At 54.7% G+C, this 102,603-nt stretch carries 93 protein-coding genes and 1 other annotated feature (1 of these 94 only partly in view); of the genes, 59 read left to right on the top strand and 34 right to left on the bottom strand.

The window, feature by feature from the left end:
- Positions 1 to 56: 56 nt before the first annotated feature.
- The gene (locus BN1190_RS12275) at positions 57 to 1,421 is read right to left on the bottom strand and encodes a PepSY-associated TM helix domain-containing protein (protein WP_040287155.1); all 1,365 of its coding nucleotides are present in this window, start codon (positions 1,419 to 1,421) and stop codon (positions 57 to 59) included.
- 222 nt (positions 1,422 to 1,643) lie between these two features.
- Between BN1190_RS12275 and BN1190_RS12270 the strand changes: the two genes are divergently transcribed.
- The 3 genes from BN1190_RS12270 to BN1190_RS14870 all read left to right on the top strand — a co-directional run bounded on the left by BN1190_RS12270 (position 1,644) and on the right by BN1190_RS14870 (position 6,283).
- The gene (locus BN1190_RS12270; protein ID WP_040287154.1) at positions 1,644 to 2,198 is read left to right on the top strand and encodes a DUF488 family protein; all 555 of its coding nucleotides are present in this window, start codon (positions 1,644 to 1,646) and stop codon (positions 2,196 to 2,198) included.
- A gap of 234 nt (positions 2,199 to 2,432) precedes the next feature.
- Positions 2,433 to 6,023, top strand: a complete 3,591-nt coding sequence (locus BN1190_RS12265; protein WP_082023371.1) for a lamin tail domain-containing protein — start codon at positions 2,433 to 2,435, stop codon at positions 6,021 to 6,023.
- A 110-nt stretch (positions 6,024 to 6,133) separates the two neighbouring features.
- Positions 6,134 to 6,283, top strand: a complete 150-nt coding sequence (locus tag BN1190_RS14870; RefSeq protein WP_179860784.1) for a hypothetical protein — start codon at positions 6,134 to 6,136, stop codon at positions 6,281 to 6,283.
- Between the two features lies 1 nt (position 6,284).
- On the opposite strand, the gene BN1190_RS12260 is transcribed toward BN1190_RS14870, so the two are convergent.
- Positions 6,285 to 7,331 carry an acyl-CoA dehydrogenase family protein gene (locus BN1190_RS12260; protein WP_052461824.1) on the bottom strand — a complete coding sequence of 349 codons (1,047 nt, stop codon included), beginning with the start codon at positions 7,329 to 7,331 and terminating at the stop codon, positions 6,285 to 6,287.
- A 213-nt stretch (positions 7,332 to 7,544) separates the two neighbouring features.
- Between BN1190_RS12260 and BN1190_RS12255 the strand changes: the two genes are divergently transcribed.
- On the top strand, positions 7,545 to 9,908 hold the full coding sequence (locus BN1190_RS12255) for a bifunctional 2',3'-cyclic-nucleotide 2'-phosphodiesterase/3'-nucleotidase (RefSeq protein ID WP_040287320.1): 2,364 nt from the start codon (positions 7,545 to 7,547) through the stop codon (positions 9,906 to 9,908).
- 100 nt (positions 9,909 to 10,008) lie between these two features.
- Complete coding sequence (locus BN1190_RS12250) at positions 10,009 to 12,384, top strand: bifunctional 2',3'-cyclic-nucleotide 2'-phosphodiesterase/3'-nucleotidase (protein WP_052461822.1); 2,376 nt, start codon at positions 10,009 to 10,011, stop codon at positions 12,382 to 12,384.
- 194 nt (positions 12,385 to 12,578) lie between these two features.
- On the opposite strand, the gene sda is transcribed toward BN1190_RS12250, so the two are convergent.
- Positions 12,579 to 12,710, bottom strand: coding sequence for a sporulation histidine kinase inhibitor Sda (sda, locus tag BN1190_RS12245; protein ID WP_082023370.1), 132 nt, complete (start codon positions 12,708 to 12,710; stop codon positions 12,579 to 12,581).
- Between the two features lie 494 nt (positions 12,711 to 13,204).
- On the opposite strand from sda, the gene ilvD reads away from it, so the two are divergent.
- From ilvD to BN1190_RS12195, 10 genes are all read left to right on the top strand, one after another.
- Positions 13,205 to 14,872 (top strand): dihydroxy-acid dehydratase, encoded by a 1,668-nt coding sequence (gene ilvD, locus BN1190_RS12240; protein WP_040287152.1) that lies wholly within the window; start codon positions 13,205 to 13,207, stop codon positions 14,870 to 14,872.
- Positions 14,873 to 14,874: 2 nt separating this feature from the next.
- Positions 14,875 to 15,114: a binding site (T-box leader), on the top strand.
- Between the two features lie 139 nt (positions 15,115 to 15,253).
- Positions 15,254 to 16,942: an acetolactate synthase large subunit gene (ilvB, locus tag BN1190_RS12235; protein WP_052461848.1), complete on the top strand. Its 1,689-nt coding sequence runs from the start codon at positions 15,254 to 15,256 to the stop codon at positions 16,940 to 16,942.
- Positions 16,939 to 17,454 carry an acetolactate synthase small subunit gene (ilvN, locus tag BN1190_RS12230; RefSeq protein WP_040287150.1) on the top strand — a complete coding sequence of 172 codons (516 nt, stop codon included), beginning with the start codon at positions 16,939 to 16,941 and terminating at the stop codon, positions 17,452 to 17,454. Before ilvB ends, ilvN begins: the two co-directional genes overlap by 4 nt.
- 64 nt (positions 17,455 to 17,518) lie before the next feature.
- The gene (gene ilvC, locus BN1190_RS12225; protein WP_040287149.1) at positions 17,519 to 18,550 is read left to right on the top strand and encodes a ketol-acid reductoisomerase; all 1,032 of its coding nucleotides are present in this window, start codon (positions 17,519 to 17,521) and stop codon (positions 18,548 to 18,550) included.
- A complete protein-coding gene (locus tag BN1190_RS12220; protein WP_040287148.1) occupies positions 18,537 to 20,093 on the top strand; it encodes a 2-isopropylmalate synthase in 1,557 nt (518 codons plus the stop codon). Before ilvC ends, BN1190_RS12220 begins: the two co-directional genes overlap by 14 nt.
- A 22-nt stretch (positions 20,094 to 20,115) precedes the next feature.
- Entirely contained in the window at positions 20,116 to 21,216 is a 1,101-nt protein-coding gene (leuB, locus tag BN1190_RS12215) for a 3-isopropylmalate dehydrogenase (protein WP_040287147.1), read from the top strand.
- Between the two features lie 51 nt (positions 21,217 to 21,267).
- Complete coding sequence (gene leuC, locus BN1190_RS12210) at positions 21,268 to 22,677, top strand: 3-isopropylmalate dehydratase large subunit (protein WP_040287146.1); 1,410 nt, start codon at positions 21,268 to 21,270, stop codon at positions 22,675 to 22,677.
- 15 nt (positions 22,678 to 22,692) lie between these two features.
- Positions 22,693 to 23,283: a 3-isopropylmalate dehydratase small subunit gene (leuD, locus tag BN1190_RS12205; protein ID WP_040287145.1), complete on the top strand. Its 591-nt coding sequence runs from the start codon at positions 22,693 to 22,695 to the stop codon at positions 23,281 to 23,283.
- 149 nt (positions 23,284 to 23,432) lie between these two features.
- Positions 23,433 to 24,605 carry a pyridoxal-phosphate-dependent aminotransferase family protein gene (locus tag BN1190_RS12200; RefSeq protein WP_040287144.1) on the top strand — a complete coding sequence of 391 codons (1,173 nt, stop codon included), beginning with the start codon at positions 23,433 to 23,435 and terminating at the stop codon, positions 24,603 to 24,605.
- A 210-nt stretch (positions 24,606 to 24,815) separates the two neighbouring features.
- A complete protein-coding gene (locus tag BN1190_RS12195; protein WP_052461821.1) occupies positions 24,816 to 26,504 on the top strand; it encodes a methyl-accepting chemotaxis protein in 1,689 nt (562 codons plus the stop codon).
- 120 nt (positions 26,505 to 26,624) lie between these two features.
- Here the strand turns inward: BN1190_RS12195 and BN1190_RS12190 are convergent, their stop codons facing one another.
- Positions 26,625 to 27,524, bottom strand: coding sequence for a C40 family peptidase (locus BN1190_RS12190; RefSeq protein ID WP_040287143.1), 900 nt, complete (start codon positions 27,522 to 27,524; stop codon positions 26,625 to 26,627).
- Between the two features lie 304 nt (positions 27,525 to 27,828).
- Between BN1190_RS12190 and BN1190_RS12185 the strand changes: the two genes are divergently transcribed.
- Together BN1190_RS12185 and BN1190_RS12180 are read left to right on the top strand one after the other, a co-directional pair.
- Positions 27,829 to 28,932: a glycosyltransferase gene (locus BN1190_RS12185; RefSeq protein ID WP_040287142.1), complete on the top strand. Its 1,104-nt coding sequence runs from the start codon at positions 27,829 to 27,831 to the stop codon at positions 28,930 to 28,932.
- A gap of 111 nt (positions 28,933 to 29,043) precedes the next feature.
- The gene (locus BN1190_RS12180; protein WP_040287141.1) at positions 29,044 to 29,781 is read left to right on the top strand and encodes an SDR family NAD(P)-dependent oxidoreductase; all 738 of its coding nucleotides are present in this window, start codon (positions 29,044 to 29,046) and stop codon (positions 29,779 to 29,781) included.
- Between the two features lie 69 nt (positions 29,782 to 29,850).
- Here the strand turns inward: BN1190_RS12180 and BN1190_RS12175 are convergent, their stop codons facing one another.
- Complete coding sequence (locus BN1190_RS12175; protein WP_052461820.1) at positions 29,851 to 30,201, bottom strand: SCP2 sterol-binding domain-containing protein; 351 nt, start codon at positions 30,199 to 30,201, stop codon at positions 29,851 to 29,853.
- Positions 30,202 to 30,412: 211 nt separating this feature from the next.
- Here BN1190_RS12175 and BN1190_RS12170 point away from each other — a divergent pair, with 211 nt between their 5' ends.
- Positions 30,413 to 32,305, top strand: a complete 1,893-nt coding sequence (locus BN1190_RS12170; protein ID WP_040287140.1) for a putative bifunctional diguanylate cyclase/phosphodiesterase — start codon at positions 30,413 to 30,415, stop codon at positions 32,303 to 32,305.
- A gap of 41 nt (positions 32,306 to 32,346) precedes the next feature.
- On the opposite strand, the gene BN1190_RS12165 is transcribed toward BN1190_RS12170, so the two are convergent.
- Genes BN1190_RS12165 through BN1190_RS12155 form a run of 3 tightly spaced genes read right to left on the bottom strand, consistent with a single transcriptional unit; the run spans position 32,347 to position 34,705 of the window.
- Positions 32,347 to 34,032, bottom strand: coding sequence for a b(o/a)3-type cytochrome-c oxidase subunit 1 (locus BN1190_RS12165; protein WP_040287139.1), 1,686 nt, complete (start codon positions 34,030 to 34,032; stop codon positions 32,347 to 32,349).
- A gap of 1 nt (position 34,033) precedes the next feature.
- Positions 34,034 to 34,534, bottom strand: coding sequence for a cytochrome c oxidase subunit II (locus BN1190_RS12160; protein ID WP_040287138.1), 501 nt, complete (start codon positions 34,532 to 34,534; stop codon positions 34,034 to 34,036).
- 30 nt (positions 34,535 to 34,564) lie between these two features.
- The gene (locus tag BN1190_RS12155) at positions 34,565 to 34,705 is read right to left on the bottom strand and encodes a cytochrome c oxidase subunit 2A (RefSeq protein WP_098060136.1); all 141 of its coding nucleotides are present in this window, start codon (positions 34,703 to 34,705) and stop codon (positions 34,565 to 34,567) included.
- Positions 34,706 to 34,993: 288 nt separating this feature from the next.
- Between BN1190_RS12155 and BN1190_RS12150 the strand changes: the two genes are divergently transcribed.
- On the top strand, positions 34,994 to 35,695 hold the full coding sequence (locus tag BN1190_RS12150; RefSeq protein ID WP_040287137.1) for a glucosamine-6-phosphate deaminase: 702 nt from the start codon (positions 34,994 to 34,996) through the stop codon (positions 35,693 to 35,695).
- 510 nt (positions 35,696 to 36,205) lie between these two features.
- Here the strand turns inward: BN1190_RS12150 and BN1190_RS12140 are convergent.
- Complete coding sequence (locus tag BN1190_RS12140) at positions 36,206 to 37,099, bottom strand: accessory Sec system S-layer assembly protein (protein WP_040287135.1); 894 nt, start codon at positions 37,097 to 37,099, stop codon at positions 36,206 to 36,208.
- Complete coding sequence (gene secA2 / locus BN1190_RS12135; protein WP_040287134.1) at positions 37,099 to 39,474, bottom strand: accessory Sec system translocase SecA2; 2,376 nt, start codon at positions 39,472 to 39,474, stop codon at positions 37,099 to 37,101. Before secA2 ends, BN1190_RS12140 begins: the two co-directional genes overlap by 1 nt.
- 248 nt (positions 39,475 to 39,722) lie before the next feature.
- Here secA2 and BN1190_RS12130 point away from each other — a divergent pair, with 248 nt between their 5' ends.
- Entirely contained in the window at positions 39,723 to 40,766 is a 1,044-nt protein-coding gene (locus BN1190_RS12130; RefSeq protein ID WP_040287133.1) for a glycosyltransferase family 4 protein, read from the top strand.
- Between the two features lie 119 nt (positions 40,767 to 40,885).
- Here BN1190_RS12130 and BN1190_RS12125 read toward each other — a convergent pair whose 3' ends face one another.
- A complete protein-coding gene (locus BN1190_RS12125) occupies positions 40,886 to 41,974 on the bottom strand; it encodes an LCP family protein (RefSeq protein ID WP_040287132.1) in 1,089 nt (362 codons plus the stop codon).
- Positions 41,975 to 42,129: 155 nt separating this feature from the next.
- Positions 42,130 to 42,762, bottom strand: a complete 633-nt coding sequence (locus BN1190_RS12120; RefSeq protein WP_040287131.1) for a YigZ family protein — start codon at positions 42,760 to 42,762, stop codon at positions 42,130 to 42,132.
- 148 nt (positions 42,763 to 42,910) lie between these two features.
- Between BN1190_RS12120 and BN1190_RS12115 the strand changes: the two genes are divergently transcribed.
- The 4 genes from BN1190_RS12115 (at position 42,911) to BN1190_RS12100 (ending at position 45,917) form a co-directional block, all read left to right on the top strand.
- Entirely contained in the window at positions 42,911 to 44,062 is a 1,152-nt protein-coding gene (locus BN1190_RS12115) for a sensor histidine kinase (RefSeq protein WP_040287130.1), read from the top strand.
- 26 nt (positions 44,063 to 44,088) lie between these two features.
- Entirely contained in the window at positions 44,089 to 44,763 is a 675-nt protein-coding gene (locus tag BN1190_RS12110) for a response regulator (RefSeq protein WP_040287129.1), read from the top strand.
- A gap of 61 nt (positions 44,764 to 44,824) precedes the next feature.
- Positions 44,825 to 45,430, top strand: coding sequence for a nuclear transport factor 2 family protein (locus tag BN1190_RS12105; protein ID WP_052461819.1), 606 nt, complete (start codon positions 44,825 to 44,827; stop codon positions 45,428 to 45,430).
- Positions 45,431 to 45,557: 127 nt separating this feature from the next.
- On the top strand, positions 45,558 to 45,917 hold the full coding sequence (locus BN1190_RS12100; RefSeq protein ID WP_040287128.1) for a hypothetical protein: 360 nt from the start codon (positions 45,558 to 45,560) through the stop codon (positions 45,915 to 45,917).
- Here the strand turns inward: BN1190_RS12100 and BN1190_RS12095 are convergent.
- The 3 genes from BN1190_RS12095 to BN1190_RS12085 form a co-directional block, all read right to left on the bottom strand.
- Positions 45,886 to 46,434 carry a competence protein ComK gene (locus BN1190_RS12095; RefSeq protein ID WP_052461818.1) on the bottom strand — a complete coding sequence of 183 codons (549 nt, stop codon included), beginning with the start codon at positions 46,432 to 46,434 and terminating at the stop codon, positions 45,886 to 45,888. The genes BN1190_RS12100 and BN1190_RS12095 overlap by 32 nt on opposite strands.
- 186 nt (positions 46,435 to 46,620) lie before the next feature.
- Positions 46,621 to 47,784 (bottom strand): M20 metallopeptidase family protein, encoded by a 1,164-nt coding sequence (locus tag BN1190_RS12090; RefSeq protein ID WP_040287127.1) that lies wholly within the window; start codon positions 47,782 to 47,784, stop codon positions 46,621 to 46,623.
- Between the two features lie 120 nt (positions 47,785 to 47,904).
- Positions 47,905 to 48,429 carry an antibiotic biosynthesis monooxygenase family protein gene (locus BN1190_RS12085; protein WP_040287126.1) on the bottom strand — a complete coding sequence of 175 codons (525 nt, stop codon included), beginning with the start codon at positions 48,427 to 48,429 and terminating at the stop codon, positions 47,905 to 47,907.
- Between the two features lie 256 nt (positions 48,430 to 48,685).
- On the opposite strand from BN1190_RS12085, the gene hemE reads away from it, so the two are divergent.
- Genes hemE through hemY form a run of 3 tightly spaced genes read left to right on the top strand, consistent with a single transcriptional unit; the run spans position 48,686 to position 52,135 of the window.
- Positions 48,686 to 49,735: a uroporphyrinogen decarboxylase gene (gene hemE, locus BN1190_RS12080; protein ID WP_040287125.1), complete on the top strand. Its 1,050-nt coding sequence runs from the start codon at positions 48,686 to 48,688 to the stop codon at positions 49,733 to 49,735.
- A 16-nt stretch (positions 49,736 to 49,751) separates the two neighbouring features.
- The gene (hemH, locus tag BN1190_RS12075; protein ID WP_040287124.1) at positions 49,752 to 50,681 is read left to right on the top strand and encodes a ferrochelatase; all 930 of its coding nucleotides are present in this window, start codon (positions 49,752 to 49,754) and stop codon (positions 50,679 to 50,681) included.
- Between the two features lie 26 nt (positions 50,682 to 50,707).
- Positions 50,708 to 52,135, top strand: coding sequence for a protoporphyrinogen oxidase (gene hemY / locus BN1190_RS12070; protein WP_040287123.1), 1,428 nt, complete (start codon positions 50,708 to 50,710; stop codon positions 52,133 to 52,135).
- Positions 52,136 to 52,673: 538 nt separating this feature from the next.
- Here the strand turns inward: hemY and yhfH are convergent.
- Positions 52,674 to 52,799 carry a protein YhfH gene (yhfH, locus tag BN1190_RS12065; RefSeq protein WP_082023367.1) on the bottom strand — a complete coding sequence of 42 codons (126 nt, stop codon included), beginning with the start codon at positions 52,797 to 52,799 and terminating at the stop codon, positions 52,674 to 52,676.
- Between the two features lie 305 nt (positions 52,800 to 53,104).
- Here yhfH and BN1190_RS12060 point away from each other — a divergent pair, with 305 nt between their 5' ends.
- The 7 genes from BN1190_RS12060 (at position 53,105) to BN1190_RS12030 (ending at position 62,820) form a co-directional block, all read left to right on the top strand.
- Positions 53,105 to 54,097 (top strand): lipoate--protein ligase, encoded by a 993-nt coding sequence (locus tag BN1190_RS12060; protein ID WP_040287121.1) that lies wholly within the window; start codon positions 53,105 to 53,107, stop codon positions 54,095 to 54,097.
- Positions 54,098 to 54,222: 125 nt separating this feature from the next.
- Positions 54,223 to 54,927, top strand: coding sequence for a response regulator transcription factor (locus BN1190_RS12055; RefSeq protein ID WP_040287120.1), 705 nt, complete (start codon positions 54,223 to 54,225; stop codon positions 54,925 to 54,927).
- Entirely contained in the window at positions 54,924 to 55,934 is a 1,011-nt protein-coding gene (locus tag BN1190_RS12050; protein WP_040287119.1) for a sensor histidine kinase, read from the top strand. The genes BN1190_RS12055 and BN1190_RS12050 overlap by 4 nt, the downstream gene beginning before the upstream one ends.
- Positions 55,924 to 56,703: an ABC transporter ATP-binding protein gene (locus BN1190_RS12045; protein WP_040287118.1), complete on the top strand. Its 780-nt coding sequence runs from the start codon at positions 55,924 to 55,926 to the stop codon at positions 56,701 to 56,703. Before BN1190_RS12050 ends, BN1190_RS12045 begins: the two co-directional genes overlap by 11 nt.
- Entirely contained in the window at positions 56,675 to 58,609 is a 1,935-nt protein-coding gene (locus tag BN1190_RS12040; RefSeq protein WP_040287117.1) for an FtsX-like permease family protein, read from the top strand. The genes BN1190_RS12045 and BN1190_RS12040 overlap by 29 nt, the downstream gene beginning before the upstream one ends.
- A gap of 128 nt (positions 58,610 to 58,737) precedes the next feature.
- Positions 58,738 to 60,291 (top strand): fatty acid--CoA ligase family protein, encoded by a 1,554-nt coding sequence (locus tag BN1190_RS12035; RefSeq protein ID WP_040287116.1) that lies wholly within the window; start codon positions 58,738 to 58,740, stop codon positions 60,289 to 60,291.
- Positions 60,292 to 60,840: 549 nt separating this feature from the next.
- On the top strand, positions 60,841 to 62,820 hold the full coding sequence (locus tag BN1190_RS12030) for a S9 family peptidase (protein WP_040287115.1): 1,980 nt from the start codon (positions 60,841 to 60,843) through the stop codon (positions 62,818 to 62,820).
- 50 nt (positions 62,821 to 62,870) lie between these two features.
- On the opposite strand, the gene BN1190_RS12025 is transcribed toward BN1190_RS12030, so the two are convergent.
- Positions 62,871 to 63,215: a hypothetical protein gene (locus BN1190_RS12025; protein WP_040287114.1), complete on the bottom strand. Its 345-nt coding sequence runs from the start codon at positions 63,213 to 63,215 to the stop codon at positions 62,871 to 62,873.
- A gap of 155 nt (positions 63,216 to 63,370) precedes the next feature.
- A complete protein-coding gene (locus tag BN1190_RS12020; RefSeq protein ID WP_040287113.1) occupies positions 63,371 to 63,718 on the bottom strand; it encodes a hypothetical protein in 348 nt (115 codons plus the stop codon).
- A gap of 578 nt (positions 63,719 to 64,296) precedes the next feature.
- Between BN1190_RS12020 and BN1190_RS12015 the strand changes: the two genes are divergently transcribed.
- A complete protein-coding gene (locus tag BN1190_RS12015) occupies positions 64,297 to 64,593 on the top strand; it encodes a late competence development ComFB family protein (RefSeq protein WP_179860783.1) in 297 nt (98 codons plus the stop codon).
- Between the two features lie 379 nt (positions 64,594 to 64,972).
- Here the strand turns inward: BN1190_RS12015 and BN1190_RS12005 are convergent, their stop codons facing one another.
- Positions 64,973 to 65,782, bottom strand: coding sequence for a flagellin (locus tag BN1190_RS12005; protein ID WP_040287110.1), 810 nt, complete (start codon positions 65,780 to 65,782; stop codon positions 64,973 to 64,975).
- Positions 65,783 to 65,829: 47 nt separating this feature from the next.
- On the opposite strand from BN1190_RS12005, the gene BN1190_RS12000 reads away from it, so the two are divergent.
- Positions 65,830 to 66,276 (top strand): flagellar protein FliS, encoded by a 447-nt coding sequence (locus BN1190_RS12000; protein WP_144036096.1) that lies wholly within the window; start codon positions 65,830 to 65,832, stop codon positions 66,274 to 66,276.
- Positions 66,277 to 66,809: 533 nt separating this feature from the next.
- Here the strand turns inward: BN1190_RS12000 and BN1190_RS11995 are convergent.
- Entirely contained in the window at positions 66,810 to 67,586 is a 777-nt protein-coding gene (locus BN1190_RS11995; RefSeq protein ID WP_040287108.1) for an enoyl-CoA hydratase-related protein, read from the bottom strand.
- A 158-nt stretch (positions 67,587 to 67,744) separates the two neighbouring features.
- On the opposite strand from BN1190_RS11995, the gene BN1190_RS11990 reads away from it, so the two are divergent.
- From BN1190_RS11990 to BN1190_RS11915, 16 genes are all read left to right on the top strand, one after another.
- Positions 67,745 to 68,977, top strand: coding sequence for an EAL and HDOD domain-containing protein (locus BN1190_RS11990; RefSeq protein ID WP_040287107.1), 1,233 nt, complete (start codon positions 67,745 to 67,747; stop codon positions 68,975 to 68,977).
- 78 nt (positions 68,978 to 69,055) lie between these two features.
- Positions 69,056 to 69,910, top strand: a complete 855-nt coding sequence (locus BN1190_RS11985; protein ID WP_040287106.1) for a DegV family protein — start codon at positions 69,056 to 69,058, stop codon at positions 69,908 to 69,910.
- Between the two features lie 31 nt (positions 69,911 to 69,941).
- The gene (locus tag BN1190_RS11980; protein ID WP_040287105.1) at positions 69,942 to 71,318 is read left to right on the top strand and encodes a DEAD/DEAH box helicase; all 1,377 of its coding nucleotides are present in this window, start codon (positions 69,942 to 69,944) and stop codon (positions 71,316 to 71,318) included.
- Positions 71,315 to 71,929, top strand: a complete 615-nt coding sequence (locus BN1190_RS11975) for a ComF family protein (RefSeq protein WP_040287104.1) — start codon at positions 71,315 to 71,317, stop codon at positions 71,927 to 71,929. Before BN1190_RS11980 ends, BN1190_RS11975 begins: the two co-directional genes overlap by 4 nt.
- Before the next feature lie 41 nt (positions 71,930 to 71,970).
- Positions 71,971 to 72,387, top strand: a complete 417-nt coding sequence (locus BN1190_RS11970) for a TIGR03826 family flagellar region protein (protein WP_040287103.1) — start codon at positions 71,971 to 71,973, stop codon at positions 72,385 to 72,387.
- Between the two features lie 590 nt (positions 72,388 to 72,977).
- Positions 72,978 to 73,247 (top strand): flagellar biosynthesis anti-sigma factor FlgM, encoded by a 270-nt coding sequence (gene flgM / locus BN1190_RS11965; RefSeq protein WP_040287102.1) that lies wholly within the window; start codon positions 72,978 to 72,980, stop codon positions 73,245 to 73,247.
- Positions 73,248 to 73,283: 36 nt separating this feature from the next.
- Positions 73,284 to 73,781 carry a flagellar protein FlgN gene (locus tag BN1190_RS11960; RefSeq protein WP_040287101.1) on the top strand — a complete coding sequence of 166 codons (498 nt, stop codon included), beginning with the start codon at positions 73,284 to 73,286 and terminating at the stop codon, positions 73,779 to 73,781.
- Between the two features lie 13 nt (positions 73,782 to 73,794).
- Positions 73,795 to 75,330, top strand: coding sequence for a flagellar hook-associated protein FlgK (gene flgK / locus BN1190_RS11955; protein WP_040287100.1), 1,536 nt, complete (start codon positions 73,795 to 73,797; stop codon positions 75,328 to 75,330).
- 15 nt (positions 75,331 to 75,345) lie between these two features.
- Complete coding sequence (gene flgL, locus BN1190_RS11950; protein WP_040287099.1) at positions 75,346 to 76,239, top strand: flagellar hook-associated protein FlgL; 894 nt, start codon at positions 75,346 to 75,348, stop codon at positions 76,237 to 76,239.
- 70 nt (positions 76,240 to 76,309) lie between these two features.
- Entirely contained in the window at positions 76,310 to 76,864 is a 555-nt protein-coding gene (locus BN1190_RS11945) for a DUF6470 family protein (protein WP_040287098.1), read from the top strand.
- 25 nt (positions 76,865 to 76,889) lie between these two features.
- Positions 76,890 to 77,333, top strand: coding sequence for a flagellar assembly protein FliW (gene fliW, locus BN1190_RS11940; RefSeq protein WP_040287097.1), 444 nt, complete (start codon positions 76,890 to 76,892; stop codon positions 77,331 to 77,333).
- A gap of 1 nt (position 77,334) precedes the next feature.
- Positions 77,335 to 77,553, top strand: coding sequence for a carbon storage regulator CsrA (gene csrA / locus BN1190_RS11935; RefSeq protein ID WP_040287096.1), 219 nt, complete (start codon positions 77,335 to 77,337; stop codon positions 77,551 to 77,553).
- Positions 77,554 to 78,211: 658 nt separating this feature from the next.
- On the top strand, positions 78,212 to 79,690 hold the full coding sequence (locus BN1190_RS15245) for a flagellin (RefSeq protein ID WP_040287095.1): 1,479 nt from the start codon (positions 78,212 to 78,214) through the stop codon (positions 79,688 to 79,690).
- Positions 79,691 to 79,913: 223 nt separating this feature from the next.
- Positions 79,914 to 80,150: a flagellin gene (locus BN1190_RS15390; protein WP_425313925.1), complete on the top strand. Its 237-nt coding sequence runs from the start codon at positions 79,914 to 79,916 to the stop codon at positions 80,148 to 80,150.
- Positions 80,151 to 80,668: 518 nt separating this feature from the next.
- Complete coding sequence (locus BN1190_RS11920; protein WP_040287094.1) at positions 80,669 to 81,322, top strand: hypothetical protein; 654 nt, start codon at positions 80,669 to 80,671, stop codon at positions 81,320 to 81,322.
- Positions 81,323 to 81,624: 302 nt separating this feature from the next.
- Entirely contained in the window at positions 81,625 to 82,290 is a 666-nt protein-coding gene (locus BN1190_RS11915) for a hypothetical protein (RefSeq protein WP_144036095.1), read from the top strand.
- A 1,269-nt stretch (positions 82,291 to 83,559) separates the two neighbouring features.
- Here BN1190_RS11915 and BN1190_RS15385 read toward each other — a convergent pair.
- Positions 83,560 to 83,892 carry a hypothetical protein gene (locus BN1190_RS15385; RefSeq protein WP_082023363.1) on the bottom strand — a complete coding sequence of 111 codons (333 nt, stop codon included), beginning with the start codon at positions 83,890 to 83,892 and terminating at the stop codon, positions 83,560 to 83,562.
- A 191-nt stretch (positions 83,893 to 84,083) separates the two neighbouring features.
- Complete coding sequence (locus BN1190_RS11905) at positions 84,084 to 84,809, bottom strand: DUF4145 domain-containing protein (protein WP_179860782.1); 726 nt, start codon at positions 84,807 to 84,809, stop codon at positions 84,084 to 84,086.
- A gap of 198 nt (positions 84,810 to 85,007) precedes the next feature.
- On the opposite strand from BN1190_RS11905, the gene BN1190_RS11900 reads away from it, so the two are divergent.
- Positions 85,008 to 85,241: a hypothetical protein gene (locus tag BN1190_RS11900; protein ID WP_040287091.1), complete on the top strand. Its 234-nt coding sequence runs from the start codon at positions 85,008 to 85,010 to the stop codon at positions 85,239 to 85,241.
- 115 nt (positions 85,242 to 85,356) lie between these two features.
- On the opposite strand, the gene BN1190_RS11895 is transcribed toward BN1190_RS11900, so the two are convergent.
- The 4 genes from BN1190_RS11895 to BN1190_RS11880 all read right to left on the bottom strand — a co-directional run bounded on the left by BN1190_RS11895 (position 85,357) and on the right by BN1190_RS11880 (position 89,445).
- Positions 85,357 to 86,952 carry an ABC transporter permease gene (locus tag BN1190_RS11895; protein WP_040287090.1) on the bottom strand — a complete coding sequence of 532 codons (1,596 nt, stop codon included), beginning with the start codon at positions 86,950 to 86,952 and terminating at the stop codon, positions 85,357 to 85,359.
- The gene (locus BN1190_RS11890; protein WP_040287089.1) at positions 86,949 to 87,842 is read right to left on the bottom strand and encodes an ABC transporter ATP-binding protein; all 894 of its coding nucleotides are present in this window, start codon (positions 87,840 to 87,842) and stop codon (positions 86,949 to 86,951) included. Before BN1190_RS11890 ends, BN1190_RS11895 begins: the two co-directional genes overlap by 4 nt.
- 14 nt (positions 87,843 to 87,856) lie before the next feature.
- Complete coding sequence (locus BN1190_RS11885; RefSeq protein WP_040287088.1) at positions 87,857 to 88,480, bottom strand: TetR/AcrR family transcriptional regulator; 624 nt, start codon at positions 88,478 to 88,480, stop codon at positions 87,857 to 87,859.
- 140 nt (positions 88,481 to 88,620) lie between these two features.
- Positions 88,621 to 89,445: an SAM-dependent methyltransferase gene (locus tag BN1190_RS11880; RefSeq protein WP_052461815.1), complete on the bottom strand. Its 825-nt coding sequence runs from the start codon at positions 89,443 to 89,445 to the stop codon at positions 88,621 to 88,623.
- Positions 89,446 to 89,786: 341 nt separating this feature from the next.
- On the opposite strand from BN1190_RS11880, the gene rsgA reads away from it, so the two are divergent.
- Entirely contained in the window at positions 89,787 to 90,848 is a 1,062-nt protein-coding gene (rsgA, locus tag BN1190_RS11875) for a ribosome small subunit-dependent GTPase A (protein ID WP_040287312.1), read from the top strand.
- A gap of 88 nt (positions 90,849 to 90,936) precedes the next feature.
- Here rsgA and BN1190_RS11870 read toward each other — a convergent pair whose 3' ends face one another.
- Positions 90,937 to 91,488, bottom strand: a complete 552-nt coding sequence (locus tag BN1190_RS11870) for a hypothetical protein (RefSeq protein WP_040287087.1) — start codon at positions 91,486 to 91,488, stop codon at positions 90,937 to 90,939.
- A 116-nt stretch (positions 91,489 to 91,604) separates the two neighbouring features.
- On the opposite strand from BN1190_RS11870, the gene BN1190_RS11865 reads away from it, so the two are divergent.
- From BN1190_RS11865 to BN1190_RS11850, 4 genes are all read left to right on the top strand, one after another.
- On the top strand, positions 91,605 to 92,195 hold the full coding sequence (locus BN1190_RS11865) for a TetR/AcrR family transcriptional regulator (RefSeq protein ID WP_040287086.1): 591 nt from the start codon (positions 91,605 to 91,607) through the stop codon (positions 92,193 to 92,195).
- Between the two features lie 485 nt (positions 92,196 to 92,680).
- Positions 92,681 to 94,117, top strand: a complete 1,437-nt coding sequence (nhaC, locus tag BN1190_RS11860) for a Na+/H+ antiporter NhaC (RefSeq protein WP_040287085.1) — start codon at positions 92,681 to 92,683, stop codon at positions 94,115 to 94,117.
- On the top strand, positions 94,114 to 94,980 hold the full coding sequence (locus BN1190_RS11855) for an MBL fold metallo-hydrolase (RefSeq protein WP_244898732.1): 867 nt from the start codon (positions 94,114 to 94,116) through the stop codon (positions 94,978 to 94,980). The genes nhaC and BN1190_RS11855 overlap by 4 nt, the downstream gene beginning before the upstream one ends.
- Positions 94,981 to 95,029: 49 nt before the next feature.
- Positions 95,030 to 95,476, top strand: coding sequence for a GNAT family N-acetyltransferase (locus BN1190_RS11850; RefSeq protein ID WP_040287083.1), 447 nt, complete (start codon positions 95,030 to 95,032; stop codon positions 95,474 to 95,476).
- 51 nt (positions 95,477 to 95,527) lie between these two features.
- Here the strand turns inward: BN1190_RS11850 and BN1190_RS11845 are convergent, their stop codons facing one another.
- From BN1190_RS11845 to BN1190_RS11825, 5 genes are all read right to left on the bottom strand, one after another.
- Positions 95,528 to 96,412 carry a hypothetical protein gene (locus BN1190_RS11845; RefSeq protein WP_040287082.1) on the bottom strand — a complete coding sequence of 295 codons (885 nt, stop codon included), beginning with the start codon at positions 96,410 to 96,412 and terminating at the stop codon, positions 95,528 to 95,530.
- A gap of 193 nt (positions 96,413 to 96,605) precedes the next feature.
- The gene (locus BN1190_RS11840) at positions 96,606 to 97,463 is read right to left on the bottom strand and encodes an ABC transporter permease (RefSeq protein WP_040287081.1); all 858 of its coding nucleotides are present in this window, start codon (positions 97,461 to 97,463) and stop codon (positions 96,606 to 96,608) included.
- Positions 97,441 to 97,683 carry a hypothetical protein gene (locus BN1190_RS11835; protein WP_052461814.1) on the bottom strand — a complete coding sequence of 81 codons (243 nt, stop codon included), beginning with the start codon at positions 97,681 to 97,683 and terminating at the stop codon, positions 97,441 to 97,443. The genes BN1190_RS11840 and BN1190_RS11835 overlap by 23 nt, the downstream gene beginning before the upstream one ends.
- Positions 97,684 to 97,754: 71 nt before the next feature.
- On the bottom strand, positions 97,755 to 98,180 hold the full coding sequence (locus BN1190_RS11830; RefSeq protein ID WP_040287080.1) for a hypothetical protein: 426 nt from the start codon (positions 98,178 to 98,180) through the stop codon (positions 97,755 to 97,757).
- A gap of 10 nt (positions 98,181 to 98,190) precedes the next feature.
- Positions 98,191 to 98,472: a LytTR family DNA-binding domain-containing protein gene (locus tag BN1190_RS11825; RefSeq protein ID WP_052461813.1), complete on the bottom strand. Its 282-nt coding sequence runs from the start codon at positions 98,470 to 98,472 to the stop codon at positions 98,191 to 98,193.
- A 69-nt stretch (positions 98,473 to 98,541) separates the two neighbouring features.
- Here BN1190_RS11825 and BN1190_RS11820 point away from each other — a divergent pair, with 69 nt between their 5' ends.
- Positions 98,542 to 99,246: a gamma-glutamyl-gamma-aminobutyrate hydrolase family protein gene (locus BN1190_RS11820; protein WP_040287079.1), complete on the top strand. Its 705-nt coding sequence runs from the start codon at positions 98,542 to 98,544 to the stop codon at positions 99,244 to 99,246.
- A gap of 78 nt (positions 99,247 to 99,324) precedes the next feature.
- Here the strand turns inward: BN1190_RS11820 and BN1190_RS11815 are convergent, their stop codons facing one another.
- Both BN1190_RS11815 and BN1190_RS11810 read right to left on the bottom strand, forming a co-directional pair.
- Positions 99,325 to 101,367 (bottom strand): methyl-accepting chemotaxis protein, encoded by a 2,043-nt coding sequence (locus BN1190_RS11815; RefSeq protein WP_052461812.1) that lies wholly within the window; start codon positions 101,365 to 101,367, stop codon positions 99,325 to 99,327.
- A gap of 145 nt (positions 101,368 to 101,512) precedes the next feature.
- Positions 101,513 to 102,603, bottom strand: the 3' portion of a protein-coding gene (locus BN1190_RS11810) for a methyl-accepting chemotaxis protein (RefSeq protein ID WP_040287078.1). 892 nt of this gene lie beyond the right edge of the window; only the last 1,091 of its 1,983 coding nucleotides appear in the window; its start codon lies off the right edge, out of view — the gene reads right to left on this strand; it ends in the stop codon at positions 101,513 to 101,515.

The following is a 102,603-nucleotide window of genomic DNA, read 5'->3' as shown; positions in this document are numbered from 1 at the left end:
AAAAAAAATACCCGCCGATGGGCCATTACGGCTCACCGGCGGTTTCTTTTCGGTCGTCAGACAGAAGCCGGCCGACGTTTCCGGCGGGCAAGGTGCAGTATTCCTTCGATCAGTAAGACGATCACCAGGGAGATGCCGTACAAGGGCATCAGGACACCGAGGACGACCATCAGGATGATGAATCCTGCGGTGACCGGACGTCCGGCACGCGGCGGTGCGGACAGGCTGCCGGTTTTTTTGCGGACCAGCCACATCTGGAAGCCCTTGAATATCAGATAGAGGAACGCCAGGCAGACGAGCAGGTTGAGGATCTTGTTCGGCCAGCCGAACAGATGGCCCTCATGCAGCGGAATCCCCCATGTGAACCACTTGGCCAGGATGCCATACTCGCTGTAGCCGACGGTGGAAATCGGGTCCCCGCTGTACTGGTCGAAATAGGCGGTCATTTCATCGTACGGACTGACGTCGAGACCGGTCACCCCCGTGTTGCTGCCTTTCGAGACGATGAACACACCGTCCTCGGAAGACGGGGCAATGATGGTATATGGTTTCTCGATTCCCGCGTCCCTGGCTTTCCACAGCAGTTTTTCGATCAGGATACCGTTGCCGCCCATATCCATGCCGGGCATCTTGCCGCCTCCATGGTTCGCGTGAGGATCCGGTTCACCGGAAGACGGTGCCTCCTCTTTCCGGACGGCCCACGGGATCTCGCTCATATCCGATGCCGGCGGCTGCTGCTGGAGCAGTGGCGTGCCGATGGATGGATGATCCTGGGAAGCGGAATAGATGAAATCCCCCATGACCGCAGACCAGGGCAGGCCGGTGAAGATGATGACGAGCATCGGGATGGTGATGACGGTGCCGATCCAGGCATGCGTCCGTTTGATGGCGATCCGGCGCGCCGGTTTCTTCGGCTTCATCAGCGCCTTGCCGCGCCACGTCATATAGAGGCCGGACAGGAGCAGGAACACGGCCCAGCAGGCTGCCAGTTCCACGAGATAATTCACGACCGTGCCGCCGGCGAACAGGGAACTGTGGATATTGCGCATGATGTTGGCATACGTGTACTTGGCGTCCTGGGAGCCGACGATTTCATTATGTTCATCTAAAAATACGTATCGCTCTCCGCCGTCTTCGGACGCCAGTGTGAGCCGGGTGTTATACGGCTCCTCCATCATCATCACTTTGGTGATGTCATACCCGGGATTCTCATGCTGCACAAGGGAGATCCCTTCGTCGATCGTCAGCTGGTAAGTCTCTTCGCTGTTCCCGAAGAACAGGTCCTTGTAGGCGATGTTCTCCACATTCGTATAGAACAGGTAGCCGATGCCGCTCAAGGTGAGGGTGATCAGCAGCGGAGCCATGAACAGGGCGCCGTAGAAATGCCAGCGCCAGAAGCGGTTGTACGTTCGTTTTGCCATCCAGACACCTCCTTCTTCTTTCATATTGTGTTGCTTGCGCATTTCCAGGTTTCCCGGCTGCCGGACCGGTCCTTGGAAAACACGATAGTTTTTTATAGCATGCAGTTGTGAGCGTTCGGTGAACTCCTTGAAACGTTTTCAGCTGTAATGCCAGAATAAAAAATGTTTGCAGCGGCCGTCTGGAGGGCAGTGGATAACCAAAAGGATGAAAGAGGGAGACGGATGGAGATTTTCACTATCGGGCACTACAATCATACCGAAGCGGAGTTCATACGCCTGCTGGAGGAGGCGGAAATCGAGCAGCTCGTGGATGTCCGGTCGTTTCCGGGCAGCCGGAAGTTTCCGTGGTTCACGAAAGACCGGATGGCCGACTGGCTGCCGCAAGCTGGCATCGGGTATGTACATATGGAGGAACTCGGCGGACGGCGGCCGACGTCGCAGCTCATTTCCCCGGCGCTCAATGCCGGCTGGCACAATGAGTCTTTCCATAATTATGCGGATTACACGCTGTCCCATTGTTTTGCGGAAGGCATTGACCGCCTGGAACACACGGCGGCCCGGAAACGGACGGCCTATTGCTGTTCGGAACGGCACCCTGCCCGCTGCCACCGGCTGCTGATCAGCAACTGGCTGGCTGTCCGGGACTGGTCGGTCACACATATCGTTCCGGACCGGGACGGCACCGGTGAACTGGTACCCCATGAACTTGGGAAATGGGGTGCCATGCCGATCATCGAGGAGGATGAAACAGTTGTCTATCCTCCCCTGGAACCGTGAAATGAATCAAGTGATGAGAACAGTCCTGGGAGGGGCTGTTTTTTCTATGCCGATTTATCTATGGACAGGCGTCTTGGATATGTCTTCCTGCACAGTCAGGAAGTTCACTTTACTGCCGGAAAGACGCATAGCCGGCCGGCGGGTACAATGATACGATTAGTTTGAAAACTGGAATTCTTTCAGGGGACATTCTGCATTTGTGAGACTTCCAAAACAATGAAGGAGCGTGAGGGAATGCACGGTCGGACGGGAAAGAGATGGATGAATTCATTGCTGGCGGCAACATTGGCAGCGAGTGCAGCGGCGCCGGCACTATCAGTACAGGCAGCTGAAGCACCTGCAGCATTGGCAGCGGATCTGCTCATCTCGGAGTATGTTGAAGGATCGGGTTACAACAAGGCGATTGAACTGTATAACGGGACTGGAACATCCATCGATCTGGCGGGGTATTCCATTGAAATGTATGCAAATGGAGGGATAAAGCCGACGAGCAGTCTCGCATTATCAGGGACTCTTGAACATGGCAGGACGTATGTCATTGTCCATAATCAGGCTCCTGCCGAATTACAGGCGAAGGGTGATTTTATAACAGGGGGCGTCACCAACTTCAATGGCGATGATGCGCTTGTACTCAAGAAAGGCGATGGGGTCATCGATTCATTCGGACAAGTCGGGGCTCAGGAGAAATGGGGTGTTGACGTCACACTCGTCCGCAACGCCGATGTCCTGAAAGGGAATACAGCATTCGATGAACCATTCGACCGGTCAAAAGAATGGACGGTCTATCCGAAAGACACATTCGATCACCTCGGCACACATGACCTGGATGGTACAGGTGAAACGGATCCCGCCGAACCGGAAGTGCCGGCTGATGTACTAAGCATTGCCGATGCCCGTGCACTCCCTGCCGGACAGGAAGTAACTGTGAAAGGGGTCGTCACAGCAAAACTGAAGAACACGATTTCCATCCAGGATGGGACAGGCGGTCTGGCCGTCCGTCCGACGAGCCTCGCTGCAGAGGTGGGGGACGAAGTGACCCTCACAGGTAAGCTGACCGACTATCGCGGACTGCTGCAGCTTGACGGCGCAAAACTCGTGGAGAAATCTGCGTCCGCCGTACCGGAAGCGAAAAAAGTGACGGGTGCGGACATCGGTGAAACGACGGAATCCCAGCTTGTGACCGTGCATAACGTCACCCTGTCCGATAAGGCGGCAGGCCCTGGGTGGGCGAACTTCATTGCGACGGATGGTGCGGAATTCACCGTCCGGGATGAAACCGATTCACTCGGACTGCAGGCGGGCATGACGTATGATTCGATCACCGGCATCGTCCAGCAGTTCGATGATATCTATCAAGTCATTCCGCGTGGAGCGGGAGATATTGTGGAAGATGCCTCCGTCGTCCAGCCGGTCACTGCGGATCCGGGAAGCGGGACATTCATAGACGGGGTCAACGTGACACTGACAACAGGCACCGCCGATGCGGAGATCCTCTATACGCTCGATGGAACCGATCCGGTGGAGAACGGCGCGACGTATGCGTCACCGCTTGAAATCACGGATGATGTCCAGCTGAAGGCGGTCGCAAAAACAGCGGACGGCCGGACATCGATTGTCCAGACGTTCGACTACTTCATCACGGATGCGCTGAAGATCCATGATATCCAGGGACCGGGCCACGATTCGCCTTTCGCCGGACAGACCGTGGAAGGCATCCAGGGAATCGTGACGTACAAATATGTCATCCAGGGTTCGACGTACTACCATATCCAGACGCCGGATAATGAGCGGGACGGTGATCTGCGTACGTCCGAAGCGATCGTTCTGTACAGCGGAAAGGATACATGGAACCTGAAGGAGGGCGATCTGGTTTCCGTCGGCGGCCAGGTGAGCGAATACGCGATCGATGGCTATTCCGACCGCCAGGAGACCGATCTGAAAACGACGCAGATCAACGTCCGGGATGACCGGGGCGGTACTGTGGAGATTCTGGAACGCGGCGTCAAGCTGCCGGAACCATTCGTGATCGACGAATCGAACCTGCCGAAAGACGCTATCCTGAGCGAAGGGCTGAAGGAATTCGATCCTGCGAAATACGCAGGCGATTTCTGGGAGAGCCGGGAAGCGATGCGCGTCCAGGTCGGTGATGTGAAAGCGGTCGGTCCGCAGCAGCACGGAGATCTTGCGACTGTGTTCGGAAGCCGGAAAACGGACACGAAGAACGGCGGCGTCCTGCTTCGGAAGGACAAGCCGAACGCGGATCTTATCCAGTTCCGACTTGAGCCGAATACGACCGCCCGCAATTTCGAAGTGGCGACGGGCGACAAGTTCAAGGGACCGATCGTCGGCGTGGTCGGGTATTCATTCCAGAACTATAAGATCTTCGTCGGCTTTGAAGAGATGCAGGACAAGTTCGAAAAAGGGCCGGCAGTTCCGGAAACGACGACCATCGTGAAAGACGCGGAGAAATTGACGATTGCGTCGTATAACCTGGAGAACTTCTCGAACAACCGTAAGACGACGTCCGATGACAAAGCCCGGAAGCTGGCACGCGCATTTGCGGTCGATATGCAGAGCCCGGATATTGTCGGCGTAACGGAAGTGCAGGACAACAACGGACCGGATGCCGGCGGACCTGAAGCGAATGAAAGCTACGAGCGCCTGATCCAGGCGATCGTGGAAGCGGGCGGTGTGAAGTATGAGTATGCCAACATCGATCCGGTCAACAACGAAGACGGCGGGCAGCCGAATGCGAATATCCGCGTCGGGTTCCTGTACAATCCGGAGCGTGTTTCGTTGAAAGACGGAGCGCCGCATGGGGATGCCGTGACACCGGTCGGCTATGAGAACGGCAGTCTGACCGTGAACCCGGGACGGATCGATCCGAAGAACCCGGCGTTCGCAAGCAGCCGGAAACCGCTTGCCGCGGAATTCACATTCGACGGCGAGGATGTTATCGTGATCGCGAACCATTGGAACTCGAAAGGCGGAGACACGCCGCTGTTCGGCGCGGTCCAGCCGCCAGTGTATAACAGTGAGATCCAGCGGAAGAAAATCGCGCAGATCGTTCACGATTTCGTGGCGGATGTGAAGACGAAGAACCCGGACGCCAATATCGTGTCCGTCGGTGACTACAACGACTTCCAGTTCTCTGATGCGCTTCAGATCTTTGAAGGCGACCTGATGACGAACCTTGTGAACAAGGTGCCGGAAGCCAGCCGTTATTCGTATGTCTACCAGGGGAATTCGCAAGTTCTCGACCACGTACTTGTTTCGAACAACCTAGCAGATGACGCGGAGATCGATATGCTGCACGTGAATGCGGATTATACAGATATGGCAGGCCGCGCGAGCGACCACGATCCGGTTCTCATCCAGCTTGCGCTGAAAACGAAAGATGTGGAAAAGCCGTTCGAATGGGAGAACGTACCGATATCGAAATATTACTTCCTGCTGAATTACAAGAAACCGAGTCTGACAGTAGATGCAAAAGGGGCGTCGGTCACAATGGACTTCCGCTCCCGTGTCAAGCAGGGGATTACACTGAGCGGGCAGTATGCTGTGCTGAGCGGGCTTGGGTTCGCGAACAACAAGGTGATCTTGAAGCCTGGTGAGAACGGGCTGACTGTCGACACGAAGTGGACCGTGCAGGGGGATGTTGTCGTGGATGGCACGAACCCGGTGCGTATCTTCGGAGCGGAGAATGTGCTGAAACTCCGCTATATCAACGGAGCCTCCGCAGACAATGTGGAATTCTACGACCGCTATGGCCGTAAACTGGCGAAACCCGGCATCCAGTGGCCATGGTTCGGAAAAGTCAGCTGAATAGGGCATTTCAAGGAAAGAGCGGCGCATCGTGCACCGCTCTTTCTTTTTGGGCTGGGTGCATGGGGCGGCGGGGGCATATCGGACAAAACCCGGGAGGTATCGGACATATGGCGCGTAGTATCGGACACTTGCCGGGAGGTATCGGACAAATCACGTGGCATATCGGACACTTCGCTGAATTTATCGGCATCTGGACACAATTCAACATAAAACAGCAGCCGGCCCACGCCGGGCAGGCTGCTGTTCATAGTTCTTGATTCACTGCTGCAGAAATCCATGCTGGCCGGCTGTCCACAAATCCCGGAACGCCCGGTTGACAGGGGACGTTTCCAGCACCGCCTGCATGCCGAGACGGCGGAAGAGCTGGACGGCACAATCCGTTGCAATATCGGTGCTTTCGATACAGACGGCGGACAGCTGATCAAGTTCATGATCATCGAGCGTGCCCTCCAAGTGCATCTCCCAGCGGCGGGACACTGCTGTGTGGAACAGCTGCTCGGCCTCATTGAACCGGTGCTGCTGCTCTTTCAGCAGACGCATCGTGACCGCGATCTTTTCGGCTGTCCATCTCTCCTTCGCGGTCTCCGCAAGATGATGGGCCTCTTCCATGAAACGGCCGGCAATTCCGAGGCATACCGCTGCGAACGACACTTGGGAGAACTGGACAAATGGGAACGAGTGGACCGGCAAGCCGATCGAATTCTGTTTATCCGCCACTGAAAACGTCCGGTCATATGGGACAAATGCGTCGGTGACACGTATCGTATGGCTGCCTGTCCCTTTCAGTCCGAACGCATTCCAGTCCGGGATGATCTCCACCTGATCGGGCATGAAGATACAGGCGCGCATTTCGTCTGTTTCTTCGCCATCCCGCCAGATGATCGTATTTGCGGTGAACATGGAGGCGTACGGAGCGCCGCTGCAGTACCGCCATTCTCCGGTCACCCGGTACCCGTCGCCCTCGGCATGCGCTCTGCCTGTTGCATAGCCGCTCCCTGCGATAACAGCATCTTCCGGTTTGAACAGCTCCTCCGCCTGTGAGCCGGTCATATTTTCAAGGAACATATTGCCGCCCGAACCGATCGTGACGAGCCACCCGAACGAACCGTCCAGCCGGGCACTCTCCTCAAACACTTCTGCAGCTTCAGGCAGACTCAGCGCGCGGCCACCCAGATTTTCCGGCAGGAAAAGTTTAAACAGTTTCTCGTCATATGCGATCTGCAGGACATCCTCCGGCAGCGTCCGTCTCTCTTCGATCTCCAAAGAAGCACTGCGGATAATCTTCTGTACGTTTTCATCTAGCAATGGAATCATCCTTCCTTTTTTCTGATGTGCTGAATGCACTGCAAAAAAACAACTTGTTTAGTGCATCAATTTGCCTGTTTTCCTATGAAACTTTGAAAAGGCTTACAATATGCTTCTGTCAAGGTTTGTCGGCTATTGGAACTCCTATGAAACTATGCTATCTTTAAGATGATCGAAAACTCTAAATTGAAAGGGAGATGAAGCATGTCCTTCATGAAGAAGCTGGGATTCAGCTTACTCGTCGCGCTGGTGGCACTCGGCAGTTTGATTATACCCCAAAATGCCAATGCTGCTAAACACGATGAGGCAACTCGGGGCGAGTTCGTCCAGAAAGTTGTCACTGCACTTAACTTGGAAACAGGGGATGGGACGTCGATCACATTCAAAGACGTCGACAAACAATTGGCACCGTACGTGGAAGCCGCTGTAAAGGCCGGTTTGGTGCATGGCCGCTCAGCGACCGTGTTCGACACGAACGGCTCGCTGACGCGTGAGCAGGCATTCGTCATCGCTGCACGTGCGTCAAAAACAGATAAAAAGTACCCGATGACACTTCTTGACCGCTTCAAGGACAAGCGTGACTTCGGTGCTTCGCTGCGTCCGGAAATGGCGAAAAGTATCGGACTCGGCCTGATGAAAGGCTATGCAGATCATACGGCACGGCCGAAACAGGCTGTCATGAAAAACGAAACACGCGCAATCGTCAACCGTCTCGTGAAAGTGAGCCAGCAGAACCCCGGCACACCTGATACAGATGACGCAACAGTGGCACTGCGTGTCCTCGGCACGACCGATCTTCATATGAACCTCGTCAATTATGATTACTACCAGGACAAAGAAGTACAGGATTACGGACTCGCGAAGGTCGGCGTACTGATCGACCAGGCGCGCTCCGAAGTGGCGAACACATTGCTGTTCGATAACGGGGACCTCATCCAGGGAACGCCGCTCGGCACATACGAAGTCAGTGTCGATCCGCTGAAAAAAGGGGACGTGCATCCTTCATTCGCAGCGATGCAGGCACTCGATTATGATGTGATGTCATTAGGGAACCACGAATTCAACTATGGTCTCGACTACTTGGATCAAGTCATCGAAACTGCCGGTTTCCCAGTCATCAATGCAAACGTCTATGATGCGAAGACAGGCAAGAACCGTTACACACCTTACGTCATGCTTGATAAGCAGGTGACGGACACGAAAGGTGCGAAACACAATCTGAAAATCGGCGTGATCGGCGTTGTTGCACCAGGGATCCTCCGTTGGGACGGTGCCCTTCTCGAAGGCAAAGTTACGGTGGAAGATGCAGCAGATTCTGTTGAAAAGTTCCTTCCTGAAGTCCAGAAGCAAGGCGCAGACATTGTATTTGTCATCGCCCACTCTGGGATCGGAGATGAACACCACGAGAAAAACAAAGATGACGTGACATGGCAGATCTCTGCAATGGACGGTGTGGACGGCGTCCTGACTGGTCACAACCATGCGCTGTTCCCTGGCGACTTCGAAGACACGAAGAACGCCAACCAGGTACAGGGCACGCTGAACGGCACACCGGTCGTCATGCCGGGTAAATTCGGCAGCCACCTCGGCTTGCTGGATTATGAATTGAAATTGAAAGACGGCAAATGGACAATTGTTTCCGGCAAGGGATCGCTGCGCCAGGTCGACAAGGATTCGACTGAAGTGCATCAGGGTGTCATGGATGCCGTTAAGAAATCACATGAAGGCACACTCGACTATGTCCGCACCCCGGTTTCCAAAACGACAGCGGATATTACCAGCTACTTTGCATTGGTGAAGGATGATCCATCCATCCAAATCGTGAATAATGCACAGAAAGCGTATGTAGAAGAGCAGATCAAAGGCACTGAGTATGCAAATCTGCCTGTATTATCCGTCGGAGCGCCGTTCAAAGCGGGCGGCCGATACGGATCAGACTATTACACGGATATTCCGGCCGGCGATATCGCCATCAAGAACATGGCCGATCTCTATGTATTCGACAACACGATGACTGCGCTCGTCATGACAGGAGCCGATGTGAAGGAATGGCTCGAGATGTCCGGCGGTCAGTTCAACCAGATCGACCCGTCGAAATCGGGTGAGCAGGATGTGCTTAATCCGAACTACCGGTCGTACCTGTTCGACGTGATCGATGGCGTCACGTACGAGTATGATGTCACACAGCCGAACAAGTATGATACGGCAGGAAAAGAAGTCAACAAAGATGCGAACCGCGTCAAGAACCTCCAGTTCAACGGCAAGCCGATCGACCTCGATCAGAAATTCGTCGTTGTGACGAACAACTACCGTGCGAGCGGCGAGTTCCCGGGTGTCCGGGATGCGATCGATTCAATCGCGTATGAGTATGAGAACCGGGAAGCGATTGTCGACTATATGAAGGCGAATAACCCGCTTGACCCGTCAGCGGACAATAACTGGTCCATCCAACCGGTACCGGGTGCGAAAGTGATCTTCGAAACGTCCGAAAAGGGCAAGAAGTACATCGGTGATGACGCACGCATCAAGTACATCGCACCGACGAAAGACGGCTATGCGAAGTACGAACTGAAGTAAGTGGACAGCGGGACTGCACCGGAAATCAGCTGAATGATTCTCCGGGCAGTCCCTTTTGCTGCAGACGGAAACCACATCAATTACAGAAAGGAAGCGGAAAATGACTATAGTGAAAAAGATTGCAATCAGTCTGCTGGCACTGCTTGTCGTGGCGGGAGGACTGTTCATACCTCAACCTGCAAAAGCGGCAAACCAGCAGGAGGCGGAGCGCGGGGAATTCATCCAGAAAGCAGTGACGGCATTGAATCTGCCGATGGGCGACGGTTCTTCCATCACGTTCAAAGATGTGGACAAACAGCTGGCGCCTTATGTCGAAGCCGCTGTAACTGCAGGGCTTGTACACGGCCGCTCGGCGTCTGTGTTCGATCCGCATGGTCCGCTGACGCGCGAGCAGGCATTCGTCATCGCAGCGCGTGCTGCCAAGACGGATAACAAATACTCGCTGAAGCTTCTCGACCGTTTCAAAGACAAGCGGGACTTCGGTGCATCACTGCGTCCCGAAATGGCAAAAAGCATCGGGCTCGGAATCATGAAAGGCTATGCGGATAAAACAGCGAAGCCGAAACAGCTGGTCATGAAAAATGAGATGCGCGCCATCGTCAGCCGGCTTGTGAAAATGAGCCAGCAATATCCGGGGACTCCCGATAGCGGCGATGCGACTGTCGCATTCCGCATCATGGGAACGACGGATATCCATACGAACCTCATGAACTATGATTATTATCAGGATAAGACGATACAGGACTACGGATTGGCGAAAACCGGTGTATTGATCGATGAAGCACGGGCAGAAGTGAAAAACTCCCTGCTGTTCGACAATGGGGACCTGATCCAGGGCACGCCGCTCGGCTCCTACAAGGTGAAGGAGAGCCCGCTGCAAAAAGGGGAAGTCCACCCGACGGTCGCCGCGCTCAATGCACTCGACTATGACGTCATGTCATTGGGGAATCATGAGTTCAACTTCGGCCTGGACTATCTGGACAACGTCATAGAAGGCGCTGATTTCCCTGTATTGAATGCAAATATCTATGATGAGAAGACCGGGAAGAACCGCTTCACTCCATACGTCATCCTGGATAAGGATCTCATGGATTCAAAAGGGAAGACACATGCCATCAAGATTGGTGTGATCGGTGTCGTTGCGCCGGGCATCATGCGGTGGGATGGCGCTCACCTGTCAGGGAAAGTCCGGGCAGAGGATGCGGCGGATACAGTAGAGAAGTTCATCCCCCAAGTGAAAAAAGAAGGCGCGGACCTGGTGTTCGTGATCGCCCATTCGGGAATCGGTGATGAACATCATGAGAAGAACGAGGATGACGTCACTTGGCAGATTTCCGCATTGGATGGGGTTGACGGTATTCTGACGGGCCACAACCATGCGAAATTCCCAGGTGACTATGCAGATGTTAAGAACACTGACATGAAGCAGGGGACGATCAACGGCACGCCTGTCGTCATGCCGGACCGGTTCGGCACACACCTCGGCCTCCTCGATTACGAGCTGAAACTAGCGGACGGCAAGTGGACTGTCGTATCCGGAAAAGGTTCCTTGCGAGAAGTCCACAAAGAGTCGGATGAAGTGAACCAGAAAGTCGTCGATGCCGTCAAAGAAGCACATGAAGGGACACTTGGCTACATCCGTACACCGGTGTCAAAGACGACTGCACCGCTGACAAGTTACTTCGGTCTTGTGCGTGATGACTCGTCCATCCAGATTGTGACGGAAGCGCAGAAGCATTATGTAAAAGAACACATGAAAGGAACGGAGTATGACAAGCTGCCTCTCCTGTCCGCAGGATCTCCGCTGAAATTTGGAGGCCGCTACGGATCGGATTATTATACGGACATTCCGGCTGGAGACGTGAGCATTAAAAACATGGCCGATCTGTATGTATATGACAATACAGTGGCGGCTGTCGTCTTACAAGGCCGCGACATCAAAGAATGGCTCGAAATGAGTGCGGGCGCATTCCGTCAGGTGGATCCGGCGAAAGCGGAAGAGCAGAATATCCTGAACGAGAATCACCGCTCCTACAATTTTGACGTGATCGATGGACTGACATATGAAATCGATCTGACGGAGCCTGCCAAATACGACAGCAAGGAAGGCAAATTGCTGAACGAGAATGCGAACCGCATTAAAAATCTTCAATACGAAGACAAGCCGATCGATCCCGATCAGGAATTTGTCGTCGTGACGAATAACTACCGCGGCAGCGGCAACTTCCCGGGTGTCCGGAATGCAAAAGACGTCATCTTCTATCAGGATGAAAACCGGGAAGCCATCATCGACTACTTGGCCGATCAGGAGCAGATCGATCCGAAAGTGGACAATAACTGGTTCATCCAGCCGGTCGACGGTGCAAAAATGATTTTCGAAACCTCTGTCCGAGGCAAAGAACACATTGGGAATGACCCGCGTATCAAGTTCCTTGAGAATACGAAAGACGGCTATGCGAAGTACGAATTGAAATAACCAGAAAAGCGGAATGGGACACAGGTTTGTGTTCCTTTCCGCTTTTTCAATTCAATCATCTCCGCGGACAATCACTCATCCACGCCATATAAAAAAGACAGCCGGCGCTTTCGCACGTGTGCTGTCTTTTATATATATAGGGCCATCAGGCAGACACCGCTTTCCCGTCTTGGTGGCATATGATTCAACGATAATCAGTGTATAAAGCAAAGCAGACTGCGTTTATCCACTTCATGTCTCAGCAAGTCGATAAAATCGGCAGACAAATCGAGCTCCATGGCTTTCATATAAGATTCAATCAGCAGGTCGTCGGGGAGTATGTTCACAGCACGTCACCTTCTTTCAGCAGTGATTCTGAATTTCCCCAGTTGCAGGGAAAGCGGGTTGTGTATAACTTATCAGATAAAAGAAAAAAGAACAACCGTTCGACTATCCACACGAACCTGTGGGGGACATGTGGACAAGCTGTGTGAAACAGTAGTGAACACTATGCGGATGGGGTGGATGACGTGGAGAAAGTTATCCACATATGTGGATGTAGCGAATTTTGTCGAAAAGTATTTAGGATGCACAAGAATATAACTAGAAATTTTTTTACGAAAAAAACTGTTATGCGATATATCGCGCTATGACAACATTGTAAGCGTATACATTTTAACGACCAATTCAAAATTGAACGATAATTTAAAAAACACTGTTGACTCTTGATTTCTTTCGCTATATGATTGCAACAATCTAATTCAGCGGGCGGCGCAGAAGCAGCCGCAGCCCCGCTGGAATCCTGTCCACCCGCTGGTGCCACTGCAAGGAGTGACGTGTAATGAGAAGTGACATGATCAAGAAAGGTGTCGACCGGGCGCCGCATCGGAGCCTGTTGTATGCGACAGGTGTCCGATCAAGAGATATGGAGAAACCGTTCATCGGTGTCTGTAATTCGTATATCGATATCATCCCGGGCCATATGCACTTGAACAAGTTTGCGGAAGTCGTGAAAGACGCGATCCGCGAAGCAGGGGGCATCCCGTTTGAATTCAATACGATTGGTGTGGATGACGGCATCGCAATGGGGCACATCGGCATGCGGTATTCACTGCCGAGCCGGGAACTGATCGCAGACTCCGCGGAAACGGTCATCAACGCCCATTGGTTCGACGGCGTGTTCTACATCCCGAACTGCGACAAGATCACCCCAGGCATGCTGATGGCGGCTGTGCGGACCAATGTCCCATCCGTCTTCGTTTCAGGCGGCCCGATGGAAGGCGGGACTTCCGCCGACGGCAAACCGCTTTCCCTCGTTTCCGTATTCGAAGGTGTCGGCTCCTACAAACAGGGGTCGATGACAGCGGAAGAACTGCTCGACATCGAGCAGAGCGCCTGTCCGACATGCGGCAGCTGCTCGGGAATGTTCACTGCGAACTCCATGAACTCCCTGATGGAAATGCTCGGCCTCACAGTACCTGACAACGGAACGATCGTCGCGACTTCCGACGAACGCCACCGGCTCATCAAAGAAGCGGCACAGCACCTCGTCCGGATGGTCAAGGAAGACATCAAACCCCGGGACATCATCACGAAAGAGACGATCGATGATGCATTTGCACTCGACATGGCGATGGGCGGGTCAACCAACACGGTTCTCCACACGCTTGCAATCGCGCACGAAGCGGAAATCGAATACGACGTCCGGGATATCAACGAAGTCGCCAAACGGATTCCGTATTTGTCCAAAATCAGTCCGGCCTCCGATTATACAATGCATGACGTCCACCTGGCAGGCGGCGTCAGCGCCATCATAAAAGAACTTTGTGAGATTGAAGGGGCGGTCCATCCCGATCGGATAACGGTGACCGGTAAATCCCTCTATGAAAATGTGAAAGACCGGCCGATTAAGAACGATGAGGTGATCCGCCGGAAAGAGAATGCCTACAGTCCTGTCGGAGGGCTTTCCGTCCTCTTCGGCAACATCGCACCGGACGGCGGTGTCATCAAAGTCGGCGCGGTCGACCCTTCCATCAAGGAATTCAGGGGGGAAGCGATCGTTTTCGATTCACAGGAAGCGGCCCAGGAAGGCATCGATGACGGCACCGTCCAGGAAGGCCATGTCGTCGTCATCCGCTATGAAGGACCGAGGGGCGGTCCGGGAATGCCGGAAATGCTGGCACCGACTGCGGCGATTGCCGGAAGGGGGCTCGGCACGAAGGTGGCCCTGATCACGGACGGCAGATTCTCGGGCGCTTCCCGCGGGATCTCGATCGGCCACATTTCACCGGAAGCTGCGGACGGCGGTCCGATTGCACTTGTGGAGAACGGGGATGTCATCGCCATCGATCTGACAAACCGGACGATCGAGCTGGAAGTGGATGATGAAGAACTCGCTGCCCGGAAGGAAAATTTGAAACCGTTCGAGTTGAAGATCCAAAAGGGATATTTGGCACGCTATGCGAAACTCGTTACGTCTGCAAGTACAGGCGGTGTCATGAAAGTTTAATAGTGAACTCGATGATGAGGCAAAAGTGATTGGAATCCTGCATTTACAGAGAGCCGGCGGTGCTGGAAGCCGGTAATGCAGCCGACGCGATATCCCCTCGGAGTGGACAGCTGAACCAAGTAGGCGGTCCCGGACAGCAAATGTCCGTTAGGCAAAAGGACACGGAAATCATTCCGCGTCCATGAGGCGGCGACTTCTGCCGTGAACAAGGGTGGTACCATGAAAGCTTTTTCATCCCTTGCGCAAGCTTTTTGCGCGGGGTTGGAAAAGCTTTTTGTTTTGGAAGAGATACAGGGACAACAGGTAAAAGGAGAGATGCAAATGAGTACGGAATTGAAGGCGAATACGGCGGCGGACAGGGCGGAGGCTGATTTCCCGGCCATGCGGCCCGCAACAGGATCCGATGTCCTGATCCGTTCCTTGAAAGAACAGCAGGTGGAGATCATCTTCGGCTATCCGGGCGGGGCCGTGCTCCCGATCTACGATGCGCTCTACAAACAGCCGATCCGGCACATTCTCGCAAGGCATGAGCAGGGAGCGATCCACGCAGCGGAAGGGTATGCCCGTGTCTCAGGAAAACCGGGTGTCGTCATCGCGACTTCAGGTCCCGGAGCAACCAACCTGGTCACAGGAATCACGGATGCCATGATGGATTCCCTGCCGCTCGTCGTCTTCACAGGCCAGGTCGCCTCAGGAGTGATCGGGACCGATGCGTTCCAGGAAGCGGACATCATCGGCATCACCCAGCCGATCACGAAGCATAATTACCAGGTGAGCCGGGTGGAAGATCTTCCGAGGATTATTAAAGAAGCCTTCCATATCGCGTCGACCGGCCGTCCCGGACCCGTCGTCGTCGACATCCCGAAAGACATTGCCACCGCCTCTGCGGAACATGTGCCCGATTCACCGGCTGTTCTCTGTCTGCCGGGCTACCAGCCGACATTCTATCCGAATTATTTGCAGATCCAGAAAACCGTTTCACTGCTTGCGGAAGCGAAACAGCCGGTCATCCTGGCAGGGGCAGGTGTCCTTCATGCGAAGGCGACCGAGGAATTGCGTCAATTTGCGGAAGCTTCCCGGATCCCGGTTGTGAATACGCTGCTCGGACTCGGCAGCATCCCGGGCGGCCATGAGCTCGCCCTCGGCATGGCGGGCATGCACGGCACCTATACCGCCAACATGGCGCTCAGCGAATGTGATGTGCTGCTCAACATCGGAGCGCGGTTCGATGACCGTCTTACGGGGAACCTCAGCCGGTTTGCGCCAAATGCAACAGTTATCCATATCGATATCGATCCAGCGGAAATTGGCAAGAACGTGCCGACCGATGTACCGATCGTCGCCGATGCGAAAGAGGCGCTGAATGCGCTGCTGAAGCAGTCGAAAGAGAAACCCGATACGTCGGCATGGCTCGAAAAACTCGGCCAGCTGGCGAACGACTGCCCGCTCTGGTATGAAGAAGACGCAGAGCATATCCTGCCCCAGCAGGCACTGGAATTGATCCACACCATCACGGAAGGCAATGCGATCGTCACGACGGATGTCGGCCAGCATCAGATGTGGACGGCTCAATATTACAGCCTCAACCACGCAGACCGATGGGTGACGTCCGGTGGGCTCGGGACGATGGGCTTCGGTTTCCCGTCTGCGATCGGTGCACAGCTCGCGAAACCTGACGCCCGGGTCATATCGGTCGTCGGGGACGGCGGTTTCCAGATGACAGCGCAGGAGCTTTCATTGCTGCAAGAGCTCAGGATCCCGGTGAAAGTCGTCATCCTGAACAACGAAGCGCTCGGCATGGTGCGGCAATGGCAGGAGACATTCTACGAGGAGCGCTATTCCCAATCGCTCATTCCCGTGCAGCCGGACTTCGTGAAATTGGCGGAAGCGTACGACCTGAAAGGCTACCGCATCCGGACCATGCAGGAAGCGGAAATGGTGTTCAGGGAAGCGCTGCTGTCCGACGAACCGGCCGTCATCGACTGCCGTGTGAAGCGGCTGGAGAATGTCTATCCGATGGTCGCACCAGGCAGAGGAATCCAGGAGATGTTAGGAGTGAGCGCCCCATGAAGCGAGTCATCACCGTAACCGTCATCAACCAGAGCGGCGTGCTGAACCGTGTCACCGGCCTGCTCATGAAACGCCAGTTCAATATCGAAAGCATCACCGTCGGGCATACGGAACAGCCCGGCATGTCGAAGATGACATTCATCGTCCATGTGGAGGATGAGCGTAAGATCGAGCAGCTCGTCAAACAGCTGCAGAAACAGATCGACGTCATCAAAGTGACGGACATCACAGACAAGTCGATCGTCCTCCGGGAACTCGCACTTGTGAAAGTCAGTTCCCCTCCTCACGCGCGAGGGGAGATGAACAGTCTGGTCGAACCGTTCCGGGCATCGGTTGTCGACTCCGGAAAAAATATCGTGACGTACCAAGTCACAGGTGATCCTGAAAAGATCGATGCGTTCATCGACCTGCTGAAACCATACGGCATCAAGGAACTGACCCGGACAGGAACGGCCGCTTTCGTACGGGAAGTACAGAAAGCACCATCGCCGCTGCTGTCGATCCTGAAATGACAGCCAGACCATTTGAACAATGAAATGCCTATAAAAATCCAAACCCCTTTAGGAGGAATTCACAATGACAAACATGTATTACAACCAGGACATCAATGAGAACGTATTAGCAGGCAAGAAAATCGCAGTGATCGGGTACGGTTCACAAGGTCATGCACATGCCCGGAACTTGAAAGACTCCGGGTTCGATGTTGTGGTCGGCGTACGGCCCGGGAAATCATTCGACAAAGCGGAAGAGGACGGCCTGGATGTAAAAACCGTCGCAGAAGCTGCACAGGAAGCGGATGTCATCATGCTGCTGCTGCCCGATGAGCGCCAGAAGCAAGTGTATGAAGAAGAAATTGCACCGAATCTTTCAAAAGGCAAAGCGCTCGCATTCGCGCATGGGTTCAACATCCATTTCAAACAGATCCAGCCGCCGGAAGACGTCGATGTATTCCTCGTCGCGCCGAAAGGGCCCGGACATCTCGTGCGCCGGACATTCGAAGCAGGAGCCGGCGTGCCCGCACTGTTCGGCGTCTATCAGGATCCGTCAGGCACCGCCCGTGAAACGGCACTCGCCTATGCGAAAGCGATCGGCTCTGCACGCGGCGGCGTACTTGAGACATCATTCGAAGAGGAGACGGTGACCGATCTGTTCGGCGAACAGGCTGTGCTCTGCGGCGGACTCACGTCACTCATCAAGGCAGGTTTCGAAACACTTGTCGAAGCAGGATACCAGCCGGAACTCGCCTATTTCGAAACACTCCATGAAACGAAACTTATCGTCGATCTCATGTACGAAGGCGGTATGGCTGGAATGCGCTACTCCGTATCCGACACAGCGGAATGGGGCGACTTCGTATCCGGGCCGCGTGTCATCGATGCCGATACGAAAGGGCGGATGAAGTCGATCCTCGATGATATCCAGTCCGGCAAATTCGCGAAAGAATGGATTGCAGAAAACGGGAACGGACGTCCGAACTTCAATCGAATCGAGCAGGAAGAAGCGGCACATCAGATTGAGGAAGTAGGTGAGAAGCTCCGGGCAATGATGCCGTTCGTGGAAAAAGGATTGAAAAAAGAGGAAGAGGTGACGGCAGGTGCGGCAAATTGACTTTTTCGATACGACGCTCCGGGACGGTGAACAATCTGCAGGCATCAATCTGAACACTGCGGAAAAATTGAAGATTGCACGCCAGCTCGAGAAATTAGGTGCCGCGGTGATCGAAGCGGGATTCCCCGCTTCCTCACCCGGGGATTTCGAAGCCGTCAAACTGATTGCAGATACTGTGAAACAGTCGACGGTCACGGGACTTGCACGGGCTGTGAAGAGCGATATCGATACGTGCTGGGAAACGCTGAAAGGCGGCGAACAGCCGCACATCCACGTATTCCTCGCCACGTCACCGATCCACATGGAGTACAAATTGAAAAAGACGCCTGACCAGGTCGTGGAAACCGCCGTGAATGCGGTCAAGTATGCGCGGGCCAAATTCCCGCTCGTGCAATGGTCTGCGGAGGACGCATTCCGGTCGGATCCCGCCTTCCTCGTCCGGATCCTGAATGAAGTCATCGCAGCCGGTGCGACAACCGTCAACATCCCGGATACGGTCGGCTACGCATCACCACAGGAATACGGAGCATTGTTCAGATTCCTGAAGGAGAACGTCCGCGGCATCGACCGGGTGAAGCTGTCCGCCCACTGCCACAACGATCTCGGCATGGCTGTCGCAAACTCGATTGCAGCCATCGAAAACGGGGCCGACCAAGTCGAAGGGACAATCAACGGCATCGGGGAACGGGCAGGCAACGCAGCGCTTGAAGAGATTGCAGTCGCCCTCCATATCCGGAAAGACCTGTATCAGCTTGGGAGCCGCATCCAGCTAGGTGAAATCAAACGAACGAGCGAACTCGTCAGCCGGCTGACAGGGGTCGCCGTCCAGCCGAACAAAGCGGTCGTCGGGAAAAATGCCTTCGCCCACGAGTCGGGCATCCATCAGGACGGCATGCTGAAGAACCCGGAGACGTACGAAATCATCACACCGGCCCTGATCGGTGCCACCGCCGAACCGCTGGCCCTCGGCAAGCACTCGGGCCGTGCAGCATTCAAGGACCGGGCCGTCTCCCTCGGGTTCGAACTGAATGAAGAGCAGCTGAATGCCGCGTTCCGGGAGTTCAAGGATCTTGCGGATAAGAAGAAAGAAATCACGGAAGACGACCTGTTCGTCATCTACACGAAACAGCAGCTGGAAGAGACGGAGACACCGATCTATTCATTGAAAAATATCCAGGTCCAGTACGGAACGAACAATGTTCCGACCGCGACAGTATCAGCTGTCACGCCGGAAGGCAAGGAAGTGAACGTTGCGACGACGGGAGCAGGTTCCGTGGAAGCGATCTTCAATACATTGGAGCTCCTCGTTGAAGGGAATGTCCACATTCTCGATTACCAAGTGTCATCGATCGGAAAAGGCCGGGATGCACTCGGCCAGGCGGTCGTCAATCTGGAGTTCAACGGGACACAGATGACCGGCCGCGGCATCGCACAGGACGTCCTGGAGGCGACCGCAATCAGCTATCTCAACGCCATCAACCGCCAGCTCGTGCGGGAGGATCTTGAAAGCAGACGCCAGCAGGCAGTGCTGACCGTATTGTGAAAAACAGAAGGAGGAGACGACGATGGAAAAACGTATTGCAGTATTGCCGGGTGACGGAATCGGTCCGGAAGTCACGTCAAGTGCAGTGAAGGTGCTGGAAGTCATCGCAAGAAGGTTTCATCACACATTCGAGTTTGTCCACGGCGCGATCGGAGGGGCGGCAGTCGACGAATTCGATGCACCGCTGCCTGATGCGACAATTGCGGCGTGTGAGCAGAGCGATGCGATCCTGCTTGGTGCCGTCGGCGGTCCGAAGTGGGACAGCGAGCCTGCGGAGAGACGGCCGGAAAAAGGGCTGCTCGGCATCCGGAAACATTTCGGCCTGTTCGCCAATATCCGCCCGGTGAAAGCAGTGCCTGCTCTCCTCCATCAGTCTCCTCTGAAAGAAGAACGCGTAAAGGAAGTCGACCTCGTCATCATGCGGGAGCTGACAGGCGGACTGTATTTCGGCGAACCGAGCCGGAGGACAGCGGAATCGGCTGTCGACACGCTTGTCTATACGAGAACTGAAATTGAGAGAATCGTGCGGGCGGCGTTCGAACTGGCACGCACACGCAGCAGGAAGGTCACATCTGTCGACAAAGCGAATGTGCTGCAGTCGAGCCGGCTCTGGCGGGAAGTGGTCGATGAGGTGAAAGCGGACTATCCCGACGTTCACACCGAGCATCAGCTCGTCGACTCCGCCGCGATGAAACTGATCACCAGCCCGGGGTCGTTCGATGTGATCGTCACGGAGAACATGTTCGGTGACATCCTGAGCGACGAAGCGTCGGTCATCACGGGATCACTCGGTCTCCTGCCATCTGCAAGTGTCCGGTCGGATGGGTTCGGTCTATACGAACCTGTCCACGGTTCTGCGCCTGACATTGCGGGGAAAGGATTCGCCAACCCGGCAGCCGCCATCTTGTCCGCAGCGATGATGCTGCGGCAGTCGTTCGGCTTGGAAGAGGAAGCAGCCGCAGTGGAGCTTGCCGTCCGGACGGTTTACGAAGAAGGGCATTTCACAGCGGACCTTGCCACAAAAGGCATCCGGCCGCTGTCCACAGCAGAATGGGCAGACCGCGTTGCAGAAGAAGTCGATGTCCAATCCGTATCGAACAGCATCATGTTTTCCTACGTATAAGGAGACGGGCCGCAGGATCCTGCGGGCATATCACGGAAAGGGGAAGAGGAAATGGCGAAAACCATCATCGAAAAAATTTGGGATACTCACGTGGTCGTAAAAGAAGAAGGGAAACCGGATCTGCTCTATATCGACCTCCATCTCCTTCACGAAGTGACCTCCCCGCAGGCGTTCGAAGGACTCCGTCTGGCCGGCCGGAAAGTGAGGCGGCCTGAACGATGCTACGCGACGATGGACCATAACGTGCCGACCCGCAATGTCGGAACGGTAAGCGATCCGACAGCTCGCAAACAGATGTCGGCGCTCGAAAAGAACTGTGAGGAATTCGGTATCGAACTCGCAGACATGAGGCACCCCGACCAGGGGATCGTCCACATCATCGGACCGGAACTCGGACTGACACAGCCGGGCCGGACGATCGTCTGCGGCGACAGTCATACGTCCACACACGGTGCATTCGGCGCCATCGCATTCGGCATCGGAACGAGTGAAGTGGAGCATGTCTTGTCGACACAGACATTGTGGCAGCACCGTCCGAAGACGATGAACATCCAGGTCACCGGTGAACTCGGACCGGGTGTAACCGCCAAAGATATCATCCTCGCCATCATCGCGAAGTTCGGCATCGATGCCGGCACCGGACACATCATCGAGTTCACCGGTGATGCAATCCGCGGCTTGACGATGGAGCAGCGCATGACGATCTGCAACATGTCGATCGAGGCGGGAGCGAAAGCCGGGCTGATCAGTCCGGATGAAACGACCGTCGAGTATTTGCGGGGCAGACGCAACGTTCCGGAGGGTGAAGCGTTCGACCGCGCAGCAGCCGGCTGGCTCGCGCTCGCCACCGACGAAGGTGCGGTATACGATGAAGCCCGCACGATTGACGCAAGCGAAATCGAGCCGCATGTCACATGGGGCACCAACCCGGCGATGGGGACCGGGATCAGCGGCCGCGTGCCGTATGCGGATGACTTCGCCTCACCGTCCGACCGGGAAGCCGTTAAAAAAGCGATCGCCTACATGGGTCTCGAAGAGGGGATGCCAATCCAGGACATCGAGATCCAGCACGTGTTCATCGGCTCCTGCACCAATGCGCGGCTCGGTGATCTGCGGGCTGCGGCCAGTATCATTGCCGGCCGTCATGTCCATCCGTCCGTCACTGCAATTGTCGTGCCGGGGTCCCAATCCGTGAAACGGCAGGCAGAGGAGGCGGGGCTTGATGTGATCTTCAAGGAGGCCGGCTTCGAATGGCGCGAGTCGGGCTGCAGCATGTGCCTCGCCATGAATGACGATATCGTGCCGGCCGGGGAGCGCTGTGCGTCCACGTCGAACCGGAATTTCGAAGGCCGGCAGGGGGCGGGGGCCAGGACCCACCTCGTCAGTCCTGAAATGGCGGCAGCAGCTGCAATCGAGGGACGCTTCACTGACTGCCGGAAAGTACCTGCACTGCAGGAATAGGAAGGAGACGAGTGTATGGAGCCGATCCGTACAGTAACCAGTATACTGACACCGCTTGACCGCAAAAACGTCGATACCGACCAGATCATCTCGAAGGAATTTCTGAAGCGCATCGAACGGACGGGATTCGGCCGTTACTTGTTCTATCATTGGCGGTTCGATTCCGCGGGCAATCCCAATCCTGACTTTGTGCTGAACGATCCGAAATACAAAGGTTCGAGCATCCTCGCAGCAGATGAGAACTTCGGCTGCGGATCATCCCGTGAGCATGCTCCCTGGGCCATTCTCGATTACGGCTTCCGGGTCATTCTCGCACCGGGATTTGCAGATATCTTCTATAGTAACTGTTTCAAAAACGGCATTCTTCCGATCCGGCTGCCGCAGACGGTCATCGATGAACTGCTTGCCGACAGTCAGATTGAGCCGCTCACGCTGAGCGTCGATCTTGCAGAGCAGACGATCACCCGACAGGACAATGGTGCAGTCATACCGTTCGACATCGATGCCTACTCGAAACAGATGCTCTTGAATGGCTGGGATGAGATCTCCCGGACATTCCACTATGAAGATCAGATCGCCGCCTATGAAAACCGGCTGGCGAATTGACAGATTCCTCCTAAAGCAGAGGCCGTCCATACAGGGCGGCCTCTGCTTTCTGCTTGCGGTTTTGCCGGCGGGACGGAAACAGTATTAAAGGGATTTGCAGGCCGCTGTCGAATACACTGGAAGACTATCTGACTATTGGAGGAATTCAAATGAGAAATGAAGAGTACCTGCTGATCCCGGGTCCGACCCCTGTTGTCGACTCCATCTACGACGCTCTTGCGGAAGAGACACGGGCGCACACCGACCCCCGTTTCGTCAGCCGTTTCAAGAAGACGATCGAGCGCACGAAACGGATCCTGAATACGGACGGGGAAGTAATCCTTGTTGCGGGCTCCGGCACGCTCGTCATGGAAATGGCACTCGTCAACGCAGTGGCTCCGGGAGAGCGCGTCTTGGTCATCAGTCATGGCCACTTCGGTGACCGGTTCACAAAACTTGCACAGGCCTTCGGTTTCGAGTTCGATGTCCTCCAGTCGGAATGGGGGCGGCAGGTTTCCCGCGATGACCTGGCACAGCAGTTGAAAAAGCATACGTACAAAGCCGTCACCGTCACACATGTCGACACATCGACAGGGGTCAAAGCCGATCTGGATGACTTCATCCCGCTCATCAAACAGCACGGAGCACTTGCCATCGTGGACGGTGTCTGTGCGACGACCGCCCTGCCGGAAGATATGCAGTACGACTACGCAGGAGAGGGGACGTCCATCGATATCGTACTTACCGGGTCTCAGAAAGCGATAGGTGCGCCTCCCGGAGTCGGCATCATCGCCTTCAGCAAGAAGGCAGTGGCGGCCCGGCGTGCGATGGAACGGGTGCCTGCCTACTATGCGGATATCGAAAACTGGATTCCGATCATGGAGGACCCGTCCAAATACTTTGCAACGCCGCCGGTCAACATGATCTATGCGGTGGAAGAGGGACTTAAGATTGTGGAGGATGAAGGGCTTGAGCAGCGCTACATCCGACATGAGGCCTATGGCAAAGCTGTCCGCGCAGCACTCCGTGTCTACGGCATGGAGCCGCTGGCCGACGAGGGGGACGCCGCACCGACGCTCAGCTGCATCCGCTATCCGGAAGGGACGGACGATGCGTCATTCCGCGCGGCACTTGCGGAGAAGGGCATCATCCTGGCAGGCGCCCTGGCCCACCTGGCCGGCAAAGCGTTCCGGATCGGCCATATGGGCAACACGACACCGGAAATACTGGAATCGGCCATACGGAAAATCGGGGAGACCCTGCAGGAGCAGGGGACGGAGGCGGACGTCGAAAAGGCAGCCGAAGCCTTCCGGGAAGAAGTCGGCGCACTGCAGACAAAGTAAATACATGAAGGCTCCGGTACAATGCCGAAGCCTTTTCTAATGCGATTTTTTAGCTGGCTGTCTGGACAAGCAGCCTTCAGTCTGACAATAGTGGTAAAAAAGTATTGGTTTTTGCGCTTGATACAGTTATAATCGAACTAGTCATAACTATTCAGACGATTCGAGTTTACCGAAGTTGCTGAAAATCGAGAAAAGGCTGGGGTGGAATGGGTGAAACGGACAATCGCGGGGAAATTGACGAAGGGGTTCGGCTTTCTGCTGCTGATGCTTGTACTGATCGGTGCGGCGAGCATCCTGCTGCTGGTTAAACTGAACGGGGATTATAAGGACATGCTCGATGATGAAGTCCGCAAAGTGGATCTGGTGGACGAATTCGTTTCGAAACAGCACGAAATGCAGAGTGAAATCAGAGGATACATGCTGTATCAGGACCAGTCGATGCTGGACAGCCGGCAGGCGAACTACGAACGGTCCGAGGAACTGATTGCAGAACTGGGCAAGATGGCGGACACGGCCGGGAAAAAGAAGATGTATGAGGCGCTCGTCGATGCGAATGAAAAGTCGATGAAGCTGCAGAACAATGTCGTCGATAATCTGGAAGCCGGCAAAGATGATATTGCAAAGTGGATGTCGGAAGCTTCGAAGGATGTCGGCAATGTTGTCATGATCCGTGCCGAAGACATCAAAGACAGCCAGTATAAAGCACTTGGAAAGAAACGGCAGGAAGTGGACCAGCTGCTCACACAGCTTATGATCATTATCATCGCCGTCATGGCAGCTGCTGTCATTGCCGGTGCTTTGATCTCCCGCAAGATCAGCCTCTCGATCTCACGGCCGGTCGCCGTCGTGACAGACGGCCTGCACAAAATTGCGGACGGCGATTTCTCGATCGATCCGCTGGCAGTCAAGAGTAAGGATGAAATTGCGGAGATGGCAGCGGCCTTCAATAAGATGGGCGGGGACGTTGCCAGCATGATCCGGAAGATCAATACCTCCGCCGAGCAGCTCGCCATGCAGTCCGAAGAGCTGTCTGCAAGTTCAGAAGAAAGTCTTGCCTCCTCCGAACTCATCGCTGCGACTGCTGAGAATCAGCGGTCGGGCAGCGAGCAGCAGCAGCGGATCACCGGGCAGTCGACAGAGTCGATGGCTGAATTGTCAGCAGGAGTCGGCGAGATTTCCAGCAGTAACGAGGATATGCTGCGCGCTGCCGAAGCCGTCTCTGCCCTTGTCGGAAAGGGATCGGCGTCCATGGAGATTGTCGCCGGGGAAATGGAAACCATCCGGACGACTATCCAGGAGACGAGCGCCGTCATGGATGAGATGGCGGAACACTCCTCGGAGATCGGAAGGGTGACTGCACTGATCACAGGTATCGCTGAACAGACGAACCTGCTAGCGCTGAATGCTGCAATCGAAGCGGCACGGGCGGGGGATGCCGGAAAAGGGTTTGCGGTCGTGGCCGAAGAAGTCCGCAAGCTTGCGGAACAATCGAAGACCTCCGCTGCGGAAATCGGCACCATGGTCAGCGTCATCCAGGATGACGCGGTAAAGGCAACAGGCTCGATTGCCGCAGGCGTGGAGAAGATCGAGAGCGGCATGACGGCGACCGAGACGTCAGGTGCACTCTTCAGGGACATCCAGCATGCCGTCAGCGATGTCGCAGCAAAAGTGGAAACTGTCTCTGCAGCCATCGAGGAGATCCAGGCGATGGCCGAGGAAGTGACGGAAGGCGGCAAAGAAGTTCAGCGGCTCAGCGTCCAGGCATCCGCCGCAGCAGCGGAGACGAGCACAGCGACCGAGGAACAGCTCGCGGTAAGCGAAGAGATCAGTGCAAGCGCACAGAGCCTCACACGGCTGGCGGACGAACTGCAGCAGGAAGTGAGCAGATTCAAAGTATAAGTGAAAGCACATCGCCATATGCGTGCGATGTGCTTTTTCATTAAGATTTATTGAGGAAACAGGTTTGAACTATACAAAAACGTGGAAACCTCTATATAAGAGATTTCCACGTGAACAGGTTTATTTAAGGTTGTCCATGAAGCGCTGCATGTCCTGGATCTTCACCTTGTCGTCGACACCGAAGTTGCCATCAGTGTAGCCCTTTGTAACATCATTTACATAGAGGGCGCCGATTTGTGCCGCTGCATAGTAGTCAGCCGGCACATCTTTGAATGGCACGTCCGTAGAAGTCGGCAGGTCGAACGCCCTTGTCAGGACGATCGCCATCTGGGAGCGGGTCAGAGAGCTGCTCGGATTGAAGCTGCCGTCGCTGTTTCCGCTGAAAATGCCGTTTTCGGCAGCAGCCATGATTTCATTGTAATAAGAAGTCTTGGGATTTACATCCGGGAAGTCCTTGCTTTCATAAGTGCGGTGCAGACCGAGAGATTTCACGACAGCATTCGCAATTTCCCCGCGTGTTGCGTAGTGTACTTTCGGTGCAGCCGGCTTCGAAGCCACAACTGTATCGCCGAATGTCGCTGCGCGCTTCGCGCCGACATAACGGCTCTTCCAGTAGTACGGGTCATTCAGAGATGATACAGTGACGCCCTTGCTTGTTGACGCGTGGATGAATTTGCTGGAACCGATATAGATTCCGACATGCGAGATGCCGCGGCCGCTCGTATTGAAGAATACGAGGTCGCCTGTTTGCAGGTTGCTTTTCGAAACGGATTTCCCTTGTTTGAACTGCTGACCTGTTGTACGAGGAAGTGACTTTCCGTTCTTTTTATAGACAAGCTGTGTGTATGCTGAGCAATCAATGCCGGAAGTGGTTGTCCCACCATAACGGTAAGGAGTTCCAATATAATTTTTAGCAGTTGAGACGAGACTGGATGTAGAGCTTGCAGAGGCCATTGACGGTACGGACGTTGAAATTAGTAAACTGGCGATTCCTAATGCCACAAGACGTTTCAGTTTCATAAGTTTCTCAGTTTCCCCTTTCGCACCGTTTCGATGACAGTGACTTTATCTGTGAACATCTTAGCATAGGCTAAACGTGCTTTTGGTTACAGTTATATTACAACTGCATTACAAAGTAAGTAGATTGCTAGTGAATGCTGCAATAACGCGGTTTATCGACTTGAAAAAGCGGTGAACGTGTTTTTATTTTTGCCTTTTTGTCTGTCACAGCATGAAAAATACCGTCATCTGCGGTATCTTTGTAACCAAACCTATCGAATTGCCGGGGCCTCCTCGCTGTCCCCGGCGGAACGGAGTTGTTTTTATGAAGAAACTTGCAGTGTTCAGTAATATGTACCCGACCGAAGCACATCCTACATACGGGATCTTCGTGAAGAACCAGGTGGAAATGCTCTCGGCCGCAGGACTGGAGATGAATGTCCTCGCTGTCACCGATCCGAAGGGGGGCAAAGTCCGGTCTTTATTGAAGTATGGCAAGTGGTTCTTGCAGTCCGCCCTTTACTTGAGGAAACACCATCGGGAGCTTGCGCTGACGCATGCGCACTATGCTTTCCCGACAGGGCTGATCGCCCTTCTTGGCAAGCGGCGGTATGGTGTGCCGTACGTCGTGACACTGCATGGCGGGGATATCGATAAGATGGCAAAAAAGAATGCCCGGATCCGCCAGATGACACAAGACGTGCTGCGTGGGGCGGATCACCTCATCACGGTGGGTGAGCGGCTGAAGCAGGAAGTCGTCTCGGACTTCGGGGTGGATGAACAGAAGGTGACGGTCATGAGCATGGGGGTCGACCGGAATGTCTTCCGTCCGCTGCCGAAGGGAAAGGTGCGTCATAAGCTCAATCTTCCGGAAAACGCGCCGGTCGTCCTGTTCGTCGGCAACATCATCCGGGAAAAAGGGGTGGTGGAGCTGGTTCGCGCCTTTGCTGCAGTCAAGGAACGGTTCCCTGAAGCATCCCTGCATTTGATCGGTTCGACCCGGTCGGAAGCCTATGTGGAGGAAGTCAGGCAGTGTGCCGCTGATCTTGCGCTTGACGGCGTGACGTTCGAAGGGACGAAGCCGCAGAAGGAATTGGCGGACTGGCTTGCTGCTGCAGACGTCATGGCTCTGCCTTCCTACCATGAAGGCTTCGGCCTGGTCGCCCTCGAGGCGATGGCCGCAGGGACGCAGGTTGTGGCGTCAGATGTCGGCGGATTGACGTATCTGCTGGCGGACGGGGCAGGGATCCTCGTTCCGCCGCGCAATTCCGAGAGGCTTGCAGCAGGTCTTTCGGAAGCGCTCAAAGGCGGTGGCACGCAGAATGCCGAACAGCGCGAAACGGTTGTGGAGGAGCATTCCTATGGGACCATCCTCCGCAAACTGAACGCGATTTATGACAATATCGGACGCCGCTCAACCGATGGGTGACGGCACATATTTGCCACATATTTGAAAGCTTAAACAGTTGCATCCCCTATGCAAAAGGAGTACTATTTAGATGTTAAATCGATTCAGACGTATACAAAAGGAGCGGTTCAAATGGGCAGATTACAAGACAAAGTAGCATTCATTACAGGCGGAGCTTCAGGTATGGGTGAAATGATGGTGAACTTGTTCACAGCGGAAGGCGCAAAAGTCATCGCTGCGGACATCAACACGGAAGCTCTCCAAGCGAAATGGGAAAGCAAAGAGAACGTCGAATACGTCAAGCTGAATGTCACAGACGCTGACAACTGGGCAGAATCCGTGAAAACAGCTGCAGACAAATTCGGCAAGATCGATATCCTTATCAACTGTGCAGGCATCTCCACTGAGAAAGCGATGGACGACATCACACTCCAGGACTGGCAGCGCCTCCACGACATCAACGGTTTCGGTACATTCGCAGGAATGCGCGCAGTCGTGCCATACATGAAAGAAGCCGGCAAAGGTGCGATCGTCAATATCTCATCATATACAGCGCTCGTCGGTATGGGCTACAACCCGTACTCAGCTTCAAAAGGATCCGTCCGTGCGATTTCCCGTGCAGCTGCAGCTGAATTCGGTAAAGACGGCATCCGCGTCAATGCAGTATTCCCAGGTGTGATCCAGACACCGATGGTCGCGAACTTGGAGTCTTCCAAAGCGGCTCTCGAAGGTCTCATCAAGATGACACCGCTGGCACGTCTCGGACAGCCTGAGGACGTAGGCAACGCAGTCCTGTTCCTCGCTTCCGATGAAGCTTCATACATCTCAGGTGCTGAACTTGTCATCGACGGCGGATTCTCCGCTCGCTGATCAGTTTGACAACACGAAGAAACGCCTTCCCGTCATGGATAGGCGTTTCTTTTTGCGTTCACAGACAGATCAGAACCGGTACTTCGTCAAAATACCTTCCAGCTTCAAAGCGAGTCCGAGGCTTCCCTTCACCTTCAGTTTCCCCATCATGAAGGCAGATGTCGTATTGAGTTTCCCATGCAGCAATTTGTAGAAGTCGCCGACATTCATGGACAGCACACAGTCTGCACCAGCCGTATCGGCCGCCGTCACTTCAGCCTGCTGGCTGGCTAATTTCAATACATACTCCCCGGCTTCCGTGCCCGAAAGATTGAAACCGTATGTTACATCTGCCCCTTGAAACGGGGCGGGGTACTCATTCAGCTGCTGTTCAATCGACTCCCATGTCTTTGCTAATTCTATTTCCTGTCCGATCGCCAATACGTCCACTCCTTAAAATGAATGATCGTTCAGTACTATCGTATCAAAATAATCTGAATAAATAAACCCGGAGTTTTGTCGATTCCGGGAAGGGGAAAATGAAGATAAAGAGAAGACTAGCATATGGACGGAACCAGCCCGCGGACTGCTTGGAGTGAGCGATACAAAACACCTGTAAAAAGATGATCAGCTTTTTTAGGAGGTGACTTGCGTGGAACGGAGCCGGGAAGAAATGACGGAATTCGTCAGGAAGATAAAGCGGCAGCAGCAGGAAGTGTTCAGGCAGGCCAAACAGCTGAAACTGGACAAGGATTCGATGACAGATGTCCTGCTGGATCTGTGCGGCAGCATCGCGGGGATCATGGGTGCAGACCGGGTCAGCATCTGGCTGTTCAGCGAAGACTATACATACTTGACCGAGAAGATTACGTTCGCCGGGGACACCATCAAGGTTCCGAAGGTCCGGACCCTGTATAAGGGCGACGCCGATGCCTATTTCACTGCGATTGCCGAGCAGCGCGTCCGGCCGGTGGAAGATATAGCTGCTGATACGGCTCTTCAGTCATTGCCGGAGAATTATTTCGCAGACTCGCCGATGGCCTCCCTGATCGATGCGTCGATCATCATGAGCCGCGGCATCGGGGGCGTCCTCTGCTGTGAGACACAGGAACGGAGGAAGTGGTCGGAGCTGGATGAAGTGATCATGGCTGCGGTCGCGGATATGCTGTCGTTCGTCTTCGACAGGCTGTCGCAGCTTGAGATGGAGCATACGGTCCATGAGCTGGCGTACACGGATACAGTGACGGGGATCGATAACGAAAATGCGTTCATCGAAAAGGTGGATGGCATCATGCAGCGGTCAGGAAGCGGTATGCAGGGGGCTTTCCTCTATATGAAAGCGGATCAGTTCACGACCATCCAGAGTGTCCTCGGACCGGATGCGACGAAACATATCCTGAAGGAGATCGCTGAGCGGTTTGTCAGGTACTTCTTGGAGGATGCAGTCATCGCAAGAATTGCGTTCGATCACTTCATCATTTTTACGGAATACCATGCCGACGAACAGACGCGGCAGCAGCAGATGGAGAAGATCATGTCGCGGATGCGCGAGCCGATCCAGGCGGAAGGCCAGGAAGTCCACTTGACGTTCAGTTATGGTGTGGCGTTTTATCCGGAACATATCACGACAGCATACGAAGGGATCCAGGCAGCGAAGATCGCACTCGATTCGTACCAGCCGAACACTGCCAGGAAGTCCAGGGCTGTGTACGACCCGGAAATGTCGGAACGGTGGCAGGAAGCGATGCACTCGGAGATGAACCTCGGGAAAGCACTTGAACGGAACGAATTCCGCCTGTACTATCAGCCGCAAGTGGAAAGCGTGACACATCGGATGACAGGGGCGGAGGCGCTGATCCGCTGGCAGCATCCTGAAAGAGGGATCATTCCGCCGGTGGAATTCATCGGCATCGCGGAAACGACCGGTCTGATCGTGCAGATCGGGGAATGGGTGATCTGCGAGGCATGCCGGCAGCTGTGCCGCTGGAAGGAACTCGGTCTGGATGATTTGACGATATCCGTCAATATTTCACCACGCCATTTCCTGCATCGCACATTCCCGGATTTCATCGACAGCTGTCTTGAGGAGTTCCGCATATCACCGGAAAGCCTGATCATCGAAATTACGGAGAATGTCGCATTCGAGAGTTCAGACGCTGTGGAGCAGCAGATACAGCGGCTGACGGATCGGGGGTTCTCCATCTCCATCGATGATTTCGGCACCGGCTACTCGGCGTTCATCTATCTGCAGAAATTTGCGATCCAGGAAGTGAAGATCGACCGGCAGTTCGTCCGCAATATCGACACGGACGTCCGAAGCCGGGCGATCGTCCGGGCTATCCTGACACTCGCCAAGAGCCTTCATATGCATACAGTGGCGGAAGGGGTGGAGACGGAAGCGCAGCTTCGGTGTCTCGAGACCCTCGGCTTTTTCGAGATCCAGGGCTATTATTTCGGAAGGCCTGTACCTGCAGAGGAACTGACGGACCGCCTGCTGGCATCACCGCGGTTCCCTCAGCTTTTCCTTCCCATTCCGGCAACATGAAAAAAGGACGGTCAGCCCCCTGTGCTGTCCGTCCTTTTCGATTAGCTCCTGCCGATCGGGAATTTGAATGGAACCGATCCGGGAGGGGAGTGCTTGATGATGTCGATCATCGGGATCGTATACGCGAACGCAATGAGAGCGATCGTGATGCCAATCCAGACATACCAGTTTTCCAGGATTTTCGGCGCGGCCTGAGCGTCTTCGTCCTCTTCGGCGATCGGGAATTCCTCGACGCCTTTCGGTGCGAAGAATGCGAGCTTGATGAAGATGTAAACCATGAGGACAATGCCGACGAACAGGATGGTGCCGCCGATCGCCTGGGCGAGCTGGTAGCCGATCCATGTATCGACCTGCGAGCCGCCTGCATAGTTCGAGAATGCCGAGCGGCGCGGCCCGCCGAGCAGCCCCTGGATGTGCATGGCAGTGGACATGATCGACATCCCGACTGTCCAGATGATGGTCTGGATGATGCCGAGCTTGTTGAGCTGTTTCGTCAGACGGCGCCCTGTCAAGTGCGGCACGAGCCAGTAGGCGATGCCGAAGTATGTCAGGATGACAGTTGTCGCAATCGTCAGGTGGAAGTGGCCGGTGACCCAGATGGTATTGTGCACAAGAGCATTCATCTGGTGGGACGCATTGATAATTCCGCCGATTCCGCCTGGGATGAAGGCGACCATGCCGACGAATGGTGCAAAGAAGCGGACATCGCCCCAAGGGAGTTTCTTGAACCAGCCGAACAGGCTCTTATAGCCTTTCTTGCGGCCAGTCGTTTCAAATGTCGCAAAGATCGAGAAAGCGGTCATGAGAGACGGGATGACGACCATGAATGTCAGCACGACCTGGATGAATTTCCACGTAGGATCGATACCCGGCTCCGTCAGCTGGTGGTGGAACCCGACCGGAATCGAGAACAGCAGCAGCAGGATGAACGCCATCCGCGCTAGCGAGTCACTGAACAGCTTGCCGCCGATGATTTTCGGGATGATCGCATACCACGCCATGTAGGCAGGCAGCAGCCAGAAGTACACGAGCGGGTGGCCGAAGTACCAGAACAGCGTCCGGCTGACGAGTACGTTGATGGTGTCGGTCATGCCGAGTGACCAAGGGATGAACTGGACAACGACAGCGATGGCGACGCCGAGCGACGCGATGACCCACATCAGCATGTTGATGACGGTCATGAATGCGAGCAATGGGGACTTCTCGCCTTTGTGAGCTTTCTTCCAGACATACAGCTGGCGGAAGTTCGTGAATGCCGCAACCCAGCTGCCGATGATGACGAGCGCAAGTCCGATATAGAATGCCGGATGCGCAGCGAGTGGTGCATAGAATGTATACAGGACGTTCGCCTGGCCGACAAGGATTGTCACGGCCGCCATCACGGTACCGGTGAGCATCATCCAGAAGGAGATCCAGCCGACCGTGCGCTGCTTATTGCTGATGCCGACTGTCTTGCCCATGAGTGCGAATTGGAATCCGATGATGAAGAATGTTGTCAGAACGAGTCCTAAAATGACGCCATGCACAGTCAGGATCGTGTAATAATTGATGTTGAACGGCAGCGTGAACCTGCCGGAACGGACGAATGTCTGCAGCAGTCCCATCAGGCCGCCGATCAGAAGAGACGCAAACGTGACGAACATGAAGGACATATAGAGCCGTGCGTCTTTTTTCGGGAATAGCTGGAGGTTGCGTTTTGTCGCATCCAGATCATTTAAAACTGCCATGTTAATACACCTCTACCTTTCCGAACATCTGATGGTGACCGATGCCGCAGTACTCGTTACAGACGATCGTGAATTCCCCTTTGTTCTTCATGACGGTTTCATAGCGGCTGATATGACCCGGTTCGACCATCATGTTGACATTCGTGCCGGCGACCTGGAACCCATGGACGACATCTTTCGTTGTGATGGTGAACAGCACGGTCGAGCCTTGCGGGACACGGATCGTCTTGACCGGTTTTTCATCCTTATCCACACCGAGGTTGTAGTTGAAAGTGGAGGCGACAATGTTCACTTTATACTTGCCGTCTGCAACTTCCTGCAGACCGAGACTTTCAGGTTTGAAGCTTTCATACGCTTCGATGTTGTTGGGATCGATCATATCCAAACTGCTCTGCGGGTGCGTCCCTTTCCAGAATGCCGCAAAGCCGATTACCAATAGAAATATAACTAATGAGGCCATACCGAACCCGAGCCAGATCTTCTCATACTTGTGCAGATGCATAGTATCTGCTCCTTTCCCTTTTACGTCCATTTATCTTGAAATGAAAAGCCAATACGCACCGAACCATGCTGCGACCATCAGGATACCGAGGATCATGACCATGATGAATGTCCCTCTCAAATTGGAACTGTCTGCAGCAGGGACTTGCTTGTTCGGATGTTTTTTCGCCATTTTGCTCACCGCCTCCGTGCAATGTCTGATTTTGTTTGTTAAGCTACTTTCATCATATTAAATCTGCGAAATTTAAATACTAGGGAAATCCCTAGTGTTTTCGGATCACATACTTTATTCACAATTCGTTCATGGAACCACCACACATCTGACAAAATATCTTGTGGCACCGGGACTGTTTACATAGGGGGAGAGACGGGAAATGAAGGCGGGGGAGCGTTTGTTGACCAACCGGACAGCGCACCTTACAATGGATGGAGTACATACTTAAGAAAGCTGGTGGAATCTTTGAAAAATGTCCGAACAATCACTGTGGAAAGCAAAGAGCAGGGAGCAGAAGAGATCTGCAAGATTGTCCGCAACGAACTGGAAGCGGGGCGTCTTCATGTGCTCGGCCTTGCGACAGGCAGCACGATGGAACCTGTCTATGAGAAAATGGCAGCATCCGATATGGACTTCACGGATGTGACTGCGTTCAATCTGGATGAATACATCGGCATTCCGGCGGATCATAAGAACAGCTATGCGTACTATATGAACGATCTTCTATTCTCGAAAAAGCCGTTCAAAGAGACGCATATCGAAAACGGCATGGCGGAAGATCTTGACGCCGAATGTGTGCGCTACGAAACGCTGCTGAAAGAGAATCCACTTGACATCCAGTTCCTCGGTATCGGCGAAAACGGCCATATTGCCTTCAACGAACCGGGGACATCACCGGAATCCGTCACGCACGTCGTCGAGCTGACACAGTCGACGATCGACGTGAACAGCCAGTATTTCAGTGAAGACGAAACAATGCCGACAACCGCACTGACAATGGGTATCTCGTCGATCATGCAGGCGAAGAAACTGATCGTCGCAGCATTCGGCGAAAAGAAACGTGCGGCGCTCGAGAAACTGTTTGCTGGCAAAGTGACCACTGAATGGCCGGTAACATATTTGCTGGAGCACCCGGACGTCACCGTGGTCACAGATTTGAAACTATAATAGAAGGAAACGCAAGATGACTGTCCACTGGGCAGTCTTTTTTTGCGTAGGGAAGAGGGAGATGAGGCGTCGGTATCGGACAAATCAGGGGACATATCGGACACATGGCGCGCAGTGTCGGACATTTCATCAGGCATATCGGACAAATGACGCGACGTATCGGACACATCGCCGAATATATCGGCATCCGGACACAATTCAAGGGCTGAATGGTGCTCGCTTCGCTCGTTTGTTGCGCAGACCGCCCGGGACGCGGCAGCAGATTGGGGGCACCGGCGGCCTGTTGGCGCGGAAAAAGGGACAAGCCAGGCACGGAACAGGGGGTATCGGACAAATCGGGGGCCATATCGGACACTTCGGGCGAAGTATCGGACATTTCATCAGGCATATCGGACAAATGACGCGACGTATCGGACACATCGCCGAATATATCGGCATCCGGACACAATTCACGCAAACCGGACGCCAAAAAACCCGCACAGCCGAAACTGTGCGGGCGGGGGATAGCACTTACTGAGGAACCCGGATCGTCCAACGGGAGAAATCCGGTTCGTCTTTTGTCACCATTTCTTTCGGATAGATGAATGTCCATGGTTTTGTCGTATTTGCATTGACCGGCAGGGAGCCGATATCGAACGAGCCGCTTGCCACCACTTCACCGGAGGCGTCGATCAGCTCGAGCGGCAGTTTTTCGATGTTGATCTGCTTCGAGTGGCCATTCCGGATGAATACCGATGCCGCGATGCTGCCGTCATCCTGTTTCAATGCCTGGAATCCGGCGATATTCACTTCGCGCGGCTTCAGTTTCGGCAGATTGCCGACGACTTCCTCCAACGCGGCCTTCTGCTCAGCCGGAAGTCCCTGTTCCCACGATTCTTCGAGCTCGAGCTTGTGCGGCACCATCGACTGCACGTTGAAGGCGAGTTTCCAGTCCTCTGCCGGCGGCTCTTCGACGAACAGGTTGTCCTTCGTGAAGACGAACACCCACGGGCGGGCGCTGCGCGGCTGGATTTCGCCGAGCTCACTCAAGTCGAACTGCTGGGAACCGATCGTTTTGCCGTCTTTGTCCAGCAGCATCAGTTCCACCTCGCCGACCGTGATCGTCTGATCGAGCGACGAACGGAAGAATGCTTTCACGAGGAAATCACCAGTTGCCGGTTCGACGTCGATGTCGATGCCGGAAAGGGAGATCTGGTTAGGTTTCAGCGGCTCCAATTCATTGGCGAGGAAACGGAATACATATTCCTGTTCCTGCGGGAGCTGCCAGGACGGGTGGAGGGACAGCGACGTTTCGATATCCTCGTCTCCGCCTTGTCCGGAAGTTCCCGCCATCAGCTCTTCTGAATCGATCGTGCTGTCTTTGCCTGTTTTCTCGGTCTTCTTAAATAATGATAAGAAATTCATCAGTTAACCTCCTGTGCTTGTTCTTCCTGCTGTTCCGTCAGCATCTTCAAGAATTGGATCACTTCGGACGCAATGCTGCGGCGCAATTTCTGATAATGCTTGCCGAACAGCTCCAGTCCTTCACGCTGATAAATCCGCATCGGATCCTCCTGTCCATACGACCGGAGTCCGATCCCTTCCTTCAGCCGGGTCATGACTTCCAGATGTTTCACCCACATGGAATCGATATGGCTGAGCATCACTTGCGGAATCAGCGCGTTCACCTGCTCATTATCCTCAAACGAACGGATGTATGCAACCAATTCATCGAGAGGTTCTTCATAGAATTTCACGATCTGCACCGGTTTCTCGAACGTGCGCGGCAATTCAGCCGGCTTGTGCAGCAGGGAATTCATCGTCGTCTCGATCCGGTCGAAATCCCACTGATCCGGTGTCTCCCCCTCCGGGCAGCTGTCGTATACGACGAACTCCATCGTTTCGTGCAGCATCCCTTCGAGCGTACCGATAATGTTTTCCCTCTCCAGCACCTTATCCCGCAATGCATACAGGACATTCCGCTGATCGTTGATAACATCATCCAGCTTCAGATTGTACTCGCGCATCGAATAATGCGACCCTTCGACGATCCGCTGCGTCCGTTCCGTCAGTTCGTTCACGTCTTTGTTCAGCACCAGTCCGGTTTCATCCGTCTCGGCTTTTTTCTGGAATTTCTCCAAATCGTCTTTTGCGAACCGTTTGAACATATCGTCCTCAAGCGACAGGAAGAACCGAGATTCGCCTTTGTCCCCCTGACGGCCCGAACGGCCCCGTAATTGGTTGTCGACGCGGCGGCTTTCGTGCTTTTCCGTCCCGAGAACGAACAATCCGCCGAGATCTTCCACCCCTTCACCGAGAACGATGTCGGTTCCGCGGCCTGCCATGTTGGTCGCGACCGTGATGTGCCCTTTTTGCCCGGCATTCGAGATCAATTCGACTTCCTGCTCGACACTTTTCGCGTTGAGCAGATTGTAATCGAGTTTGTGTTCATCCAAATATCCGACGACTTTTTCCGACTGCAGGATCGACGTCGTTCCGACAAGAACCGGCTGGCCGGACTCATGACGCTGTGCGACTTCTTTCGCCATCGCTTTGTATTTATCATCAATTGTTGCAAATACAAAATCCGGCTGATCGATCCGCTGGCGCGGCCGGTTCGTCGGGATCTGGATGACCTGCATGTTGTACACTTCCCGGAATTCTTTCTCCTGTGTCTTCGCGGTGCCGGTCATACCGCACAGCTTCGGATACATACGGAAATAGTTCTGGATCGTGATCTGTGCCTGCGCTTTGTTTTCATCAGTGATCGGCAGATTCTCTTTCGCTTCGATCGCCTGATGCAGCCCATCCGACAGCGTACGGCCTTCCATGATCCGGCCGGTGAACATGTCGACAAGCTCGATTTTCTGATCTCTGACAATATAGTCCACGTCGCGTTTGAAAATGACATGGGCGCGGACCGCCTGGATCATGTAGTGGTACAGCGTCTGGTGCTCGAGGTCATACAGATTGTCGACACCGAACGCTTTTTCGACTTTCTCGATACCAGCTTCCGTCAGGGCAGTCGACTTCGTTTCGTCATCAAAGTCGAAATCGACACCCTGTTTGAACCGTTTCGCAAGACGGGCGGCGATCATATGAAGATCGGCATCCGCCTGCATCTTGCCCGCCACGATGAGCGGCGTCTTCGCTTCGTCGATCAGCACGCTGTCGACTTCATCGATGATGGCGTAATGATACGGACGCTGCACTTTCTGGCTGATATGCTGCGCCATGTTATCGCGCAAGTAGTCGAAGCCGAATTCAGTGCCAACACCGTACGTGATATCCGCATCATATGCCTCTTTTTTCTCGAGCCCCTGCATCATCGGCACGTTCAGGCCGACCGTAAGACCGAGGAAACGATGGATCTGCCCGATCTGTTCAAAGTCACGGCGCGCCAGGTAGTCATTGACTGTAATGACATGGACGCCTTTTCCTTCAAGGGCACGTACGTAAGAGGGAAGGGAGGCGACGAGCGTCTTTCCTTCACCTGTCGGCATCTCGGCGATGTTGCCTTCCGCCAGCACCATTCCGCCGATCAGCTGGACGTCGAAGTGACGCATGCCGAGTACACGCTTCGATGCTTCGCGCACGACAGCAAAGGCTTCAGGAATGATCTGCTGGACCGTTTCGCCGGTTTGGATGCGTTCTTTGAATTCGACGGTCTTTTCAGCGAGCTGATCGTCTGTCAAATCGACATAATCAGGCTCCAGTTTATTTATATGGTTTACGACTTTCCGGTACTTCTTGAGCTGCCGGTCACTCGTTTGGTTCGATCGTTTGAAAATGGATAGCATATAGATAACGCTCCTTTATATCGTCCATTGCATGGACACGTCCCTATTTTATCAAACTGGACGGGAAAAGACTATAACCGCACGAGAAAGGTTACGAAAATAGGTGTATCCTCTCAAAATTCAGGGTATTGTTATAACGTACGTCTGTGTAAACATAGAAAAGTTGGTTCACAGAGTGCTTTCTTTTTGCCGCCATGGTATAATACGGTAGGCTAAAATTAAAATCGAGAACTTCAGGGAGGAAGGACATGTTATTCCTGGCTATGGCGGCTGCATTTGTCGGCGCCATCATACTAACTCCGCTTGTTATAAAATTCGCATTCCGGATCGGTGCAGTTGACCGGCCGAACTATCGTAAAGTACATGCTGCGGTCATGCCGCGCATCGGAGGTCTTGCGATCTTCGGTGCCTTTCTGATCGGCTATGCTATATTGCTCCCTAAAGATGAACACGCTGCCGGAATCCTGATCGGTGCAGTGATCATCATTGCCGTCGGTTTCTTCGATGATATGCTTGAAATCACAGCGAAGGCGAAAATGCTCGGCCAGCTGGCTGCGGCAGTGGTCGTCATCACGGTCGGCGGCATGCAGATCGAAGTCCTGAACCTGCCATTCATCGGACAGATTGAATTTGGGTTCCTGAGCATCCCGATCACCTTGCTGTGGATCGTCGGTATCACGAATGCCATCAACCTGATCGACGGGCTGGACGGACTGGCTGCAGGGGTTTCGACCATTGCATTCATTTCCATCTCCGTCATGGCACTTATCATGCACGATCCGTTCGTTCTTGCCACGGCTGCCATCCTTGCCGCAAGTTCCATTGGATTCCTTGTGTTCAACTTCCATCCCGCCAAGATCTTCATGGGGGATACGGGATCGCTGTTCCTCGGCTTCATGATTTCCGTTCTGGCGCTACTTGGATTCAAGAATGTCGCAGTTGTTTCACTCGTCATTCCGATTATTATACTCGGTGTGCCGATATCCGATACCTTCTTCGCGATTGTGCGTCGGATCCGCATGAAGCAGTCGATCACCGCACCGGATAAATCACACTTGCATCACTGTCTGCTGCGGGCTGGGTTCTCCCACCGTCAGACGGTACTCGTCATTTACGGCATTGCCATTCTGTTCGGAATTGCAGCGGTCCTGTTCTCACAGGCGACCGTCTGGGGAGCGATCCTTCTCCTCGGTGTCATCCTGCTCGCCATTGAATTGTTCGTGGAGATCATCGGACTGGCTGGTACAAATTACCGGCCGATCTTGAACCTGGTCCGCATGATCGGAAAATAATAGTGCATGGCTGTCTCAGAGTTCCTCTCTGAGGCAGCCTTTTTAGTTTGTCAAAAGATGCATGCCAACAGAAAAGTGCGCCGGCCGTCAGGGGACGGGGCGCACTGTGTGTACTGCATTCAATTATCGTCTGTGTCGGATCCGCTGTCGGCGTCTTCACTTGGAAGACCGGCGCTGTCCGTGCCGTAAAGACCGGATTCTTCATCATCGACGTCGGTGCCAGAAGGGGAAATCAGCCCGAGATGGGATTGGAGGATGAGCCGTTTCTGCTGGAGGTCTTCTTCATTCAGCTTCCAGTAGTAGACTCCGGTACCCCAATCATCATCGCCTTCCAGCGTCAGCGTGTCGACGGATGGCATGCCGCCTTTTGCATATTCAAGGAACGACAGCATCTCTTTGTAGGTCATGTTGGTCTTGACATTATCGCCGAGCGCTTCGATCACTTCGCCGAATTTCGTGATGGCTGCAGGCGACTTCGCCTTGTCCATCATTGCCTGGATGATCATCTGCTGGCGTTTGCCGCGTTCGATATCATTATCCAGTTTACGCGTCCGGGCGAGGGCCAGGGCATGTCGCCCGTCGAGTGTCTGAAGACCCGGCATCAGGTGGATCGTTCCGGCGTCCGTCTCATCTTTTTCGATACGCTCATACGGCACATCGACGTCCACGCCGCCGAGCGCATCAACGACATCGATGAACGCATTGAAGTTCGTCTTCAAATAATAATCGACAGGGATATCGAGCATCTCTTCGACAGTTTCGACTGTCGCTTTTGTCCCGCCATAGGCATTGGCGTGTGTGATTTTGTCTTTGTAATCGACTTCAGGAATGTATACGTAGGAATCCCGAGGGATGCTGAGCAGTTTGACGGTCTTCAGTTTTGGGTTCAATGTTGCGATGAGCAGCGCATCGGCCCGGCTGTTGCTGTCTCCCTGCTGCCGGTCATCGCTGTCATCGACGCCGATGAACAGGACGGATACATTGTCCTTGGCCGGCTGGATGCGTGTTTCTTTGTCCGTAGTCCTAGGGGAACGGTCAGGGATCGCTTCATATGCCCGGTCGGCTGCCAATTCCGCCTTTTTGTGAAGCGTCACGCCGTAGATGGCGACTGTGAACAATGCAGCGATGGCTGCCACGAGCCCGATCTTCAGTGCGAGCCGGGTCTTGGATGACCTGCGCTTTGACTTCTTATAGTCTTTCCGTTTCATTTAAGTTCTGGCCTCCGTTATGCCGTCCTTCTGCCGGATTCCCGATGATTCACGGAAATGGACAGCGGCGGTCTATACTGTCGCACTGGCTTGTAATTCGCAGAATTCTTCATGAATCTACAGTATACTATCTTTTGGAAAGCCCGTACACCTTTTCAAACGGAAAACTCCAGGAATATCTTTTCCCCTTCAACAACTTCCCCCTGCCCGTTTGTCAGATCAGCCATCCAGTCCCTGAAGTCACCGACCTCGCCGACCGGGACAAAAACCGACAGCATGACATGTTCGCCATAATCGATGCGATCGAGCGGCCAGCGGGACTGCCGCACTTCATTTTCCACTTTTCCGAGGGCTGTATAGTCGACCGTCACTTCCATCGTACTGTGAAGCCTGCGCTCTACAATCCCGGCTGCTGCAACTCCTTCCGATGCAGAACGTCCGTATGCACGGATCAGACCGCCGCCACCTAGTTTAATGCCTCCAAAGTAACGGGTCACGACGACGGTTGCATCTTTCAGCCCTTGTTTTTTCAGCACTTCGAGCATCGGGACACCGGCTGTCCCGGATGGCTCTCCGTCATCGTTCGCTTTTTGGATGTGATCATGCTCACCAATCAGGTAAGCTGAGCAATTATGCGTAGCGGAGGCATGCTCCTGCTTGATCTGCCGGATGAATTCCAATGCTTCCTCTTCCGATTCAGTACGTTTGACGGAGGCGATGAAGCGTGATTTACTAATGACAATTTCCGCCTCGCCCTGCTGTTTCACGGTCTGATAGTCAGGTCTCATTTCAGCATCCTCCTCAATCTGTAATACAATTTTAATATGTAATGGGCATTAAGATGCTATACTGAGTAAAGTGTATAGTGAATCCGTTTGCAGTGCAATAGCAACACGGATTCCGCACAAGGATAACAGCAGCGATGGGGGTGGGACAGTGAACAAGCCGGCAATAGATATCCAGAAGTTGGAAGGTATCTTTGGCAGCATGGTGAATGTGATGGATCAGTCGAAAAACGACATTTTTATGATCAGTGAACAGAGCCGGCGCAGTTACGAGTCCATGCAGCGTGAGCTTCTTCTCGTCAAGGAAGATATTTCCCGGGTAATAACCGAAGGGGACCACCTTGAAGAGATGACACGCCACTCACGCAAAAGGCTTGCTGATGTCTCCAGGAATTTTGTAAACTATTCAGAGCAGGAAGTGCGGAAAGCCTATGAGGTGGCCAATGATCTGCTTGTCAGGCTTTCGGTGAACCGCATGGAAGAAAAGCAGCTGCGCATGACACGTGACGATCTCGACCGCCGCCTGGCGGAGCTGCTCCACACGATCGAACGTGCGGATCAGCTCGTGAACCAAGTGTCCACAGTCATTAATTACCTGACATCGGACTTGAAAGATGTAGGGGAAGCACTCGAGACCGCACGGCATAAGGAAGACTTCGCAATCCGGATCATCCAGGCCCAGGAAGAGGAACGCAAACGAGTTTCCCGGGAAATACACGACGGTCCTGCGCAAATGATGGCCAATGTGCTGATCCGTTCAGGGCTTGTTGAGAAAGTGTATGAACAGAAAGGGCCGGAGCAGGCGCTGATCGAGTTCAGGGATCTGAAGGAGATGGTCCGCAGCTCATTGTATGAAGTGCGGAGAATCATATATGATCTACGGCCGATGGCAATCGATGATCTCGGCGTTGTGCCGACTTTGAAGAAGTATCTGTCGACATTGATGGAATACGAACCTGACGTCCGGATCCATTTCCAGAGCATCGGCGAAGCAAGCCGCTTCGAATCCAGTTTCGAAGTAGCGGTGTTCCGGCTGGTCCAGGAATCCGTCACGAACGCTATCAAGCATGGCAACAGCCGTGACGTCTGGGTGAAAGTCGAATGGCTGTGTGAATCCATGAATGCACTTATCAAGGATAACGGCAGCGGCTTCGATCAGAATGAAGTGAAAGAGAAATCATTCGGGATCATCGGGATGAAAGAGCGTATCGACCTGCTGAAAGGTGAGCTGAAAATCACCTCTGAAGTCGGCAGGGGGACAAGCGTCTTCTTCACCATCCCGTTCAGTCCCGATTCGAAGTGAAAATAGAGGCAGTGGAGGGAACGAAAATGACAAAGATCTTAATAGTAGACGACCACCAACTATTCCGGGAAGGTGTGAAGCGGATTCTTGCATTCGAAGATTCGTTCGAAGTGGTAGCCGAAGGGGACGACGGCAGTGAAGTGTTCACTCTGTATGAAGAACACCGTCCGGATGTCGTCCTGATGGACATCAACATGCCGCGCATGAACGGTATCGAGGCGACAGAGCAATTGACATCCAAATACCCGGATGCGAAAGTCATCGTCCTGTCCATCCATGATGATGAGTCGTACGTTTCTCAGGCACTGAAAACCGGTGCACTCGGCTATATGCTGAAAGAGATGGATGCGGATGCAATCGTCCAGGCGATCAAAGTTGTGGCGGCAGGGGGATCGTACCTGCATCCGAAAGTGACGCACAACCTTGTGACCGAATATCGCAGATTGAGCGAACGCGAGCATAAAGGCTCGTTCCATCAGCACGAAATCCGCCGTCCGCTCCACCTGCTGACGAAGCGGGAATGTGAAGTGCTGCAGCTGCTGACGGACGGCCAAAGCAACCGGGCGATCGGTGAGACACTGTTCATCTCCGAGAAGACGGTCAAGAACCACGTGTCCAGCATCCTGCAGAAGATGAATGTCAACGACCGGACACAGGCAGTCGTCACGGCCATCAAGAACGGCTGGGTTGAAGTCAAGTAAGGACAACAGAGCAAAGGGCCTCCGACTGGATGGTCCTTTTGCTGTGAGAGGGGATGGACTGATGAAGAAAACGGCAGTATTGTTCGGAACAGCAGCATTGGTGCTGACGCTCGGTGCGTGCGGCGGTGAAGACAGCAGCGAAAACAGCCAGGGATCGGTCAATGACGGGGAACAGACGAATGAATATGGCAGCATCGATCACGGCGTGAAAGATAAAGGGACGGAAATGGAAGGCAAGGACGGGGGCGACGTCGGCTTCAGCCTGAACGGCGGCGATATCGAAGAAGCATCCGGTGTCCCGGAAGATCAGAAGGAAGCGATCGAAAAGGCGTTCAGCGAGTACATCGATACACTGAATGCCGGCGATGTGGATGCGTACCTTGCCACACTTTCCGAAGAAGGCTATGACCTCGGCGAAGAACGTGCGGCGACCGAGGAGCTGCTTACTGAAAATGAGCTGACACGCACTCCGGAGGACTTGACGATTGTCGAGTATACGGAGGATGAAGCGCAGGTCTTCACGGTGATGAAGACGGCCGTCAAGTCCAAGGCAAGCGGTGAAGAGGACGTCAGCAGCGGACGTCAGGTGACGGTCATGAACCATGAGGACGGCAACTGGAAAGTGAAATCGGTCCATTACATCGGAGACTTGGAGAAGGAAAAATAAACTGAACAGAAGAAACAGTCCGCTGGCAGAATTATCATGCCGTTTACGGACTGTTTTTTGTTGCAATGAAAGAGGGGATGGCGTACACTCCTAATAAGAACACTTGTTCGTTATGGAGGGATGGACAATGCCTGCACTGCAGAAAGAAGAGGTCGCCAATCTGGAGAACATGATTTACCTGCCCATGCTGCTGACAGTCCTGGAACGGGACCGCCAATCGATCGAGCAGGGGAATTTCAAACTGAAAAAGCCGTATTTGGCGCTCGTGGACGATGTGACCAGGAAGGTGCACAGGGAGCTTGGCAATACGGCTGCCTACCTGCGGATGCACCGGATGTCCGTCATCAAAGGGAAGACGGATGACATTTTCACCGAATACACATTCCTGCATGACAGGACGGAAGATCGGCGCCGCTACTTGAATGTGCGGCTGCGCAACCGTACGGAGGAACTGCTCACTCGGTATCTCCGGCAACAGGATATGTGAAACTGCCATGCTGGGCGACCACCATCCGCGGACGCTGAAGCATGAACTGTTTCTTTTCGAAGTCCCGTTCGAGCAATGCGGCAAAAGCGAACTGCCGCCACATCGTCGGTGTCGAAACATTGACTTTCACTTTACGGCCATTTTCAAGATGGATGGAACAGCCGGAGGACTCCTCCTTGAAGTCGGTGATGGCGTGGTACGAAATCCACATGTTGTCATCCGAAGCCGGCGACATGGTCGGCAGGAAGATGTACGGTGTGTCGAATGCGTGAGCGACGACGATCGGCGTCTTATGACGGTTGCCGAGTGCCCGGCGGGCGGTGAGCGTACGGGTCTTCAGTGAGGAGCCGTACAGCTCGCATGTCTTCCGAACGATCTGGATCGGTTTCTTCGGCAGGGAGAATTCCGTATGCCGTTCGATCACACGGGTCGTCGTCTTGAAATCTGCATGGATGGGCTGCAGAACGAACGTATCCGAGTTGATGAGGTAATTGCCGAATTGCTGCTGTGAGTGCATCTTTATCCCTCCTGCTGAGTAGGTTCTTAATTCTCATTATATCGGAAGCATATGGAAATGCAATTTAATAAAAAGAAAAGTCGGAAAAGTGAAGATAAGCTGACCGATACTGTCGGAAAAGACTCTTCGATCAGCTTATCAGTCGGAGTTTATGTTTCCGCGGCCGGAAAAGGAGCCGGTATCCGCTTATTCCTGCGAACGCAATGCCGCTGCGCCGAGCGTTTTGGCGGCAGTCAGCATTGCGGATTCGTCAAAGTCGAACATCGGGTGGTGATGCGGGTAGGCCGATTCCGGCTGGGCGCCTGTGAAGAAGAAGGTGCCGGGCACCTGCTCCAGATAGTAGGCGAAGTCCTCGCCGCCCATCTGCGGCACCATCTCAACGACCGACTTCACGCCAGGAACGTCCCGGGCGATGTCCCGGAGGAATTCAGTCTCCTGTTTATGGTTCACGACTGCCGGATAGCCGCGCGTGTAGGTCACGTCGATCTTTGCATCGTGCATGAGGGCGGTGCCGTCCGCAATACGCTGGATTTCCCGTTCCATCAGATCCCGGATTTCGGGGGAGAATGTCCGTACCGTGCCGAGGAGCTCCGCCTGATCGGCAATGATATTGAACGCGTTGTCGGATATGAACGAACCGATCGTGACAACGGCGGATTCGATCGGGTCGACACGCCGGGATACGAGCTGCTGCAGATTCGTGACGAACTGGGAGGCGATGACGATAGCGTCCTTCGTCTGATGAGGGGATGCCCCGTGGCCGCCCGCGCCTTTCACCGTGATCTCGATCCGGTCGGCAGCCGCCATGATCGGCCCGCTGACATACTGGACCGTATTCGCTTCAAGGAGCGACCAGAGGTGCGTGCCGAAGATGACATCCACACCGTCAAGGCAGCCGTCTTCGATCATCGAAATGGCTCCGCCCGGCGCATATTCTTCCGCGTGCTGGTGGATGAAGATGTACGTACCGGTAAGTTCATCTTTCAGCGTATGGATTGCCTTTGCGAGCTGGAGCAGCGCTGCTGTATGTCCGTCATGGCCGCAAGCGTGCATGACGCCTTCGACTGTCGATTTGTAGGGGACGTCTTTCTGATCCTGGATCGGCAGGGCGTCGAAATCTGCCCGGAGCGCTACGGTCTTGCCGGGCTTCGCACCTTCAATGCGCGCGACAACACCATTGCCGCCTACATTGCTCCGGTATTCGACACCCAACTCTTTATAGAAAGTCTGGATATACTTTGCGGTTTCCGTTTCATGGAATGAGACTTCCGGATGCTGATGCAGATGACGCCGGATGCTGACCATATCCTCGTAGGATTCGTCGAGCAGAGTATACAGCTTGTCGTTCATGGAAACATCCCCTTTTCAAATGATTCCACCCAGTATACCAATGCGTTTTTCAACTCGCAATAATGCGACAACGAAAAAAGAGGCATATGGCCTCTTCGTGTTCTGCAGCAGGCAGACGGCTTACAGTCCGTCCTCTTCGTCCGATACCGAACTATAGAGTGATAAGTACGGGGCACTCGTGAATATGTGGACAGCCGGACCTGCGTGGGCATCCATAGTGGAGGTATCATACGCATCCTTGAATGCCGGAGTATGCCGCCACATATCGAACGCCTTTGCATCTTCCCACTCTGTCAGGATGACGTACGTATCCGAACCGATGGGACGCAGCAGACGGTAAGCGGTGAATCCGGCAGCATCCGCCATCTTCCCGTAGTCCTTCTTGAACCGGTCTTCGAATACCGGCTTGCCTTCGTCGGATACCGGCACGTTGTTCATGGCGAAGAATCCGCGGTCCTGCAGCTGTCCGAGCTCCGCAATCACTTCGTACTTGTGCGGTGTCTGGAATACGGTCTTCCCTTCGGTTTCGTGCAGCAGCAGAGACGTCCCGCTGCCGTTCATGAGAATCATCTTCTCATCGGGATACTTCTCCTTCACTTTCTCCATGAAGTCAACTGTCCCGCGGGTCGTATAAATGTTTGTCATTTGGAATGGCCTCCCTTGGCTTGTCTGATTCAGATTTGTTTTTCGTCAACCACTTCATTCTCTTCTTTCATTAATTCCCGAAATCCTTCTCCTAAAACAACCAGGCTCATCCAGGTGCCCAATGTAGTACAAATTTATGACATTGAGTGTGTTTGGCTATACATCCCAACCGTTTCCGTCTATATTGAAAACGATAAGCTGTCTGTATACAGCAGCAGAACACCGTCCGGTAAATTGAGAATGGGGGAAACTGTTCATGGCAACGTTCAACGATACACTTCTCCGTGCAGCGCGCGGGGAGAAGATTGACCATACACCTGTATGGTACATGCGGCAGGCAGGCAGATCGCAGCCCGAGTACCGTGCCATCAAGGAAAAGTACTCATTGGAGGAAATCACACACCAGCCTGAACTTTGTGCATATGTCACGAAGCTGCCGGTCGACCAGTATGGTGTCGATGCAGCGATCCTCTACAAGGATATCGTCACGCCGCTGCCTGGAATGGGCGTCGATGTGGCCATCAAAGCGGGCGTCGGTCCGGTCATTGCGAACCCGATCCGCTCCGTTGCGGATATCGACAAACTGACAACGATGCATCCGGAAGATGACATCCCGTTCGTGCTCGATACGATCAAACTGCTGACGCGGGAGCAGCTGAATGTGCCGCTCATCGGGTTCGCCGGAGCACCGTTCACGCTCGCGAGCTACATGATCGAAGGCGGTCCGTCGAAGAACTATGCGCGCACGAAAGCGCTCATGGTCTCGGAACCGGAAGCCTGGTTCAAACTCATGGACAAATTGGCGGATACGATGATCGAATACGTCGGTGCCCAGGTGAAGGCGGGCGCAAGCGCCATCCAGATCTTCGACTCGTGGGTCGGTGCACTGAATGTCCAGGATTACCGGATTTTCATCAAACCGGTCATGGAACGGATTTTCACAGAGCTCCGGAAACTGAATGTGCCCCTTATTACATTCGGGGTGGGCGCAAGCCACCTGGCGAACGAATGGCATGACCTGCCTGTCGACGTGGTCGGCCTTGACTGGCGGCTGTCGATCGAAGAAGCCGGTAAGCGCGGGCTGACGAAACCTCTCCAGGGGAATCTCGACCCGACGATGCTGCTGGCGGACTGGCCGGTCATCGAGGAGCGGGCGAAAGCGATCATCGAACAGGGTGTTGCACACGGCAGCCACATCTTCAACCTGGGGCATGGCGTGTTCCCGGAAATCGAGCCTGCGAAACTGAAGAAACTGACTGAACTGATCCACACATACAGCGCTGAACTGCGCGCTGCAAAAAACTGACCTTGAGGTGACTATTATGGGAAAACGTACAATGGGATTGCTCGTCATGGCATACGGAACGCCATATAAAGAGGAAGATATCGAACCGTACTATACACATATCCGCCGCGGACGGAAGCCTGCCCCGGAACAGCTCGAGGACTTGAAGAACCGGTATGAAGCGATCGGCGGGATCTCACCGCTTGCGCATATCACGGAAGGCCAGGCACAGGCGCTTACCGACGCGCTGAATGCTGCCCAGGATGATATCGAGTTCAAGCTCTACATCGGCCTGAAGCATATCACCCCGTTCATCGAAGAGGCGGTTGCCGAGATGAACAAAGACGGCATCGAGGAAGCGGTCACGGTGGTGCTCGCACCGCACTATTCGACCTTCTCGGTGAAGTCGTACAACACCCGGGCGAAAGAGGAAGCCGACAAATACGGCATCAAGATCCGTTCCGTCGAAAGCTGGTATAAGCAGCCGAAGTTCCTGCAGTACTGGGAGCAGAAGATCCGCGAAACATTCGACAGCATGAGCAGCGAAGAGCGCGAAAAAGCGGTACTTGTCGTATCGGCGCACTCACTGCCTCAGAAGATCCGTGAAGCGGGCGACCCGTATCCGGACCAGCTGGAAGAGACAGCGAAACTGGTGGCGGAAGCCGCTGAGGTGAAAAACTATGCAGTGGGCTGGCAGAGTGAAGGGCAGACAGGTGAACCGTGGCTCGGGCCGGACGTACAAGACCTGACACGCGACCTGTATGAGAACGAAGGCTACCGCTCATTCGTCTATACGCCGGTCGGCTTCGTTTCCGATCACCTCGAAGTGCTCTACGACAATGACTATGAATGTAAAGTCGTCTGTGATGAACTTGGCGCATCATACCGCCGTCCGCAGATGCCGAACACGGATCCGCTCTTCATCGGCGCTGTCGCGGATGCGGTTCTGGACAAAGTGAACGAGTAAGCTATTGAAAAGGACGTGTGAAAGGTATGGACGAACAGCGTAAAAAAGTCGTGATCGCAGGGGGCGGGATCACCGGTCTGTCCGCGGCATTCTATATGCAGCGGCAGATCGATGAGCAGCAGCTTCCGATCGACATCATCCTGGTAGAAGCAACGAACCGGCTCGGGGGCAAGATCCAGACCGTCCGGCGTAACGGCTATATTATCGAACGCGGTCCAGACTCCTTTCTGATCCGAAAAAAAAGCATGGACCGGCTGGCCGGAGAGCTCGGCATCGCCGATCAGCTGGTGAAGAACGCGACCGGCCAGTCGTTCGTGCTGCTGAATGACGAACTCCATCCGATCCCGGGCGGCTCCATCATGGGCGTGCCGACGGAGGTCGGACCTTTCCTGAAGAGCAACCTGTTTTCGCTGACCGGCAAACTCCGGGCGGCGGGGGACTTCTTCCTGCCGCGATCCGATATCCAGGGCGACCAGTCACTCGGGAAGTTCTTCCGCCGGCGTTTCGGCAACGAGGTCGTCAACAATCTGATCGAACCGCTGCTGTCGGGTGTGTATGCGGGCGATATCGATAATATGAGCATGGAATCGACATTCCCGCAATTCGTCGATGTCGAGGAAAAGCACAGAAGCCTGATCCTCGGCATGAAGAAGACACGGCCGAAGCCGGAACAGCTGCCGAACAAAGGGCATGCCGCGAAAAAGGAAGGCGCCTTCCACACGTTCCGCGACGGGCTGGAGACTCTCGTCGAAGCGCTCGAAGCACAATTGACGAAAGTGAAATTCGTCAAAGGCGTGCGGCTGGAAAGCATTGAAGAGCAGGACGGCAAAACGTATGTGACGCTGAACGAAGGCTCCGTCATCGAAGCGGATGCCGTCATTTTGACGACCGGTCACGAAACCGCGCGCCGGCTGTTCGAACCGTACGGCATCCTGCAGCAGCTCGGTGAGATCCGCACCTCTTCCGTTGCCACAATCGCGCTTGCGTTCCCAGCGGAAGCGGTCGTGCAGGACAAGGAAGGAACCGGTTTCCTCGTATCGCGGAGCGGCGATTATTCGATTACGGCCTGTACGTGGGTGAATCGCAAATGGCCGACGACGACACCCGACGGCAAAGTGCTGCTGCGGGCGTTCGTCGGCCGGATCGGAGAAGAGGCGATCGTCGACCTGCCCGATGCGGAAATCGAACAGATCGTCCTCGGGGATCTGCGAAAGATTTTTGAGATCAACGGAGACCCGGAATTTTCGATCGTCACCCGCTGGAAAGAGGACCGGCCGCAATACCGGGTCGGCCATAAGCAGCTGATCGCAGAAGCGAAAGCCGAACTGCGTGACGCCTTCCCGCAAGTCGAGCTTGCGGGCGCCTCCTATGAAGGCGTCGGCCTGCCGGACTGCGTCGATCAGGGCCAAGCCGCAGCCGAGCGCGTGATCAGCCGGCTCACGGACCCATCTTAACAATGAAACACCCCTTGCACCCGCCCGTTTGGCGGTTGCAGGGGGTGTTTTTGCTGCTGCACGCGGCGGTATCGGACAGATCAGGGGAAGTATCGGACACATCGCCTGCGGTATCGGACAGTTGGCCGAAGTATCGGACAGATCGAGGGAGATATCGGACAGATCGCTGAATTTATCGGCATTTGGGCACAATTCAAGGGCCTGGATGGTGCTCGCTAACGCTCGTTTTCCAGGGGAGCCGTCGGGACGCGGCAGCGCACTCTGCGCCGTGTGCCGTCATGGCGCGAGAAAAAGGGACAAGTCAGGGGGCTGCACGCGGCGGTATCGGACAAACCAGGGGAAGTATCGGCCACATCGCCGGAGATATCGGACACTTGGCAGGAAGTATCGGACAGATGGAGGGAGATATCGGACAGATCGCTGAATTGATCGGCATCGGGACACAACTCAGCTCTTCCCGCATCCCCCTCAGACAAAAAAACCTTGCCGACAGGGCGCATAGCCCGGGGCAAGGTTTCATTCAATTACACATGGACATTCACTGCTCGGAACACGACGGACACGTGGCCTGGTAGCACTCATGCTGCTCTTCGAACTGTTCACCGCACGTGGCACACTGTTTCGGAGGAAGGTTCTTGAAAAACTCGACGACGTTTTCGATCATTGAAATCCGCTCCATTCGGTTTGTAATAGGACTGCTTTCTCCACAGGCATTTGTTATGCAACAGACAGGCCAAAAAAATAGGCAGCGGCATCTTGGTGTACTAGCACTTCGAGTTGTTATAACTAGTGTATTATAACAGTCTCCCATCCGTCAATGAATTCACCCAAATTTCTAAATAATTTTTCCTGATCTCAGCCGGCAGCCGGAAAACCGCCCTCTGCCAGACGGTCCGAACGGCGCAATGGGACGCTCCTGCCGCAGTATGATAAACTGTCAGTAATCACTAATGCAGAGGAGAGAAGGACATGCAATTTGTCGATAACAAAGGGATTACCGATCCGCGCATCAACTTGGCGATCGAGGAATACATTCTAAAGAACATGGACGTCGATCAGGACTCCTATTTGCTGTTCTATATCAACGAACCGTCGATCATCATCGGCAAGAACCAGAACACGATCGAGGAGATCGACACGGAATACGTCGATGCGAACGGCATCCACGTCGTCCGCAGGCTTTCCGGCGGCGGTGCTGTGTACCATGACACCGGCAACCTGAACTTCAGCTTCATCACGAAAGACGATGGACAGTCGTTCCGCAACTTCAAGAAGTTCACAGAGCCCGTCGTCGAGGCGCTCGCGAAGATGGGCGTCAAAGCTGAACTCCTCGGCCGTAACGACCTGCTCGTCGACGGTAAGAAAGTGTCCGGGAATGCGCAGTTTGCAACGAACGGACGGATGTTCAGCCACGGCACGCTCATGTTCGATACGGAAATCGAGGAAGTCGTCAATGCGCTGCGCGTCAAGAAGGACAAAATCGAATCGAAAGGCATCAAGTCGATCCGCAGCCGGGTCACCAACATCTCCGAGTATATGGACAAGGAGATGACAATCGAGGAATTCCGGATGGAGATCCTGAAATCCATTTTCGGCGGGGAAGAGAACATCCAATACAGGGAACTGACCGACGAGGACTGGGACAACATCCGCAAGCTGTCCGCGGAACGCTACGGCAACTGGGACTGGAACTACGGCCGCTCGCCAAAGTGCAACGTCCAGCACTCCCACCGGTTCCCGGTCGGCAGCATCGACGTGCGCCTGCAGGTCGACAAAGGGACGATCCATGAAGTGCACATATTCGGCGACTTCTTCGGGATCGGCGATGTCTCGGAGCTGGAGGAGCGCCTCGTCGGCTGCCAGTATGACCGTGAATCGATCACGGCCGCTGTCAGCACGCTCGATATCCCGAAACTGCTCGGCGGCATCACGCAGGAAGAGTTCGTCAATCTGATCTACTGAGCCGGGGCCCTGGGGTTCCGCATCCTCCTTCAGGGCGGATGCGGACCCTTTTTTCACGGGCGGGGAAAGACGCGGGACGGCCCGATACGGTATACTGGAAGTACTTGTGAAGGAGGCCGGGAACTATGGAACAACATCGCATTTTCATCGTGGAGGATGACCGCAAGATCGCGGAACTGCTCGCGGATACGCTGCGGAAATACCAATATGACGTCGCCGTCGCGGAGGACTTCGACCGGATTTCGGATGAATGCCTCGCGTTCGAACCGCATCTGATCCTGCTCGACATCAACCTGCCGACCTACGACGGCTATTACTGGTGCCGCCAGCTGCGCACGCAGACGACGTGCCCGATCCTGTTCATCTCCGCACGGTCGGGGGATATGGACCAAGTCTTCGCACTTGAGAACGGCGGCGATGACTTCATCACCAAACCGTTCCATTACGATGTCGTCCTGGCGAAGATCCGCAGCCACCTGCGCCGCTCGTTCGGGGAGTATGCGCCGGCCCAGACGGAGCGGATCGTGAAAGTCGGATCGCTCACCCTGTTCGCGGAGCGGATGGAACTGCAGGCGGGCGAGACGCTCGTGCCGCTCCAGAAGAAGGAATGCATCATCCTGGAGCTGCTCATGGACGCGGCGCCGCGTGTCGTCGCCCGCGAGACACTGCTCGAGGAATTGTGGGACGACCAGTCGTTTGTGGATGAAAACACGCTGAACGTCAACATCGCCCGGGTCCGTAAGAAACTGGCGGATTACGGCATCCTGTCGACGATCGACACCGTCCGGGGAGCGGGCTACCGGTTCGTGCTGGCCACTGAGGAAGCATGAACAAATACAAGCTGTTTTTGCGCGAGCATGCACCGTTCCTGCTGTTCCAGCTCATGCTGCTGCTGTTCATCTGCCTGCTGTTCTGGCTGGACGGCGCCCGTGACTGGAGCACTTCGCTGTATGCAATCCTCATGGGGATCCTGCTGACGGCGGGCTACCTGCTCGTGAAGTTCATCATGCGGCGGTCGTTCTACGAAGTGCTGGAACGCGAGCCCGGACGGATGGAAGACGCACTGATCGGCCGGCCGCAGACGCCGGAACACCGCGTCACCGCGCAATATATGCGCAAGCTGTACCGGCTGTACCACAGCGACGTCCAGAAACTCGATACCGCGCAGCACCGGCAGCTGCACTTCATCAACCAGTGGGTCCATCAGATGAAAACCCCGATTTCCGTGCTCGGCCTGCTGCTGCAGGAAGAGGAGACGGACCGCAAAAGCTTCCGCGAGGAGCTCGACCGGCTGCAGGACGGTCTCGATGCCGTGCTCGTCAATGCACGGCTTGAGACGTTCGAAGATGATATGCGGATCGAGCGCGTCCGTCTCGGGGAACTCGTGCGCCAGGCGGTGACCGATCACAAACGGCTGTTCATCGCAAACGGCGTGTTCCCGCAGATCGATGTGGACGCGCATTTCGTCGTCGCGACCGATCCGAAGTGGATGAAGAACATCCTCGGCCAGTTCCTGACGAACGCTGTCAAATATACGTTCGAAAAAGGGAAGAAAGTGTACGCGGAGGCCGTGCAGACGGATGAAGGGATCCGGCTGACTGTCCGCGACGAAGGGATCGGCATCCCCGAGACGGACATCAAACGGGTCACCCGCGCGTTCTTCACCGGCGAAAACGGCCGCAAGACGGGCGAGTCGACCGGCATGGGGCTCTATATCGCGGCGGAGGTATGCGGACGGCTCGGCCACCCGCTGTCGATCGAGTCCGTCGTCGGAAACGGGACCGCGGTGTCCGTGCTGTTCGCAAATGGAGAGGCGGTGGAAACCGATGGCGCATAAAATCGTCGAACTGACGGAAGTGACCAAAATCTATGAAGGCAAAGTAATGCACCGGGCGCTGAACCGGCTCGATTTCGAGGCGGAACAAGGCGAGTTCGTCGCCATCATGGGGCCGTCCGGAAGCGGCAAGACGACGCTGCTGAACCTGATTTCAACGATCGACCTGCCGACATACGGCCGGATCGCAGTCAATGGCATCGAACCGGAGACGCTCAGCCAGAACGAGCTCGCCCTGTTCAGGCGGCGCAACCTCGGCTTCGTCTTCCAGACGATCAACCTGCTGCAGATGCTGACGGTCGAAGAGAACCTCGTGCTGCCGCTGACACTCGACCGAGTCGGAGTACCGGAAATGAAACGGCGCATCGCAAATCTCGCGGACAAGCTGTCGCTGACCGAGATCCTGTCGCGGCGGCCGGACGAACTGTCGGGCGGCCAGGCGCAGCGGACGGCGATCGGACGAGCGCTCATCCACGAACCGCAGCTGATCCTTGCCGATGAGCCGACTGGGAACCTTGACTCGAAATCGGCGCGTGACGTGCTCGAACTGCTGTCGAAGATCAACAGGACCGCCGGCACGACGATCATCATGGTGACGCACGATCCGCAGGCCGCAAGCTATTGCGACCGCGTGCTGTTCATCAAGGACGGCGAGTTTTTCAATGAATTGTACAGAGATGAACAGCGCAGGACGTTCTTCCAGCAGATCCTGAACGTGCTGTCGCTGCTCGGGGGGAACGTCAATGACCTTTCGTCAGTTCGCCTACCGTAACGTCGTCCGGAACCGGCGGATCTACGCTGCGTTCTTCATGGCGAGTGCGTTCTCGGTGATGGTGTTCTTCCTGTATTCGATGCTGCTGTTCCATCCTGCGATGGAGGAAGGGTTCGTCCAGGAGGTCGCGTCGACGGGCATGATGATCGCCGAATTCGTGCTGTTCGTCTTCACGCTGTTCTTCCTGTTCTACTCGATGCGCGCCTTCCTGCAGGCCCGCACGAAGGAATTCGGCATCCTGCTGCTGCTCGGCATGGCGCGGAGCCAGCTCCAGCGGCTCATCTTTCTTGAGACGATGCTGATCGGCGGTGTTGCTATAGTTGCCGGCACGTTCCTCGGCACGGTGTTCTCGAAATTCTTCCTGATGATCGTCAAGGAGCTCATCCAGCTGCCGGACCTGCCGCTCTACTTCACCTGGAAGCCGTTCCTGCTGACGATGGGCTGCTTCGCGAGCCTGTTCGTCATCATTTCGCTGCTCGCGCCGATGTTCATCCGCGCGGGGGAGGTGTATGACCTGCTGCAGGGCGAAAGCGCCGAGCAGGATGCGTATTCCCAGACGAAATGGCGTGCCCTCGCGGGGGTCGGACTCCTCGCACTTACGTATACGATGGCGGTCTGCGCGACGAATCCGTATGTCCTCCGGATCCTCTTCATCCTGCCGGTCGCTGCGGTGATGGGCACGTACTTCTTCTTCAGTGATTCGCTGCCATACTTCATCCAGCTGTTCCGGGCACGGAAGCGGCTGTACTGGAAGCCGTTCTGGCTGCTGTCGCTGTCCGAGGGGGTTGTCCGGCTGAAGGAGAACGCCCGGATGTTCTTCATCGTCACGATGGTGTCGACGCTTGCATTCATGTCCGTCGGGCTGCTTGCGTCGCTGACATCGTTCGCGAACCAGTACCGAGAGATGAACCCGCTCGGCCTCGTCTACAAAAGTTACCCGGGCAACGTGCTTGAACAGATCCACGTCCGCCAGCTGACCGACGAGCTGAACGAAAAGGATATCGACTACAATGTCGTGCCGTTCCGTGTGCTCATGCAGAAATCGAGCTTTACGGATAAGAACGTCGCAGTCGTGCGGGTATCGAGCATGAACGCCCTCGGCTACACATTCGGCTACCCGCCGGTCGAACTCGCGGACGGGCAGGCGATGTTCCTGCCGCCGACCGAATCATCGTACCACCAGCTGAAGGACCGGGACGTCAGTACGCAGCTTGCACAAAGTGGGCTGTCCGTCGAGATCAGCGGTGCCTATCCGCATCAGCTGTTCCCGCCGAACGCCATCGCATCGAATGCGATCATCGTCTCCGATGACGATTTCGAGCGGATCCTGATGGGGAAAGACGGAGCCAGCGCGACGCTGTTCCGCTATTACGCATTCAATATCGCGGACTGGCAGGAGACGAAAGACATCGGCCGTGCGCTGCATGAGGACGAACTCCAATCGATCATCCTGAGTGGCGAGACGGGGACCCTGTTCACATTCGGCAACCCGGGGCTCAACTATTCGGTGATCCGTACGACGTTCTCGCTCCTGCTGTTCATGGGGCTGCTGCTGGCGGCCGTCCTGTTCCTTGCGGCAGGCAGCTTCGTCTACTTCCGACTGTACACGACACTCGACCGCGACCGGCGGCAGTTCGATGTGCTGCGGCGGATGGGCATCACGGGACGCGAACTGAAGAAGATCGTCAACCGCCAGCTGCTGCCGCAGTTCTTCATCCCGTGGGGGGTGGCGTTCATCCACAGCGCATTTGCATTCCTGGCGCTCCAGGTGATCTGGGATGCCCTCGCTGAAATCTCGATCGCGAGGGAACTCGCCTTCGTGCTCGGCGGGTTCGCTGTTTTGCAGGTCGTCTATTTCTACCTGATCCGCTGGCGCTACTTGTCCCATATCCAGACACCGGAGTGAGTTCCGGTGTCTTCTTTTTTGGCGGAGCTGCTTTCATTTTCCAATGGCTATTGAATGTTTTAAATTTTTCTTATATACTACTAGTTGTGAAGTGAATGAGTATTCATTCAACTGAGAGGGGTGCTCTTATGAATCTAGTCCAACGTGTCCGTGAGACAGCGAGTGCGCAGCCGGAGAAGACGGCGTACCATTTTGCGGGCAAAGATACGTCCTATGCGGAATTCGACCAGTCGGTGGCGCGGTTCGCCGCCGCTTTGGAAGGCCTTGGGGTCGGCCGCGGCGACAATGTCGCGATGCTGCTCGGCAACACGCCGCATTTCCTGATCACGCTGTACGCGACGATGCGTCTCGGTGCGACAGCCGTGCCGGTGAACCCGATCTATTCGCCGGATGAAATCTCGTACATCCTGCAGGACAGCGACGCGAAAGCGGTCGTTGCGCTCGAGCAGCTGCTGCCGCTCGTCGAAGCCGCTTCCGTCCGGCTGCCGGCAATCGAGTCGTACGTCATCTGTGAAACGACAGGGGAGACGGCTGCGAAAGTGACGGAGCTGTCGGAAGTCGCGAGGTCGAAAACACGGCTGTTCTCCCATCTGATCACCACAAGTACTGCCGCCGCCATGCCGGTCGATCCGGATGAAAATGAAACCGCTGTCATCCTGTACACGTCCGGGACGACAGGCCGTCCGAAAGGCGCCATGCTGACGCACAAGAACCTGTATTCGAACGCTGCGGACGTCGGCGAATATCTCGGGTTTTCTTCCGAAGACCGGGTCGTCGCGACGCTGCCTGTATTCCATGTATTCGCCTTGACGGTCGTCGTCAACGCGCCGCTCGTCAAAGGGGCGACGATCCTGCTTGTGCCGCGCTTCAGCCCGGGGGACGTATTCCAGACGATCCGGGAGCAGAAGGCGACGATCTTCGCCGGTGTGCCGACGATGTACAACTTCATGTACCAGTATCCGGAAGCGTCACGCGAAGACTTCGAAACGATCCGGCTTGCGATTTCCGGAGGTTCATCGCTGCCCGTCGCGCTGCTCGAGAACTTCGAGGAGAAATTCCAGGTGAAGATCTCGGAAGGCTACGGACTCTCTGAAGCCTCGCCGGTGACGACGTTCAATCCGCTCGACCGCGAGCGTGTGCCGGGCTCGATCGGCACGTCGATCCTGAACGTCGAGAACAAAATCGTCGACGAACTGGGGGAGGAAGTTCCCGTCGGACAGGTCGGCGAACTGATCGTCCGCGGCGACAACGTCATGAAAGGCTACTACAAGATGCCTGAAGAGACAGCGGCAGCGCTCCGCAACGGCTGGCTCTACACGGGGGACCTGGCCCGGCAGGACGAAGACGGTTATTTCTACATCGTCGACCGCAAAAAGGACCTGATCATCGTCGGCGGCTACAACGTCTACCCGCGCGAAGTCGAGGAAGTGCTGTTCCAGCACCGCGATCTCGTCGAAGCGGCGGTGCTCGGCATGCCGGATCCCGACTTCGGGGAAGAAGTGCTCGCCTACGTCGTGAAAAAGGAAGGCAGCGACGTGACGGAAGCCGAGCTCCTCGACTTCTGTACGAAGCGGCTCGCGAAGTACAAAGTGCCGAAGCACATCGAGTTTCTGGATGAACTGCCGAAGAACACAACCGGCAAGATCCTCCGCCGCTCGCTGCACGACCAGGTGAAATCTTAAGGGAATGAGGAAAAAGACCGCCGCGGCGGTCTTTTTTGTGGTGGTGGGCGGCGGGCCGGCGAACCGCTCAATTCAGGCGGCGAAGCGCTCAATACTGCTGCCGAACCGCTCAATTCCCGCTGTGACCGCTCCATTCGCACGGCTAAGTGATCCATTCCCTTGCAGAACCGCTCAATTGCCGCTCCGGACCGCTCCATTCCGCATCTCCAGGGTGCCTGTGCACGACAGCCATTCGCGTCCCTCCGCGAATTGTGACGTGTACAGACACCCGGGTCCCGTGAAAACCAAGATTGAATGGTCGGGCTCCGCTGCGCTGCGCCTTTTCTGTTGGGATGGCGGCTGGGCAACCCGCCCGCTTATCACGGCGACCCGCCCGCTTACCAAGGAACCCGCCCATTCCGCCTGGGTAACCCGCCCGATTGCCGCGATAACCCGCCCGTTTCCCCGTCCCCGGGGTGCCTACCCAGCCACCCGAACAAAAAATTCCACAAATGAAAGAAGGAGAATTCCTCCGGCTGTCGAAATAGATGGAATCAAGGGGGGATCCAAATGACAACGAAGCAATTGGTGCAAAAAGAGGATTTATTCACACTGAAATCCGTCACGAACCCGGTCCTTTCGCCAGACGGCACAGAAGCGGTGTTCATCGTCACACAGATCGCCAAGGAAGAGAACGCCTACCATGCGCATCTGCATCATCTCGACATCGAAAGCGGCACATCCGCCCAGTGGACGTACGGCAAAGAGCGCGTCTCGCAGCCGCAATGGTCGCCGGACGGCAGATCGGTCGCGTTCCTGTCGACACGCAACGAGAAGAACCAGCTGTACGTCATGCAGGCAGCAGGCGGCGAAGCTCGCCGGCTGACAGATTATGAGACGGGCGTCAACAGCTTCCTCTGGTCGCCGTGCGGCACGAAGATCTGGCTCACGAGCACACTTGAGGACGGCAAGACGTTCACGGATGAAACCGTGAAGGACGACAAAAAACTGCCCGAAGCGCTCCGCGTCACGACGATGAAATACAAAGCGGACGGCGCCGGGTTCGTCAAGACGAACCGCCACTCGCAGATCGGCTGCCTCGATATCGACAGCGGCGAAATCACCGCTTTCACCGACGAGCCGTTCCATCATTCGCTCGACGCCATCTCGCACGATGGCAGGAAACTCGTCATCGGCGTCAACCGGAACGAAAACAAGGATTTCGACTTCAGCCAGCCGCTGTTGCTTGTCGATATCGAGACGAAGGAAGAGACGACGCTTGTCGATGAACAAGGATACTTCGGCGGCGCTGCCTTCTCGCACGACGACCGGTATATCGCGTATGGCGGTTCTGATAGGACATTCGAAAACGCGACACACGGCGAGCTCTATGTATACGACAGCACAAGCGGCACGACGCAGAAACTGACAGAAGCGCTCGACGCGCCGCTCGGTGACGCGGTCGTCGCGGACCATCAGCAGGGGCCGAACCCGCCGGAAGCCGTCTGGACGGAAGGCAATTATCTGTACTTTGCGGTCTCCGTGATGGGCGACGTCCGCCTGTACTTCGCCGACCTCGACGGCAGCCTGTACCCGGCGTCCCCGGAAGGCGAGCACGTCTATGACTATGATGTGGCGAAAGACGGCACGTTCGCGCTCGCGGCCATCACCGATCCGGTGAACCCGGGTGAGCTGTACAAGCTCGACATCGCAACGGGCGAAAAGACGGCGATGACGTCATTCAATGAATCCTATGTGACCGACACCGTGCTCGTCCAGCCGGAAGCGATCCAGTTCGACGGCGCGAACGGCTATACCGTCCACGGCTGGCTCATGAAGCCGGCGACGTATAAAGACGGCACGAACTACCCGCTCGTCGTCAACGTCCACGGCGGCCCGCACGCGATGTACGGCAACTCGTTCTTCCACGAAATGCAGGTGCTCGCAGCGCAAGGATGGGGCGTATTGTACATCAACCCGCGCGGCAGCCACGGCTACAGCCAGGGATTCGTCGACGCGGTGCGCGGCGATTATGGCGGCGGCGACTACCAGGACATCATGGACGCGCTCGACCATGTGATCGCAGAAAACGACTGGATCGATACCGGCCGGCTCGGCGTCACGGGCGGCAGTTACGGCGGCTTCATGACGAACTGGATCGTCGGCCACACCGACCGCTTCAAAGCGGCGGTCACCCAGCGCTCGATCTCGAACTGGATCAGCTTCTTCGGCGTCTCGGACATCGGCTACTACTTCAGCGACTGGCAGATCAACGCCGACATGACCGACGTCGACACACTATGGCAGCATTCGCCGCTGAAATACGCGGAAAACGTCAAGACCCCGCTGCTCATCCTGCACTCGGAAAACGACCTGCGCTGCCCGATCGAACAGGCGGAACAGCTGTATATCACGTTGAAGAGCATGCACAAGGAGACCGAATTCGTCCGCTTCCCGGAATCCGACCACAACCTGTCGCGCACCGGAAAGCCGAACTTGCGCATCACCCGCCTCGACGAAATCACCGGCTGGTTCGAGAAGTACTTGTAAAAGGAAGACGCCTGTCCCGGGTTTGAGGGGGCAGGCGTTTTCTGCTGGCTTCACGAGTCAGGATCGTCAGACGCGGGGGCAGAATCTTCCGGTTCAGCAGCCATCCGCTTCAGGGCAAGTGCGGCTTCAAGCTTCCGGGCGAAAGCCTCTTCCAGGCAGCAGGCACTTTCAAGTACCTGACTCACAGACTGATTGAATTCCGCCGTTTCACACGCTGTCGCGGATGTGTCTTCATTGAAATTCTTGATGAGCTCGTATTCCCGGAACAGAATCCCGGACAGCAGGGCTTCACCTACCAGGGTGGAGACGATGATCAGCTCGGCGAGTCGGTCGTTGTCGGTGTCGAGATGATCCACGATGCTTTGAAGATCCTCCAGCAGCTGCAGTTGGTCCACAGGCGTACACCTCCGTAAGGGATCGCTTTGTCTGGATACTGCTAGGATATGCTGGCAAATCGTCTTTGGCTGGGTATGCGTCAGCTGGCAATTGGTTGAAACGAACAAAGACGCCTGTCCCGGGTGAGGGGGCAGGCGTCTTCTGTCAGAGGCAATTACCGGCGGACTGAGCAGCAGTCACCTGTTTCAGGGGTATCTGTTTCCGCACCGACTTGTTTAAGATCGATCGCAGCTTCGATTTTCCGTGCGAATGCGTTCTCGAGGCAGCATGCGCCTTTCAGCATTTCACCGACGGAACGGTTGAATTCAGCTTTTTCGCATGCAGTCGTTGTTTCGTCGTCATTGAAGTTCGCGAAGAGTTCATATTCGCGGAACAAGATACCGGAGAGAATCACTTCGCCGAGCAACGTGGAGACGATAATGAGATCCGACAAGATTTCATCATCAATATCCCAATTGTTTGTTACGTTCTGCAATTCACGCAGCATTTGCATTTGGTCCATGGTCATTCACCTCCTTTGAAATTTGCTTTGTCCGGACACTGTCAGTCTATGCGGCTGTTGAGCTGAGGAGCTGGACAACCGTCTGAGGACGATGTTCCCAGATGAGCTGCGGGGGAGTCGGCTGTTGTGAAAGGAGGAGCTGGTCATCCGGACACTCTCAGTCTATGCCGCCGATCCGTCAGCGTCTGGACAAGCATCAGGGGCTCGGAAACTTTCGTTTCTTCAGGAATTCGTCAACCTGCCGGCCCCTTCACTCTTACCATATGTCCGGAGTGGAATGTGAACTGGACAAGTGTCCGCGGACAACTGTCTCAGCAGGCGGAAACCTTGGGGCGACTGCGTTTTGCGAATGATTCATCCGAACACTGTCATCCTATGACGCCGGCAGACCACAGTACGGGACAGACTGTCAGGGACAAACTTCTTACGGATGTACGCCATATCGATTTATCCGAAAGCGTTTACAAATGGATAGCAGATATTGTAAGATACAAGTATCCGAAAACGGCAGACCTTTCCAATGTTCCGGACCAAGCCAGTCCAATCCGGAGCAGCGGGAACGAACGGAGGAGAATCGAGTGGGAGTCCACAACGTAATGGAAGACGTCGTCCGCGACACACTGATGACGTACAAAAACAGCATGAACCTGGCCTGCGACTGCGAGCGCTGCCTCAACGACATCATGGCCCTCGCCCTCAACGACCTGCCGCCGCGCTACGTCGCCAACTCAAAATTCAGCCCGTACATCCGCGCCGAACACCAGGCCGACCGCCAAGGCGCCACCAACATCATCACCGTCATCGCGAAATCCGCAGCCAAAGTCTCCAGCAGCCCACGGTGCGAGACGTATGCACAGACTAAACAGCATAACTAAAAGACCGAAGCCGCGGGGGCTTCGGTCTTTTGTCATTCTATGAGTTTTGGGCAGTGCATGTGCCGCTGAACCCGGGTGGCTGTGCATGCCACAATTCGCGGAAGAACGCGAATGGTGTCACGCAGCAGGCACCCTGGATTTTTTCTCTTGATCTTCTCTTTTCCCTTGAACTTTTCTTTTTCTTCCCCTCCCACACAGAGGAGGTTGCCGGGTCCTCCACGCTCCGTTGATCGAAGCGGAGGATGGCGACTCCTGGGGGATAAGCGAGCAAGTTGAGACCCCACAAGGAGCGGAGCGACTGAGGAGGCTCAACGCTCGCCCCCCGGAAAGCGCCATCCGCAGCGCAGATCAACATGTTCACTCACTTACTTCCAACCAGTTACTTCAATAACCCCAGCGACTCCTGCAGCGAACTGTTCACATGCTTGATCAGCAATTCGTCGCCCTTCTTCCGGATATCCTGGCTCACGAAATTCATCATCTCCTGCGCCATATCCGCATCCTCCAAATACGCCAGCGACTTCGTCAGGTTCACCTCGAACACGCCCGCATTCGACAAATGATGCTGCAGCGACTCCATCTGCGACCCGACCTTCGTCAAATGCCCCGTCACCGTCCGGATCGCACTGTCGAGCGTACTGATCAGCGCCTCCGCATCGTCCTGCGTCGCAAGAGTTGCACCCTCAAGACCAAGCGCCTTCGCCGACACATCGAACAGGCTCACCTTCAGCTGCTGCGTCGGATTCGCGCCCACATGCAGCGTCAGCTCCATATCCTCCCCGAGGATCTTCTTCGTATTGAACTCCAGCTTGCCGGCCGTATCATCGATCGCCGCAAGGATCTGTTCCAGCTCCTGCCCGCTCGCCGCCCGGTCGGAATCCGTATACGTCCCGTTCGCCGTCGAAACCGCGAGCTCCCGCGCCCGCTGGAGCAGGCCGTTCACGTTATTCATCCCTTCATTCGCCGACTCGAGCACCGACAGCCCGTCCTGCATATTGCGCTGCGCCTGCGAAATTCCGCGGATCTGTGCCCGCATCGTCTCCGAGATCGCCTTGCCCGCCGCATCATCCGCGGCCGTCGCGATCTTCAGGCCGGTCCCGAGATGGCGAAGCGACTTCTCGATCTGCTTATCATTCCGCACCCCGCGGTTCGCCGCCGACTGAATCAGCTCCTGGCTGTTGATCCGCATATACTCCACCTCATTCGAAATAATTGTTGTCCCTAGGTATATCGGCGTTGATTTGTAAAATTGAACGCTTGCTTGCCGATATAACGAGGAGAAGGGAGGCGGACGCGATGATCACCATCCGCCAGGCAGCCCATGCCTACCGCCGGGCGAACGCGGCATCGCTCCCGCCGCTCACCGCCGTCTGTCTGGCGCTCGAAGTGGCGGGGGAGCAGCTGCATAACGCCCGCGAACAGCTGGCGGCAGACAATCCGGACTGGCGCAGCGCCGTCCTCACCGCACAGAACCTGCTGTTCGAACTGATGGCCATGACCGACGCCTCCACCGAAGAAGGCGAACGGCTCCTGACCCTCTATATCTATGCCAATCAAACCTTGGTGACCGCGTCGCTGCAGGCAGACGGGGGAGCGCTCGCGGAAATCGAGACCATCATCAGCAGCCTGCACAGCGACTGGCAGGCTGTGCGGGCGGGGCAGGTTTTACCGGGGCAAATCTGAGCCGCCGGGGGACAGATTGCTGCACCATTCGCGTTCTTCCGCGAATTGGGCGGCAGCCTGTCCCCCTATGAATGGAATCACCCATAAGCGGCGGGATATCCCCGCAGACACGGCACTATGCTTTTGACACGTCCCTCAACCCGGGGTGTCTGTGCATGCCACAATTCGCGGAGAGACGCGAATGGTGTCACGCAGCAGGCACCCTGGTTTTTTCCCTGCGTCTTTCAACAGGAAATGCGGAGCGGCAGCGGAGCCGACCATTCCATCTTGGTTTTGATTTGGGGAAGGGCACTTGGCGCGAACAGGCGGCGTGGGGAAGGAAGAGCGCTCTCGCGGGAATGGAGCGGTCAGATAGGTGAATGGGTTGGTCAGCCGGGCGAATGGATCGCTTCGCCAGTCGAATGGAGCGGTTGTGGTCGGAATGGATCGGTTCGCCAGGGGAATGGATCACTTCGCTGCCCGAATGGAGCGGTTCCCTCCGCATCCAAAACAAAAAAACCCGCCCGCAGGCAGGTTCTCCATCCATCTCTCCATCATTTCCCCTTAAAAACAGGTTTTCGCTTCTCCGCGAACGCGTCCAGCGCCTCAATCCGGTCCTCCGTCGGGATCGTGGCCTCGTACGCTTTCCGCTCGATCGTCAGGCCTGTCGCGAGGTCCGTCTTCATCCCCTGTTTGATCGCGAACTTCGCCTGCTGCAGGGCAATCGGTCCGTTCGCGAGCAGTTTCTCCGCGAACTCCTGCGTCCGCTCCTTCAGCAGCGCCGCTTCCACCGTCCGTGTCACAAGACCGCACAATGCCGCGTCGGCCGCATTCAGCCGAGCCGCCGTCAGAATCATCTCGAGCGCCTTCGCCTCACCGACGAGCCGCGGCAGCCGCTGCGTACCGCCCGCACCCGGAATGATCGCGAGCCCCGTTTCCGTCAGCCCCATCACCGCTGTGTCCGCCGCGAATCGGAAATCACACGCCAGCGCGAGCTCCATCCCGCCGCCGAACGCGAATCCGTTGATCATGCAGATCGTCGGCTGCGGCATCTGGTCGATCGCCGTGAACACTTCGCCCATCTTGTTCAGGTTCCGCTTCACGTCCTGATCACTCAGCGTCTTCCGCTCCTTCAGGTCCGCCCCGACACTCAGCGCCCGGTCGCCCGCTCCTGTCAGCACGGCCACCCGCACTTCCGGATCGATCCGCACCGTTTCGACAATTTCCCCGAGTTCGCGAATCATGTCGTAATTGAACGCATTCATCGAATCGGGACGATTCAGCATAATCCACGCAATTCCGTCATTTTTTTCATAATGAATTGTATCCATTCCATACACCCCCATGTACTGATATGACACGTTTTTAACATACCATTCCGCGAACCGGATTTCCAGAAAGGGAGGGAGTGGTGAAAATGTCACCTTGCAATCTAGTGCTAATTTGCTACAATATAGGTAAATTGACTGCGGATAGGTGGAATCTTTCAGTGGAAGCAAGCGTATTTGTCGGCAGACAGCCGATCCTCGACCGGCAGGGCAACTTGTTCGGCTATGAATTGTTATACCGGAACAGCGAACTGAACCGGTTCCCGGACGTCGACCCGGACAAGGCGACGATCGGTGTGCTCCTCAATACGTTCCTGTGCATCGGTGTCGACCGGGTCGCCGGCAGCCACCCGTCCTTCATCAACTTCACCGGCGAACTGCTCGCACATGACATCATCGACCGGCTTGACCCGAAACGAGTCATCATCGAAGTGCTCGAAACGGTCGAAATCACGCCGGCCCTGATGACGCGGCTGCGGAAGCTGAAAGCGAACGGCTTCCGGATCGCGCTCGATGACTTCATCCTGTCGAAACAGTACGAAGTCGAAAAAGGGCTGTATCCGCTCGTCGACTACATCAAAGTCGATTTCATGCAGTCCGGCCCGGAAGAACGCCAGCGCATCCAGAACTTCATCCGCATGTACCCGAACGTCCGGCTGCTCGCAGAGAAGATCGAGACCGAAGTGGAGTTCGAAGAGGCGAAGAAGGCAGGGTACACACTGTTCCAGGGCTACTTCTTCGCCACGCCGGAAGTTGTGAAGGGAATAGAAGTACCGGTGATCGAGGAAAGCAACATGCTCGTCATGGAACAGCTAAACGCGGCACTCCCAAGCATCCGCGACATCGCGGCGCTCATCACGCACGACCTGTCGCTCACGTACAAGCTGCTGCGCTACATTAACACCTACGCATTCGGCGTGCCGCGCAAGATCACGTCGATCCACCAGGCGATCGTGCTCATCGGCCTGCAGGAGACGAAGAAATGGCTGTACATCATCACGTTCCACCAGATGGGCGAAGGGGAGGGCATGGGCCGGACGAAGGCGCTCGTCGATTACTCCCTCGTCCGCGCGAAACTGTGCGAACTGCTCGCACGCCGCGCCGGCTACAAAAACTCCGACGAATATTTCCTGACGGGCATGTTCTCCCTGCTCGACGTCATCCTCCACAAAGGATGGGACGAAATCACTAAGGAGATTCCACTCGCCGAACAGGTCACGGATACACTGACCGGCGGCGACACGGAGCTTGCGCCGTTCCTCAAGCTTGCAGAAGCTGTCGAACGGCTCGACATGGATACCATGGAAGCCTTGAGCGCACAAGTCGACATCCCGATGGACGAGCTGTGCGTGTACTCCCAGCAGGCGAACCGATGGGCGCGGCGGATGGAATGAATTCTTTTTCACTTTCCGCAAGATAGCGTTTCCTTATTCTGCGGCAATTCGGTAGAATAGGTGCAGGAGTTGATGAACATGAAAATTGCAGTCGTGACAGACAGCACAGCCTACTTACCGAAAGACTTGCGCGAACGGCTCGATATCCATGTCGTTCCGCTCGCGGTCACCATAGACGGACAAGATTACGATGAAGAGATCGATATTACGACAAATGAATTCTACGACAAGGTGCGGGGCGGCGGGGAACTGCCGAAGACGTCGCAGCCGTCCGTCGGCCAGTTCGCAGCGAAATTCAAGGAGCTGCATGACAAGGGCGCGGACGCGATCATTTCGATCCACCTGTCGAGCGGCATCAGCGGCACATTCACAGGCGCCGTCCAGGCGGGCGAACTCGCGACAGACGTCGACGTCCGTGCCTTCGACTCGGAGATCTCGTGCTACATGCAGGGGTTCTATGCGATCCGTGCCGCCGAGATGGCGAAAGAAGGGGAGCCGCTAGACGCCATCATGGCGGAATTGGATGAAATGAAGAAGACGATGCGCGCGTACTTCATGGTGGACGACCTGTCGCACCTGCAGCGCGGCGGAAGGCTTTCCGGTGCACAGGCGTTGATCGGCGGCCTGCTGCAGGTGAAGCCGATCCTGCACTTCGTCGACAAAGTCATCGTGCCGTTCGAAAAGATCCGGACGCGCAAGAAAGCGATGAAACGGATTGCGGATCTGCTCGGCGAAGACGCGGCGAAAATGCCGCTCGAGGCGGCGATCATCCACGGCAACTGCCCGGAGGAAGCCGACAAATGGCTCGCAGAACTGAGCGCGCTCTATCCAGACGTGCAGTTCAACATCAGCTACTTCGGTCCCGTCATCGGCACGCATCTCGGCGAAGGCGCGATGGGGCTCGGCTGGGTGAAACGCCGGGCCGATTCATAATTGACAACTGAACAGACAAGGGGTGTTGCGGATGAACAAAGCATTCGATCCGGCCGTCAGGGACTTCCTCGACGGCCGCGTCTGGCTGCGTCTGCACACCCCTTTTTTGCGTGAACAGATCGATAGTCATATCGAACAGGGCTTCATCTCCGTCCAGGACGGCGTCGCAATGTCAAAAAACCGTATCGGCCAACAGGAGTGCAAATGCAATCGCTGTGAGAATGAAAACCCGAATCTCTTCACGCAATTCAGCTGCCTCGCCTGCGGCGGCCCGTGCGCCTACTGCCGCAACTGCCTGCAGATGGGGCGCGTGTCGTGCTGTACGGAACTCATCCGCTGGAGCGGGCCGCCATCGGACTATCCGACGGAGCACGCACTCGCCTGGGCGGGTACCTTGACACCGCACCAGCAGAAAGCGTCCGACGAACTGCACGAAAGCACGGAACTGAAGCGGCCGCACCTGATCCACGCCGTGTGCGGCTCGGGGAAGACGGAGATCCTGTTCGAACCGATCCACCGGGCGCTGTCGAAAGGGCATCGCGTCTGCCTCGCAGCGCCACGCGTCGACGTTATTCTGGAACTTGAACCTCGTCTGAAAGCTGCGTTTCCTGACACCGTCGTCGAAGCGCTCTATGGCGGCGCGGACGTCAAACGCTTCGACGCCCAGCTGATCCTTGCGACCACTCACCAGCTATACCGGTTCGATAAAGCATTCGACGTGATCTTTGTCGATGAAGCCGACGCCTTCCCGTACACCGCGGAAGCAACCCTGCAGCACGCCGTGCGAAAAGCGGCGAAACATGGTGCACCGATCCATTTCGTAACTGCGACACCGTCCGACAGGCTGCTCGCGCAAGTCCGCAAGACCTGCGCAGTTTCGACAATCCACCGGCGCTACCACGGCCACCCGCTGCCCGCGCCGCGCAACGCTCCGCTCTGGAACTATGCCAAGCAATTGAAGAAAGGCCGTATCCCGAAACCGCTTCAGGAGTGGATCAAAGACCGTCTCGACCGCGAAGAACCGTTCCTCATTTTCTTCCACGAAATCGATCTCATGACGACAGCCGAACCTCTCATCCGAGCACTCGACGACCGGATCCGTGCCGTCCATTCAGCTCATCCCGACCGGAAAGAGCACGTCAAAGACCTGCGGGCAGGGAAAATCCCGGGACTGCTGACGACAACGATCCTCGAGCGCGGTATCACGATCAAAAATGTCCAAGTCGCCGTCGTCGGCGCCGAACAGGGCATCTTCGACCGGGGCGCACTCGTCCAGATCGGCGGCCGTGTCGGCAGAAACGTCGACTTCCCAGCCGGCGACTTCGTCCTGTTCCACGACGGCATCAGCTACGCGATGGACGCCGCGAAACGCGAGATCGACCGGCTCAACAGAGGAGGGACCCGATGACGACCGTATGCCTGCTGTGCATGAAGCCGATCGGCACCGTCCTGTCCTGGCAGACGCTGCTCAATCTCGAAAAGAAGAAGACACTTTGTGACGGCTGTTCAAATCGCTTCGTCCGCGCCGACATAATAGAAGAAGGCACCGTGCTCGACCGCGTCCATTCGCTGTACGCGTATGATGAACCAATGCGCGACTGGCTGCACCAGTACAAGTTCCTGCAGGACGTTGCACTCGCGGACATCTTTGCGGAGGATTTGAACAAAGCACTCAGCGGCGAAGACATCATCGTACCGATTCCGATGCATCCCGAGCGCGCCGTGGAGCGCACATTCGCCCACGTCGACACGCTGCTCGACCGTTCGAAGCGTCCGTTCCGGCAGCTGCTCGAGAAACGCACGCTCGCCGTCATGGGCGAGAAGAACCGGCGCGAACGGCTGGCGATGGAGCCGCTGTTCCGCCTGAAGCCGGGAGCGGTCATCGAGCCGGTGACGTACCGGCTCGTCGACGACATCTACACGACGGGCACGACACTGCGCCAGGCCGCGCAACTGCTGAAGGACGCAGGCGCTGTGCGCGTCGAAGCCGTCACGCTCATCCGGTCCGTACAGAAATGAACGTATGAAAACTGACTTGAACTGAACTAGGAGGAAACGATATGGCAGAACTGCGAAACTGCCCGTCATGCGGCGAGTTCTTCAACTACACCGGCGTACGGGAAGTATGCCACCGCTGTGGCATGAACGAGGAGAAGATCTACGAAGAGGTGTACCGCTTCCTGCGCAAGCGCGAAAACCGCGCCGCGACGATCGAGCGCATCGTCGAAATGACCGACGCGACGGAGTCGATGCTGCACAAATGGGTGCGAAAAGGCCGGCTCCAGCCCGCCATGTTCCCGAACCTCGGCTACCCATGCGACAACTGCGGCGCGCTGACGACGAAAGGCAAGCTGTGCGACACATGCACCGCCGACCTCAAACAGGACCTGAAGACGTTCGAAGCGGCCACCGAATTCCGCGAAGCGATCAAACAGAACGACCAGGCCACCTACCTCTCCAGCCGCAAACCGCGCTGACCCAAAGACTGCCAAAGAGTCCGCACCTGACTTTCCGAGGCAGTCTTTTTATAATGGGGAGAGGGGATAAACAAAGCCCGCCGGCCTGCGCTCCAGGCGTACGCTTTCCGGGGGGCTTGTCCTCAGCCTCCTCGTCGCTGCGCTCCTGCGGGGTCTTCGGACTGCGCTGATCCCCCAGGAGTCGACGCCTTCTGCTCCGGCCTGCTCACTTCATTGAAGACAGTCAGTTAATAAGCCAAGGCGGCAAAATAAAGTTCAATGAACATCACTGAGTTGATCGGAGTGCAGGGCGGCGACTCCTGCGGGAAAAGAATGAGCTGAAGACCCCGCAACGAAGCGTAGCGAAGTGAGGAGGCTGAAGCCATGCCCGCGGAAAGCGTCCGCCCGAAACGCAGATCAACGTGCATACGCAACACTCTGGTTTTTTTCAAGAAAGAAATTATGACAAGTTGTAAAGCGCTAACAAAGTGATAGGTATCACGAATTAGGTAACCTTGTGAACACATTTCGTACGAAAGACCCTTTAAAACCCGGCAATCCGTCCGAAATAGTAAGTAACAGCCATTATTACAGGAAAGGGGCGAGAACCAATGAAAATCAACAACCACCACGTGCAGCAGGTCAACCCGTACCGGGCCAACCAGACCAAAGCCGAGCAAGTGAAAATGCAGGAAGCAGTACCATCAGACAGCCTCCAGATTTCAAAAGAAGCAAAAAAACTGTCCGAACCGAGCCCGATCGCAGCCCAGCGCAGCGACAAAGTCAGTGCACTCAAAGCGCAGATCCAGGCCGGCACCTACAAAGTCGACGCGGAACAGCTCGCTTCGGATCTGATCGGCTACTTCCACCCGAAAGCGTAACGCGCAGTCATCACACCAAAGAAAGCAGGGAACCCCATGACACTGGAAGCGATCCTCACCAACATGGACCAGCTCGAAAAACTGCATAGGAGCCTGCTGCGCATCGCTAACGACAAGACGAACCGCATCAAACAGAACGACATCAGCGCGCTCGACCAGCTGCTGAAAGACGAGCAGGCGCACCTCGCTGCCATACTGCAGACCGACAACGCGCGCGAGCAGGCGGTCATCCGCTTCTTCACGGAACAAGGACGTCCCGTACCGCTCAAACCGTCCATCAGCGACGTACTCGAACTCACACAAGAGCCCGATCACACACGGCTCAAGGAGGCGAAGGACCGTCTCCTGCAAGCGATTCATGAATTGAAATGGCAGAACGACCTGAACCAGAAGCTCACGTACCAATCGCTTCAATTCGTGAATCTTTCGCTGGACGCGGTCCGTCCCCGAACGGACTCCGTCAACTACACAAAAAAAGAAATCCAAGGCAACGCGAAATCATCCGACCTGACGTCGTTCGACTCGCACGCCTGAGGGGGACATCCACATGCGGTCCACATTCATGGGACTCGAAACAAGCAAACGCGGCCTGCAGACCCAGCAGTCCGCTCTTTATACGACAGGGCATAACATCGACAACGCGAACACACTCGGCTACACGCGTCAGCGCGTCAACATGCGGGCCACGGCCGGCTTCCCGGGCGTCGGCCTGAACGCCGGCACGATGCCCGGCTTCCTCGGCACCGGGGTCGAAGCCGGTTCCATCCAGCGCATCCGTGACTCGTTCGTCGATCAGCAGTACCGCGGCGAAACGAACAGACTCGGCTACTGGGACGCCCGCTCCAAATCAATCGGACAGATCGAGGACATCATGAACGAACCCTCCGAATACGGACTGCAGAAATCCCTCAGCCAGTTCTGGGGCAGCCTGCAGGATCTTGCGACGCATCCGGAGAACGGAGGGACCCGGAAAGTGGTCGTCGAGCGCGGGATTGCGGTGGCAGACTCATTCAATGAAATGAGTAGCTCTTTGAACAAGTTGAAAGAAGGTACAAAGCAGGAATTCGATATTGCCGAGAAGGATATCAATTCGATCCTGAAGCAAATTGCCGGTCTGAATCAGCAAATTTCCAGTATCGAGCCGAATGGTTACGTGCCAAACGATCTCTACGACGCTCGTGATGTACTGATCGATCAATTGGCTACTTACCTTCCGATTGAAGTGAAAAACGTACCGTCTGGCGGAAATGCTTCGAAAGTGGCGGAAGGCTCAGTTACAATTATTTTGAAGTCCAATAAAGATAAAGAACTATTGATTGTTGAAGGCGCTAATGCTGCCGACATGACTGTGAATTTTAATGGAACAGGTGATCAACAGACATTTAAATCCATCTCATTTCCTGCTATAGATACGAACGGGCAAGCTATAAATTACGAATTAACACCAAGCGATATGAAAGACACAGGCATTATCAAATCTTTAGTCAACACGTTTGGCTATCAAAGTGGTGAGGGAACGAAAGGCCTGCTGCCGGAGATGATCGGAAAAATTGACCGCATGGCTGCGGAATTTGTGAAAGCTTTCAATAAAGTCCATAAAGAAGGCTTCGGAATTGGCGATAATACTAATACAACCAACACAGCATTCTTCAAAGAAGTCCCTTCTGGTATTAAGGCAGGCAACATGAAAGTGAGTGATGCGATCATTCAAGATTCCTCGCTGATTGCAGCTTCCAGCCGTGCTGATGAAGAAGGGAATGGCGACAACGCCAAAAAACTTGGCAATATCCAATTCAGCAAAGACGTAGACCTGGACGGCGCCACCATTCAAACCTACTTCCAAGGAATCATCGGTCAGCTCGGCGTCGACGGCGAACAGGCAGCCAAAATGCAGTTCAACTCGGAAACACTGTTGAAATCTGTCGAGAACCGCCGTGCCTCGATCAGCTCCGTATCACTCGACGAAGAAATGACCGACATGATCAAGTTCCAACAGGCGTACAACGCGTCCGCCCGGATGATCACCGTCGTCGACGAAACGCTCGACAAGATCATCAACGGCATGGGCGTCGTCGGCAGATAATGAGGAGGACTAGCAATGCGTGTAACCCAATCCATGCTTTCCAATAACATGCTCCGCAACTTGACGACCAACTACAATAAGATGGGCAAGCTGAATGAACAGCTCACGAGCCAGAAGAAAGTCTCCCGCCCATCCGACGATCCGGTCGTCGCCATGCGCGGACTTGCGTACCGGACACAGGTCGACAAAGTTGAACAGTACCAACGGAACCTCGGCGAAGTGAACAACTGGCTCGACAGCTCCGATGACGCCCTCGACAAAGTCGGAGAAGCGCTGCACCGGGCGAAAGAACTTGCGACAAACATATCGAATTCTGGTTCCATGACAGATGGTGATAGGGAAAAAATCAAGGTTGAGTTAGATCAGCTACAGCAACAAATTCGAGATATTGCCAACACAAAAGTTGGCGACAAATATATCTTCAGTGGCACAAAAACGGGAACAGCACTAGTTACTAAAGATGGCTTCCCGACATTGAGCACAGATACTGGTTTTGTTGGAGAGCCAACGGCTTTTGAATCAGATATAAATATTGATGTATTTGACGGCGTCCAGTTGAATGTCAATTCAAAAAAAGCCGCTGCCATGTTCAAAAAGATCGACGCCATGTTTGATGGTTTCAAGGGCAGTACCGCCACCTTTGAAAACTCGATCGGTGATATCGATAAGATGATGGATTCGGTCCTCGAAGAACGTGCCGACCTTGGTGCGCGCCAGAACCGCGCCGAGCTCATGAATAACCGTCTCGAATCGCAAGTCGGCATCGCGAAGAAGCAGATGTCGCAGAACGAAGATGTGGACATCGAGAAAGTCATCACCGAACTCATCACCCAGGAGTCGGTCAGCCGGGCTGCCCTCGCGGCAGGCGCGCGTATCATCCAACCGTCGCTGGTCGACTTCCTCCGATAACCAACCGCACGAGCGTGCCAGGTACTCTTGTGCCTGGCATTTTTCATAGCCACCGAAAGAAGGTGTTCCCTTGGACATCCCGAAACTGCAGATCCAGACAACACCCGGCCGGCTCGGCTTGCAGGTCGATAAACCGATCCAGCAGATCGAACAGCCGAAAGCGACACTCGACATCCAGCAGCCTGCGGCGACCTTGGAGATCTCCACAACCCGACCGCAACTATCCGTCGACACGACAGAAGTTCGGGCGAACGTCGACATGAAAAGCGTATTCCGCCGCACCCAGGAATGGGCGCAGCAAGGACGGCAGGGAGGCCTTGACGGCACGGGCCGCCGGGCGGAAGAAGGACGCCAGATGATGGAGATCGAGAATGGTGGAGGCGCCATCCCCGCCATCGCCAAGCAGAACGGCAGCCCGCCGCCCGCACCGCTCGGCATCCGCTTCGTCGGCGATCGTTCCAAAATCCAGATGAGCATCACACCAGGCACAACGACCATCAACGCAACACCACAGAAACCGATCATCAACACCCAAGTCAACAAACCGATCCACACGTACACACCCGGCAAAGTGACCGGCACCATGGAACAGTACCCATCCATCCAGATCGACTGGAAAGGATAATTCGTACACCGAAGGAGACACCCGCATGACCATCCAGACCAAATTCCACGGCGAACTCGACCTGGACACACTCACGCAATGGACATTCCCGAAAGGACTGCCCGGCCTCGAAGACGAAACTGCATTCGTCCTCCTGCCGATCGACGGCAACGACAGCTTCCAAGTCATGCAGTCTGTGAACACACCGGGCGTCGCACTCATCGTCGCGAACCCATACACCGTCGTCAGCGACTACTCATTCGCCATCGACGACCCGACACTCGAACTGCTCGGCATCGACACCCAAGAAGACCTCATGATCCTGTCCGTCATGTCCATGAAAGCTCCGTTCGAATCATCGACCATCAACCTGCAGGCGCCGCTCATCTTCAACATCCAGAATCACACCGCCAAGCAGATGATCCTGAACGACACCAGCTACAGCCTGCGCACACCAATCGGTTCGCCGGCACAAAAGGGGGCCCGCTGACATGCTCGTCCTCTCCCGCAAACCGAACGAATCCATCAAAATCGGCGACAACATCGAACTCAAAATCATCGAAATCAAAGGCGACACCGTCCGCATCGGCATCGAAGCCCCCAAATCCGTCGAAATCCTGCGCGGCGAACTGGTACAATCCATCTCCGAAAGCAACACCGAAGCCATCGAAATCGACCTAAGCCTCTTCAACCAACTGAAAAAAAACTAAAAAAAGAGCCCGTCTGGCTCTTTTTTCTTTTCCTCCAATCATCAGTTTCTTTGCATGACTCCTGCTCGCTCCAGGGTACCTGTGCGTGACATCCATTCGCGTCCTACCGCGAATTGGGACATGCACAGATACCCGGGTTGAGTGAAAGTTTCATCTACTATCAACATTCTCACGCCAGCGTCCCCCCAGGGTGCCTGCTGCACGACATCCATTCGCGTCCCTCCGCGAATTGTGACGTGCACAGCCACCCGGGTAGAGTGGGGCTGCTACCCACGCGCACCATACAGTAGAACCCATTCGTGCCAAAACCACCGGACTATATATGCGGGGCTACCCCGCTGTGTGACAGCTCTCCCATTCAAAGGATGCCAGGCTGCCGCCCAATTCGCGGAAGAACGCGAATGGAGCAGCAGACTGTCCCCCGCCGTCGAAAAGTAGACGTGCCAAGTACACGAATCCGCAACCGCATTTATCCCTCTCTCCACAAAGAGAAAAATATCCAAAATCTTTCTCGAAAAACACTAAACAATAATGGACCCCCTCCGATACTAATACTGTAAGCAAGAGAAGGATGGTTCGGCCGGCATCCCGATCATGCAAACAAAAAACAAACGGGTCACAAGGACGTGAACCCTCACAACTCAAGGAGGAAACAACAATGATTATCAATCACAACATCGCAGCAATGAATACACACCGCCAGCTCGGCGCAAACAACACGAACGCTTCCAAAAACCTCGAGAAATTGTCTTCTGGCTTGAAAATCAACAAAGCTGGAGATGACGCTGCTGGTTTGGCAATCTCCGAAAAAATGCGCGGGCAGATTCGTGGTTTGGATATGGCTCAAAAGAATGCTCAAGATGGAATTTCTTTGATCCAGACAGCTGAAGGTGCATTGAATGAAACTCACGACATTCTACAACGTATGCGTGAATTAGCTGTACAATCTTCAAATGACACAAATACCGATACCGATCGTGCTGAATTGCAAAAAGAAGTCGATCAACTAGCACAAGAAATTACTCGTATTGCCAATGACACTGAATTTAACAATAAATCATTGTTAAATGGTTCAGTATCTGATGAAAATATTAGTAGTGCGACATTCCATATTGGTGCTAACCAGGGACAAAACATCAACTTGTCTATTGGTGCCATGGATGCAAAATCACTTGGGGTATCAAGAGATGTTAATGTAGGTACTGCAACAGGAGCGGGAGATGTTTCTAGTGCAGGTGTCTCATCTACTTTTGGCCCGCAGGTGAAAGATGGAGAAGTAATTACATTAAGCTATACAGCTGGATCAGCTGCAACTGCAGCAACTAATGCAGTAAAAACTGGGGATAATGACTTAGGAGCTTCTGTAGGTTTTGATACTGCCACTAAGATAGTTATTGATGGACAAGATGTCGCTTTAACAAGTGTTAAGGCTCTCGGGGCTACTTATGACGCTGCCACGAATAAGGCAGACGTCCAAACAGCATTACAAGCTGACATTGATACAGCACTTGGAGCAGGTAAGTATAACGTGGGTATTAACGGGGATAAATTAACTCTTACAGATATTCAAACAACAGGAGAAGCCTCAGAGGTTGATTTAACTGGTTCTGATGTTGGTACTGGAGCAACTCTTCTAGGCTTTACTACTTTAGATGCTGTAAATGGTGAAGATGCAAATGCTGAGGTTTCAGCTAAAGTTACTATGACAGGTGCTTCAGGTACTATTCAAAGTATAAATGTTAAAGCTGATGACACTAAGTTTACTGTAGCTTCAGGTGATTATAAAGGAATTTCTGTGAATCTTTCAGGTCCTGCCAGCGGTATCACTGGTGGCGATGATACGATTACTATTGACATGACACCTACAGCAGCGACGTCCGCATCTTTCTCTGGTAATGCCAAAGTTGCTGATGCTAAAACAGCAGCTGGAGTAGATATTTCTAATAAAAATACTGCAAATACTGCTATCACTACTATCCAATCAGCAATTGACACAGTATCAGCAGAACGCTCTAAACTCGGTGCTGTCCAAAACCGCCTAGAGCACACAATCAACAACCTCGGAACGTCTTCCGAAAACCTCACAGCTGCGGAATCACGGATCCGCGACGTGGATTATGTTTTATCGGCTGCGTAAGCAGACGAGACAAACACAGTCGTCCTGACTGGTAACGGTCAGTGAGTACGATCGGGTGAATTGCTGGAAACCCCTGAGAGCTGTTCTTGCCACAACGTAACCGGAAACGGTAGGCGTGACGGCCTGAAAAAAGAACAGATTGGGCAATCAGCAGCCAAGCTCCTGTCTCGAAAGAGTGGAGACGGTTCAACGACTAGGGTATACCATCTACCGGCTCCGGCCCATGATGATGAAACCCGTAGGATCTGCAGGACTGAGTACCCTGCCGCTCCGAAGTGCCCGACCCCTACCCAAAGTGGAGGGTGAAGATATAGTCTGGTCATCCATGAAAGTGGATGTTCGCACGATGGCGAAAGAAATGATGTCGTTCACAAAGAACAACATCCTGACTCAAGCAGCACAAGCTATGTTGGCTCAAGCACAACAGAGTTCGCAAGGAGTTCTCCAACTTCTTCGATAATGTTGTACGGGCGTCTTATCTGGTAACGGATAAGAGCATCACTGGGTGAATTGCTGGAACCTCCTGAGAGCTCTTCTGCCACAGCGCAACTGGAAACAGTAATCGCGACGGCCTGAAAAACGAAGAGATTGGACAATCAGCAGCGAAGCCCCTGTCGGGAAACCGTGGGGAACGTTCAACGACTAGGATATACCGTCTACGGTGTGTATACGCTATGACGATGAAATCCGTAGGGTGTTGCAAGTCGCAACATTCGAAGTGCCCAGCTCCTGCCGAAGGACCGCAGGATGAAGATATAGTCTGACCTCGTTTAGAAATGACGGGACAAGTCGCAAGCAAACCAGCAACCGCAGGGCGTTCTTCAATTGTTGCGCTAATAAGGTTAAACAAAACGCGATCCAGATTGCTGGATCGCGTTTTAGAATACATAAGTTATTGGAATTTTTTATTTTTTTAATTAATTTTCTAATATTGTATTGTTGCTGTTTATAGGCAGTATAATTAAGAGGTGAAGATAAATGGCTTACTCAATTAATCAATATAAACAAAATATTAAACAACGTAGCGATGTAACCGGCATGCTTACACATTTGACTAAAGGAAGTGAATTATATGGAAATCCGACTGACATATTGGTGAAGATATTAAATGATCGACTACTGATTGGAAGCTCAAAAGGATATATAGTAGGCGGAAATAAGGTAGTATGTTTTCAGGATATACCTTTATATTCAGTCGCGCAAAATGCTATAAATCATATTGAGGAATATGAAAAAGGACAAACCACTAAGTTAAGATATTATCCTTGCGGGCTGGCTTTTTCTAAAGTTAATTTAGCACAGTTAGTTGATACCTTTGATGCCCCAATACCTAACACTGGAGCCCGACCAGTAATTTATGAGAAAACAAATATAGCTAAAGAGTTTTTACCGACATCTGAAGCTTGGAGAATTGTAAATTTTGATATGACTCAAGCGTATTCCGGAAATAGCATAATAGATTGGACCCACGAAAGAGAATGGCGTATATTGGGGGATCTTACTTTTCGTTATTCAGACGTAACCATATTGCTAAGAAACAGTGAACAATACAGAGAATTCATTTCAAAGATATCTCCAGAAATATTAAGAGAATTATCAGGAATAATATGTTTAGAATATTTGATGTATTAGTATCGTTTTTATTATATTATGATTATTTTGGCATAGAGTGTCTGTGGACAACAAAAATCTGTGCACCGTAAAAGTATATAATTATTCAGTAAACTTGTTGACTTGGTGAAAAAATAAACATACAGCAACCTTCTGTTCTGTCCATCTATGGTGATGTGTAGATGATATCTGATGCAAAGCAACTGTATAAGCTATTCATTCTTCTATTCGGAAAAGCTTTTTTTAGATAAGGTGATATTTCGCATTGAATGTATGGCGAGCTGAATCTCAAAAAAAAATTCAAAAAACACGGAGAGCTGATTATGAAAAAATTTAATATCCTTTGCAATGTTGATCCTATAGTTAGTTTTAATGATTCTATTATATTTAACTGTGTGTCGCTTTATTATCAGTCAGAGAAATTAATCGCTGAAACCTCAGTTTGCGCCGATAGTATTCTTAAAGCAGAAAGGGCAGGAATTAGGAATGTTGGGGAGGTAATCAACGCGTTAGCGATAGAAGTAGGATCTAATATTGCCTATTCACTAATGACAATAGAGGAAAAAGAAAATTTTAAAACCTATACTAATGACGATTTATTAGCAGAGCTTACTGTGAGGGTGCCATTTAATCTGGATATGGATATTAAGACCAAAAGGAACTATGAGTTAGCAAATGAAAATAATAAGGTAAGAAAGGTTCTCCGCCTAGTTAATGACCCTAATTTCGTTTCATGGGTGAATTTATATAGAGTATTTGAAATAGTAGATCGTGACCAACGAATAGTTGATGAAGGCTGGTTATCAAGCACTAAAAGAACGAATTTCACAAGAACCGCAAATCATCCAAATGCTAGTGGTGATTTATCAAGGCACGGGACCCCAAAGTCTGAAAAGGAAGTGCCTCCTGTAAATCCAATGAAGTTAGAAGAGGCTGAAGTATTAATTAGATCTTTAGTAGAAAAATGGTTTGAAAAGTTAGCTGGGTAAGTTGGGTTTTAGACACGCATGAATTTACACACTTGAAACACTACAGGGGACCTGTATTCTTTCGGACTTAGCGTGCCTGTGACAAACAACTCGGACACTATTCAGACTACTGGGCGACCATTTTATCTCTATATTTTTTTCTATCATCATTCCTTTTGAAATGGTCGCTTAAGTGTGTGATGACCTGTGTGACAGACAAATTTGGCTTAATTGTTCGGTGACCTGTGTGTCACAGAACTCCAACATAAAAGTACACTGACCTGTCTGTTGAATAACTTGTAAACCATTCAAACTACTCAATCGCTTTAAGAAATAACTGGCCGCACAGAGTTGTTGAGGGGTTACTTGTGCGCCGTCAATAGCAAGAGAGGTAAGATTGCAGGAATGCGTGATTATGCAGGGAGTGAGCGGCCGACAGTGGATGTTAGTAAACAACTGATCTGGCATAACTCTGGAGCTCGGCTGCATAATCTGTTGTGCCAACCTGAAGTGTCCATGAATTTCCTGGGAGGTTTGCGCATTTTTATAGCTATGGAGCATGCTGATTTGGTAGGATGGTGGGAAAGATGAAGCGGTCTTTCATTTGTTTTCGATATGGTGTATTGAAGACATGGTGAAACTCAATATATTGCGGTCGCTCCCTCTATGGGGAGCGTGGATTGAAATGGCAAAGACGTTTGGACGGATGCCGTCGATATTCGTTAGTGAAGGGTGCCTGTGTGTGAAACAATCATGTTTGTTTGAACTTTTAAGTTTGTTTAGCATAAAGGAACAATCGTGTTCTGGTTTGCGTGACAAACAAATTGGACACTATCCAGAATACCGGGCGGCCATTTTATCTCTATATTCTTGTGCACCCTGAGTCTATGAGCAATATTCGCTTTGATCCTCGCCAATCTAGCGTCTCAATCAAAAAAGACCCCTGCTAGGATGTCTGACAACAATTGTTTTTTGACAGTGTTGATATATGACGCTCTTGGATCACAAAAGGTTTGCCAGAACATTTTCGGCAACGGAAGATTCAAAACATAGAGCAATCAATTCGCCGATAGTCGCGCCGGTTACTTGCTGTATGGATGCCAGGAGGAGCGGATGTACGGGCGAGATTGTAAGTTGATATCTTATGGTCGGTTGTTTAAGAGCTTTGAGGGTGAGCAGTCGCCAAATGAGTTCATTAATTTCTATTGGACTCTTCATGTTAGAACTCAAAAGTGGCAGCTTGTGCAACTGCTCACTGATCTGCCTGGATGGCTGTGACAGTTGTAAACACTAAGGTAAGTAGACGGTTGTCCTGGTGGCAATCATTTTCAGTGGCGGAAGCTTCACGGCTTTTCTGTTCATGCAAGGCTGCAGGTGAGGGGCGACTAGGTTTAGAAAATGCATAATTTGCGATTGGTCGTTCAAAAGCAGTCTGTTCTGCGCGTCTATCGAGAACCTCAAAAGAAATTTGTCATAGAGCAACTGAACGAGCCATTCATTCTCTTCGGTAGTAAAGCTGTCAGTGGATAAGATAATCTTACGCATCAAACAGTTTTGGATATTCAAATGCCCGTCATCCTGATACCACCAGGCGAGTACTTCTTCTATGAGGTGATCGGTAATTTATGTAACAGGCAGCCGCTTGATGCCGCCGGCGTACCATAATAGGAGTATATAGGTAATGGCTGGATGTGTACGGCTTTGTATCATTTAGTTTGAAGACTGTGTGTCCTGCATTTTTTCCATTTCCTTCAACTTTGCTATTCTACCGCCTGTTTTTATAATGTATCCATGAAAAATAAGCCCTCTCAGGCTTATTTTTTAACAGCATCTCTGTTTTCGACACTTTGTCTGAATGATTCAGGCAATGCCTCATATATGCTGTTAATTTCTATTGGTTTACTTATTAACTCTTTCACCAACATATTGATCAAGATAAATAGGAATTGAACTTTCTCCTGATCATCATTTAAATCAATTTCGCCGAAATGAATGCCTTTGTTTCCGTAGAAGCGCAAAGCATCCAGTGCTTGTTGTACATGTGAAAGTGTTCCTCTGGTTACCAAATCTCCAATCATATTATTGATACTGTCTTTCTTTAAGCCGAGATGCTGGATCAATAAAGTTTCAATTGCAAGACGCAACAATGCTGCTGAAGCACGTGGAGAATACTGAAACACTTGTGCGGCTTCTTCGTATATCCGCTTAACGTCTTCCGGCATGTACTCTTCGGGTTCAGGCATTTCTGAGGTAGGTGGGAATATAACTTTTTCGTTTTCCCATATTGTGTATTTTTCACATTCTGTACATACACTTACGAATAAATCCCAAGGTAAAGGAGCTGGCTCCTTGATAAAGTGGTTACCTCCTATTAAAACTCGATTGCCGGGATTCATCTTGTGCTTTTGTTTTTTAAAGTAAATTTCACTATCTGGTAGGGAGTTCCAACCAATTTTAAAATGATCTTGCGGACACAATACTCCACACCGCGGACAACGATAAGATCGCTGACGGATATCTGGCATGACTGTTTTCAACATCTCCATCACCCTTTTTCTCTATTATATATCAAGTGGGAAATTTAAGAAGCAGGTACCTGACCGCTGTACAATTCAGCTAGTGTCTAGACGACTATGACGCAGGCATCTTGAGTTATACGTTATTAATCGTTCGGTGACCTGTGAGCCGCATAAATCAACATAGGTAATATCGTAAGTAAGAGAAAGGTTGTGATTCCAATGGATAGAAGTGCTCATCCCGAACTGCAAAATATCGTAAAAGAATTAGAAAAAGTGAAGCAGCAGGATGCGGTGCTGGCGCAAATCGAAGAGCGGTTGTATCGGATGAAAGACATTGCCCAATATGCTGCGGCAAATGACTTGGACGAGAAAGAAGCTGCAAAGCTGAATGAAGAGATCCAAGAGCAGCTTGCAGCTATTCAGAAGTTGAAAATAGACTACGCCGATTTGTGATGGCGGGCATTTTATTTTTGGGAAGTCATAAAACGAGACTAGATGACAGTTGCATCGTAACTCATTCAGCGTACAGAGAAGCAAAAATGGTCTGAAGTATGCATTAGTTAACTCGTCAGCCAATATTCCTCTCCCGATACCCAAACACTCCACCAACTCCAACAATCACTCCAACCACCACCAACTCCACAACGGCCACCCAATCCATCTCCTCCACTGGCCATGCCGGCACGGAGCCGAACGGCGAGATGCCAGCCATCCACGCTGGCAACTGGAACAAGCTCCCCAAATACAGGACGACAAACGAATAGACGAGGACGATCCAGATCAGCGGGCTGGCTTTCGGCAATGCGCCGATGAGCAGGGTGCACAACGCGATCAACACAAGGATCGCCGGGATTTGAACGGCGCTCGCACCCATGATCATAGACAAGGGGAGCCGGGTGGCCATGGCGCTGTGGCTGGCGAGCCATAGGCCGGCGGCAGCTAAGGAGTTCATCACGATACCGTTGATCCCAGCGACGGTCAGATAGGTCCCGATAAGCCGCACCCGTGACACAGGCCGACCGAGAATGCTGTCGATGCGACCGTTCTTTTCTTCGCCGAGCAGCCGCTGCATGGATAAAATCGCCGGGATGGTGGCGATCAGGGCCATGACGAGCATGAGCATCGGCAGGAACTGTTCGGCAATGGGCCGGGTGCTGCCAACGGTGAGCATGTTTTGCAGCAGCTCATTGCCATCAAAAAAGCTCTCCAGGTCACCGAGGACCGATCCATAGGCGAGGCCAAGGACGAGCATGCCAATGCCCCAGGTGATCATCGCGGTACGCTGCAGGCGCAGGACGAGTCCGAGCGGTGTCTGCAGGAATTTGGAGGCATGGGTGCGTCCTTGTCTGGCGTGCAGGAGACCGGCGCCGAGGTCGCGTCTGCCTTGCAGTGCCCAGGCTATCCCGAATAACAGAATTCCTCCAATGGCTAGTAGTGCGAGCGGCCATGGGTGATTGCCGGCGAACGGCTGGACGGCAGTGACCCAGCCGAGCGGCGACAGCCAGGAGACCCTCGACTCGGCGGCATCACCGGCTGCGCGTATAAGGAAGGCGAGGACCAGTGTAATCATCGCGAGACCTGTCGCGCCCCGTGCGCTTTCGGACAGTTGAGCGGCGATCAGGGCGACAGATGCGAATAACAAGCCGGCTCCGCCGAGAGTCAGTCCGTACAGCATCGACCCGATGACGGTCAGGCTATCCATACCGAGGCTCGCGAGGCCGGTCGACACAGCGGCGGCCAGTGCAAAATTGACTGCCGCCAACACGCCTGCCGCCGCCAGAAGCGGTGCTCGGCGGCCAACGGGGAGGGCGAGGAGCATTTCCGAGATGCCGGCTTCCTCTTCCGCCCGCGTGAACCGGACGGCGAGCAGGATGTTCATGATCGCGACGGCGACCGCTGTCAGCAATAGCATCTGGTGGGTCGTCATGGCGCCGAGTGTGTAGTGATCGAGATTGCCGGGGCCGACCATCGCGGTCATCGCCGGGTTTTTCATCGTTTCGGCCATCGCGTCGCGGGCTGCCTGTGTCGGGTAGAGATCCTGGAAGGCGGGCGGGACTGCGACGGTGATGGCGGTGATGGCTGCAATCCAGATGACGAGCCGCAGCCAGTCGCGCCTTACGATGAAGCGGAAGAGCCGCATGCTGCCGGTTGCTTGTGAGCTCATTGCGATTCCTCCTGGTTATTGTAATGCTGCATGAACAGATCTTCGAGCGTCGGCGGCGCGCTTTCGAGCCGCTCGATGCCGTATGGCGCGAGAACCGCCATGATGTCACCGAGTCTGTCGCTGTCCGCCTGGAACGTCAGGGTGCCGTTTTCATTGATCAAATTATGAATGCCGTCCAGCTCTGCAAGTCTGGGGGCAGGGGAGGCAAGTGCCACTGTCAGGTTGGTGCGGGTCAGGTGGCGCAGTTCCGCAAGCGTGCCGGTTTCGACAATCGTCCCTTGCCGAATGATGCCGACCCGGTCGCACAGCCGCTCGACTTCAGACAGGATGTGGCTCGACAACAGGACGCTCTTGCCGGCCTCTTTCACCTCGGCGACGCATTGCTGGAAGACACGCTCCATGAGCGGGTCGAGCCCGGACGTCGGTTCATCCAGGATAAACAGGTCGGCGTTTGAGGCGAAGGCGGCAATCAGCGCGACTTTCTGGCGGTTGCCTTTCGAAAATGTGCGGCACTTCTTCGACGGATCGAGGTCGTACCGCTCGATCAGTTCGTTCCGCCGTTTTGTGTCCGTATGCCCATGCAGGCCAGCGAACACATCGATCACCTCGCCGCCTGTCAGGTTGGGCCAGAGCACGACGTCGCCGGGCACATACGCAATCCGCTTGTGAATGTCGACGGCGTCCGTCCAGACGTCCTTTCCGAATATCTTTGCTGTCCCGCCATCCCGCTTCAGCAGCCCGAGCAGCACCCGGATCGTCGTCGATTTCCCGGCTCCATTTGGCCCGATGAAGCCGAACACTTCGCCGGGTTCCACGCGTAAAGTCACGTCATCGAGCGCTTTGAATTTCCCGAACATCTTCGTCAGTCCTTCCACTTCCAACACCGCCATACCGATCCGCCCCCTTATTTGTAATAGACCCGCTTCAAGACGTCGAGGAACTCATAGAACTGCTGCCAATGCGGCTCCTGGTCGATCTCTGTGAATGTCGCGCCATTTAGCTTTGCGTGCAGCTCTTTGCTGTAGCCGTCGATCGACCAGCTGATCAGCTTCAGGACATCTTCCGCCTGCACATCATCGCGGAACAGCGTCATATCGAGACCGCTGAACAGCCGCCGCATGCCGTCCTGCTGCATATGATCGAGCCGGTCCGCAAGCGGCTTCGGCAGCTTCGACTCCTTTTCGAGCACCGCCTGGGCGATGAAGTTGAACAGGTCAGGATAGCGCTGGTACACCTCCATCTTCAGCTGCGCCGAGCCTTTCATCCGTTCGATGAAATCCGGTTCATCCATGTCAATGTACTGCGTGTACAGCTCCTCGAGAACAGTGATCGCCCGCTCCGCCAAATAGGCATACAGAGCTTCCTTCGAGCCGAAGTAGTGGAACAGCATCCCCTTGCCGATGCCTGCTTCCTGGACGATCCGGTTTGTCGATGCCTGGTCGTATGAGTGCTCTGCAAACTCCCGCATTGCGGCGTCGGTGATCCGTTTCTGTTTGGCTTCGTCGAGTGTCGTGAATTTAGTAGTCATCATGAACTCCTTCGTAGACCGAAGTGGTCGATTTTGGTGAAAAAGAATAGACCTGACTGGTCGACTATAGAATATCACAGTCGACCAGATGGGTCTACAGTTTTCTTGAACTTACAGATAACTTTCAAGATGGCCGTCCCTCAAGCCCCCGACAATACGAAACTGTTCAGCGAGGGGATGGCGCCATCCGGTTCATTCAACAATTCGTAATAGCTGGTGAGCAGGGAACCCATGGCTGGTGCTGCTTCTTCCAATTCCGTTCGTATGCTGTTGGCATATCCGCGCTCCCAGCCGCCGTCGGGCAGGTAGGAGGCATCGATGGTTGCCGGGGCGTCCGTTTCAAAGCCGGCCTGTTCCAGGAGGCGCCGGATTTCTGTCTTATGGAACAGGGTTTGGACGTTGCTGTCGTTTTCGATGACCTGTGAATACAGGGCGAGTATGGATACCGCACAAAAGTGGCTCCGTTGTGCGAGGTCGGTGAATGCCAGATCCCATTCAGCGAAACAGATCCGCTTGGCGGCGCGCCGGACTTTTTTCAGCAAGGTAAGCAGTTCTTCGGCACTCTTGAAATACCACGAGCAATGGGACAGCACCGCGACGTCGAACAGGTCGGTCACGTCATAGTCCAGAAAGTCGGTCTCGAGATGGAACGTGATGCGTTCGCCGAGGGAGGACTGCAGAATCCGATCAGTGGCCTGGCCTAACGTGTCCGGGGCACCGTATTCGCGGCTGGCCGGATCGAGGGCGGTGACCGATCCGCCCGCACCGATTGCATGGGCGATCGCCATCGTCGTGTCCCCCTGGCCGCAGCCGATCTCGAGGATCCGGCCGCCTTTTGGCAAAGCGAACGCGTCGACAAGCGCAAGCCGATGCTGGAGCTGGGTCTGCTGGATGTCGTCGTCTTCGTATAAGTGATGTTCATCCAGGAAGTCACGTGTCTGCTGGTTGATGGTGTATTGGGTCAAAAGGATCCCTCATTTCAATGGGTGTCTTTCAGGTTTCCTCTATGATAACCGGTATGTCAGACAGATGCATCAAGAATTAATAGAATCGATAGAATTAAAAAATATCTCATTGACTTACTAGTGATAGTTCCGTATGATGTAGATAACTTTCAGAGAGGGCAGGTGATCACTATGGCAAACTTCGAACTGGCAATTGCAAATTGGATCGGACCCATACTTTCACCTGCCCTGAGGTAAATCAGGACAGTTTCCTTCTGGTGTATGCGTGAAAGCATGGTGTCCGATCCGGGGTCCCATGCTTTTTTGTATGCACATAACTAGGAGGAATTTATTTGGAGAAAATGATGAAGTACGGATGGAATGACCACCAACAGGAGCAATGGCTCGAACTGCAGCACGATGGAACGTTGACCGATTCCATGGTGGCTGGGCGTGTCACATTGGAACATAAACATATGTATCGGGTCGTGACGGAAGAAGGCGAATGGCTGTCCGTCTGTTCGGGGGCGCTGCTCCATCGCGCATACGACCGCCAGGATTACCCGGCGGTCGGCGATTGGGTGACTGTCGAACGGATGCCAGGAGAAGAGCGGGGGATCATTCATGCCATTCTGCCGCGGACGTCCGTTTTCTCACGGAAAACAGCCGGAACAACAGTGACGGAGCAACTGATTGCGGTGAATGTCGATATTGTATTTTTAGTGACGTCGTTGAACGATGATTTCAACATCCGGCGGCTCGAACGGTATTTGGTCGCAGCGTATGATTCCGGCGCGGTGCCGGTGATTGTATTAACAAAATCGGATTTATGCGACACACCTGAGTTGTATGTGGATCAAGTGCAGTCGATTGCGTTTGGCACAGACATCCTCACAGTCAGCAGCAAGACGGGAGAAGGGATTGATGAAATTGTCTCGCTGCTGCAAGACGGTAAAACCGCAGCATTGCTCGGTTCGTCAGGTGTCGGCAAGTCGTCGCTCGTCAATGCTATCTGTGGCGGTACAACAATGACCGTCCAGACGATACGGGAAGATGACGCAAAGGGCCGCCATACGACAACACACCGCGAACTGATCGCGCTGCCGGCTGGCGGCGTGCTGATCGATACCCCGGGGATGCGGGAATTCCAGCTATGGAACGATCAGGAGAGCATGGACGGCAGCTTTGCCGACATCGACGCGCTGTCTGCATCGTGCAAGTTCAACGACTGCCGGCACCATGCCGAGCCAGGCTGCGCCATCCAGGAGGCACTTGCGGATGGGGCGCTTGAGGAAGACCGTTTTGCGAGCTATTTGAAACTGCAGCGGGAAATCGCCTTTTTGGAACGGAAGACAAACGTGCAGGCGCAGGCGGCGGAGCGGAAGAAGTGGAAGGCACAGACGAAATCGGGACGGAAAGCATGATGGAAATCGGAAGCGGTGTACGGACCGCTTCCGATTTTTGATGATAAGGTCTTGCATGGGCAGGGGCTGTATAAGAACATGGGGTTCTTTACTCCGTCTTCTTCGCTTTTTCCGGCTTCGGCCAGATGAAATAGGAGGCGGAAATCAGGAGATCGATTCCCAGGATGAGGGTCCATAATTTCAGCATTTGTTGAAGGGCTTCTGTTCTCGCGTTATCACCGATATAGTAAATTAGTCCAGCAAGGAAACTACCGCCGATCAAGTAGGCGAGGACATGCTGCAGGGAGCCTTTCATCGAATGGCGTGCATGGGCGTAGCCTGTTTTCTTCTGCGGTTTCGATCCTTGTCGTTTAACATAATACAGAAACCGTTCATCTGCCCAGTGGATCATGCTTTTGCCGAATGCAACCGATACGCCGAGGTAAATCGCCGCGATGGCATGTGCCTGCGTGGCGACTGCACCATTGATCAGATCGGAAGCGGTGACAATCAGCAGGGCAGCGTCGATGACCGGCGTGAGTGCCAGGAAAAAGAGGCCGAGCCGTTTCTTGTTGAATACATACCGTGCGGTCATCCCGGCAAGAATGGCAACCCAGAAGCCGATTTCACAGGCAACGATCATCCAGGCGATCAAATTCATTACCATCCCTCCTTTGTTTATATGATACAGTTGTATTTATTAAGAGAATCGTATCACTTGTTCTTTCATAATACAAGTGTGTTGTTAAAAAACAGGATGTATTCTACACTAGGTATATGCCGAAATTAGTGAATCATGAAGCACGGAAGCAGTTGATTGCAGAGGCGATGTGGCGGGTCATTCTGGATAAAGGGATGGAAGGGGCGACAGTGCGGAACATTGCGGAAGAAGCGGGGCTCTCACTCGGGGCGCTCCGCCATTATTTCAAGACCCAGGATGATCTGCTTGTCTATGCGATGACGCTTGTGCAGGAGAGGGCGACAGCCCGGATTGAAAAAGTTGCGGCACAGGAGCTGCCGCCTAAAGAAATGGTGCTGGCCGTATTATATGAAATCGTACCGCATAGCCCGGAGACGCGTGCGGAAATGGAAGTATGGTTTGCTTTCACCGTCTATGTGAACCACCGGAAAGACGACCTGCCGATACCGGATGACGGCGTGCTGGCAGGTGTCCGGAAAGCATTGGCGTATTTGGAGGCGACTGGACTTTTACCGGAAACTATCGATATGGAGCTGGAGAGTGAACGGCTGTACGGCTTGATAGATGGGATTGCGATTCATGCGCTGCTGGAGCCGGACCGTCTCGACGCCGACAGGATCAGACGGACGCTTCGTTATCATATTGAATCGATTTGCGTATTGCACTAGGAGAGGGATGAGTTCTTTTGTATGGCCTGAGCACACCGTGAATTCAGGCAGCCCGGAAACCGGTGAGGCCGTTTGGTATGCGAAGCCGGGGATCTTTCCGGAGCAGTCTTGCGCTGTTTCCGGTTTCTTGATGAAGGAGAAGAATGGACAGTGCCGTGTGTAAGAGAATTGTACACGCAATATCCAATATACTGATTGACAATTCCCACTCCTCCCTCTATCATTGTGTAAAATGTGACGAACTGTCCGGAGTAGCGGTGCAATCCTTGGAATCAGAGACTTGGTGGGTGGTGCGAACCAAGCGGGAAGCATGGGTGAATTACAGGCAGGGAGCAGACATGTGTCCGGCGGCCGGCCGTTATCCGGGTTGAGTGAGCAGGGGGAGTCCTGCTAAGTTGGGTGGTACCGCGGAGCTTCCGTCCCTTTCTTTCGAGAGGGATGGGGGCTTTTTTTGCGTTTTATATTACAGCAGGGGAGATGGGAGAATGGAGAAGGAAATGTCCGGGTGGCTTGCGGCGCTGCCGATACTTGTGTTGGTCGCAGCGGCATCAATGTCGGTGTTCGTATGGGACGCGGGAATGCTTCTGCCGCTGGTGATCGGGGTGCTCGCGGCCGCTGTCGTGGCAGCGGTGGCCGGTTTTAGGTGGGCGGATGTGCAGGAGATGATGGTGCGGGGTGTCGGCCGGGCGCTGCCGGCGGTGTTCATTCTCCTGCTGATCGGGCTGATTGTTGGGTCGTGGATGGCGAGCGGGGTCATCCCGACGATCATCCATTACGGCCTGTCGCTCATCCATCCGTCGGTTTTTGTACCAATCGTGGCACTCGTGACCGGAATCGTGTCCATCACCCTCGGCAGTTCGTTTACCGCGATTGCGACGGTGGGCCTTGCGTTCATGGCGATCGGGGAGGGGCTCGGGTTCCCGGCGGGGCTTGTCGGCGGTGCGGTCATCTCCGGAGCATTCTTCGGGGATAAGCTGTCGCCGCTGTCCGATACGACGAATATCGCACCGGCGATGGCGGAGACCGATCTGTTTACGCACATCCGTCACATGCTTTGGGATACGCTGCCGGCGTTCGGATTGTCGATCGTCCTGTATGCGGTCGTCGGCCGGATGTTCGCCGGTGCCGGAACGGCGGATGCGGCATCGATCGGTGCCATCCAGACCGGGCTGACGGAGCAGTTCACAATCCATCCGCTGCTGTTGCTGCTGCCGGTACTGACCGTGGTCCTGATGATCAAGAAAGTGCCTGCCATCCCCGCGCTCGCCGGCGTCGGCCTGCTCGGTGCGGTGATCGCTGTGGCCGTCCAGGGCATGCCGGTCGGCGCTGTCATCCAGGCGATGACGAGCGGATTCACGGCGGAAACCGGTGTGCCGGCGGTCGATTCGCTGCTGAATCGCGGCGGGATGACGTCGATGCTGAATACGGTCGCGCTGCTCGTCATTGCGACGGCACTCGGCGGCATCCTCGAGGAGTCGGGATCGTTCGGTGTGCTGACGCGCAAGATGATGGCGCGTGTCGAGTCCGCGGGCAGCCTGATCGCGGCGACCATCCTATCGACATTTGTCGTGGCGTTTGCGAGCGGAGCACAGTTCCTGGCGATTGTGCTGCCGTCCCGGACGTTTGTGCCGAAATATAAGGAGATGGGCATCGATACCGTCAACTTGTCGCGCTGCGTGGAATCGGCCGGCACGGTCGGCATCAACCTCGTGCCGTGGAGTGTGCCCGCAGTGTTTGCGGCGGGCATGTTCGGCATCAGCCCGGGGCAGTTCATCCCGTATGCGTTCTTCGTGTTTCTCGTACCAATCATCAACCTGATCTTCGGCTTCACCGGGTTCACGATCAAGAAAAAGACGTACAGCGCCGAACCGGCTGTTATGGAAGCAGATAAAAAAGAGGAGGTGCCGGCTTGGGCGAAGTGAGGCTGCAAGTGCTCGGCACGGCGCAGGACGCGGGTGTGCCGCAGCCGAATTGTTATTGCGGAAACTGCACCCGTGCGATTGAAAATCCGGCGTGGAAACGGCGGGCGGCGTCGCTTGCAGTCGTCCTGCCGGAGGAACGGCAGTGGCATTTGATCGACGCGTCGCCCGACTTCAAGGAGCAGCTCGTCATGCTGCAGCGGACGTTCGGCTTGGAAGGGCAGGTCATGGACAGCATCTGGCAGACACATGCGCACATCGGCCATTATCCCGGCCTGATGTATCTCGGCAAAGAGGCGATGAGCACGGCCGGTGTCCCGGTCTTCGCCGGGCGGAAGATGAAGGAGATGCTCGAGACAAACGTACCATGGCGGCAGCTGACGGATCTTGGCAATATTACAGTTCAGGAGATCACGGACGGAAAGCCGGGGCAGCTGGCGGACGGGGTTACGGTGACGCCGTTCGATGTGCCGCACCGTAACGAATACTCGGAGACGTTCGGGTTCCGGATCGAAGGGCCGAACAAGTCGGTGCTGTACATTCCGGACATCGACAGCTGGGACGAGTGGACAGTGGATGTGCTCGATGCCTGCCGCGAGGCGGACATCTGCCTGCTGGATGCGACGTTCTTCAGTGCCGGCGATCTCGCGGACAGCGGGCGGAGCGACCGGGACCTGCGTGACATTCCGCATCCGTTCATCACGGAGACGATCCGTCGGCTGCAGGCGATCGCCGGGGAGACGGACATCTATTTCACGCATTTCAACCACAGCAACCCGGTGCTCGATCCGGACAGCGAGGCGCGGAAGTTCGTGGAAACGAATGGGTTCCGGGTGGCGGAAGAGGGAATGGTGCTGGAGATTTGATTGTCATTCACAATTCGCAACTAGTAAATCGGAAAGAGGGCAGATAACCATGGAACTGACTATCCAACCAGTTGATGCGACCAATCGGGAAGATGTCCTCGGGTTGACCGTCCACCCGGGCCAGCAGGGCTTCATCGAGACACCAGCCGCCTGCCTGCAGGATGCCGCCGATTATCCCGAGTTCCGGCCGGTTGGTCTGTATGCGGACGAAGTGCTCGTCGGATTTGCGATGTACGGAGCACTGCGGGACAGTGCCGGCGGGCGCAACGTCTGGATGGACCGTCTGCTGATCGATGCACAGTATCAAGGGGAGGGTCTCGGTCGTTCATTCACAAGACTGCTGTTAGAGCGTCTGGAACAGGAATACGGCAGGCAGCCGATCTACTTGAGTGTGTTCGAGGAAAATTTGGGCGCCCGGCGTCTGTATGAATCGTTCGGATTCGAGTTCATCCATGAATATGATGCAGACGGGGAATGGATCTACCGGAAAACATAGAAATGAAAAGCGGCTGCCCGCTCGACGGGACAGCCGCTTTCACATGTCTTCCTAATAATTCTCCGTCAGCGTGTAATTCACCCGCACGACGAGATTGTTCGTCTCCGCGCGCACTTTCCCATACAATGCGTCAAATTCCTCAGGGTGTGCACCTGGATCCTCGAAAGCACCCAGCTCGCCCCACATGCCCTGCATCTGCATCATGAGGTCGTAGAGTTCGATGTCGGTACTGGTCTGCGGGCCGGGGAACAGTGTCATCGGAGAACCGACTTTTGTGAACTCCTCCTGGAAGACGGCGGTGACGGGATGCCCGAGCTTCCCGTATTCAATCACTGTCCCGAGGTCGTTGAGGGGCGGGGCGATCAGCAGCACGAGCTGGATGACGCTCCGTTCCAGGTTGGTCGCTTCCTCCCATGTCCGGTATTCGGAGTCCGGCTTCCCCGCGAATTCATCGGCTCGGTTCTGCAGGAACAGTTGGTAAGCGGCGGGAATCTCCTCGTCCGGCAGCTGGTAGGCTGTACTGTTTTCCGTGTCGATCAGCGCATCCCCGAAGTTGGTGATGTCGGTGATATTGTTGTCGTCACTCGAGATACGGCGGATCGGGTGGTCGTCGAGAGCGAAACGGATGGTGCGCTGCGTCTTCGCGATCTGCTCGAATTCTTCCTCCGTCATCGCTGCACCCAGTTTGCCGTCTTCATCGACAACCGACGGGATCTCAACGGTCCGGGCTCTCGCCAGATCGAAGTCGGTCCCATCCTCGTCCGCCGCCCCGCTGCCTTCCTCTTCTCCTTCTTCCGTCTCTGCAGTCACAGGGACGGCTTGTTCCTTGGACGCCTCATCCGTTTCCTTCTTGTCCGCTGCCGGTTCCGTCTTTTTCGCCGTGCTGCAAGCGGCTAACATGCATACCGTCAGCAGCAGAAGTCCGATCTTTTTCATGGTGTCAGATCTCTCCTCTCCGAGTAGGTTGCTTGTGATACGGCTATCGGCGGGAAGGGTTCCGGAATGCAGAAAAGTTCCGGCTTTCTATCCATTGCAGGGCGAGAGGGCTTAGGGCCTAAAAGGTACTGAAAAAGGATGGGGTGGACAGCGGCTGTACCTGACTCCGCAGCCGGCGGATCCGGCTGCGGAGTCAGGAACGTTTCAGACGTTTCGGGACGAGGACTGCAACCAGGAAGAACAGAGCCGCTGACCCGATCAGATACAGCACGCTGAAAAGCGGATTTAGTGCCGTGTCTCCCAGATGGAACGTGATGCCCAACGCTTCATGGAACTGTTCGGACTTGGCGGCAGGTGCGCCTGCAAATGCATCCGTCAGATAAGGCGCCATCAGCACCTGCCGGAACAGGAGGGCGGCGTGGGAGACGGGGACGAGCTGGATGACCGACTGGAGATACCCCGGCAGGCTGCCGATCGGGATGTAGATGCCGGCGAGGAACCCGATCGTCGTCCCGATGAGGGTGCTTGCGGCCGCGAACGCGTTCGAAGTCCGGAAGAACCGGACGAGCAGCAGGAACAGGGAGCCGGCGGACAGGACGGACAGCGCGATGATGCCGGCCGCCTGGAGAAGCTGGACGGCAGTCAGCAGCGGCTGTCCCGCGGCGAGCAGCATGAAATCCGCAGCGACGAGTGCTGTAAAGGTCATGATCAGTCCGATGGCGAGGGAGCTGAGCAGGTACCCTCCGGTGAGCTCTGACCGTTTCATCGGCGTGACGAGGAAATCGTCGAGTGTCCGTCGCTGCCGGTCTTCGACGTATGTGCCGAATGCGGCAAGTGTCGTCGTGATGCTGGCGACCGCCAGGATTCCGGCGACGACCCACGTCAGCAGGAGACCTTTCCTGCCCGGGAACTCCGGTATGCCGTCCGCAATCAGGTCGCCGAGGAAGAAGACATAGACGGCGATCAGGATCGCGACGGACAGCAGGGAGAAGAAGACGGCGGACCGGTCGCGGAAGTAGAGCAGCATGTTACGCTTCGCAAGTGTCAGCATGCAGATCCTCCTCCTTCCGTTCCTGCACCCGCAGGAACACGTCCTCGAGGCTCGATTTCCTCACTTCGAACGACGTCAGCAGCGGCTCGTATTTTGCGGTGAGCGGGATAGCGTGCAAGGTCGAGTCCAGCTCGATTTCGAACCGGCCGAGGTGCTCGCTGTAGGGAAGCTGATCCCGCGAGAGCGCCGCCCGCAGCGCTTCGGAATCGGCCGTTCTCAAAAACAGCCGGTCCGCGGAGTGGGCGGTGCGGAGCGTTTCAGGCGTGCCGCTTGCGATGATGCGCCCGCTGTTCAGGATGACAGCGTAATCCGAGCGGTCCGCCTCTGCATCAGGATGTCGTTGATCCGCCGTTCATCCGCCTTCGTGGTCAGGTAGATGAGTACGAAGACCGACAGATAGGCGAGCAGGCCGGACAGGACGACAGACGACCAGATCCAGATGTTGAAAGGGAACATATTGAAGAACAGGCCGCCTGCGGTCAGGACGGCGACGACACAGAGGATCTCCAAGACGAAGACAGCGGCCGGCTGCTCCACCGGCAGCTGGTGCGTCAGCCAGATGAGGCATATGATGATGGTTGGGACGAGGAACAGCGTGATGCTCATCGATTCGGTGAGCGGCGGGAACAGGCCGAGCAGACGGAACACGTAGTAGAGCAGGGAACTGAACGTGAACGCGGCGCACGCGGCCCCGATATAGATCAAAGTCCGTTTCATATGAATCCTCCTATCCTAGAAAGTGATTGCGGAACGCTTTGGCGTAATGCCGGTTGACGATCGTCTTCTCGCCGTTCGCAAGCTTCGCTTCGAACCGGCCGTTCAGGAGCGCCCGTACGCTCGTGATCTTGGCGGTGTTGACGATCTGGTTCTTGCTGATGCGCAGGAACGCCGTATGCGCGAGCTGTTCCTTGCGCTCATACAGCTTCCGGCCGCTCTCGTAGACATCTTCCGCCGCTGATTTTTCCTCCTGGATGATTAAGAATGCTGCAGACCGGGAATAGAACACCACCTCTGAAAACCGGCCTTCACCCCGGCCGGTTTTCTCATGGATCTTTTTACATAAGGGAGTGCTGACATCATGAAACCGATCATCGGAATTACATCAGACATCGACGAAAACGGGGAAACGTGGGTCAAGGCGGATTACAGCCGGGCGATCCTGAAAGCGGGGGGACTGCCGGTCGTGCTGCCGGCGGGTCTCGAGGATATCGACGCCATCTGCAGCCGGATCGACGGGCTGCTGCTGACAGGCGGGGAGGACGTCGGCCCGCTCGTCTACGGCGAGGAGCCGGAGGCGAACCTCGGCAAGACGGCGCCGGAACGGGACGATATGGAGCTCGCGCTGGCACGCTGCGCGATCGGGAAGGACATGCCTGTGCTCGGCATATGCCGCGGCCAGCAAGTGCTGAACGTCGCGCTCGGCGGAACGATTCATCAGCACATTTATTCGGATCTTGACGGGCCGCTATTGCAGCATAAGCAGCAGGCGGACCGGAATTATCCGACGCATACGGTGGACGTGAAGGAGGGCAGCCGGCTGGCGGAGTACGCGCAAGGATCTGAACTGCGCGTGAACTCCCTTCATCATCAGGCGGTCCATGACGTCCCCGAGCCGCTGATCGTGACAGCGACTGCGAAGGACGGCATCATCGAAGCGCTCGAAAGCACGGAACACCGCTATGTCATGAGCGTCCAGTGGCACCCGGAAGCGCTGTCGAACCGGGATGACCCCGCCGCACTGCGGCTGTTCGAAGGGTTCATCGAAGCATGTACATCCAAATGAAGACCAAGTAAAAAGGAACGGTCCCCTAATATCGGGGCCGTTCCTTTTTGTCTGTTTCCTTCACCGTACAGGATGCCGTCAGATTGTCTCGTCAACATCCTCTTCGTCTGCACTCTCCTCAGCAAGAGGGGATTCCTCATCCGACACCTTGAAGCGGTCGATCGCCTGGCTCAGCTGTTCGCTCAGCTCCGTCAGCGTTTCGGCCGCTTCGGTGACCGACTGGATGGCGCGGAGCTGTTCTTCCGTCGAAGCGCTCACTTCCTCGCACGCTGCCGCGGTTTCTTGGGACGTCGCCGCCATGAGCTGGATCGTTTCCGCCACGTCGTCCTTATGACGGCCGACGTGCTGGATTTCATCGGAAATGGCGTCGATCGACGACTGCATTTCCGTCATGAGGGCGGACAGTTCGCCGAACGTCGTCTCGGTTTCGCTCACGACCAATCCTTGCTCGCGGAACGTCGCAATCGTCTCTTCCATCTGTTCGGTTACGGTGCGCGATTCGTCCTGCAGCTGGCGGACGGTCGTCTGGACGTCTTCCGTCGCACGCGCGGACTGCTCCGCGAGTTTCCGGACTTCCTCCGCAACGACAGCAAACCCTTTGCCGTGCTCGCCGGCACGCGCCGCTTCGATGCTTGCGTTCAGCGCGAGCAGGTTCGTCTGGGAGGAGATGTCGGTGATCGTTTCCATGACGCCGCCGATCTCCTTGACCTTCTGGCCGAGTCCTGAAATCGCTTCGTTCATCGACTGCAAGTTGCCGGCGGATGACTGGAACGTCTCCTGCAGGTTCGCCATCTGCGCCTGGCCGCTTTCATTCATGGCACCGGTGCGCTCGGCGATATCCGTCATCGACACAGCACGTTCGGTGATGCCGTTGATCTGCCGGCCGAGTTCGTCGGAGCGCTCGGTGACCGTCTCCGCATCCTGTGCCGATTTCGAGGCACCTTCCGCGATTTCATTGACCGCATGCGCCACTCCGGAGCTCGACGCGTTCGTCTCTTCCGCCACCGCACTCAGCGATTCGGAATTGGACCGTACGTTATCAGCGGACTGGCTGACGACAGAGATGATGCTGTTCATGCTGGCGATCATCTCATTGAAGTTGTCGCTCAGCTGTCCGATTTCATCCTTCGTATGGATATCGGAACGGACGGTAAGATCTCCTGCCGCCACCGCATCCATACTGCCGCGCAGGCGGCCGATCGGTTTCAAGAGCTTGGCGATGATGAAGTACAGCGCCGTGCCGACAACAGCGAGAGTGATCAGCGAAATGACGATGATCGAGAATCGCAGTTCCTTCGCCATGCCGAGCAGGTTCTTCTCCTGATAGACGGTGCCGACCTTCCAGCCGAACCGTTCCATCGTCGAGAAGACGGCAATCGATTTATTTCCTTTACTGTCCTTGAATACCGTATCGCCTTCGTTGTACATGAACATGTGATCGACAAATTTCTCGTCCCGCATCGTTTCGCCGTCTTTCTCCGGATAGGAGATTGCGACGCCGTTGTTGTCGATCATGAATGGAAAGCCGTCATTAGGAATGCTCGTCTCATTGAGGGAATCCTTCAAGTAGCTGAGCTGGATATCGACGCCCGTCACACCGACAACGTCGATACCGTTCATGACAGCGCGGGACGCCGTGATGACCGGGTTTCCTGTCGCTTCATCGACGTAGGGAGCGGACCAGTACACCTTACCCGGACCATCCAGTGCCCGCTGGTACCAGTCGCGTCCGGTCGGGTCGAAGCCGGTCAGATCGACATGCGGCGAAATGAGCACCTTCTTGGAAGGAAGTGCGTAATAGACGGAAGAAGCATTCGGATACGCATCCATGAACTCCTGCAGTTTGACTTTCACCTCGTCATCACTGACGCCTTCTTTGCCATCCGTATATTCCTTGACCGTCTTCGCATTCGACAGCAGTTTCAGTCCCATTTCATACTGGTCGAGGAAATTCTCGGACGAGACGGCCATCTGGTCCGAAAGCGGTCCTCCTGCATCGGTGACATTCTCGATCGACCGCTTCTTCACCTGGCCATTCAGCATGTACGCCATCAGCAGCATGCCGAGCATGAACAAGACAACGGCTGCCGCGATGATCTTTGTCTTTAGTGATTTTGCCATGTGCATCCTCCATGTTAGATAGTTATGTATACCTATCTAATGTCGGCTTGAATTGCGTGATGTTTAGCGACAATTCACCGGAAGACGGATTTCTGAGACAACGAACAGGAAAAGGCTCCCGCACACAGCGGGGGCCAGTTGTTCATTATACGGTGAAGCGGTCAATCGCGTGACTCAGTTCCTCGCTCAGCTTCGTGAGCGTCTCAGCTGAATCGGTGACGGACTGGATGGCGCGGAGCTGTTCTTCCGTCGACGCGCTCACTTCCTCGCACGCGGCGGCAGTCTCCTCGGACGTCGCGGCCATCGTCTGGATCGTTTCGGCAACGTCATCCTTATGGCTGGACACCGTCTGGATATCCGCCGAGATCGCATCGATCGACGACTGCATGTCATCCATCAGTGCAGACAGCTCGGCGAACGTCGATTCCGTCTCCTGGACGACGAGCCCCTGGTCGCGGAATGTGGAAATCGTCTCATTCATCTGCTCGGTCACGAGGCGTGATTCGTCCTGCAGCTGCTGGACGGTGTGGCGGACGTCCTCCGTCGCGCTCGCGGACTGTTCTGCAAGTTTTCGGACTTCCTCCGCGACGACGGCGAACCCTTTGCCGTGTTCGCCGGCACGCGCCGCTTCGATGCTCGCGTTCAGTGCAAGCAGGTTCGTCTGTGAGGAGATATCGATGATCGTATCCATGACGCCGCCGATCGCTTTCACTTTTTCCGAAAGGATGGTGATCGCGTCGTTCATCGACTGGAGATTGACGCCTGACGACTGGAATGTCTGGGACAGGTTCGCCATCTGCGTCCGGCCGTTCGCATTCATGATACCGGTGCGCTCGGCGATTTCCGTCATCGACACCGCACGTTCCGTGATGCCGTTGATCTGCCGGCCGAGTTCGTCGGACCGTTCGGACACCCTCTCGGCATCCTCCGCGGAGCGGGCGGCACCTTCCGCGATCTCATTGACCGCATGGGCGACTTCGGAGCTCGAGGCGTTCGTCTCTTCCGCCACGGCGCTCAAGCTCTCGGAGTTCGTCCGCACATTATCCGCGGATTGATTGACGACGGAAATGATGCCGTGCATATTACCGATCATGTCATTGAAGTTGTCGCTCAGCTGGCCGATTTCGTCCTTCGATTGGATATCCGACTGGACGGTCAGATCGCCTGCGGACACCTGATCCATCAGCGAACGAAGACGGCCGATCGGTTTCAGCAGGCGGGTGATGAAGATATACA

The sequence above is a fragment of the Sporosarcina koreensis genome (assembly GCF_000826145.2).
Lineage (GTDB): Bacteria > Bacillota > Bacilli > Bacillales_A > Planococcaceae > Sporosarcina > Sporosarcina trichiuri.
The sequence above is the reverse complement of the archived record's forward strand: the minus strand, read 5'-3'. Positions and strand labels throughout refer to the sequence as shown.

Excerpts from the sequence above, each read along its gene's own strand:
- BN1190_RS12275 (WP_040287155.1), bottom strand. The coding sequence starts at position 1,421 with ATGGCAAAACGAACGTACAACCGCTTCTGGCGCTGGCATTTCTACGGC.
- BN1190_RS12270 (WP_040287154.1), top strand. The coding sequence starts at position 1,644 with ATGGAGATTTTCACTATCGGGCACTACAATCATACCGAAGCGGAGTTC.
- BN1190_RS12265 (WP_082023371.1), top strand. The coding sequence starts at position 2,433 with ATGCACGGTCGGACGGGAAAGAGATGGATGAATTCATTGCTGGCGGCA.
- BN1190_RS14870 (WP_179860784.1), top strand. The coding sequence starts at position 6,134 with ATGGCGCGTAGTATCGGACACTTGCCGGGAGGTATCGGACAAATCACG.
- BN1190_RS12255 (WP_040287320.1), top strand. The coding sequence starts at position 7,545 with ATGAAGAAGCTGGGATTCAGCTTACTCGTCGCGCTGGTGGCACTCGGC.
- BN1190_RS12250 (WP_052461822.1), top strand. The coding sequence starts at position 10,009 with ATGACTATAGTGAAAAAGATTGCAATCAGTCTGCTGGCACTGCTTGTC.
- ilvD (WP_040287152.1), top strand. The coding sequence starts at position 13,205 with ATGAGAAGTGACATGATCAAGAAAGGTGTCGACCGGGCGCCGCATCGG.
- ilvB (WP_052461848.1), top strand. The coding sequence starts at position 15,254 with ATGCGGCCCGCAACAGGATCCGATGTCCTGATCCGTTCCTTGAAAGAA.
- ilvN (WP_040287150.1), top strand. The coding sequence starts at position 16,939 with ATGAAGCGAGTCATCACCGTAACCGTCATCAACCAGAGCGGCGTGCTG.
- ilvC (WP_040287149.1), top strand. The coding sequence starts at position 17,519 with ATGACAAACATGTATTACAACCAGGACATCAATGAGAACGTATTAGCA.
- leuB (WP_040287147.1), top strand. The coding sequence starts at position 20,116 with ATGGAAAAACGTATTGCAGTATTGCCGGGTGACGGAATCGGTCCGGAA.
- leuC (WP_040287146.1), top strand. The coding sequence starts at position 21,268 with ATGGCGAAAACCATCATCGAAAAAATTTGGGATACTCACGTGGTCGTA.
- leuD (WP_040287145.1), top strand. The coding sequence starts at position 22,693 with ATGGAGCCGATCCGTACAGTAACCAGTATACTGACACCGCTTGACCGC.
- BN1190_RS12200 (WP_040287144.1), top strand. The coding sequence starts at position 23,433 with ATGAGAAATGAAGAGTACCTGCTGATCCCGGGTCCGACCCCTGTTGTC.
- BN1190_RS12190 (WP_040287143.1), bottom strand. The coding sequence starts at position 27,524 with ATGAAACTGAAACGTCTTGTGGCATTAGGAATCGCCAGTTTACTAATT.
- BN1190_RS12185 (WP_040287142.1), top strand. The coding sequence starts at position 27,829 with ATGAAGAAACTTGCAGTGTTCAGTAATATGTACCCGACCGAAGCACAT.
- BN1190_RS12180 (WP_040287141.1), top strand. The coding sequence starts at position 29,044 with ATGGGCAGATTACAAGACAAAGTAGCATTCATTACAGGCGGAGCTTCA.
- BN1190_RS12165 (WP_040287139.1), bottom strand. The coding sequence starts at position 34,032 with ATGGCAGTTTTAAATGATCTGGATGCGACAAAACGCAACCTCCAGCTA.
- BN1190_RS12160 (WP_040287138.1), bottom strand. The coding sequence starts at position 34,534 with ATGCATCTGCACAAGTATGAGAAGATCTGGCTCGGGTTCGGTATGGCC.
- BN1190_RS12155 (WP_098060136.1), bottom strand. The coding sequence starts at position 34,705 with ATGGCGAAAAAACATCCGAACAAGCAAGTCCCTGCTGCAGACAGTTCC.
- BN1190_RS12140 (WP_040287135.1), bottom strand. The coding sequence starts at position 37,099 with ATGAATTTCTTATCATTATTTAAGAAGACCGAGAAAACAGGCAAAGAC.
- secA2 (WP_040287134.1), bottom strand. The coding sequence starts at position 39,474 with ATGCTATCCATTTTCAAACGATCGAACCAAACGAGTGACCGGCAGCTC.
- BN1190_RS12130 (WP_040287133.1), top strand. The coding sequence starts at position 39,723 with ATGTTATTCCTGGCTATGGCGGCTGCATTTGTCGGCGCCATCATACTA.
- BN1190_RS12125 (WP_040287132.1), bottom strand. The coding sequence starts at position 41,974 with ATGAAACGGAAAGACTATAAGAAGTCAAAGCGCAGGTCATCCAAGACC.
- BN1190_RS12120 (WP_040287131.1), bottom strand. The coding sequence starts at position 42,762 with ATGAGACCTGACTATCAGACCGTGAAACAGCAGGGCGAGGCGGAAATT.
- BN1190_RS12110 (WP_040287129.1), top strand. The coding sequence starts at position 44,089 with ATGACAAAGATCTTAATAGTAGACGACCACCAACTATTCCGGGAAGGT.
- BN1190_RS12105 (WP_052461819.1), top strand. The coding sequence starts at position 44,825 with ATGAAGAAAACGGCAGTATTGTTCGGAACAGCAGCATTGGTGCTGACG.
- BN1190_RS12100 (WP_040287128.1), top strand. The coding sequence starts at position 45,558 with ATGCCTGCACTGCAGAAAGAAGAGGTCGCCAATCTGGAGAACATGATT.
- BN1190_RS12095 (WP_052461818.1), bottom strand. The coding sequence starts at position 46,434 with ATGCACTCACAGCAGCAATTCGGCAATTACCTCATCAACTCGGATACG.
- BN1190_RS12090 (WP_040287127.1), bottom strand. The coding sequence starts at position 47,784 with ATGAACGACAAGCTGTATACTCTGCTCGACGAATCCTACGAGGATATG.
- BN1190_RS12085 (WP_040287126.1), bottom strand. The coding sequence starts at position 48,429 with ATGACAAACATTTATACGACCCGCGGGACAGTTGACTTCATGGAGAAA.
- hemE (WP_040287125.1), top strand. The coding sequence starts at position 48,686 with ATGGCAACGTTCAACGATACACTTCTCCGTGCAGCGCGCGGGGAGAAG.
- hemH (WP_040287124.1), top strand. The coding sequence starts at position 49,752 with ATGGGAAAACGTACAATGGGATTGCTCGTCATGGCATACGGAACGCCA.
- hemY (WP_040287123.1), top strand. The coding sequence starts at position 50,708 with ATGGACGAACAGCGTAAAAAAGTCGTGATCGCAGGGGGCGGGATCACC.
- yhfH (WP_082023367.1), bottom strand. The coding sequence starts at position 52,799 with ATGATCGAAAACGTCGTCGAGTTTTTCAAGAACCTTCCTCCGAAACAG.
- BN1190_RS12060 (WP_040287121.1), top strand. The coding sequence starts at position 53,105 with ATGCAATTTGTCGATAACAAAGGGATTACCGATCCGCGCATCAACTTG.
- BN1190_RS12055 (WP_040287120.1), top strand. The coding sequence starts at position 54,223 with ATGGAACAACATCGCATTTTCATCGTGGAGGATGACCGCAAGATCGCG.
- BN1190_RS12050 (WP_040287119.1), top strand. The coding sequence starts at position 54,924 with ATGAACAAATACAAGCTGTTTTTGCGCGAGCATGCACCGTTCCTGCTG.
- BN1190_RS12045 (WP_040287118.1), top strand. The coding sequence starts at position 55,924 with ATGGCGCATAAAATCGTCGAACTGACGGAAGTGACCAAAATCTATGAA.
- BN1190_RS12040 (WP_040287117.1), top strand. The coding sequence starts at position 56,675 with ATGACCTTTCGTCAGTTCGCCTACCGTAACGTCGTCCGGAACCGGCGG.
- BN1190_RS12035 (WP_040287116.1), top strand. The coding sequence starts at position 58,738 with ATGAATCTAGTCCAACGTGTCCGTGAGACAGCGAGTGCGCAGCCGGAG.
- BN1190_RS12030 (WP_040287115.1), top strand. The coding sequence starts at position 60,841 with ATGACAACGAAGCAATTGGTGCAAAAAGAGGATTTATTCACACTGAAA.
- BN1190_RS12020 (WP_040287113.1), bottom strand. The coding sequence starts at position 63,718 with ATGGACCAAATGCAAATGCTGCGTGAATTGCAGAACGTAACAAACAAT.
- BN1190_RS12005 (WP_040287110.1), bottom strand. The coding sequence starts at position 65,782 with ATGCGGATCAACAGCCAGGAGCTGATTCAGTCGGCGGCGAACCGCGGG.
- BN1190_RS11995 (WP_040287108.1), bottom strand. The coding sequence starts at position 67,586 with ATGGATACAATTCATTATGAAAAAAATGACGGAATTGCGTGGATTATG.
- BN1190_RS11985 (WP_040287106.1), top strand. The coding sequence starts at position 69,056 with ATGAAAATTGCAGTCGTGACAGACAGCACAGCCTACTTACCGAAAGAC.
- BN1190_RS11980 (WP_040287105.1), top strand. The coding sequence starts at position 69,942 with ATGAACAAAGCATTCGATCCGGCCGTCAGGGACTTCCTCGACGGCCGC.
- BN1190_RS11975 (WP_040287104.1), top strand. The coding sequence starts at position 71,315 with ATGACGACCGTATGCCTGCTGTGCATGAAGCCGATCGGCACCGTCCTG.
- BN1190_RS11970 (WP_040287103.1), top strand. The coding sequence starts at position 71,971 with ATGGCAGAACTGCGAAACTGCCCGTCATGCGGCGAGTTCTTCAACTAC.
- flgM (WP_040287102.1), top strand. The coding sequence starts at position 72,978 with ATGAAAATCAACAACCACCACGTGCAGCAGGTCAACCCGTACCGGGCC.
- BN1190_RS11960 (WP_040287101.1), top strand. The coding sequence starts at position 73,284 with ATGACACTGGAAGCGATCCTCACCAACATGGACCAGCTCGAAAAACTG.
- flgK (WP_040287100.1), top strand. The coding sequence starts at position 73,795 with ATGCGGTCCACATTCATGGGACTCGAAACAAGCAAACGCGGCCTGCAG.
- flgL (WP_040287099.1), top strand. The coding sequence starts at position 75,346 with ATGCGTGTAACCCAATCCATGCTTTCCAATAACATGCTCCGCAACTTG.
- fliW (WP_040287097.1), top strand. The coding sequence starts at position 76,890 with ATGACCATCCAGACCAAATTCCACGGCGAACTCGACCTGGACACACTC.
- csrA (WP_040287096.1), top strand. The coding sequence starts at position 77,335 with ATGCTCGTCCTCTCCCGCAAACCGAACGAATCCATCAAAATCGGCGAC.
- BN1190_RS15245 (WP_040287095.1), top strand. The coding sequence starts at position 78,212 with ATGATTATCAATCACAACATCGCAGCAATGAATACACACCGCCAGCTC.
- BN1190_RS15390 (WP_425313925.1), top strand. The coding sequence starts at position 79,914 with ATGATGATGAAACCCGTAGGATCTGCAGGACTGAGTACCCTGCCGCTC.
- BN1190_RS11920 (WP_040287094.1), top strand. The coding sequence starts at position 80,669 with ATGGCTTACTCAATTAATCAATATAAACAAAATATTAAACAACGTAGC.
- BN1190_RS11915 (WP_144036095.1), top strand. The coding sequence starts at position 81,625 with ATGAAAAAATTTAATATCCTTTGCAATGTTGATCCTATAGTTAGTTTT.
- BN1190_RS11905 (WP_179860782.1), bottom strand. The coding sequence starts at position 84,809 with ATGTTGAAAACAGTCATGCCAGATATCCGTCAGCGATCTTATCGTTGT.
- BN1190_RS11900 (WP_040287091.1), top strand. The coding sequence starts at position 85,008 with ATGGATAGAAGTGCTCATCCCGAACTGCAAAATATCGTAAAAGAATTA.
- BN1190_RS11895 (WP_040287090.1), bottom strand. The coding sequence starts at position 86,952 with ATGAGCTCACAAGCAACCGGCAGCATGCGGCTCTTCCGCTTCATCGTA.
- BN1190_RS11890 (WP_040287089.1), bottom strand. The coding sequence starts at position 87,842 with ATGGCGGTGTTGGAAGTGGAAGGACTGACGAAGATGTTCGGGAAATTC.
- BN1190_RS11885 (WP_040287088.1), bottom strand. The coding sequence starts at position 88,480 with ATGACTACTAAATTCACGACACTCGACGAAGCCAAACAGAAACGGATC.
- rsgA (WP_040287312.1), top strand. The coding sequence starts at position 89,787 with ATGATGAAGTACGGATGGAATGACCACCAACAGGAGCAATGGCTCGAA.
- BN1190_RS11870 (WP_040287087.1), bottom strand. The coding sequence starts at position 91,488 with ATGAATTTGATCGCCTGGATGATCGTTGCCTGTGAAATCGGCTTCTGG.
- BN1190_RS11865 (WP_040287086.1), top strand. The coding sequence starts at position 91,605 with ATGCCGAAATTAGTGAATCATGAAGCACGGAAGCAGTTGATTGCAGAG.
- nhaC (WP_040287085.1), top strand. The coding sequence starts at position 92,681 with ATGGAGAAGGAAATGTCCGGGTGGCTTGCGGCGCTGCCGATACTTGTG.
- BN1190_RS11850 (WP_040287083.1), top strand. The coding sequence starts at position 95,030 with ATGGAACTGACTATCCAACCAGTTGATGCGACCAATCGGGAAGATGTC.
- BN1190_RS11845 (WP_040287082.1), bottom strand. The coding sequence starts at position 96,412 with ATGAAAAAGATCGGACTTCTGCTGCTGACGGTATGCATGTTAGCCGCT.
- BN1190_RS11840 (WP_040287081.1), bottom strand. The coding sequence starts at position 97,463 with ATGCTGACACTTGCGAAGCGTAACATGCTGCTCTACTTCCGCGACCGG.
- BN1190_RS11830 (WP_040287080.1), bottom strand. The coding sequence starts at position 98,180 with ATGAAACGGACTTTGATCTATATCGGGGCCGCGTGCGCCGCGTTCACG.
- BN1190_RS11820 (WP_040287079.1), top strand. The coding sequence starts at position 98,542 with ATGAAACCGATCATCGGAATTACATCAGACATCGACGAAAACGGGGAA.
- BN1190_RS11815 (WP_052461812.1), bottom strand. The coding sequence starts at position 101,367 with ATGGCAAAATCACTAAAGACAAAGATCATCGCGGCAGCCGTTGTCTTG.